Source organism: Paenibacillus sp. CAA11, from assembly GCF_003060825.1.
Lineage (GTDB): Bacteria > Bacillota > Bacilli > Paenibacillales > Paenibacillaceae > Fontibacillus.
The window spans coordinates 2,847,747-2,963,089 of record NZ_CP028922.1; the positions used below are offsets into that span (position 1 = coordinate 2,847,747).

The 115,343-nt window shown below is 49.1% G+C and carries 112 protein-coding genes (2 of these 112 cut by a window edge); 18 read left to right on the forward strand and 94 right to left on the reverse strand.

Annotated features, from left to right (window positions below; all coding sequences use genetic code 11):
• From dxs to DCC85_RS13345, 25 genes are all read right to left on the reverse strand, one after another.
• Positions 1-371, reverse strand: the start of a protein-coding gene (gene dxs / locus DCC85_RS13225) for a 1-deoxy-D-xylulose-5-phosphate synthase (RefSeq protein WP_108466020.1). It extends 1,537 nt beyond the left edge of the window; 371 of the gene's 1,908 nt are visible here — the first part of the coding sequence; the start codon lies at positions 369-371; the stop codon falls past the left edge of the window.
• Between the two features lie 182 nt (positions 372-553).
• Positions 554-1,429 carry a polyprenyl synthetase family protein gene (locus DCC85_RS13230; RefSeq protein ID WP_108467860.1) on the reverse strand — a complete coding sequence of 292 codons (876 nt, stop codon included), beginning with the start codon at positions 1,427-1,429 and terminating at the stop codon, positions 554-556.
• Between the two features lie 19 nt (positions 1,430-1,448).
• The gene (gene xseB, locus DCC85_RS13235) at positions 1,449-1,718 is read right to left on the reverse strand and encodes an exodeoxyribonuclease VII small subunit (RefSeq protein WP_108466021.1); all 270 of its coding nucleotides are present in this window, start codon (positions 1,716-1,718) and stop codon (positions 1,449-1,451) included.
• Positions 1,708-3,069, reverse strand: a complete 1,362-nt coding sequence (gene xseA, locus DCC85_RS13240) for an exodeoxyribonuclease VII large subunit (protein WP_108466022.1) — start codon at positions 3,067-3,069, stop codon at positions 1,708-1,710. Before xseA ends, xseB begins: the two co-directional genes overlap by 11 nt.
• Before the next feature lie 29 nt (positions 3,070-3,098).
• Positions 3,099-3,959: a bifunctional methylenetetrahydrofolate dehydrogenase/methenyltetrahydrofolate cyclohydrolase FolD gene (folD, locus tag DCC85_RS13245; protein ID WP_442789491.1), complete on the reverse strand. Its 861-nt coding sequence runs from the start codon at positions 3,957-3,959 to the stop codon at positions 3,099-3,101.
• A gap of 21 nt (positions 3,960-3,980) precedes the next feature.
• A complete protein-coding gene (nusB, locus tag DCC85_RS13250) occupies positions 3,981-4,430 on the reverse strand; it encodes a transcription antitermination factor NusB (RefSeq protein ID WP_108466023.1) in 450 nt (149 codons plus the stop codon).
• 141 nt (positions 4,431-4,571) lie between these two features.
• Entirely contained in the window at positions 4,572-4,805 is a 234-nt protein-coding gene (locus DCC85_RS13255; protein ID WP_108466024.1) for a DUF2273 domain-containing protein, read from the reverse strand.
• 15 nt (positions 4,806-4,820) lie between these two features.
• Positions 4,821-5,360 (reverse strand): alkaline shock response membrane anchor protein AmaP, encoded by a 540-nt coding sequence (gene amaP / locus DCC85_RS13260; protein ID WP_108466025.1) that lies wholly within the window; start codon positions 5,358-5,360, stop codon positions 4,821-4,823.
• A 69-nt stretch (positions 5,361-5,429) separates the two neighbouring features.
• The gene (locus tag DCC85_RS13265; protein WP_108466026.1) at positions 5,430-5,837 is read right to left on the reverse strand and encodes an Asp23/Gls24 family envelope stress response protein; all 408 of its coding nucleotides are present in this window, start codon (positions 5,835-5,837) and stop codon (positions 5,430-5,432) included.
• 112 nt (positions 5,838-5,949) lie between these two features.
• On the reverse strand, positions 5,950-7,293 hold the full coding sequence (gene accC, locus DCC85_RS13270) for an acetyl-CoA carboxylase biotin carboxylase subunit (protein ID WP_108466027.1): 1,344 nt from the start codon (positions 7,291-7,293) through the stop codon (positions 5,950-5,952).
• Positions 7,294-7,344: 51 nt separating this feature from the next.
• Positions 7,345-7,836 carry an acetyl-CoA carboxylase biotin carboxyl carrier protein gene (gene accB, locus DCC85_RS13275; protein WP_108466028.1) on the reverse strand — a complete coding sequence of 164 codons (492 nt, stop codon included), beginning with the start codon at positions 7,834-7,836 and terminating at the stop codon, positions 7,345-7,347.
• Positions 7,837-8,025: 189 nt separating this feature from the next.
• On the reverse strand, positions 8,026-8,829 hold the full coding sequence (locus DCC85_RS13280) for a SpoIIIAH-like family protein (protein ID WP_108466029.1): 804 nt from the start codon (positions 8,827-8,829) through the stop codon (positions 8,026-8,028).
• Positions 8,830-9,052: 223 nt separating this feature from the next.
• A complete protein-coding gene (spoIIIAG, locus tag DCC85_RS13285; protein ID WP_108466030.1) occupies positions 9,053-9,697 on the reverse strand; it encodes a stage III sporulation protein AG in 645 nt (214 codons plus the stop codon).
• A 15-nt stretch (positions 9,698-9,712) separates the two neighbouring features.
• Entirely contained in the window at positions 9,713-10,528 is an 816-nt protein-coding gene (gene spoIIIAF / locus DCC85_RS13290) for a stage III sporulation protein AF (RefSeq protein ID WP_108466031.1), read from the reverse strand.
• A 20-nt stretch (positions 10,529-10,548) separates the two neighbouring features.
• A complete protein-coding gene (gene spoIIIAE, locus DCC85_RS13295; RefSeq protein ID WP_234414166.1) occupies positions 10,549-11,745 on the reverse strand; it encodes a stage III sporulation protein AE in 1,197 nt (398 codons plus the stop codon).
• A gap of 15 nt (positions 11,746-11,760) precedes the next feature.
• Positions 11,761-12,150 carry a stage III sporulation protein AD gene (spoIIIAD, locus tag DCC85_RS13300; RefSeq protein WP_108466032.1) on the reverse strand — a complete coding sequence of 130 codons (390 nt, stop codon included), beginning with the start codon at positions 12,148-12,150 and terminating at the stop codon, positions 11,761-11,763.
• Between the two features lie 10 nt (positions 12,151-12,160).
• Complete coding sequence (gene spoIIIAC / locus DCC85_RS13305) at positions 12,161-12,364, reverse strand: stage III sporulation protein AC (RefSeq protein WP_108466033.1); 204 nt, start codon at positions 12,362-12,364, stop codon at positions 12,161-12,163.
• Between the two features lie 56 nt (positions 12,365-12,420).
• A complete protein-coding gene (gene spoIIIAB / locus DCC85_RS13310) occupies positions 12,421-12,939 on the reverse strand; it encodes a stage III sporulation protein SpoIIIAB (protein WP_108466034.1) in 519 nt (172 codons plus the stop codon).
• A complete protein-coding gene (gene spoIIIAA / locus DCC85_RS13315) occupies positions 12,932-13,930 on the reverse strand; it encodes a stage III sporulation protein AA (RefSeq protein ID WP_108466035.1) in 999 nt (332 codons plus the stop codon). The genes spoIIIAB and spoIIIAA overlap by 8 nt, the downstream gene beginning before the upstream one ends.
• Positions 13,931-14,040: 110 nt before the next feature.
• A complete protein-coding gene (locus tag DCC85_RS13320) occupies positions 14,041-14,310 on the reverse strand; it encodes a YqhV family protein (protein ID WP_442789544.1) in 270 nt (89 codons plus the stop codon).
• A 148-nt stretch (positions 14,311-14,458) separates the two neighbouring features.
• Positions 14,459-15,712, reverse strand: coding sequence for an aspartate kinase (locus tag DCC85_RS13325; RefSeq protein WP_108466037.1), 1,254 nt, complete (start codon positions 15,710-15,712; stop codon positions 14,459-14,461).
• A 202-nt stretch (positions 15,713-15,914) separates the two neighbouring features.
• The gene (gene efp, locus DCC85_RS13330) at positions 15,915-16,472 is read right to left on the reverse strand and encodes an elongation factor P (RefSeq protein ID WP_108466038.1); all 558 of its coding nucleotides are present in this window, start codon (positions 16,470-16,472) and stop codon (positions 15,915-15,917) included.
• 83 nt (positions 16,473-16,555) lie between these two features.
• Positions 16,556-17,629 carry a M24 family metallopeptidase gene (locus DCC85_RS13335; RefSeq protein ID WP_108466039.1) on the reverse strand — a complete coding sequence of 358 codons (1,074 nt, stop codon included), beginning with the start codon at positions 17,627-17,629 and terminating at the stop codon, positions 16,556-16,558.
• Between the two features lie 12 nt (positions 17,630-17,641).
• Positions 17,642-18,085, reverse strand: coding sequence for a type II 3-dehydroquinate dehydratase (gene aroQ, locus DCC85_RS13340; RefSeq protein WP_108466040.1), 444 nt, complete (start codon positions 18,083-18,085; stop codon positions 17,642-17,644).
• 77 nt (positions 18,086-18,162) lie between these two features.
• Entirely contained in the window at positions 18,163-18,660 is a 498-nt protein-coding gene (locus tag DCC85_RS13345; protein WP_234414167.1) for a YqhR family membrane protein, read from the reverse strand.
• Between the two features lie 171 nt (positions 18,661-18,831).
• Between DCC85_RS13345 and DCC85_RS13350 the strand changes: the two genes are divergently transcribed.
• Both DCC85_RS13350 and DCC85_RS13355 read left to right on the forward strand, forming a co-directional pair.
• Positions 18,832-19,827: a DUF1385 domain-containing protein gene (locus DCC85_RS13350; RefSeq protein WP_108466042.1), complete on the forward strand. Its 996-nt coding sequence runs from the start codon at positions 18,832-18,834 to the stop codon at positions 19,825-19,827.
• 7 nt (positions 19,828-19,834) lie between these two features.
• On the forward strand, positions 19,835-20,161 hold the full coding sequence (locus DCC85_RS13355; protein ID WP_108466043.1) for a hypothetical protein: 327 nt from the start codon (positions 19,835-19,837) through the stop codon (positions 20,159-20,161).
• A 6-nt stretch (positions 20,162-20,167) separates the two neighbouring features.
• Here DCC85_RS13355 and DCC85_RS13360 read toward each other — a convergent pair whose 3' ends face one another.
• The 3 genes from DCC85_RS13360 to mntR all read right to left on the reverse strand — a co-directional run bounded on the left by DCC85_RS13360 (position 20,168) and on the right by mntR (position 23,347).
• Entirely contained in the window at positions 20,168-21,133 is a 966-nt protein-coding gene (locus DCC85_RS13360) for a patatin-like phospholipase family protein (RefSeq protein ID WP_108466044.1), read from the reverse strand.
• A gap of 104 nt (positions 21,134-21,237) precedes the next feature.
• Positions 21,238-22,854, reverse strand: a complete 1,617-nt coding sequence (locus DCC85_RS13365) for a family 10 glycosylhydrolase (RefSeq protein ID WP_108466045.1) — start codon at positions 22,852-22,854, stop codon at positions 21,238-21,240.
• A 67-nt stretch (positions 22,855-22,921) separates the two neighbouring features.
• A complete protein-coding gene (gene mntR / locus DCC85_RS13370) occupies positions 22,922-23,347 on the reverse strand; it encodes a transcriptional regulator MntR (RefSeq protein WP_108466046.1) in 426 nt (141 codons plus the stop codon).
• 221 nt (positions 23,348-23,568) lie between these two features.
• Between mntR and splB the strand changes: the two genes are divergently transcribed.
• Entirely contained in the window at positions 23,569-24,645 is a 1,077-nt protein-coding gene (splB, locus tag DCC85_RS13375) for a spore photoproduct lyase (protein WP_108466047.1), read from the forward strand.
• Between the two features lie 2 nt (positions 24,646-24,647).
• Here the strand turns inward: splB and DCC85_RS13380 are convergent, their stop codons facing one another.
• A complete protein-coding gene (locus tag DCC85_RS13380) occupies positions 24,648-25,361 on the reverse strand; it encodes a cytochrome c biogenesis CcdA family protein (RefSeq protein WP_108466048.1) in 714 nt (237 codons plus the stop codon).
• A gap of 181 nt (positions 25,362-25,542) precedes the next feature.
• Between DCC85_RS13380 and DCC85_RS13385 the strand changes: the two genes are divergently transcribed.
• A complete protein-coding gene (locus DCC85_RS13385; protein WP_108466049.1) occupies positions 25,543-26,352 on the forward strand; it encodes an undecaprenyl-diphosphate phosphatase in 810 nt (269 codons plus the stop codon).
• 93 nt (positions 26,353-26,445) lie between these two features.
• Here the strand turns inward: DCC85_RS13385 and metG are convergent, their stop codons facing one another.
• The 7 genes from metG to adhE all read right to left on the reverse strand — a co-directional run bounded on the left by metG (position 26,446) and on the right by adhE (position 38,236).
• Entirely contained in the window at positions 26,446-28,455 is a 2,010-nt protein-coding gene (gene metG / locus DCC85_RS13390; RefSeq protein WP_108466050.1) for a methionine--tRNA ligase, read from the reverse strand.
• Positions 28,456-28,901: 446 nt separating this feature from the next.
• Positions 28,902-29,174 carry a membrane protein insertion efficiency factor YidD gene (gene yidD / locus DCC85_RS13395; protein WP_108466051.1) on the reverse strand — a complete coding sequence of 91 codons (273 nt, stop codon included), beginning with the start codon at positions 29,172-29,174 and terminating at the stop codon, positions 28,902-28,904.
• Entirely contained in the window at positions 29,174-29,635 is a 462-nt protein-coding gene (locus tag DCC85_RS13400) for a Fur family transcriptional regulator (protein WP_108466052.1), read from the reverse strand. The genes yidD and DCC85_RS13400 overlap by 1 nt, the downstream gene beginning before the upstream one ends.
• A 152-nt stretch (positions 29,636-29,787) precedes the next feature.
• Positions 29,788-32,052 (reverse strand): stalk domain-containing protein, encoded by a 2,265-nt coding sequence (locus DCC85_RS13405; RefSeq protein WP_108466053.1) that lies wholly within the window; start codon positions 32,050-32,052, stop codon positions 29,788-29,790.
• 223 nt (positions 32,053-32,275) lie between these two features.
• Positions 32,276-33,037: a pyruvate formate-lyase-activating protein gene (gene pflA / locus DCC85_RS13410; protein ID WP_108466054.1), complete on the reverse strand. Its 762-nt coding sequence runs from the start codon at positions 33,035-33,037 to the stop codon at positions 32,276-32,278.
• Between the two features lie 62 nt (positions 33,038-33,099).
• Positions 33,100-35,361: a formate C-acetyltransferase gene (gene pflB, locus DCC85_RS13415; RefSeq protein ID WP_108466055.1), complete on the reverse strand. Its 2,262-nt coding sequence runs from the start codon at positions 35,359-35,361 to the stop codon at positions 33,100-33,102.
• 259 nt (positions 35,362-35,620) lie between these two features.
• Entirely contained in the window at positions 35,621-38,236 is a 2,616-nt protein-coding gene (gene adhE / locus DCC85_RS13420) for a bifunctional acetaldehyde-CoA/alcohol dehydrogenase (protein WP_108466056.1), read from the reverse strand.
• 454 nt (positions 38,237-38,690) lie between these two features.
• On the opposite strand from adhE, the gene DCC85_RS13425 reads away from it, so the two are divergent.
• Entirely contained in the window at positions 38,691-39,407 is a 717-nt protein-coding gene (locus DCC85_RS13425) for a Crp/Fnr family transcriptional regulator (protein ID WP_108466057.1), read from the forward strand.
• A gap of 122 nt (positions 39,408-39,529) precedes the next feature.
• Here DCC85_RS13425 and DCC85_RS13430 read toward each other — a convergent pair whose 3' ends face one another.
• From DCC85_RS13430 to DCC85_RS13470, 9 genes are all read right to left on the reverse strand, one after another.
• Positions 39,530-40,315 carry a formate/nitrite transporter family protein gene (locus tag DCC85_RS13430; protein ID WP_108466058.1) on the reverse strand — a complete coding sequence of 262 codons (786 nt, stop codon included), beginning with the start codon at positions 40,313-40,315 and terminating at the stop codon, positions 39,530-39,532.
• 13 nt (positions 40,316-40,328) lie between these two features.
• A complete protein-coding gene (nirD, locus tag DCC85_RS13435; RefSeq protein WP_108466059.1) occupies positions 40,329-40,649 on the reverse strand; it encodes a nitrite reductase small subunit NirD in 321 nt (106 codons plus the stop codon).
• A gap of 32 nt (positions 40,650-40,681) precedes the next feature.
• A complete protein-coding gene (nirB, locus tag DCC85_RS13440; protein WP_108466060.1) occupies positions 40,682-43,114 on the reverse strand; it encodes a nitrite reductase large subunit NirB in 2,433 nt (810 codons plus the stop codon).
• Between the two features lie 206 nt (positions 43,115-43,320).
• Positions 43,321-44,022: a hypothetical protein gene (locus tag DCC85_RS13445; protein ID WP_108466061.1), complete on the reverse strand. Its 702-nt coding sequence runs from the start codon at positions 44,020-44,022 to the stop codon at positions 43,321-43,323.
• 181 nt (positions 44,023-44,203) lie between these two features.
• Complete coding sequence (locus tag DCC85_RS13450) at positions 44,204-44,524, reverse strand: winged helix-turn-helix transcriptional regulator (RefSeq protein ID WP_108466062.1); 321 nt, start codon at positions 44,522-44,524, stop codon at positions 44,204-44,206.
• Between the two features lie 233 nt (positions 44,525-44,757).
• The gene (locus DCC85_RS13455; protein WP_108466063.1) at positions 44,758-45,726 is read right to left on the reverse strand and encodes a sugar phosphate isomerase/epimerase family protein; all 969 of its coding nucleotides are present in this window, start codon (positions 45,724-45,726) and stop codon (positions 44,758-44,760) included.
• A 44-nt stretch (positions 45,727-45,770) separates the two neighbouring features.
• Positions 45,771-46,865, reverse strand: a complete 1,095-nt coding sequence (locus tag DCC85_RS13460; RefSeq protein ID WP_108466064.1) for a Gfo/Idh/MocA family protein — start codon at positions 46,863-46,865, stop codon at positions 45,771-45,773.
• Positions 46,858-47,628: a sugar phosphate isomerase/epimerase family protein gene (locus tag DCC85_RS13465; RefSeq protein WP_108466065.1), complete on the reverse strand. Its 771-nt coding sequence runs from the start codon at positions 47,626-47,628 to the stop codon at positions 46,858-46,860. Before DCC85_RS13465 ends, DCC85_RS13460 begins: the two co-directional genes overlap by 8 nt.
• Positions 47,629-47,705: 77 nt before the next feature.
• Entirely contained in the window at positions 47,706-48,803 is a 1,098-nt protein-coding gene (locus DCC85_RS13470; RefSeq protein WP_442789492.1) for a Gfo/Idh/MocA family protein, read from the reverse strand.
• A gap of 156 nt (positions 48,804-48,959) precedes the next feature.
• Between DCC85_RS13470 and DCC85_RS13475 the strand changes: the two genes are divergently transcribed.
• Positions 48,960-49,784 carry an AraC family transcriptional regulator gene (locus DCC85_RS13475; protein WP_108466066.1) on the forward strand — a complete coding sequence of 275 codons (825 nt, stop codon included), beginning with the start codon at positions 48,960-48,962 and terminating at the stop codon, positions 49,782-49,784.
• A gap of 76 nt (positions 49,785-49,860) precedes the next feature.
• Here the strand turns inward: DCC85_RS13475 and ltrA (DCC85_RS13480) are convergent, their stop codons facing one another.
• On the reverse strand, positions 49,861-51,261 hold the full coding sequence (ltrA, locus tag DCC85_RS13480; protein ID WP_108463800.1) for a group II intron reverse transcriptase/maturase: 1,401 nt from the start codon (positions 51,259-51,261) through the stop codon (positions 49,861-49,863).
• Positions 51,262-51,745: 484 nt separating this feature from the next.
• Positions 51,746-52,426: a TerC family protein gene (locus tag DCC85_RS13485; RefSeq protein WP_108466067.1), complete on the reverse strand. Its 681-nt coding sequence runs from the start codon at positions 52,424-52,426 to the stop codon at positions 51,746-51,748.
• Positions 52,427-52,808: 382 nt separating this feature from the next.
• On the opposite strand from DCC85_RS13485, the gene DCC85_RS13490 reads away from it, so the two are divergent.
• The 3 genes from DCC85_RS13490 (at position 52,809) to DCC85_RS13500 (ending at position 54,840) form a co-directional block, all read left to right on the forward strand.
• Positions 52,809-53,423, forward strand: a complete 615-nt coding sequence (locus DCC85_RS13490) for a TVP38/TMEM64 family protein (protein ID WP_108466068.1) — start codon at positions 52,809-52,811, stop codon at positions 53,421-53,423.
• 81 nt (positions 53,424-53,504) lie between these two features.
• Complete coding sequence (gene msrA, locus DCC85_RS13495; protein WP_108466069.1) at positions 53,505-54,470, forward strand: peptide-methionine (S)-S-oxide reductase MsrA; 966 nt, start codon at positions 53,505-53,507, stop codon at positions 54,468-54,470.
• Between the two features lie 187 nt (positions 54,471-54,657).
• The gene (locus DCC85_RS13500; protein ID WP_108466070.1) at positions 54,658-54,840 is read left to right on the forward strand and encodes a DUF2188 domain-containing protein; all 183 of its coding nucleotides are present in this window, start codon (positions 54,658-54,660) and stop codon (positions 54,838-54,840) included.
• Between the two features lie 77 nt (positions 54,841-54,917).
• Here DCC85_RS13500 and DCC85_RS13505 read toward each other — a convergent pair whose 3' ends face one another.
• The 10 genes from DCC85_RS13505 to DCC85_RS13550 form a co-directional block, all read right to left on the reverse strand.
• Positions 54,918-55,577, reverse strand: coding sequence for a YitT family protein (locus tag DCC85_RS13505; RefSeq protein WP_108466071.1), 660 nt, complete (start codon positions 55,575-55,577; stop codon positions 54,918-54,920).
• A gap of 474 nt (positions 55,578-56,051) precedes the next feature.
• On the reverse strand, positions 56,052-56,552 hold the full coding sequence (locus DCC85_RS13510; protein WP_108466072.1) for a Crp/Fnr family transcriptional regulator: 501 nt from the start codon (positions 56,550-56,552) through the stop codon (positions 56,052-56,054).
• A gap of 135 nt (positions 56,553-56,687) precedes the next feature.
• Positions 56,688-57,644: an L-lactate dehydrogenase gene (locus DCC85_RS13515; protein WP_108466073.1), complete on the reverse strand. Its 957-nt coding sequence runs from the start codon at positions 57,642-57,644 to the stop codon at positions 56,688-56,690.
• Positions 57,645-57,777: 133 nt separating this feature from the next.
• A complete protein-coding gene (gene ald, locus DCC85_RS13520) occupies positions 57,778-58,905 on the reverse strand; it encodes an alanine dehydrogenase (RefSeq protein WP_108467864.1) in 1,128 nt (375 codons plus the stop codon).
• A gap of 192 nt (positions 58,906-59,097) precedes the next feature.
• A complete protein-coding gene (locus DCC85_RS13525) occupies positions 59,098-60,045 on the reverse strand; it encodes a hypothetical protein (RefSeq protein ID WP_108466074.1) in 948 nt (315 codons plus the stop codon).
• Positions 60,038-61,405: a nucleotide sugar dehydrogenase gene (locus DCC85_RS13530; protein ID WP_199909919.1), complete on the reverse strand. Its 1,368-nt coding sequence runs from the start codon at positions 61,403-61,405 to the stop codon at positions 60,038-60,040. The genes DCC85_RS13525 and DCC85_RS13530 overlap by 8 nt, the downstream gene beginning before the upstream one ends.
• A 48-nt stretch (positions 61,406-61,453) precedes the next feature.
• Complete coding sequence (locus DCC85_RS13535) at positions 61,454-62,257, reverse strand: response regulator (RefSeq protein ID WP_108466075.1); 804 nt, start codon at positions 62,255-62,257, stop codon at positions 61,454-61,456.
• A gap of 56 nt (positions 62,258-62,313) precedes the next feature.
• Positions 62,314-63,690, reverse strand: a complete 1,377-nt coding sequence (locus DCC85_RS13540; RefSeq protein ID WP_199910022.1) for a glycosyltransferase family 2 protein — start codon at positions 63,688-63,690, stop codon at positions 62,314-62,316.
• 43 nt (positions 63,691-63,733) lie between these two features.
• Positions 63,734-64,927 carry a HEAT repeat domain-containing protein gene (locus DCC85_RS13545; protein ID WP_108466077.1) on the reverse strand — a complete coding sequence of 398 codons (1,194 nt, stop codon included), beginning with the start codon at positions 64,925-64,927 and terminating at the stop codon, positions 63,734-63,736.
• Between the two features lie 36 nt (positions 64,928-64,963).
• Positions 64,964-67,198, reverse strand: a complete 2,235-nt coding sequence (locus DCC85_RS13550; protein ID WP_108466078.1) for a DOMON domain-containing protein — start codon at positions 67,196-67,198, stop codon at positions 64,964-64,966.
• A 651-nt stretch (positions 67,199-67,849) separates the two neighbouring features.
• Between DCC85_RS13550 and DCC85_RS13555 the strand changes: the two genes are divergently transcribed.
• The 5 genes from DCC85_RS13555 (at position 67,850) to DCC85_RS23595 (ending at position 70,427) form a co-directional block, all read left to right on the forward strand.
• Entirely contained in the window at positions 67,850-68,221 is a 372-nt protein-coding gene (locus DCC85_RS13555) for a YhjD family protein (RefSeq protein WP_108466079.1), read from the forward strand.
• The gene (locus tag DCC85_RS13560) at positions 68,218-69,492 is read left to right on the forward strand and encodes a DNA polymerase IV (RefSeq protein ID WP_108466080.1); all 1,275 of its coding nucleotides are present in this window, start codon (positions 68,218-68,220) and stop codon (positions 69,490-69,492) included. The genes DCC85_RS13555 and DCC85_RS13560 overlap by 4 nt, the downstream gene beginning before the upstream one ends.
• Positions 69,489-69,974: a YhjD family protein gene (locus DCC85_RS23170; protein WP_199909920.1), complete on the forward strand. Its 486-nt coding sequence runs from the start codon at positions 69,489-69,491 to the stop codon at positions 69,972-69,974. The genes DCC85_RS13560 and DCC85_RS23170 overlap by 4 nt, the downstream gene beginning before the upstream one ends.
• A 132-nt stretch (positions 69,975-70,106) precedes the next feature.
• Positions 70,107-70,256: a hypothetical protein gene (locus DCC85_RS23175; protein WP_199909921.1), complete on the forward strand. Its 150-nt coding sequence runs from the start codon at positions 70,107-70,109 to the stop codon at positions 70,254-70,256.
• Between the two features lie 42 nt (positions 70,257-70,298).
• The gene (locus tag DCC85_RS23595; RefSeq protein WP_267896063.1) at positions 70,299-70,427 is read left to right on the forward strand and encodes a hypothetical protein; all 129 of its coding nucleotides are present in this window, start codon (positions 70,299-70,301) and stop codon (positions 70,425-70,427) included.
• Between the two features lie 82 nt (positions 70,428-70,509).
• Here DCC85_RS23595 and map read toward each other — a convergent pair whose 3' ends face one another.
• The 5 genes from map to DCC85_RS13590 form a co-directional block, all read right to left on the reverse strand.
• Positions 70,510-71,256, reverse strand: a complete 747-nt coding sequence (map, locus tag DCC85_RS13570; protein ID WP_108466081.1) for a type I methionyl aminopeptidase — start codon at positions 71,254-71,256, stop codon at positions 70,510-70,512.
• 179 nt (positions 71,257-71,435) lie between these two features.
• A complete protein-coding gene (locus tag DCC85_RS13575) occupies positions 71,436-71,723 on the reverse strand; it encodes a stage VI sporulation protein F (RefSeq protein ID WP_108466082.1) in 288 nt (95 codons plus the stop codon).
• A gap of 66 nt (positions 71,724-71,789) precedes the next feature.
• Positions 71,790-73,835: an ATP-dependent DNA helicase RecG gene (recG, locus tag DCC85_RS13580; protein ID WP_199909922.1), complete on the reverse strand. Its 2,046-nt coding sequence runs from the start codon at positions 73,833-73,835 to the stop codon at positions 71,790-71,792.
• A gap of 18 nt (positions 73,836-73,853) precedes the next feature.
• Positions 73,854-74,723 carry a DegV family protein gene (locus DCC85_RS13585; RefSeq protein WP_108466084.1) on the reverse strand — a complete coding sequence of 290 codons (870 nt, stop codon included), beginning with the start codon at positions 74,721-74,723 and terminating at the stop codon, positions 73,854-73,856.
• A 29-nt stretch (positions 74,724-74,752) separates the two neighbouring features.
• On the reverse strand, positions 74,753-76,546 hold the full coding sequence (locus tag DCC85_RS13590) for a DAK2 domain-containing protein (protein ID WP_108466085.1): 1,794 nt from the start codon (positions 76,544-76,546) through the stop codon (positions 74,753-74,755).
• 374 nt (positions 76,547-76,920) lie between these two features.
• Here DCC85_RS13590 and rpmB point away from each other — a divergent pair, with 374 nt between their 5' ends.
• On the forward strand, positions 76,921-77,109 hold the full coding sequence (gene rpmB, locus DCC85_RS13595; RefSeq protein ID WP_108466086.1) for a 50S ribosomal protein L28: 189 nt from the start codon (positions 76,921-76,923) through the stop codon (positions 77,107-77,109).
• 113 nt (positions 77,110-77,222) lie between these two features.
• On the opposite strand, the gene spoVM is transcribed toward rpmB, so the two are convergent.
• The 17 genes from spoVM to DCC85_RS13680 all read right to left on the reverse strand — a co-directional run bounded on the left by spoVM (position 77,223) and on the right by DCC85_RS13680 (position 96,290).
• A complete protein-coding gene (spoVM, locus tag DCC85_RS13600; RefSeq protein ID WP_036621610.1) occupies positions 77,223-77,303 on the reverse strand; it encodes a stage V sporulation protein SpoVM in 81 nt (26 codons plus the stop codon).
• A gap of 194 nt (positions 77,304-77,497) precedes the next feature.
• Positions 77,498-78,166, reverse strand: a complete 669-nt coding sequence (rpe, locus tag DCC85_RS13605) for a ribulose-phosphate 3-epimerase (RefSeq protein ID WP_108466087.1) — start codon at positions 78,164-78,166, stop codon at positions 77,498-77,500.
• Between the two features lie 5 nt (positions 78,167-78,171).
• Positions 78,172-79,080: a ribosome small subunit-dependent GTPase A gene (gene rsgA, locus DCC85_RS13610; protein WP_108466088.1), complete on the reverse strand. Its 909-nt coding sequence runs from the start codon at positions 79,078-79,080 to the stop codon at positions 78,172-78,174.
• Between the two features lie 48 nt (positions 79,081-79,128).
• On the reverse strand, positions 79,129-81,303 hold the full coding sequence (pknB, locus tag DCC85_RS13615; RefSeq protein ID WP_108466089.1) for a Stk1 family PASTA domain-containing Ser/Thr kinase: 2,175 nt from the start codon (positions 81,301-81,303) through the stop codon (positions 79,129-79,131).
• Positions 81,300-82,076 (reverse strand): Stp1/IreP family PP2C-type Ser/Thr phosphatase, encoded by a 777-nt coding sequence (locus DCC85_RS13620; RefSeq protein WP_108466090.1) that lies wholly within the window; start codon positions 82,074-82,076, stop codon positions 81,300-81,302. The genes pknB and DCC85_RS13620 overlap by 4 nt, the downstream gene beginning before the upstream one ends.
• 6 nt (positions 82,077-82,082) lie before the next feature.
• Positions 82,083-83,129, reverse strand: coding sequence for a dual-specificity RNA methyltransferase RlmN (gene rlmN, locus DCC85_RS13625; protein ID WP_108466091.1), 1,047 nt, complete (start codon positions 83,127-83,129; stop codon positions 82,083-82,085).
• A 145-nt stretch (positions 83,130-83,274) separates the two neighbouring features.
• On the reverse strand, positions 83,275-84,654 hold the full coding sequence (gene rsmB / locus DCC85_RS13630) for a 16S rRNA (cytosine(967)-C(5))-methyltransferase RsmB (protein WP_108466092.1): 1,380 nt from the start codon (positions 84,652-84,654) through the stop codon (positions 83,275-83,277).
• Positions 84,651-85,574 (reverse strand): methionyl-tRNA formyltransferase, encoded by a 924-nt coding sequence (gene fmt / locus DCC85_RS13635; protein ID WP_108467866.1) that lies wholly within the window; start codon positions 85,572-85,574, stop codon positions 84,651-84,653. Before fmt ends, rsmB begins: the two co-directional genes overlap by 4 nt.
• Before the next feature lie 24 nt (positions 85,575-85,598).
• Positions 85,599-86,081, reverse strand: coding sequence for a peptide deformylase (gene def, locus DCC85_RS13640; RefSeq protein ID WP_108466093.1), 483 nt, complete (start codon positions 86,079-86,081; stop codon positions 85,599-85,601).
• A 223-nt stretch (positions 86,082-86,304) separates the two neighbouring features.
• Positions 86,305-88,821: a primosomal protein N' gene (gene priA / locus DCC85_RS13645; protein ID WP_108466094.1), complete on the reverse strand. Its 2,517-nt coding sequence runs from the start codon at positions 88,819-88,821 to the stop codon at positions 86,305-86,307.
• On the reverse strand, positions 88,821-90,041 hold the full coding sequence (gene coaBC / locus DCC85_RS13650) for a bifunctional phosphopantothenoylcysteine decarboxylase/phosphopantothenate--cysteine ligase CoaBC (protein ID WP_108466095.1): 1,221 nt from the start codon (positions 90,039-90,041) through the stop codon (positions 88,821-88,823). The genes priA and coaBC overlap by 1 nt, the downstream gene beginning before the upstream one ends.
• 181 nt (positions 90,042-90,222) lie before the next feature.
• Positions 90,223-90,453, reverse strand: a complete 231-nt coding sequence (gene rpoZ, locus DCC85_RS13655) for a DNA-directed RNA polymerase subunit omega (RefSeq protein ID WP_108466096.1) — start codon at positions 90,451-90,453, stop codon at positions 90,223-90,225.
• 41 nt (positions 90,454-90,494) lie between these two features.
• Positions 90,495-91,067, reverse strand: a complete 573-nt coding sequence (gene gmk / locus DCC85_RS13660; RefSeq protein WP_108467867.1) for a guanylate kinase — start codon at positions 91,065-91,067, stop codon at positions 90,495-90,497.
• A 13-nt stretch (positions 91,068-91,080) separates the two neighbouring features.
• A complete protein-coding gene (remA, locus tag DCC85_RS13665; RefSeq protein WP_108466097.1) occupies positions 91,081-91,341 on the reverse strand; it encodes an extracellular matrix/biofilm regulator RemA in 261 nt (86 codons plus the stop codon).
• Positions 91,342-91,378: 37 nt separating this feature from the next.
• Positions 91,379-92,263, reverse strand: coding sequence for a YicC/YloC family endoribonuclease (locus DCC85_RS13670; RefSeq protein ID WP_108466098.1), 885 nt, complete (start codon positions 92,261-92,263; stop codon positions 91,379-91,381).
• A 299-nt stretch (positions 92,264-92,562) separates the two neighbouring features.
• Positions 92,563-93,399, reverse strand: coding sequence for a diaminopimelate epimerase (gene dapF, locus DCC85_RS13675; protein ID WP_108466099.1), 837 nt, complete (start codon positions 93,397-93,399; stop codon positions 92,563-92,565).
• Between the two features lie 95 nt (positions 93,400-93,494).
• Positions 93,495-96,290: a calcium-translocating P-type ATPase, SERCA-type gene (locus tag DCC85_RS13680; RefSeq protein WP_108466100.1), complete on the reverse strand. Its 2,796-nt coding sequence runs from the start codon at positions 96,288-96,290 to the stop codon at positions 93,495-93,497.
• A gap of 171 nt (positions 96,291-96,461) precedes the next feature.
• On the opposite strand from DCC85_RS13680, the gene DCC85_RS13685 reads away from it, so the two are divergent.
• A complete protein-coding gene (locus DCC85_RS13685) occupies positions 96,462-98,210 on the forward strand; it encodes an Rqc2 family fibronectin-binding protein (protein ID WP_108466101.1) in 1,749 nt (582 codons plus the stop codon).
• 104 nt (positions 98,211-98,314) lie between these two features.
• Here DCC85_RS13685 and DCC85_RS13690 read toward each other — a convergent pair whose 3' ends face one another.
• The 9 genes from DCC85_RS13690 to DCC85_RS13730 form a co-directional block, all read right to left on the reverse strand.
• Entirely contained in the window at positions 98,315-100,030 is a 1,716-nt protein-coding gene (locus DCC85_RS13690; RefSeq protein WP_108466102.1) for a putative bifunctional diguanylate cyclase/phosphodiesterase, read from the reverse strand.
• Between the two features lie 65 nt (positions 100,031-100,095).
• Positions 100,096-100,953: a PHP domain-containing protein gene (locus tag DCC85_RS13695; protein ID WP_108466103.1), complete on the reverse strand. Its 858-nt coding sequence runs from the start codon at positions 100,951-100,953 to the stop codon at positions 100,096-100,098.
• A 161-nt stretch (positions 100,954-101,114) separates the two neighbouring features.
• Positions 101,115-101,552, reverse strand: coding sequence for a hypothetical protein (locus tag DCC85_RS13700; protein WP_108466104.1), 438 nt, complete (start codon positions 101,550-101,552; stop codon positions 101,115-101,117).
• Between the two features lie 183 nt (positions 101,553-101,735).
• On the reverse strand, positions 101,736-101,999 hold the full coding sequence (locus DCC85_RS13705; protein WP_108466105.1) for a YlbG family protein: 264 nt from the start codon (positions 101,997-101,999) through the stop codon (positions 101,736-101,738).
• A 77-nt stretch (positions 102,000-102,076) separates the two neighbouring features.
• Complete coding sequence (locus tag DCC85_RS13710; protein WP_108466106.1) at positions 102,077-102,517, reverse strand: YlbF/YmcA family competence regulator; 441 nt, start codon at positions 102,515-102,517, stop codon at positions 102,077-102,079.
• 125 nt (positions 102,518-102,642) lie between these two features.
• Complete coding sequence (locus DCC85_RS13715) at positions 102,643-104,295, reverse strand: helicase-associated domain-containing protein (RefSeq protein WP_108466107.1); 1,653 nt, start codon at positions 104,293-104,295, stop codon at positions 102,643-102,645.
• Positions 104,292-106,013 (reverse strand): DNA repair helicase XPB, encoded by a 1,722-nt coding sequence (locus DCC85_RS13720; RefSeq protein WP_108466108.1) that lies wholly within the window; start codon positions 106,011-106,013, stop codon positions 104,292-104,294. The genes DCC85_RS13715 and DCC85_RS13720 overlap by 4 nt, the downstream gene beginning before the upstream one ends.
• 154 nt (positions 106,014-106,167) lie before the next feature.
• Positions 106,168-106,641: a CBS domain-containing protein gene (locus DCC85_RS13725; protein ID WP_108466109.1), complete on the reverse strand. Its 474-nt coding sequence runs from the start codon at positions 106,639-106,641 to the stop codon at positions 106,168-106,170.
• A 13-nt stretch (positions 106,642-106,654) separates the two neighbouring features.
• The gene (locus DCC85_RS13730; RefSeq protein WP_108466110.1) at positions 106,655-107,821 is read right to left on the reverse strand and encodes a M20 metallopeptidase family protein; all 1,167 of its coding nucleotides are present in this window, start codon (positions 107,819-107,821) and stop codon (positions 106,655-106,657) included.
• A 285-nt stretch (positions 107,822-108,106) separates the two neighbouring features.
• Between DCC85_RS13730 and ftsW the strand changes: the two genes are divergently transcribed.
• On the forward strand, positions 108,107-109,357 hold the full coding sequence (ftsW, locus tag DCC85_RS13735) for a putative lipid II flippase FtsW (protein WP_108466111.1): 1,251 nt from the start codon (positions 108,107-108,109) through the stop codon (positions 109,355-109,357).
• Positions 109,358-109,465: 108 nt separating this feature from the next.
• Here the strand turns inward: ftsW and DCC85_RS13740 are convergent, their stop codons facing one another.
• Positions 109,466-109,828: an Asp23/Gls24 family envelope stress response protein gene (locus DCC85_RS13740; RefSeq protein WP_108466112.1), complete on the reverse strand. Its 363-nt coding sequence runs from the start codon at positions 109,826-109,828 to the stop codon at positions 109,466-109,468.
• 224 nt (positions 109,829-110,052) lie between these two features.
• On the opposite strand from DCC85_RS13740, the gene cax reads away from it, so the two are divergent.
• Positions 110,053-111,123, forward strand: coding sequence for a calcium/proton exchanger (gene cax / locus DCC85_RS13745; RefSeq protein ID WP_108466113.1), 1,071 nt, complete (start codon positions 110,053-110,055; stop codon positions 111,121-111,123).
• 110 nt (positions 111,124-111,233) lie between these two features.
• Here the strand turns inward: cax and ltrA (DCC85_RS13750) are convergent, their stop codons facing one another.
• From ltrA (DCC85_RS13750) to DCC85_RS13770, 5 genes are all read right to left on the reverse strand, one after another.
• Complete coding sequence (gene ltrA, locus DCC85_RS13750; protein ID WP_108463800.1) at positions 111,234-112,634, reverse strand: group II intron reverse transcriptase/maturase; 1,401 nt, start codon at positions 112,632-112,634, stop codon at positions 111,234-111,236.
• Positions 112,635-113,147: 513 nt separating this feature from the next.
• Positions 113,148-113,435 (reverse strand): Fpa/YlaN family protein, encoded by a 288-nt coding sequence (locus tag DCC85_RS13755; RefSeq protein ID WP_108466114.1) that lies wholly within the window; start codon positions 113,433-113,435, stop codon positions 113,148-113,150.
• 166 nt (positions 113,436-113,601) lie between these two features.
• Complete coding sequence (locus DCC85_RS13760; RefSeq protein ID WP_108466115.1) at positions 113,602-113,847, reverse strand: HPr family phosphocarrier protein; 246 nt, start codon at positions 113,845-113,847, stop codon at positions 113,602-113,604.
• A 99-nt stretch (positions 113,848-113,946) separates the two neighbouring features.
• On the reverse strand, positions 113,947-115,062 hold the full coding sequence (locus DCC85_RS13765; protein ID WP_108466116.1) for an aminopeptidase: 1,116 nt from the start codon (positions 115,060-115,062) through the stop codon (positions 113,947-113,949).
• An 86-nt stretch (positions 115,063-115,148) separates the two neighbouring features.
• Positions 115,149-115,343, reverse strand: partial view of a hypothetical protein gene (locus DCC85_RS13770; protein WP_159081877.1) — the 3' portion only. The gene runs 600 nt beyond the window's last position; only the last 195 of its 795 coding nucleotides appear in the window; its start codon lies beyond the right edge, outside the window — the gene reads right to left on this strand; the stop codon is at positions 115,149-115,151.

Here is a 115,343-nt window from a genome sequence, read left to right on the forward strand (position 1 = left end):
CCCATCGCCGCGGACAGAGAAGTGCTGCTGTGCCCTGCTTCCCACACGTCATGCTCGCTCTCACTGCGTTTGACAAAGCCGCAGAGGCCTTTATATTTACGTAGTGTATCAAATTGATCCATACGCCCTGTTAATATCTTATGCACATAAGCCTGATGGCCCACATCAAAAATAAACTTGTCTTCGGGACTGTTATAGCAATAATGGAGCGCGAGCGTAAGCTCCACCACTCCTAAATTCGATGCCAGATGGCCGCCCGTAATCGATAGTTTCTCGATCAGAAACTGTCTGATTTCTGCCGCCAGTGGCTCAAGCTCATCTACGGACAGATGCTTAATATCATTCGGTCCGCTGATTTGTGAAAGCAGCATTTAAATTCCCCGCTTCCTTCAATTTGTATTTCATCGCTGTCTTAGCTCACAGTATATAATAGCATTCATTATAGCACAAACCTAGAAACGGCTCTAATCAAGGAAGAGCGCCGTCCGTCCGGTCACATAGGGCCGTAAAGACAGACGACGCTCAAAATGCTATTCTTCTGCAACCCCTAAGATTAGTGGTCTCTGTGCATAAGGTAATCCGCTATTTCAAGCAGACGCCCCGGCTCAGGGATCAGCCCGCCCGAAACCGCCTGCTTCGCCTCTATAGTCAAGCGATTAACCTCGGCTTGGGAAGCCTCAATTCCGATAAAGTACGGGTAAGTCACCTTTTGCATCTTCACATCGCTATGGGTACTCTTACCCAGTTTCGAGGCATCGCCCACAAGGTCCAGAATATCATCCTGAATTTGAAAAGCGTGGCCCAGACACCGTCCAAAATACTCAAGGGCTTCCAGCTGCTCCGGAGAAGCAGCCGCTATTCGCCCGCCCGCCTTTAAACAGAATACGATCAGATCGCCTGTTTTGTGCTCATGGATATAACGCAGCTGATCCAGTGACGTAATCCCCTGCTCGCCTTGCATATCTGCGACCTGGCCTCCAACCATCCCGCTGGGTCCGGCGTACTTAGCCAGGTCCTCTACAATGGATAGTACGGCCTCGGCAGGAACATGGTAGCGCCGGGCAGCTTGGACTACATAATAAAATGCATGGGTCAAGAGCCCATCGCCTGCTAAAATAGCGGATGCCTCACCGAACATCTTATGATTTGTCGGCTTTCCCCGCCGAAAATCATCATTGTCCATAGCCGGTAGATCGTCATGAATCAATGAATAGGTGTGAATCATCTCCACCGCACCGGCAACGGGCAGGGCCGCCTCCCGGCTCCCTTGCAGGCTCTCTGCCGCAGCCATAACAAGCAGGGGTCTTAGTCTCTTTCCTCCAGCCATTAAGGAGTAGCTCATGGCCTCCTGCAAACCGGAGGGCACTGTCCACCCTTGAGGAATAATACTGCTGAGCTCCTTGTTGACCAGCTCAACAATTTCTTCCATGTATTCGGTAAAGGAAGGTTTAGTCAAGCGAATCCCCGCTTTCCAGACCAGGAGCGGCAAACGGCTTTTTCACCGGACTCCCGTCAACCTCCACAATCATTTCAATTTTACGCTCAACCTGTTCAAGCTTCTGTCCACACAGCTGGGAGAGCTGCATGCCCCGCTGAAATAATTCGATTGCCTGCTCCAGCGGTACATCACCATGCTCCAATTGCGAAACGATCGTCTCCAGCTGGTTCATCGCATCTTCAAAGCTTAATTGCTGTTCTTGTTCCGGTTCACGTGCCATTTGTTTCTCCCTCCCGCTTCATGCTCCAGACCTGACAGTCCAGTTCTCCGTCCGTTACCTTTACTTTCACCAAATCTCCAGGCTGCACATCATCCAGCGACTTGATTAATCGGTTATTCTGCTCATTGTAGACCAAGCTATAGCCCCGGCTCATGACTTTAAGCGGGCTTAATGCATCCAGCTGCCTAATGCTGAGCGCAAGCCTGGAGGTCTTCTCCTTCACCACAGCAGCCATACTCTGACGCAGCTGCCTTTCGGCTTCAGCCTGTCTTCTTGCGGCGTGCTGAAGCTGATCCTGCGGATGGAAGCGAAGCATCCGCTCATGCAGACGGCCATAACGCTCGGCCGTCAGCCGAAGGCTTGACTGCATGCGGCTTTGCAGCCGATGCGACAGCATGTCCAGCCGTTCTGCGTGCTGCAGCAAATGGCGCCTTGGCTGGACAAGCACAGGAGACCGCCGCAGCCGTTCAAGGCGCTCGCGCTGGCGCACAAGTCTGTGCTGCAAGCCCTGACGCAGCTGGCGTTCACGCTGCTGAAGCAGTTCCTTAAGCTCGGCGACATGCGGAACGGCAAGCTCAGCAGCAGCTGTTGGGGTTGCTGCGCGCAGATCGGCTACGAAGTCGGCAATCGTAAAGTCGGTTTCATGACCAACCGCCGAAATCACAGGAATCTCCGATTCATAAATGGCTCTGGCAACGATCTCTTCATTGAACGCCCACAGCTCCTCCAGAGAGCCGCCGCCTCGTCCCACAATCAAGACATCTGCCTCGCCCATCGCATTCATTTCCCGAATTGCTTTGACAATGGAAGGAGCAGCCCCCTTGCCCTGAACAAGCACCGGATATAATACCACCGGAACTTGCGGATATCTCCGCTGAAGGGTTATCATCACATCCCTTACGGCAGCCCCGGTCGGGGAAGTAATCACCCCGATGGTTCGCGGGAATCTCGGCAGCGGGCGTTTGCGTGTCTCTGCAAACAACCCTTCGCCCTCCAGCTTCTTCTTAAGCTGCTCGTAAGCCAGATAAAGGCTTCCGATACCGTCCGGCTGCATATGGGTCGCGTAAAATTGATACTGTCCATCGCGCTCATATACCGAGACATTGCCGCGCGCAATGACCCGCGTCCCTTCTTTTGGAATAAAGGGGAGCCGCTGATTATGCGAGGCGAACATAATACTTTTTATTCGGCTGTCCGCATCCTTTAATGTAAAATACATATGACCGCTGGAATGATGCGTGAAATTGGAGATCTCCCCCCGAATCCAAACTTCAGACAGCAAGGGGTCGCTCTCCATTTTCATCCGGATATACCGGTTTAGTTCCTTAATAGAATAAATGCGTTGATCCATGAGGAATCCCCCTCATTTGATTCCTAATATTAGGCTAGACCGCTTAGTCTCTTGGCTGCCGTTAGGGTGTTGCTCATCAGCATCGTAATGGTCATGGGGCCTACGCCGCCAGGAACCGGCGTTATTGGACCGCTCACTTCCTTCACACTCTCGAAGTCTACATCTCCGGCAAGCTTGCCGGTATCAAGCCGATTCATCCCCACATCGATAACAACGGCTCCAGGCTTTACGAAGGAAGCGTCCACGAAATTGGCCTTGCCAATCGCTACGACTAGGATATCCGCTTGACGCGTAATTTCCTTCATGTTCACGGTGCGAGAATGGCACATCGTAACCGTGGCATTCTCACGCTGAAGCAGCAGAGATACAGGCTTGCCGACAATATTGCTTCTTCCGATCACAACAGCGTGCTTGCCTGGGATTTCAATACCGGTGCGCTTAATCAATTCAATGACACCAGCCGGTGTACAAGGCAGAAGACTCTCGTCCCCAATGACAAGATTCCCTACATTAACAGGGTGGAAGCCATCTACGTCCTTCTCGACCGCTATTGCATCAATTACTGCTTTCTCGTTAATATGCTTCGGGAGAGGCAACTGAACAAGAATTCCATGTATGTTCTCCTGACGATTCAATCTGTCAATCAGGTCAAGCAGTTCCTCTTGCGAAGTATCAGCAGCTAGACGGTGTACTTCCGAATAATACCCAAGATCGTGACACGCTTTCTCTTTGTTGCGGACATACACCTGCGAAGCAGGATCTTCACCGACAAGCACGACAGCTAGTCCTGGCTGTACGCCTTGTTCTGCAAGCTTGTCCACTTCTAGACGCAGCTTGCCGCGAATATCCTCAGATACTTCCTTGCCATTGATCAACGCTTGATTCAACATGTCTTCTCCCCCCAAATGATCTTATGATTTTGGTTTAATTTGATCCAAGTCTTTTATCATTTTTCCCAACACACCGTTCACGAATTTCCCAGATTCCTCACTGCCAAAATGCTTGGCCAGCTCAATCGCTTCATTCACAGCTACCCTACCCGGAACATCATCCCGGAACACCATTTCGTAAGCTGCGAGGCGCAGAACCTGGCGATCCACACGTGACAGACGGCTGATTTGCCAGCCCTTCAAATAATTCTCAAGAAGCTCATCAATCGCTGTCTTGTTGCTAAGCGTACCTTGAACCAGCTCCATCACTTGAGCCTGAGCCGCTTGGGAATCCTTAATCTCAACTTCACTTTCATTCTCGCCCGCAGCTTCAGCAATCAGCATGGCTACCGCATCTTCCGCACCAACTTCATTCATTTCCATTTGATACAGGCTTTGTACGGCAATTTCTCTAGCTAAACGTCTTTTCAATTTATTTCCTCCTAAAAGCGGTAGTTCATAACAATTTATTTGCACAATAGTATTTACAGAAAAAAACCTGTGAAACGCAATCTCCACAAAATTAGGCATTATTCAAGTAAGCTCAGTCAGGGAGAAAGCGTATCACAGGAATCATTTGAAGGGACGCCAACGTGTGTTAAGCCAATCCCTTAATTCTTTCCATGGTATCAAAGAGCCTTGATTCAAATCCTTATATTTACCGGCGGTGTAGCCAATAAACAAAAGAAGAGCGCAAAAAAGCATGTTCCAAAAACCAAAAAACAAATAAATACCGCTTAGAAAAACAGCCGCAACTACACCTATCACACGTCCCTTGTGGCTATCCCACAACTCTTTCCAAAACACTTTGGAAGCTCACCCCTATTCGACCCGGCTTTTCATAGTCGGCGATTGGACAAGGTTAGCGATATATACCGAGACATAAGCCACAGGAATGCCGGTGATCTCTTCTACATGATCATGCACTTGCTTCTGCACTTCCTCTGTCAATGGAGGAATGGAAGTTTCTCCATCTACCAAAGCACGGATGCTGATCTCCAGCCCCGCATCCGACATGCGGATCCGGGTCTTTACTTCTCTCACCCCACGCACTCGCGAAGCCGCCTTATAGGCCAAATTCTCAATGGTCTCCACCGAAATCTGGATATCTCCAAATTCTGTGCGCTGGTCAATGGAGGGCAGCGAGTTCCGGCTGCGGCGAACGGAGACATAGAAGAAGCGAAGGCTGAGCACAAATAGAATGGCAGCCACCACAATCACCGTAATCCATAAGTTCCGCTCTAATTTCATATCCAAGGTATAAGGCAATGCATCCGATAACAAAAGAATGGTACCTGCGGAGATCACGCCAATGCTGAGACTGTAAATAAATAGCAAGAGTCTGTCCAAAATCTTTGCCACGAAACCCCCAGCTCCCTACAAATTATAGTAAACCCCTGACATTAACAATGTCGGGGGTCTGCTTTACGTCTATTTCACCCGGTTGTTTGATTCAGAATCATCATGTTTATCGGCATTCTTGAAGATCACGTCATGAATATGTACGTTCACTTCAACGACGGATAATCCGGTCATTTGCTCAATGGAGCGCTTGACATTATGTTGAATCTCGGTTGCAACTTCAGGAAGACGGAATCCATATTCAATAATTACAGATACGTCAACAGCTGCTTCACGCTGGCCGACTTCAACCTTAACGCCCTTAGATAAATTCTTCCGTCCAAGCAGCTCAGCAATTCCGCCGGCAAAGCCGCCACTCATTCCGGCAACACCCTTCACTTCCACCGTAGCAAGGCCTGCAATCACTTCGATAACTTCAGGCGCAATTTGAATCTCTCCGATGTCCGTGCGTTCAAATTCAGTTGGCAAAGTACTCATGTTCTTCATCCACCTCTCAATAAGTTTACGGATGACTCTACTTCGAGGCAAGCGCACTTATTAATAATACTATATCATTTTGCCCACATTATGACAAACAATGGGTCAAGTTCTAAATCTCGTTCTCTTCCAAAAACTTGATATCGAAATCACCGCGAATGAACGTCGGATGCTCAAGCAGCTTCTGATGGAACGGGATTGTCGTACTAATGCCTTCTACCGCAAATTCTCCTAAAGCGCGCTTCATCTTAGCGATCGCCTCTTCGCGGGTCGGTGCCCATACGATCAACTTGGCAATCATCGAATCATAGTAAGGGCTAATGGTATAGCCGGGATAAACCGCACTATCCACCCTGACGCCTGGTCCGCCTGGGGCCAAATAGAATTGTATTTTGCCAGGGGACGGCAGGAAATTACGAGCAGGATCCTCTGCATTGATCCGGCACTCAATTGACCAGCCATCAATCTGCACATCTTGCTGGGTAAAGGAAAGAAGGTTGCCCTCAGCAACGGAAATCATTTCCTTGATCAGATCTACACCGGTTACCATCTCTGTTACTGGATGCTCGACCTGAATCCGGGTATTCATCTCCATGAAATAAAATTGGCCATCAGGCCCCAGAAGGAACTCCAGCGTGCCTGCGCCCGAATAATTCACGGCGAGCGCCGCGCGAACAGCAGCCTCCCCCATCTCAGCCCGCTTCTCTGGAGACAATACCGGACAAGGCGCCTCCTCCACAAGCTTCTGACGACGGCGCTGCACGGAGCAGTCACGCTCGCCTAGATAAGCGACATTCCCGTGACGGTCGGCGATGATCTGGATCTCTACATGCTTCATGCCGGTCAAATATTTCTCAAGATAAACTCCGGCGTTGCCGAAGGCTTTCTGAGCTTCCTGCTGAGCCGTTGTAATCTGCTGAATCAGCGAAGCTTCATCCTCCGCCAGACGTATTCCTTTGCCACCGCCTCCGGCAGTAGCCTTAATAATAACTGGATATCCGATCTCTCTAGCCAGACTTACCGCTTCATCCAAGTCTTCAATGAGGCCCTCAGAACCCGGGATAACCGGAACCCCTGCATCCTTCATCGTCTGCTTCGCAACCGCCTTGTCCCCCATGCGGGTTATGGCATCGGCAGATGGACCAATAAAGGTTACGTTGCAGGAATCACAAATCTCTGCAAAATCCGCATTCTCCGCCAGGAAGCCATATCCCGGATGAATGGCATCACATTCTGTCAATGTAGCGACGCTCATGATGTTGGTAAAGTTCAGGTAACTGTCCTTGGATAGTGTGGGTCCAATACAATATGCTTCATCAGCTAGTCGTACATGCAGCGAATCCTTGTCCGGCTCCGAGTAGACGGCAACCGTAGAAATGCCCAGCTCACGGCAGGCACGGATAATACGAACCGCAATCTCACCACGGTTGGCAATTAATATTTTCTGAAATTTCATGTAGCTTCCCTCCTAAAAACCTGTTTGATTCTGGTTACGTCATCCGGTTTGTTATTCCGGTTTTACCAAAAAGAGGGGTTGTCCGAATTCCACTAGCTGACCATTCTCAACCAGAATGTCAACGATCTCGCCTTTAACCTCGGCTTCGAGCTCATTCATCAGCTTCATGGCTTCAATAATACACACCGTTGTTTTCTCTCCGACACGATCCCCAACGCTAACAAATGGGGCAGCTTCCGGGGAAGAGGAACGGTAAAAAGTCCCTACCATCGGAGACACAATTTTATGTAGATTAGCGTCAGCCTCAGCAGGGGCTGCAGCTGCATTCGTCTGAGCAGGGGCAGGTGTATTTACGGCAGGATGCACTGCTGGAACAGACACTGGCTGTCCTCCATTTACCATAGCCGGTTGGACTTGTACAAACTCAGTTTTACCCGGCTTGCGAATTGTAAGACGGGAACCTTCATTCTCCAGTTCCAATTCATGAATAGATGTTTCATCAACCAATTTTATCAATTCTTTAATTTCGTTCAATTTGAACATTTCACGTATTCACTCCTTCAGCTTTAAAAAAGAATATCGCCGGAAGCGAGGTAAGCGCCAGCGAGTTCTTGAAAGCTTTAGTCTTGGACAAGAACATAACTTTATGTATTATATCACAATCGTTTAAAATGGAAAGAGCCCGGAAGGACCCGGGCTTTTCCAGCAAAAATCGCCATTTTTCTAATTCGTTTATTGCGTTACATACTGCACACTGACCTTATCTTGTGTAACCCCAAGCTGCTTAATTACCAGATCCACAATGTTTACTGCCTGCTTCGCATCCAGCTTGTCGCTGAGAACAACGACTTTATATTGATCATCCTGTTCAGTGACCGCTGCACTCGTCTTCAACTGCTGCTGCAACTGCTCTTCAATATCTGTAATTTTTGCTTCACGGTCTTGAAGCGCATTAAGCTCCTGCTGTGCGGCCGCGTTCTCATCGGCAGATTTGGTCAGATCGTTGATGGTCTGCAGCAGCTGCTCTTCCTTCTTCGCATTATTCTCCATCCGCTCATATTGATAGTTTGTCACCAGGTCACTGCCTGCCGTTCCTTGAGATGCAACCTGCTTAAGAACATCCTCATCACTTTTTGCTCCTGTATCCTTTGCATCCTTCTTATCCTTGGCATTGTTATCCGTCCCTGACTTGTCAGCGCCAGATTTATCCGTCTGCTCTTTGGAATCGCCCTTCACAGCACCGTCTGTCTTAGCTTCAGTGCCAGCATTATCTTCACTGTCCTTAACAGCGTCTTGATGATCAGCTGTCGTACCTCCGCTCTCTACTTCTGTAGCAACAACATCACTGTTCCCGGCTGCTGAGTCTGCAATGGAGACAGCCCCGCCTCCGTCCTTGTCGCCCGCCGTTACCTGCTGACCGTCCGCCGTCTTGGGAAGCTTTGTTGATGAATCTTCCGTAAACAAATAGTAAGCTGACAGAATGACCATTAAGCTGAGCATGGATACAAGCCAGATTGTTTGTCTTTTGGATTTCATTTTGGTTCCTCCTAAAAGTTTTTATGGAGCTTTACTCCATTGAAATGGCTACGCAATAAAAACTTGCTTCGGAAGCATCATTCTTTTGGAGCTTTACTCCATGGATTCTCTTCGCAATTAAAACTCGCTTCGGAAGCATCATTCTTTTGGAGCTTTACTCCAGGATTCTCTTCGCAATTAAAACTCGCTTCGGAAGCATCATTATCATGGAGCTTCCCGCTCCTTATTCAACCTGCTTTCTGGGAGCTACGGATATTCGGTAAGACGAGACATTGAGCCCTTTTTCCACCGCATCAATAATCATCTGCTTAACTACTTTATTCTCCGCTCCCTTGGCAACCACGAGTACCCCTCTTACCTTGGGTTTCACCTTTTTGGTCACAATCGGCTGCTGATTCCCCGAGGATTCATAGGTAACAATTTGCCCGTCACGTGTATATTCCGTAACATGCCTCTTGCCGCCACCGGCATCCGTCTCGTCCGTAAGCTGCTGGGTGTCCTTCATATTTCGTTGAACCACGATCTCTTCTGTAGAATCGACCGTAACCAAGACGTCTACCGAGCCTACGCCAACAATTTTCTCCAGAATATCTCTAGTCTTCGCCTCCAGCTCTGCCTCAATTTGGTCAAAAGCTCCCCCGCCTTCTCTAGAGGATGAATCGGACGAAGATTGCAGGGTTGAAGCTGCCATTGGTGGTTCCCGCCCTTCACCAGCCGGATCAACTTTTTTGATATGAACAAAGGAATTAAACAGCATGAATGCGGCCCCAACCAATCCAATAATAATTAGCAGACGGAAAGTATGAACCTTCTTGCCTCCATCGCTTCCCTTGCCAAGCCACTGCTCCAGCTTCTTTAACCATTTCACCGTTTCATCACCCCCTTATCCTGAAGAATCCTCAGTCCAGGGAACAATGCGAATTAGACTTCGCTCAATCCCCCAGTTCCCCCCAATAAGCTCGTAGATCCGTTCCTTCACTGCCTTAAGTTCCTGTCCCTGAACCCTAACCTGGTCTTGGTCTTCTGTATGCTCAGCCGCCGAATTCATCACGGCCTTACTATCTCCCTCCCGTGGTTCACTTTCTTCTGATGGGGAGCCAACCTGAATTTCCACCGGCTCAACCTGTTTTACCGAAATTCTCGGGACGTTCACTCCCTCAGGGGTGGTTGAAATCCCACCGGAAGCCGAGGACGATGATTCCTGTTTAGCTTGCTGCGTGGGTTCTTTTGCCTGCTTTCCAAGCATGATTTTGACTGAGGTAATGGTAGGCTTGTCATATTCGGGAACCTCCCCCTCGGCGGCCTCCTTCTTGACCGCAAGCTTCACTTCCACTTTGTCCACATTCAGCCCTGTACCTGCTTCGATCTGACGTTTTATTTGCTCTGCCGTTTCTCTACCCGCCCATTCCATCGTATCCTTCTGCTGCGAATTCTTTAGCTCTTCGCCCCGTCTCAAGATCTCTTCCAAGCTTCCATCTCCCTGCGGATGGGGTTCAGCTAGAACCGTTGCAAGCCGCTCCGCCGGAGCATCCGAAAACAGCTTGAGGAGAGGTGAAAGCAGTGTCATTAGGATCAGCATGCTGACAACCAGCTTTACATAGCGCTCCATGCTGCGATTGGGGAGAAGCATCTCGGCAAATACCGAGATCAACACGACAAAGATGATCTCCTTCAACCAATCCGCAAGCCAGGTCATCATGACATTTTCTTCACTCCTTATTACCGCATCATGACGGTGATGTTACCGGCAGTCAGCATAATGGTGATAGCCAGGAAGAACATAAGTCCTACCGCAGCAAGCACCGCAAACACGTAGAGCATGCTTTTCCCGATTGTCTCCAGACAAGTCACCACAGGGGAGTCTCCCAGCGGCTGCATCACGGCGGCGGCGAGATTGTAAATGAGCGCCAAAGTCAGGATTTTTATGGCTGGGAACGCACACAGAAACAAAATAATGGCAACGCCCACAAGCCCTACAGAGTTTTTTACCAGGATGGAAGCGGATATCACCGTATCTGTCGCATCTGCAAACATTTTCCCAATAACTGGTACAAAGTTGCCTGTGAGATACTTAGCGGTCCGAAGCGTAACTCCGTCTGCTACCGAGCCCGCAGCGCCTTTTACCGAAATTACACCGAGGAAAACGGTAAGCAGCACACCTAGGAGTCCCATTCCCACGGTTCGCAGAAGGTTGGCCAGCTGGTTCAGCTTATATTTGTCTGTCATGGAGCTGACAATATGCAGGATCGCCGAGAAGAACAAGAGGGGAAACACCACGACATGGACCAATGTTCCCACCGTGTGGACCATAAAGACGACAAGCGGGTGGGTCACAGAAACCGTAACTACATTTCCCATCGAGGCGAGCAGTGTGAACAGCAAGGGAACCATCGCCATCATGAAATCGATCATTCCGGTTATCGCTTGAGTCGCGTACCCGACCGCGGAGTGAAAGCTATTAACAGCTAACACCAAAATAACCATATAGCAAATCGCAAAAGCGACCTTGCCGACATTTCCTTTTTCAAAAGCACTCTGCAGCGTCTCAAGCATCATGCTGATCACCGTGAGCACCACAATCGTAACCAGAATGTGCCCGCTATACAGTACTTCGTGCCACATATAGCGAAGAAGACCTGTCAAGCCTGAGGATATGCTGAAGCCGCCGCCCTGTGAAAGCAGCATCTCTTTGAAGGTAGGCAGGCGCCCTTCCGGGAAGAACCCCCCGTATTCCTTCATTAGCTGCTCCCAATATGTCTCCACCTGCTGGGTCTGCAGCTCGTCTACTTGTCCTTGAGAAGAAGAGGGTTCCTCTGCATATGCTGCGGCTTTCCCCGGCATCAGAAGTTGCAAGACGAATGCAAGGAGACAAGCCAGCGTCAATCCTGCCAAGCGTATCATGATCCGCCGTTTCATCCGTTGACCCCATTTCTATGCGGGCATCAGCTTCATCACCGTCTCTATGATGATGCCGATGATGGGTATAGCCAGTACCATAATCAACACTTTTCCCGCTAATTCAATCTTGGAAGCAATGCTTTCCTGCCCGGCATCCCGCACAATTTGTGCTCCAAATTCGGCGATATAGGCAATGCCTATGATTTTTAGAATGGTCTTGAGATAGATGGCTTGGACACCCGCAGAAACGGCCAGATCCTCAAAGGTACCGATAATCGAGCCGATCTTTCCGGCCAGGAATAGAAATAGCGTGACCCCTGTACAGATGGTAATCAAAAAGGCGAACAGCGGCTTCTGTTCTTTGATGATCATGATCAGCACGGCTGCAATCAGGCCCAGGCCCACCACTTGAATCATTTCCACGATGCTTCACCTACTGGAACAAAAAAATCGATTTGATTTCCTGAAACAAGCTGTCCAGCAGCCGAACAACCATAAACAGCACAACCACAAAGCCTATGACCGTTACCCAATGCGCCATATCCTCTTTTCCCATCTGCTTAAGCACGGTGTGAATCATAGCAATAATGATCCCAATTCCTGCAATTTGAAAAATTGCATTCACATCTATGTTCATCAATAGGCACCTCGCGATCCGTTCCTGGTAAGCGTTCCGCTGAAGGAATACGGACATTAATAGATCAAGATTACGATGAAGGCGCCGGCTAGAAGCCCAAGGCTCCTGCACATTTTCTCGTAACGCCTCTGCTCTTCCAGCGCTACAGCTTCTTCCGTCTCCAGCTGTCTGATCGCTGTCTCAAGATGATTCAGCTGATCCTTCCGATCGCTTGTCCCAAGGGAAAATGCTAGCTGATACATCACATCCCGCTCTCCTGCCTTCATATAGCTGTACTTCCAGCGTTCGCGAATCGCATGATGCAGGCTATCTTGTGCCGTCCAATTCCGCGGTGGACCCATGGCCTCGGCCGCCTCAATGAAGAGGGAGCGCAGGGGCTCGCGATTCTGGGCACCAATCCGGCTAAAGGCTTCAGGAAGCGGGGTAAAGCCATAGCCGATCTCAGTCTCCATTCTCCGAAGGGCGAGGATCAAGCGCCTGATCTCATGAGGTCTGGCAGCATAACCGCTGGCCTTCCACCAGCCGGCTAATGTAGAAGCTAAGAGGATCAGGGCTGCTCCGAGGATTTTAAGCATAGCCCCAGCCTCCCCCGGAAGGTGAACCCTCAAGCAGCATAGGCCTCTGTTTACCATCCAGCAGCCGGAAGGTAAGCTTGCGCTCAGCCCGTGAGAGGATAACAAACCTCTGGAAGAAGGCGCCTTCCGCAAGGCTTGATAAGAATGGCCGACTCAGCACCTCTGCCACCTCAGCACCATGAACGGTTGCGACTACCGATACTCCAGCGTGAAGCGCTTCTGCAATAGCAGCTGCATCCTCTGCTCGGCCAATCTCATCCACAATGATGACTTCCGGCGACATAGAGCGGAGCATCATCATCATGCCTTCCGCCTTGGGACAGGCGTCCATCACGTCCGTTCTGGGACCAAGATCAAAGCTAGGAACTCCCTGCCTGCATCCTGCAATCTCAGAGCGTTCATCCACAATGGCCACCTTAAGCCCTGACCATTTGGCTTCGGAATGCCCCCAGCTGCCACTGCTGATTTGACGTGCCAAATCTCTTAGCATGGTCGTCTTTCCCTGCTGAGGCGGTGAGATGATCAGCGTGTGCAGTACGTTCTTCCGCTTAAAATCTAGCAAGTGCTTAAGAAGCGGTGTTGCGGCCCCTCGTATTTCACGGGCAATCCGCAAATTAAAGCTGCTGATCTCACGGATATGCTCCACCCTGCCCCCGCTCAGCACAGTCCTTCCTGCTAAACCTACACGGTGGCCTCCGGGGAGCGTGATGAAGCCCTTTCTCAGCTCCTCTTCCATCGTATACAGGGAATGATTCGTGATGAGATCAAGCACCTTTCGCCCTTCCTCCCTGTCAGGACAATAAGCCTGTGAGGGATCACGGGTGAGCCCTCCCTCCGGGGTCAAGAAGTAATAGCTGCCGCCTGTATTGAGCTCAAACGGACGCCCCTCTCGAAAGCGTATCTCTTCCAGCTGCTCGAACAGGGAAGAAGACAGCTGCTGCAGAAGCTGCTTGATTTTTTCCGGGAACACCGTGAGCCATGTCGCATTCATTTCAGCTCAGCCCCTTCGTCATTACTGGAATCTAGATCCAGATTTCTTACTATAACTATGGTGTCTGTAACATGTTATGCTTGTACTTCTACTTTATGACTGCAAATCTATCATTTCTTCAAAATCCCGATTAAGAGACAGGCAACCCCGATCGTAATAAAAATCATCTTCCCCCATGACAGCTTATCCGCCATACCAATCAGTCCAATAGAGGTCGTTAAGATTAGAATAGTTGGCCCAACCAGGGCTAAGCCTGAATTGACCGCGAGTGCCTGGTCGACCCTTCCAAGCTTTAGCATCCATAGCGCCGCTAAAATCTCCAGCGTACCCGACAGCAGCCTCAGTGATGCCATCGATGTCACAAATTTATCCAGTTTAATCTCCCCCTACTTGTCCGAATGTTCATTAAATCGTTATGCTATGAAGTTAGTATTTATCACCGATTTCATGCACAAAAAAAAGGAAGATGCACGGCTAACTGCCATACATCTTCCTCGTATAAGTATAAAGTAAGCTGGTCTATTAAATTTACCGGCGTTCTTTTGGACCGCCCACAAACGCCTGCTCCGAAGTATCAAGTCCATATGCTGTATGCAGAGCCTGAACAACCTCTGTCAGCTTTCCGGCCTCAATCACACAGGATACTTTAATTTCCGAGGTGCTGACCATACTGATGTTAACCCCTTGCTTTGAAATCACATCGAACATTTGAGCCGCCACCCCTGGGTGACTGACCATGCCTGCACCTACGATGGACACCTTTACTAGATTATCCTCTGTGGTTACCTCTTTGTAAGGCAGCTCTTCACGAATTTCTCTAAGAACTTCGAGAGCCTGATCCCGGTCTGTCAGCGCAACGGTAAAGGAGAAATCAGCTTCTCCGTCAGTTACACCACTCTGTACAATAATATCTACATCGATCTTGGCTGCGGCCAAAGATCCGAATACCTTAGCCAGTACCCCCGGTACATGGGATACGCCGATAATACTGATTCTGGCCACATTTTTGTCATAGGCAATTCCGCTAACAACAACGCCCTGCTCCATAGTAACTTCCTCCTTCACAACCGTGCCTTCATTATGATTAAAGCTGGAACGTACAACCAGCTTCACTTGATGGTGCTTAGCATACTCCACCGCTCTTGGATGAAGCACTGCCGCCCCAAGATTGGCGAGCTCCAGCATTTCATCATATGAAATTTCATTCAGCTTCCGGGCGCACTTGACAATTCTTGGATCCGTTGAGTATACCCCGTCAACGTCTGTATAGATTTCACATACATCAGCCTTAATTGCCGCTGCCATAGCCACCGCTGTCGTATCCGAACCGCCGCGTCCAAAAGTCGTAATCTCACCTTCAACCGTCATCCCTTGGAATCCGGCTACAACGACGATCTGCCCATCTTCAAGTGCCTGCTGCACGCGAACTGGGTCAATGTCGGTGATTCGAGCGCGGCCGAACTCCGCCTCTGTGCGGAAGCCGGCCTGCCATCCTGTAAAGGACACAGCCTTGCTTCCAAGTTCATGCAGCGCAATAGACAGTAAAGCGATCGATATTTGCTCACCCGTGGTCATGAGCATATCCATTTCTCTGGCGGGAGGCGCCTCACTCAGCAGCTTGGCTTGATCAATCAAGTCATCCGTCGTATCGCCCATCGCAGAAACCACCACAACGCACTGATGCCCTTCCTTCTGCTTATCCACTACACGCTGTGCTACCCGCTTCATCCGCTCTGTATCTCCTACAGAGCTTCCTCCAAATTTCATGACGTATAAAGCCAAATAACCCACTCCCATTTCCATCATAACCTGTAATAAGCATGTTATGTTTATCGGTAACGCTTTACCTCAGTATAATACGAAAGTTAGGAAAGACGCTATTCTTTTCCGGTGATTTATTCATTAAAAAAAGTTCCTTTACCCTCAATGGGTAAAGGAACTTCCCTCTGGACCTCTAGTAAGATAAGTCCTATTGCTGGAAGAACTATGCTCTGGATACGTATTTTCCTTCACGAGTATCAATCAGCAGAACATCATCTTCGTTAATGAAGAGAGGTACCTGTACGTTCAGACCCGTTTCGAGCTTCGCGTTCTTCGTAGCACCTGTTGCTGTATTCCCTTTAATTCCTGGCTCTGTCTCAACAACCTTCAGCTCGACGCTGGTTGGCAGGTTGATCCCAAGAATTTCGCCTTGGAAGCTAACGATCTTCACGTTCATATTCTCTTTAAGGAAATTCAATTCCCACTCCAACTGCTCAGATGTCAGACTGAACTGATCATAGGTTTGATTATCCATGAATACATGTTCTTGTCCGCTGGCATACAAATACTGTACATCGCGGTTCTCAATTTGAGCACGGCCGATGTTCTCGCCTGCACGGAAAGTACGTTCTACCGTATTGCCGTTGCGAAGGTTCTTCAGCTTGGTGCGAACGAATGCAGCACCCTTACCTGGCTTTACGTGTTGGAAGTCAATAACTGTAAAGATATCTCCCTCCACTTCCACGGTAAGTCCTGTCTTCAAATCATTTACTGAAATCACAAAAAAACCTCCTCAAAATAAACAGCCTAATATATAAAGTACACTAAAACCTGAAGTAAAGTCTATCTCCAAATGGACAACAATTAACCAAGAGAAATCAGTTCCTTGGTTGACTCCGTAAGGCGCCGCATTCCGGTCTCCGTCATAACAATATCGTCCTCGATCCGGACTCCGCCGAAGCCTGGGATATAGATTCCCGGCTCTACCGTAACGACCATTCCCGGCTTCAGAATATCGTCGCTAAGCTTGGAGAGTCTTGGCGCCTCATGCACTTCCATGCCGAGACCATGTCCGGTGCTGTGTCCAAATTGCTCCCCGTATCCATATCGGGTAATAATGTCCCTTGCCAGTGCATCTGCTTCGCGTCCTGTCATGCCAGGCCGAATATTCTCCAGTGTATAAAGCTGAGCTTCCAGCACAATATCGTAAATTTCCCGGTGCTTCGCAGAAGGATTGCCGATGGCAACAGTGCGCGTAATATCAGAGCAGTATCCCTCGAACAAAGCTCCAAAGTCCATCGTCACAAATTCATCTGCCTGAATAATCCGCTTGCTTGCCACACCGTGCGGAAGAGCCGAACGCTCGCCGGATGCAATAATCGTGTCAAAGGATGGACCAGTTGCTCCGTTCTTACGCATAAAGAATTCCAGCTCTGCAGCGGCTTCGAGCTCACTCACACCTGGCTTAAGTACATCTAGCATGTGCATAAAGGTGCGGTCCGCAAGCTCGGCGGCCTCTTTCATCACGGCCAGCTCTTCCTCATCTTTGATGATCCGAAGATCCTCTACTAAGCCGGATACCGAGACCAACTCGGCCTTTTGTAAGGCTTGCTGATATTTAGCATGAACTGAATAGGATAAGTCGTCCCCTTCAAATGCTAGACGCTTGACACCTTCAGTCTCAAAAAGCTCCTTGACTGTATCAAGAACATCCGGGCCATGCTGTATGATATCAAATCCGACAGCTTGTTCCGCCGCTTGTGTTGTGTAACGAAAATCGGTTAAAAAATAGGATTTATCCGCTGTAATAAACACATAGCCGGATGAACCGGTAAACCCGGTCAAATATCTGCGGTTGATCGGATTCGTGATAAACACAGCATCCAAATTCCGCTCCTGCAGCGCTGTTTGCAGTTTGCTTACTCTTTGATTAGCCATATTAAGGTCTCCTTATCTCCTGTTCTCCAAATGCTTGTGAAGAGCAATTAGGCCCAGTTCATAGCTGTCCGCTCCAAAGCCGGCAATTTGTCCAACGGCCACGGGCGCGATAACTGAGGTGTGTCGGAATTCCTCGCGTGCATGGATGTTGGACATATGTACCTCAACGACTGGAATACTCACGGTCTGCAGAGCATCCCGTAGGGCATAGCTATAATGGGTCAATGCACCTGGATTTAACAGGATCCCGTCAGTTTCCCCATAGGCCGCATGGATGCGGTCAATCAGGGCTCCTTCATGATTGGATTGGAAACACGAGAGCTCGATGCCCAAGTCGGCAGCTTTTCGCTTAAGCCGATCCTCAATAGCAGCAAGGCTCAATTCCCCGTATATACCTGGTTCACGTATACCTAGCATATTCAGGTTAGGACCGTTCATCAGTAAAATTCGGCTCACCGGTAACCACTCCAGTCTACATAAAATAACCAAAAGTTATTTTAACATAGGAAGAACAGGATTGAGAAGCTTTTTCCCTAGGCTAAAGCCTTCTTCGGCTCCCTAAATCGCTCATCGTTATACTCTGTTGCCACGGTATAACCAATAAACAATCCCCAGAGCAGAAACAAACAGACTTCACTGATCAGACTGTTCCACCCCATCTTAAAAAGTAAAGGAGCCATATGCAGTGCAGGAGACAACAAAGCATATATGAGCACAAACCACAGCAGACCATAGAACATGCCCATCCATGGGCCCTTTACTTTCCTCAGCACCAGCGTATATAGAAGCGAGGCAACGATGGAGAATAAGATAAATACTAGCCACCCTACATAATATCCAGGTCTAGTGACCAGGAAGCTGTGCTTAAAAAAGGGCTCGGCCAAAAAGCCTGGAATCACCACTGTAAAACGCATATAATAGAAAAAACCGTGAACGGCTCCCCAGATCAACCCGGCAAAGAATCCAAGCCGGATGGCAAAACGAATCGGATTGGTCTTGATTTCTGAATCTGTTGTATGTTCTTCGGCCACGGTCATTACCCCTTTCCAAACCACTTAAGAAAAGCCCTGCGACCCACGGCTTTAGTATGTGCACTTCAAAATACCTTTAACCAACTAGAATTTGAAGAAAAAGTCCGTTACAATGGAAACACAGGTTTACCTGTTGTTCATTTCATAACAATTATCAGGGAAGGTGAAGTTGTGCCTCAGCAATCAAAACCAGCCATCTATGGCGGCCAAGCTGTCATTGAGGGAGTTATGTTTGGCGGAAAGCATGTAAACGTTACGGCTGTCCGCCGCAATAATGGAGAAATTACGTATCTGGAGGTTCCGAAGCAGGATAAGTCGTGGGTAAAGACCCTTCGCAAAATTCCTCTGATCCGAGGAATCGTCAGCATTATTGATTCCAGTGCCAAGGGATCTAAACACTTGAACTACTCGGCCGAAGCGCTGGCGGATGATCAGACCGATCCCGCGGAGCGAGCCAAAGAGAAAGAGGAAGAGGAATCCTCCTTCTCGCTTACCATGATTGTTGGTGTAGCTGTTGCAGGTGTTCTTTCCTTCCTCTTCGGCAAAATCGTTCTGACAGCAGTACCGGCTATCATTGAGCAGTTTCTGTTTCAGGGACTTTACGATAATCGTTTTGTCCATACCTTGATCGAGGGCGTCATCAAGATCATTCTGCTTCTCGGGTACCTCTGGGCTTTATCCCTGACACCTATGATTAAGCGACTGTTCCAATATCACGGTGCCGAGCATAAAGTGATAAGTGCTTATGAAGCGGGAGAAGAGTTAACCGTAGCCAACGTTCAGAAATATACACGACTGCATTACCGCTGCGGGAGCAGCTTTATCATCTTCACAGTTATTGTAGGCATCATCGTGTATTCTTTCTTCCATTGGGATAACGTGTGGGAACGGGTATACATTCGTCTGCTGCTGCTGCCGCTTGTCATCGGGCTTTCCTTTGAACTGCTGCGCTTAACGAATGCAGTACGGGATATCCCGGTCCTTCGCTTTCTGGGCTATCCGGGATTATGGCTGCAGCTGCTAACGACCAAAGAGCCGTCTGACGACCAAGTGGAGGTTTCTATCGCTTCCTTCAACCGTATGCTGGAGCTTGATGCCCAGCTTGAGAAGGAGTCTCCAATAGAAAGTGTTGCTAGCAGTACAGTATTAGATCCTGCGAAAGGGTGATCACGTCATGAAGAAGCAAGCCGTCTTTTTTTGGATCATTATCGCACTGGCAATCATCGGGATTCCGGAAGCTTTGTCTTCCACACAAGGCTTGATTTCCATTCTCATCCCGCTGATCCTGTTTGGCCTAATCTATGTGCTGTATAAATATCCTCCAAAAAAATATCAAAAGACACCAAAGATTAAGCCTTCTGCTCGAACGGCGGCCAAGCTTGCTCAGCAGCGGCGTACTTCTTCCATGTCGTCCAATACGGGCAAGCGCAAAAGCTATCCTTTCCAGGTCATTGATGGCAATAAGGGAAAGAACGATGAGGATACACCCAAATATCATTAATAAACATCACTTAGCAAGCCTGCTGAACTTTATGAATTGTTCTTCATAGACTTTACTGTTCCAGTCTCTGAAGAAGCTGCTTCCGGCGAGAAGTCCGGATTCATAAAGCTGCAGGCTTTCTTCTTGATTGATATCAAATTGGGTCGTAGCAATACCCAGAGTAGGAATTTTAATAGTCCGGTAGCGATTCGATTGCTCAATGTATCTTTCATCATGGGCAGAGAGCATAGTCTCGACGAGAGCTTGGAGCATGCTGACCGGTCCCGTAATCCGGTGAGGTCTCCCCGAATTCTTGCCTACCATCATAAAACCCACCGTAGGGATGAGCTCCCCATTAGTTCTTAACCCATTTTGGTCAAACAACCATAAGGGAAGATTGCTCAGCAGACCCCCGTCGACGATATGGAGAAATTGATCAGCGAACGGCCTGCTCTTAGCGAGTCGAACAGGTAGGCGCAGCAGTACAGGATCAAAGAAGTAAGGGATACTGCAGCTCATCCTCACCGCATGGGCTACTTCAAAGGAAGCGGATGGAATCCCCAGCTTGTCGAGATCATCCGGCAGCACCAGAATTCGACCATTGGTAATGTCCGAGGTTACAATGCTCAGCTTCCCCTTCTCCAGATCTCCAAACGTACGGATCCCCTTCTCCTCCAGCACTTTCTTAATCCACCTTTCCAGCGCCTCTCCGGAATACAGACCCTTCTTGAGCAGTACACGAAGCGCTGGTCCAACTCCAGCTATGTTGAAAATTGCAGCCCTTCGCAGGAAGCTCTCAAACGAAGTCTGCATAATTAAAGTCTTCAGCTCATCTGCCGTATAGCCTGCGGCCAAGAAGGCTGCCACAATGGAGCCTGAGGAGGTCCCTGCCAACCGGTTAAAGCTAAACCCAGACTGCTCCGCCGCTTTTACCGCGCCGGCTAAGGAAATGCCTTTGACGCCACCGCCTTGAAATACCGCGTTAATCCGCATAATAAAACAACCCCCATCTCATACAAATGAGCAGCCGCCGTGGCTACTGTAGATGTATGAAGATAAGGGTTGTATATATGTCTTTGCAGCAATCAAAATTCAGTTCATTGCCCGAAATAAGATTTTAAGAGAGAAATAAGTCCTAATGGGTTCTTGCGAAGCGAACTTGCACTATAGAAAATGCTGCCTTGGATCTGATCATATTGCTCGTTGTATTTCAATTGATTCACAATCTCTGAAGCGGTTTGCCAGCCTACTTCAGGAGTTCCTACCTTATAAGGCGCATGTCCAATATACAGCTTAACGGGAGTCCCCTTCACCTCGGTAGCCCACCAATCCACCACCTTGTCGTAGGGTGCATTCTTAGTGGAAAAGCTCCAATACACCTGGGGAGCAATATAGTCGATATAGGAGTTGCGAATCCATGTGCGAGCATCGGCATACATGCTGTCATAAGCTGAATTTCCCGACGTATTCGATCCAGTCACATCGGTTGCTTTGTTGCGCCAAATGCCAAATGGGCTGATTCCGAAAGAGACATCTGGTTTGGCTGCATGAATCTTAGCTCCAAGCTGCTGAACAAACTGATTGATGTTGTCCCGCCGCCAATCCCCTTTATTCTTAATTCCTGTAGAATTGTAGCTTGTGAAGGTTGCATCATCGTTAAACTTATCCTTTGCCGTCTCACCGGACGGGTAGAAGTAATCGTCCAAATGCACCCCATCTATATCGTAATTGTTAACGACCTCCATAACCGCGCTAATAATGTGAGCTCTCGCGGCAGGAATGCCAGGGTTAATGTATAATTTGCCCCCTTGTTTAACAATCCACTCCGGATGCTGAATCGCTACATGGTTCTTCGCAAGCTTGCTAGTATCTGTACTTGAGCTTGCACGGAATGGATTGAACCAGGCATGGAATTCCATTCCCCGCTTATGGGTCTCCTCAATCATAAAAGCCAGCGGATCGTAACCTGGGTTTTGCCCTTGCTTACCGGTTAGATATTGTGACCACGGCACCAATGAAGATGGATAAAGAGCGTCCGCAGACGGCCGGACTTGAACGAATACTGCATTGATTCCTACGTTCTGCAGATCATCCAGCATGCTGATGTATTCCTGCTTCTGTTTGGCTGCATTTCCGATTGAAGAAGTGCTTGGCCAATCAATGTTGAAGGCGGATGCAATCCAAGCGCCGCGCATCTCTCCTTGAGGAGCAGGATTTGTTCCTGACTGTCCTTCCCCTGGCTGAGGCACCGTAATCGGAGGTACCGTCGGTAATGTCCCCCCGCCACTATTTAGGGTAATCTGGTTGGATGCCTGATTCCAATTGACCGTGAGCCCCAAATGCTCGCCTACAAAACGCAGAGGCGCTAATGTCCGATTCTGCACCGCCTGCATAGGCACATCAAGCAGGACTGCTGTTCCATTAACTTTGGCCGTCTTCGAACCCAATGTTAGGGAGATGCTCTCTCCTTCACGTTCGATGACAACCGTCTGAGTTTGTTTGTTCCAATTAATAGAGGCCCCAATCCCGGAGGTGATAACCCGGAGCGGCACAAGGGCCGTGTTTGACTTAATGAATGGAGGGACATCGCTTTCTAGTGTCCTTCCATCCATTAGCATCGTAATTGGAGCAGCTTTGGCACTTGGAGGCAAGCTCCAGCTTGACAGTACCAGCAACATCAACAGCGGCAGAATCACCCATCTGCGGAACTTCATTTTGGTTATTTCCTCCCCAAATCTTATTTAAAATAAATAAACATCTGCCCGCGGGACAGATGCCACTTTACGAACCGCCTATCAACTCGTTATGAACTTCGGATAGATCTTGGAGCCTTGTACTATCCCTGCGGAAATATTCAACAAGTGTCTCAATACAGGTAATGGAATCCCAGCTTAAATGGTGTTCAATCCCCTCAACATCCTTGTAGATATTCTCCTCCTGCACGCCAATCATGGTCAGAAATTCCTCGAGCAGTGCGTGCCTGTCAACCAGACGCTTGCCCACCTTTTTCCCCTTATTGGTCAGAACAAGGCCTCGATATTTCTCATAAATCAGGTACTCATCCTTATCCAGCTTCTGAATCATTTTGGTAACTGACGATGGGTGAACCTCCAATCCTTCAGCAATATCCGAGACGCGCGCATAGCCCTTCTCATCGATCAGTTTATAGATGCGCTCCAAATAATCCTCCATACTGGGCGTTGGCATCTGCTTCCCTCTTTTCTAAATTTCCATTCGGTACAGTCCTTTGTCCGATGGTTCTCTGCTCTAGTAATGATACATGTTTGAGCAACTTGTTGGCAAGTCCTGGCGCGAAGAGCTCTTAGACTTTGTGTGAATTTTGGCAGGATTCATAAGCTTCTTGCGGGCACAGACTAAGAGCGCCACCTCCCTCTGCCTGCGGCAAAATCTCTGGAGAAAAAGGAGCGATGAATTTGAACACTAGCTTGACTGAACGACCAGCCAAAATTGTTAAGCCAACAAAGCCCTTTATCCCTGATTTTGCATATTTTGAGCCCGGGGCGCTTGAATATCCAAAAGGAGAACGGATTCTGAAATGGGTACAGTCTCAAGGTATTCCTTATAAGATGACGAGCTCTCACAATAGGATTACAGGCCTGCCTGGAGAGACGGATTTGGAAAAATACAAAAATGCCAAGCGAACCCTTGTCGTCGGAGTGCGCAAGACGCTCACTTTTGACCAATCCAAGCCTTCGGCTGAGTACGCCATTCCGATCTCCACAGGCTGTATGGGACATTGTCACTACTGCTATTTGCAGACAACGCTGGGGGCTAAGCCATATATTCGCGTATATGTAAATACAGAGGATATTCTCGGAGCTGCCAAAAACTATATCAACGAGAGAATTCCGGAAATTACGCGCTTCGAAGCAGCCTGTACCTCTGATCCAGTTGGCCTTGAGCACATCACAGGATCCTTGGAAGAGCTTATAACCTTTATGGCGAATGAGGAATACGGCAGGCTTCGCTTTGTGACAAAATACCACCATGTCGACCCTCTGCTTCATGTAAAGCACAATGGTCATACCCGAATCCGGTTTAGCATTAATGCCGATTATGTGATTCGGCAGTTTGAACCGGGCACCTCCCGCTTTGAAGAACGAATTGAAGCAGCAGGCAAGATTGCCCGGGCAGGCTATCCGCTTGGCTTCATTATTGCTCCTATCATTTGGTACGAAGGATGGGAAGATGGCTATGCCTCTTTACTTGAACGATTGGCGGCTGCACTCCCCAGGGAGCCCCTGAAGGATATGACGTTCGAAATGATCCAGCACCGCTTTACCAAGACAGCGAAAAGGGTTATTGAGCAGCGCTATCCAAAGACCAAGCTGGACATGGATATCGCCAAGCGAAAAATGAAGTGGGGCCGTTATGGCCAGTACAAGTATGTTTACCCCGATGAACAACAAACCGCTTTACGGGAATTTATTACCGAACAGATCTTTGAACACTTTCCTGCTGCTACGATTGACTACTTCACTTAATTTTATAGAACAAGCCAGTCTGGAGTAATTTGCTGCAGCCATACGTTGAGCCGGGCCATTCTGCCGGAGATCAGCGCCAGACCAATTAGAAGCATAATCCCGCCGCCGGCCTTATTCAGCCAACCGGCATGGCGGGAGATCCACTTTGTTGAATCCACATATATAGCCATGACAAAGAAAGGCAATGCAAATCCGGCCGCGTAGGCGGTAATTAGCACGAACCATGACGCAGGATGTACAGCGGCGAGCGCAATAATCCCAGCCAGGATGGGTCCAACACAGGGGGACCAGCCCGCGGCAAAGCCGATTCCAAACAAGAAGGAGCCGAAATATCCGGCGTGGTTCCACATAGAACCTATTCTTCTTTCACGCATAATCCAGCCTGGCCGCAGCAATCCCAGACTAACCATCCCCATGAAGAAGATCGTTCCACCTGCTATGATGCGGACAACCCCACGATAACCCGTAAACCACTCTCCAATGATGCCTGCGCCAAACCCCAGTGAGTAGAAAATAATGGAGAATCCAGCTACGAAAGCAAGCGTGTGGAGCAGAATTTTACTGCGGATCATCGGGGAGTGTCCTTCCTCACGCAGCTTCCCTAGCGACAAACCTGTAATATATGACAAGTAAGAAGGATATAGCGGTAGGGCACATGGAGATAGAAATGAAAGAAAGCCCGCAGTCAGAGCCGCTCCTGTATGTAAATCTCCCATTCTTCATCTCCCCCTGTGTAAATACTATAACTATATGTTACAGAGCGTAGGACGAGAACCTCTACCCAGCGAGTTTCAACTAAAAACTACTAAATCACTTGAATTTTGACAAAGTCGTTTGAGAGCCGTTACTATAACTTGTGTGGCAAAAGGTATAATACATATTTTAGGAGGAACCACTGTGGATGTTTGGGAGTTGCTGAAATATTTTGTTCTAGGGGTCGTTCAAGGGTTTACAGAACCTATCCCTGTATCATCAAGCGGCCATCTGATTATTGTAGAAAGACTGTTCGGCCTGCACATTGAAGGTCTCAGCTTTGAGGTTCTCGTTAACACCGCTTCCCTGCTGGCCATTATTTTCATTTATCGGCATGATCTAATCAAATTAATCGTCTCTTTCTTCAGATACATATTCAAACGTTCTGAAGAAGACAAAGCGGACTTTAAGCTTGGCATCTATTTAATAATTGCTACGATTCCTGCCGGTCTTCTTGGAGCCTTGTTCAGTGATGTTATCGGCGATGTATTTAAAGGTATGACCACAATCGGGATTGCTCTCCTGATCACGGGGGTAGCCCTGTGGATTGTTAGAAATCTTCGTGGACGAAAATCAGACAAAGATTTATCGTTCCGGGATACCCTCTTGGTTGGACTTGCTCAGGCTGTGGCTTTGATTCCCGGTATCAGCCGTTCCGGGTCGACCATTGTTACTTCCTTACTGCTAGGGTGGAAGCAGGAGACTGCACTGAAGTTCTCCTTCTTCTTATACATTCCTGTGAGTGTTGGCGGTATGATTCTAGAAGGGAAGGATCTGCTGAACGATCCGGATCTAGGAACCTTAATGCTCCCTTATGCCGCCGCGTTCATCGCGACTCTGTTTACTACTTATTTCTCCATGAAATGGTTTATGGGAATTATGGCGAAGGGAAACCTGAAGGTCCTATCTTTATACTGTTTCGTTGTCGGCGCATTCGTACTGATTTTTCTATAATCCTTAACTAAAATCCATACAAAAAGCAGATGCCCAGTAACTTGGCATCTGCTTTTTGTATGCAATAAATTAATTTATCTACTTGTGTGGGGCTTATTTAACCACAGCGCCATTTGGCATGCCTTCCGGAACGGTTGCCAGAGTCAGCTGATCCCCATGCGAAGCGGCCAAGATCATGCCTCTGGACAGTTCACCGCGCAGCTTCACGGGTTTCAAGTTGGTTACCACAATCACCTTGCGACCCACCAGCTCCTCCGGTTTATAGAATTTAGCGATACCGGAAACCACCTGACGCTGTTCAAAGCCAAGATCCAACTGCAGCTTCAGCAGCTTGTCGGCTTTCTTCACAGGCTCTGCTGCGAGAACCTCAGCTACACGCAGCTCAATTTTGGCGAAATCATCAATCCCGATTTCCTCCTTAAGCTCCGGCAGTTCCTCATTATCTTCGCTTGCAGTTTCCGCGGCTTTATTCTCAGAAGCCGGAGCGCCGCCTGTCATTGCTCCAGCGATATAAGCGACCTCCTCTGCAACATCCAGGCGCGGGAAGATCGGCTCCCCTTGCTCAACACGGGTACCAGCTGGGGTTAATCCAAAGGATTTAGCACTTTCCCATGCCGTTAATTCCCCTTGCGCTATGCCAAGCTGCTGCCATATCTTAGCTGGCGATTGAGTCAGGAACGGCTGAAGCAAGATGGCCGCAATCCGCAGCGCCTCAACAAGATGAACCATAACGGAAGCCAGTTCCTCACGCTTCGCTTCATCCTTGGCCAGCACCCATGGCTGGGTCTCATCAATATACTTGTTCGTTCGGCTAATCAGCTGTCCGATGGAAGTAAGAGCAATCGAGAATTCCATTCTCTCCATAACCTCTTCCACTTTCTCTACCGTTCTGCGGGCTGTCTCAGTTAGGTCCGCATCGTAAGGAGTCAAGTTCGGACGATAGGCAGGAACCACGCCATCAAAATAACGTTGCAGCATAGCCACAGTTCGATTCAGCAGATTGCCCAGATCATTGGCCAGATCCGAATTTACACGCTCTACAAAGCTCTCCGGTGTGAAGCTTCCGTCCGCACCAAACGGAACCTCACGCAGCAAGTAATAACGAGTAGCATCCAGACCATAACGGTCGATCAGTGTTACCGGATCAACTACATTGCCCTTGGATTTGGACATTTTCCCGCCCTTCATAAGCAACCAGCCGTGTGCAAACACCTTCTTTGGAAGTGGAAGTCCAAGAGCCATCAGCATGATTGGCCAGTAGATTGTGTGGAATCGGACAATTTCCTTACCCACCAAATGCACATCTGCTGGCCAGAAGCGGTCGTACAGCTCCGTATTCTCCGTACCATACCCAAGAGCAGTAATATAATTGGACAGCGCATCAATCCATACATAGACGACGTGCTTAGGGTCGCCTTTTACTTTAACTCCCCACTCGAACGTTGTACGAGAGACCGCCAAGTCCTCAAGCCCAGGCTTAATGAAGTTGTTGATCATCTCATTCTTACGGGACTCTGGCTGAATAAACTCCGGATTTTCTTCGTAGAATTTCAGCAAGCGGTCCGCATATTTGCTCATACGGAAGAAATAAGATTCCTCCTTAACAAGCTCTACCGGATGTCCGCTGTCGGGACTTTTCCCTCCGATAATTTCACCCTTCTCATTTTTCTCAACGTCCACAAGCTGGGTTTCGGTATAGTAAGTTTCATCAGGAATGCTGTACCAGCCTTCATATTCTCCCTTGTAAATATCACCCTGTTCAAGCAGCTGGTCAAAGATTTGCTGTACAACTGCTTTATGTCTCTCTTGTGTTGTTCTAATAAAATCATCATGGGAAATATCAAGCTTCTTCCAAAGATCCTGAATACCTACTACAATGTCATCAACAAACTGCTGAGGAGTCTTTCCTGCTTCCTTCGCCTTTTGTTCAATCTTTTGTCCATGCTCATCCGTTCCCGTCAGAAAGCGGACATCATAGCCGCGCAGCCGTTTGTAACGGGACATTGCATCCCCTGCCACGGTTGTATAAGCATGGCCAATATGCAGCTTGTCACTAGGATAGTAGATTGGAGTCGTTAGGTAGAACGTTTTCTTCTCAGTCATACACGAATACCTCCTAATTGTTTTGGATTCAAAAAATAAAAAAACTCCCGTTCCCATAATGGGACGAGAGATTCTCACGTGTTACCACCCAAATTTCCAGGGTCCTCACAGACCACTGGCTTTGTCAGTCCTCTTTAGGACCAGCCCATTAACGCCGGACTCCGCGCTCCTCCCTTACCCTTTCAATAAAGACTCGGAAGAAGTCTCTCCCGGACCATATTCCAAAGTCCTGCCAGACCGGTTTGCAGCTCACCCGGCTCTCTGTACTGGTGGTGCCTTGTACTCATCCGTTCACTGAGAAATAATTATAACCATATAGAATGAACTAAAGAAATGAACGTTATAGGACAGTATTAGACCGTGATAACAAAAAATCCAATGTAAAACTTTAGTTCAATCTATACAGTTTTTATTTGATTTAAATATATGAAATGTTACTCCGGCTGTCAAGGGCGCTTCACACCGGTCAGCTTGTTCTCCTTAGCCTCCCTTCCACGCCTAGGTGGAACAGGATCGAGTCCTCCAGGATGAAAAGGGTGGCATTTGGCGATTCGCTTAGCGGCCAACCAGGACCCCTTCAAGGCTCCATGTACTTCAATCGCCTCTAAGGCATAGGCCGAGCAAGTGGGATAGAAACGGCAGGTTGGCGGTTTAAGCGGCGAAATAAATTTACGGTAGACATGAATCGGACCCTGAACGATTCTTCGGGTCACCTTCATTACTGCTGCCCCTTTGCCGACTCAGCAACTGCTACTGCTTCCTTGTTGTTCTTACAATTCTTACAGTAACCGAACACCTCGAATTTGTGGTTAACCACTTCAAATTGGTCTGGTGCATCTGCAAAGGTCATTGGGCAAAAATGAATCGGATAGGTCTTCTCACAACCTAAACAGATCATATGATGGTGATGGTGCCCGTCCTCATTGCAGCTGGCACGGAACTTTAGCCCATCCTCGAACACAATTTGCTCCAACACGCCAAGTTCCTCCATGACCCGCAAATTCCGGTACACAGTATCAAAGCTTAATCCCTTATACTTCTTGCCCATATATTCATAAACGGATTTTGGAGTTAAATATCCATCACTTTCTGCAAACAGCTTAGCCAATGTGCGTCTTTGATCGGTAATCCGCAGTCCTTGTCTGGACATCACACCGATGATCTCATCTGTCGTCAGCATGGCGGCATCCCTCCTGTCATGCATTTCTTTACATCTGTTTTGTACTCTATTATCATAATGCCGCAAAATAACCGGCACGTCAATGAAGCAAGCAACAACAGTAAAAGCAGCGCATGGAATTCAATTCCATGCGCTGCCACATTTTATGACAACTATTTTGTTTCTGGTAAAGGTTGGAATAGCAGATTGACAGCCAAGTTGCTGCCGAGCGATGGAGTAAAGATAAAGTCCACCATCTCTTCCTGATCTCCGGTCCGGTATAGAACAGCTCCTTCGCTAGGATTGCTCAGGGTTCCGGAGTTAGGCAAGCCTACAATTTTGCCGTTAACCATAACATAGCCGGTATAAGTTCCTCCGCGCGGGTTGAACGTAATCAGCGTGTGCGGAGCGACTCTCGAAGCTCTAATCTTGTACAGCACGCCAAAGTTACCCAGATTCCGTTCTTCTGTATTATATGGAGCATCCACCCCGTGTTGGAAGGGATCACTTGAATCATCCCCAAGGATAAACCGTGAAGGGGTGATTCCAAGAAGCTCATCATACTGAACCGTACGTGTTGCATCCGGGTATGTACCACGGTTATGAATGCCATCTCGTGGAATAATGTTTAATGTAGCAAATTCCTTAATCGGATCCCTGCCCGCCTCAATCATGATCACATCAAACTGAACCGGGGATTCCGTATAATAATCAGAGAGGAGCGAGATGGTATCCCCCTGCTTCATACTGGAAGCAGCAGTATCGTTGAAGATAATCTTCTGCTCTCCTGGAGCTAGTGTGATATCCTTCTCCATCTCTCTGGTCTGCATTGAGGTGAAATAGCGCAGGAGTGAGATTTTCCCTGCCGCGGTTGGACTGTTGCTCGGCCCTGCACTTCCCAGTGTTTCCTGGAAGATATTCACAGGACTTGTATTCGGATTAGTAGCCACCACGTACAGCTTCATATCCTTGCCCGTCGCATTCAAGTGATGAATCATCATACGCGCTTTTCCGACCGTAGTCTCACGATACAGAATTCCTTCAGTATAGTTGGTTTCCGGACTGTTGCTTCGAATTAGGGTCACAGGATCAGTGGTAAAGGTATAATTAATCTTATCCCAGCTTGGAACCTGCGATCCATTGAATGAATACTTCTCCCCAACCGGAGTGAAGAGTTGGTTGAACTCGCTCTCGGTATACAGTGTCTCATTTGTAATGGTTACTGTCTTCTCCACCGTACTTGTAAGGCCGTATTTATTCTTAGCCGTCAGGCGGATGGTTTGGGTACCTGGAGTGAAGAATGCCCGCTTGTTGTTCTCCCATGTATACGTGATCCCATCCAAGCCCTGCTCATCGGTAGTCTGATTCGTATAAGTAACAAGTTCGCCCATCTTATAGGTATCTTTGTCCGTAGTAAAAGCAGCTACCGGCGGGGTATGCGGCTTCACAACATTTATCGTTAAGGAATATGGATCACTCCACTGTCCGCTGGCATCCATCACGCTGTACGCTACAACATAGGTACCCGGATTAGCAAAGACGTCTTCACGACCTTCCCAGCGCTCTTGAACAATATCTTGACCGGTTGGAGAGCTGTATTCCGTCTGATATGTAACCTGAGTCTGTCCGGCAACAATTTCAGATGGCGTTACTTTGAACTTGGCGACAGGCTTGGTGGATACTTCCACAATCACTCGTTTTCCCTTAGCATCGAATTTGTAAGGGAGATCAAGCGCCTTAGTAATCGAAGTTAATGGAACCATGAAGACATTATTCTTCGTAGAATAGGATTTCCCCGCCATGGTCTTCTTGACCCCATTAACCTTGTAAGTATTGCTGTTTAGTTTAAATCTTAATTCATCTCCGCCACGCTTAATCACGGTTTCTTTGGTCTTACTGTCATACGAGATGTTTAGTCCTACGCGGTTGACCAGAGATCTGATTGCTACATAGGATACGCCGTTCTTGGCCGCCATTGGCTCGGCTGCCGTAAACGTTTGCCCGTTTTGATACATTTTATTGCTATTCACCATAAGAATAAGTTGACCAGAAGACTGACCCTGATCTACCAGAGTGCTGCTGTCTGTGGTTGTAGAAGAATTTGCAGGGGCCCCCCCATTCTCAGAACCAGGCTCGCCCGCCTGTGCTGAATCTCCGGTATTTGGTGCTGTGGTTGCATCAGCCGGCTGCTTTGCACCGTTCTGCTCTTGGTCTCCACTGGCCTGTTGATCTGATGAAACCGACTGAGCTGCCGGATCAGATGTAGTTTCAGGTGCTGCTGACAGCACATCCCCCAAATCTGTAGTACTGTCTGCTGCTGGAGTTCTCGTTTCAATCACAGTTCCATGAATTACCTCCTGGGCGTTTACCGCAGGAATCACCATCGCCACTTGGGCTGAGGCTAACACAGTAGTCACGACTAATTTCTTGAAGTTCATGATAAAGCTCCTTCTGCTCCCATTTTGTTACGTTCTTTAAATCCCCATATAATTTAACGTCAAAAGTAAGGAAAAGTTGCTGAATTCTTTCGAACAATGTAAAAACAAAAGAATTTATCCCATTAAACGTAAAATTAGCGTGGCTTCAGCATGCTTCAATAAAAAAAGCGGCTCAATCCTACAATGTAAGATTGAGCCGCTTGGGCAAAGATATACTGCCTACTTACTGTGACATTGTTGCAGATGCTGCCTGATCTGAGACTTCCTGCATTCCCCGGTGAATCAGCTGGTTGGCCCGTTCAATTTCTTCTTCAGTCGGAGAAGGTACACCTTTAAGAGGATAATCCCATTTCAGTGCATCCCATTTGTATATCCCCATCTGATGATAAGGAAGAATTTCAAATTTCTCTACTGCATTAAGTTTGCCGATAAACCGTCCCAATTCCAGAAGGTCCTGCTCATCATCATGAATACCTGGCACAAACACATGGCGAATCCACATTGGCCGATTATGCTCGGACAGCCACTTAGCCATCTGTAACATGCGTTCATTAGGTTTACCAGTCAGCTTAATATGCTTTTCATTATTAATATGCTTCAAATCCAGCATCACTAGGTCCGTTACATCAAGCAGATCCTTTATTTTATCCCCATCATTATATCCATTAGTGTCCAACGTGGTATGAAGGTTCCAGCGTTTCTTTACTTCACGGAACAACTCAGTGACAAAATGAGCCTGCAGCGTTGCCTCCCCGCCGGAAACGGTCAGCCCTCCCCCAGAAGAGCGGTAATAATTAATGTAAGGCTCAATCTCTGAAAGGACCTCTTCCAGCGTCATTTCATTGCCGCCTTCCAGATTCCATGTATCCGGGTTATGGCAATATTGGCATTTTAACAAGCAGCCCTGCATGAAGAGTACGAAACGTATGCCCGGGCCATCGACCGTTCCGAAAGTTTCTAATGAATGTATACGCCCTTTGATCATGTTACGTCATCCTTTCTGCAGGGTACTGCAGGAAATGTAATTAGAAATGGTCAGGGTCGATATTACATCGATCCATGGAAGGTACGGTTGATAACATCAAGCTGTTGCTCACGAGTCAACTTAATGAAGTTAACTGCATAACCAGATACGCGGATTGTCAGCTGAGGATAGTTCTCTGGATGATCCATTGCATCGAGCAGTTGTTCACGGTCAAATACGTTTACATTCAGGTGATGTGCCTTGCTTCCGAAGTATCCGTCCATCATGGACACCAGGTTACTCTTACGTGTTTCTGGTTCTTTACCCAGTGCTTTTGGCACGATGGAGAAGGTGTTGGAAATACCGTCCAGGCTGTGTTCATATGGTAATTTGGCTACGGAACTTAAGGAAGCAAGTGCACCTTTTTTATCGCGTCCATGCATTGGGTTAGCCCCTGGTGCAAAAGGTTCGCCAGCCTTACGTCCATCCGGTGTGGTACCTGTTTTCTTACCGTACACAACGTTAGAAGTGATGGTCAGGATGGATTGAGTTGGCAGGGAATTGCGGTAAGTTTTGTGTTTACGGATCATGCCCATGAAGGTTTCTACCAGATCCACCGCAATGCTGTCTACACGGTCATCATTGTTACCGTAGCAAGGGAATTCACCTTCAATTTCAAAATCAACAGCAATGCCATTCTCGTTGCGGATCGGTTTAACCTTCGCATACTTGATAGCACTCAGGGAGTCTGTAGCAACCGATAAGCCGGCGATACCACAAGCCATGGTGCGAAGAATATCGCGGTCATGCAGCGCCATTTCAATGCGTTCATAGGAATATTTATCGTGCATGTAGTGAATTACATTCAGAGCATTCACATACAGTTTAGCCAGCCATTCCATCATTGGAACCAGGCGTTTCATCACTTCCTTGTAATCCAGCACTTCGGAAGTAATCGCAGGATATTCAGGTCCTACTTGAACACCGGACTTCTCATCTTTACCGCCGTTGATTGCGTATAGGAGAACCTTAGCAAGGTTAGCACGAGCACCGAAGAACTGCATTTGTTTGCCGATTTCCATAGCGGATACACAGCAAGCAATACCGTAATCGTCCCCATAGATCGGACGCATCAGATCATCGTTTTCATATTGAATTGCACTAGTCTCAATTGAAACTTTTGCACAGTATTTCTTAAATCCTTCAGGAAGCTGTTCGGACCAAAGTACAGTCAGGTTTGGTTCCGGAGCTGGTCCCAAGTTGTACAGAGTGTGCAGGAAGCGGAAGCTGTTCTTGGTAACGCGAGTTTGTCCGTTAACAGCCATCCCCCCGATGGATTCTGTAACCCAAGTTGGGTCACCGCTGAAGAGGTCGTTGTAATCCGGAGTACGCAGGAATTTAACAATCCGCAGCTTCATGACAAAATGATCAACCAATTCTTGAGCTTGTTCTTCTGTCAAAGTTCCTTCTTCAAGATCACGTTCGATATAGGCGTCCAAGAAGGAGGATACACGACCCAGTGACATTGCTGCACCGTTTTGTTCCTTAATGGCTGCAAGGTAGCCGAAGTATACCCATTGGAACGCTTCTTTGGCTGTATTAGCCGGCTTGGAAATATCATATCCGTGCATTTCTGCCATTTGTTTCAATTCACCGAGAGCACGGATTTGCTCGGATAATTCCTCGCGAAGACGAATAACATCTTCATCAATAACGTCTAATTCCAAGTCTTTAAGTTCATGTTTCTTTTGGTTTACCAAGAAATCAATACCATACAGTGCAACCCGGCGATAGTCGCCAATAATCCGGCCGCGTCCGTAAGCATCTGGAAGACCTGTGATAATACCCGCTTTACGAGCCGCTCTCATTTCAGAAGTATATGCATCAAATACACCCTGGTTATGCGTTTTACGGATATCTGTAAACATCTTCACGATTTCTTCTGGAACCTCGAAGCCATATGCCTTGCAAGCGTCAATCATCATCCGGATTCCACCGAATGGTTGAAGAGAACGTTTGAATGGCTCATCGGTTTGAACACCGACGATTTGTTCTTTATCTTTATCCAGATAGCCTGGTTTATGGGAAACGATTGTAGAAGGCGTATTTACATCAACATCCAACACGCCACCTGCGTCGCGTTCTTTCTTGCTCAGCTCGGAAACAATTTTCCAGAGATCCTTTGTGTTCTGTGTTGCACCTTGAAGGAAATCCTCATTGCCAAGGTAAGGTTTAATGTTCTGTGCTATGAAGTCACGAACATTAACTTCCTTTTGCCATTTTCCTGATTTGAAGCCTCTCCAACCTGGTTGTACGTTTTGAACTTCTTTTTCAATCACCGACATTTTGTATTCCCTCCATATATATAGTTTGGAGTGCGAAGGCTTGAAGGTTTAATTTATGACCTCCGCCTCAGATCCCTAAAATTTGTGATAAATTTCACATATCAGATACAACGAGCCTATTCTCTCTTGCTGATCTACTACTCTACTCGTTTTGTATCGGGGATCTTTTATAGCTTTATTTTATACCCATAGCGGTTGAAATGGTTGTGACAAATATCACTTTTTGAGTGATATTTGTCACCTTTTTCACAAAGTATTCTTATTCTTCAAATCTGCCGTAAAATGCATCTCTATATACTTCAGCAAGTTCAGTTACTAAAGGCAATTTAGGGTTCGCTGTAGTACATTGGTCCTCAAATGCACGATCGGCAAGGTAATCTACACGCGATTCGAAGTCTTTTGGATCGAAGCCAAGCTCTTGGAAGGTTTCAGGAATACCCAGCTTACGATTCATGTCGCGAATAGCATTGATCAAGCTCTTCACGCCTTCTTCCGTAGTGCGCGCAGGCAGCCCAAGAATCCGAGCAATTTCAGCGTAACGTTGGTCTGCAACAAAGTTAGTGTATTTAGGCCAAGCTGCAAATTTGGTTGGTTTCTTAGCATTATAACGGATGACGTGCGGCATCAGAATTGCATTGGTGCGACCGTGAGCTGTATGGTATTGACCGCCCCATTTATGCGCCAAGCTATGGTTGATGCCAAGGAACGCATTTGCAAAGGCCATACCTGCCAAAGTCGAAGCATTGTGCATCTTCTCACGGGCAAGTTTGTCACCTGTAAGAGCTGAAGCTTCAAGGTACTGGAACACCAATTGGATCGCTTTGATTGCTAGGCCATCTGTATAGTCATTAGCCATTACCGAAACATAAGCTTCAATAGCGTGAGTCAGAACGTCCATCCCTGTATCAGCAACTGCTGTTTTTGGCAGACTATATACAAATTCCGGATCAATGATGGCCACATCTGGTGTGAGCTCGTAATCAGCAAGCGGATATTTGGTGTTACCGTTAACTTTGTCTGTAATTACCGCGAACGAAGTAACTTCCGAACCTGTACCCGAAGTTGTTGGAATTGCAACAAATTGCGCTTTTTGACCAAGACGCGGGTATTTGTAAATCCGTTTGCGGATATCCATGAACTTCTGTTTGAGGTTATGGAAGTCAGTGTCCGGATATTCATAGAACAGCCACATGCCTTTTGCAGCATCCATTGGAGAACCGCCACCAAGTGCAATGATGCAGTCCGGCTGGAATTTGCTCATAAGCTCAGTACCGCGCTCAACCGTAGTTGTCGATGGATCTGGTTCAACGTCCGAGAATACCTCGATCGCTACCGGAGTTTGACGTTGGCGGAGGTAATGTTCGACGCGCTCTACATAACCTAACTTCACCATCATAGGGTCTGTTACGATCAGCACACGGCTGATATCCGGCATTTTGGCGAGATATTGAGTCGCGCCCTTCTCAAAATAAATCTTCGACGGAACTTTGAACCATTGCATATTCACGGTACGACGATTCACCCTTTTCACGTTGATCAAGTTCACAGCAGTTACATTCGACGAAGTAGCGTTACGACCGTACGATCCACAGCCCAGTGTCAGGGAAGGCAGGTTCGTGTTGTAAATGTCCCCGATGCCCCCTTGCGAGGATGGCTGGTTCACTAGAATACGGCAAGTTGGCAGGCGGTCCGAGAACTTTTGAATGATCTCTTCATTATTCGAATGGATCACCGAGGAGTGGCCCATGCCTCCAAAGGCTACAACTTCTGCTGCACGATCAATCCCTTGCTCCGCAGTCTTAACTTTATAGCAAGCAAGTACAGGGCTCAGCTTCTCAGCAGACAACGGGAATTTAGGACCTACGCCATCAATTTCAGCAACCAGAATCTTGGTGCCTGCTGGAACTTGAATTCCGCACAGCTCAGCAATTTTAGTCGCCGGTTGACCTACAATGGTCGGATTTACCGCGCATTTATCAGCGATGATCGCGCCTGCTGTCAATTTGGCAGCTTCTTCTTTATTTACAAAGTAGCATCCGTTAGCGATCATTTTTTTCTTCACTTGATCAAAGATCGGTTCTTCAATAATAACCGCTTGTTCGGAAGCACAGATCATACCGTTATCAAATGTCTTGGAGAGAATTAAATCGTTAACCGCTTGATCCAGATTCGCACTCTTCTCAATGAAGCAAGGAACGTTACCAGGACCAACGCCGAGAGCTGGCTTGCCGCAGCTGTAAGCTGCACGTACCATGGCAGATCCGCCTGTTGCCAGGATCAACGCCACATCAGGATGGTTCATTAAGGCATTCGTTCTATCCATGGAAGGAGCTTCGATCCATTGGATGCAATCAGCAGGTGCGCCATGTTTAACGGCTGCTTCGAGCAGAATCTTGGCAGCTTCACGGCTGCATTCTTGGGCAGATGGATGGAAGCCGAAGATGATTGGGTTCCGGGTCTTGATCGCTATCAGAGCTTTGAAGATTGTCGTTGAAGTCGGGTTCGTTACCGGAGTAATCCCCATGATAATACCGACAGGCTCAGCAATCTTCTGGAAGTTATCATATGGATTATCTTCAATAACGCCTACAGTCTTATCATTCTTAATGCTATGATAGATATATTCAGTAGCGAACATATTCTTGATGATCTTATCCTCATAAACACCGCGGCCTGTTTCTTCAATTGCTTTTTTAGCGAGGTACATATGCTTGTCAAGACCTGCAAGTGCCATTGCCTGAACAATTTCATCGATTTGAGCTTGATCCATGCTCATGAATGCTTCAGAAGCTTTCTTCCCTTTGTCAATCAAACCTTGAATGTACTCCTGGGCAGTTGGCTGCACGTTAACTGCTGCTTCATTCTTAACGGCCATCTCTCTCATCCTCCTAAATATATGTCTAATTCATTTGTGTTCGAGAACTTTGTAACACTTTGTTACAAAGTACCCTACAACCTGTTGCCTTGTTTGTTTTTTTCTACGTTTTGATCATAGCATATGCTTTTCTGTTTGTATAGTGAAAAAATTCACAATGTTTTTTTTTTTGAAAAACTAATCAAAAATCTCTAAAAATCAAAAATTATAGGTCTGATTTCGGTGCCTGACATTATTAGTTGATTGAAATCTAATCCTCCAATCCTATAATTATATTCCTAGGCATCTCTCCATCCTCTTAAAGCCCTAAAAACGGCCCCAAAAGTGAAAATAGTCACAATGTTTAAAAATTCGCCATGATTTTAAGCTTTTCATCCCCCAAAAAAATGTAAAACCGTTATATAATTAATTTAAAATTTTCAGAAAAATTTGGATTACAAAGGGGCAATCGATCATGAGTGAATATACAAATACTGTCGAGACCCGTGGGAATACGAGCTGTTTCTCCGACCAAAATTTCAACCGTCTTCTCGTAACCATGAAAGAGAAAAACTATCCTGAAGGATCTCACCTGTTCTGGGAAGGCGACTTTTCAGATAAACTGTTTTACATTAAGCGCGGCCGTGTCAAGTTAACCAAGTCTACAGATGAAGGCAAAGAACTTATCCTATATATGTACGGACGCGGAGATATGGTAGGTCAAGCAGACCCCTTCTTCAGTTCAAAGCACAGCTTTACGGCTGAGATCATTGAAGATTGTGAAGTTGGCGTCATTGAGCATAAAGATTTAGAAATTCTAATCTGCCAGCACTGTGATTTTGCCATTGATTTTATGAAATGGATGGGAATCCATCACCGGCTTACTCAGACTAAATTCCGTGATTTGATGATGTATGGTAAACCTGGCGCTCTATGCTCCACGCTAATCAGACTGAGCAACACTTATGGTGAACAGCATGGGGATACTATCTTGATTAATAAAAAGATCACTCACACCGATCTGTCCAATATGATCGGAGCCACTCGCGAAAGTGTGAACCGGATGCTGAGCGACCTTCGCAAGAAGGATGCTGTGGAATATGAGAACGGCATGATTGTAATCAAGGATCTGGTCATGCTGCAAGATATCTGCCACTGTGAGCTTTGCCCGAACGAAATCTGCAGAATTTAATTAGACATAAATCTACACTCCCCTTTGAGCACCTTGGTGCCCCAAAGGGGAGTTTTGCTGTTTGCTAAATTCACTGAATAAAAAAAGAGCACCCAATATAGGTGCCCCAAATATAAGGAGACTTACGGCCGCTTCTTGCGGACCGGTGAAATAAACCAGTAGGCCGTAGCTACGAACAAGGATCCTCCCACGATATTGCCAAGGGTGACAGGAATCATGTTATGCAGCCATCCAGCAAGCGTAATGCTCTCAGGGTGATTCGGCAGCAGATATGCCAGACTGAGCAGCGTCATATTGGCTACACTATGCTCATAACCGCTTGCTATAAAGGCGAACAAGCACCACCAGATCAGTACCAGCTTCGCAATCTCTTCCTTCGCGCGGCTGGACATCCACAAGGCTAGACAAACCAGCCAGTTACAGAGAATACCGCGAAAGAACAGCTCACTTAGAGGTAGAGACATCTTCTTGGCTGCCGCTGTAAAGAGTAAATGCTCAGGTCCCGCTGCCTTAAATATTCCGGAACCTACGATCAGCAGGCTGAGTAGCACAGCCCCCAGCAGGTTACCCAGGAAGACAATCCCCCAATTTTTCATCGTATCTGATACGGTAGTACGACGAGCCAGGGTGCTCGCTGTAAAGAACATATTATTCCCAGTAAATAATTCAGAACCTGCAAATACAACGAGCGTTAGTGCCAGCCCGAAGGAAGCGCCCATAACCAGGTTTTGGATTGGGGACTTCAGCGCCGCCAAGGGACCGCCAAGACTAAAGATTAATATAATACCGAGTCCAACATAGGCCCCCGCCAGCAAAGCCGATACCATATACCTAGGCAGGCTTTCTTTCATCTTATTGCGCTTGCTGACTGCGGCTTCCACAATGTTCTCTACGTTTTGTGTATACACCTGAATCCCCCTATTATCCGGCTAAATAAACCCGGCCGTCTTCAATCTTGACTTCATAGGTTCTAACCTGGCCTTCATCCGGTGCCTGGACAAGACCCGTCTCTAAATCAATTCTCCAATCATAAAGCGGATCATATAATTCATGTCCTGACACAATCCCTTCGGCAAGTGGCCCACCCTTAGGGTGGGGATTGCGGTTCTCCAGAGCGAAAATTTTACTGTCCGATGTTCTGAAGACTGCAATCTGACACCCCTCCACTTCTACAACTCTTCCGATTTGTGGCAGGAACTGCTCTAATTCGCCCAAGGGATATAAAGTATTGCTGTTCGTCATTATCTGTACACTCCTTCGTTATCAACTAGTCCTTATGCTTTGGCTGGTTGCAGAGGCTGGAACAATGCAGCTCGCGTCACATCATCCTTCAGCATCTTCTTCCATGGGTCTTCTACCTGTGCCAAGGCAAACTCTACCCGTTCAACCAAAGCCTTCCGGTTCTCCACGTTCTCTACAACCGCAGCCCGAATTGCTTCAAGACCTAATCTTTCCACCCATTCCGAAGTTCTCTCCAGATACTTCCCGGTCTCGCGGTAATGTTGAATAACTGCTCCGCACACCTCGACTAACTCTTCATCACTCTTCACCTTGCAGAGAGAATCGGCAAGTCTTGCCTTGATACCGCCGTTACCGCCGATGAAGATCTCCCATCCGCCATCATTGCCTACGATGCCGATATCCTTGGTACAAGACTCCGCACAGTTGCGCGGGCATCCATTCACCGCCATTTTGAACTTGGCCGGGAAATCAAGGCGTTCAAACTTGCGCTCCAGCTCTGCCCCCATCCCCATGGAATCTTGAGTTCCGAAGCGGCAGAATTGAGATCCGACACAGGTTTTAACGGTCCGGAGCGATTTAGCGTAAGCATACCCGGATGGCATATCCAGCTCTTCCCATACCTTAGGCAAATCTTCTTTCTTCACACCGATCAAGTCGAGGCGCTGTCCCCCTGTAACTTTAACCACTTTAACGTCATATTTCAGGGATACATCTGCTATTTTTTTCAAATCCTCAGGAGTCGTTACACCACCGTACATGCGTGGAACTACGGTAAAAGTTCCGTCCTTCTGAATATTGGCACTCATCCGCTCATTTACAAAGCGGGATTCCTTCTCATCCTCGTGCGTGTCCGGATAGATCATTCCCAAATAGTAATTCAGTGCTGGTCTGCATTTGGAGCAGCCTTCCGGATTGCGCCATTCCAGAACATTCATAATTTCCTTGGTGGTCGTCAATCTTTTTTCCTTAATCTCCGCTACAATTTGGTCACGGTCTAGGGAAGTACATCCGCAAATCCCCTGCTTCGCGGCAGATTGGAATCCTTCTCCGAGAACAAACTGCAGAATTTGCTCCACCACAGGCTTGCATCCGCCACAAGAACGCGTCGCTCCGGTGCAGGCTTTGATTTCGTCTACGGTGGTCATCCCTTGCTCTGTAATCGCATCTACAATGGTGCGTTTGGTTACCCCGTTACAGCCACAGACAATTTCATCGTCGGCCATCGTCTCTATGGAAGCCTGTTTCTTTCCACCGCCTCCGCAGCAGCCTGTTCCCATCAGGGAATCATAGAGCTCATCTGTCATCACTTCGCCCTGCTTAACCAGCTTTTGTAAGGTAGCCGAATCCTGAACATCCCCAAACAGGACAGCTCCAACGAGCACATTATCTTTAAGCAAAATTTTCTTATAAGTGCGTTTCCACTCATCTTTGCTGGAAATGACAACATGCTCCGGCCCTTCAATAAATTCACCTGTCGAGAACACATCCACACCCGAAATTTTCAGTTTGGTCGATACTACGGAACCCTCATATCCAGCCGTCTCTACCCCGCAAATATGTTTGGCCAGCACCATGCCCTGCTCAAATAACGGGGCTACCAGGCCATAGCATACACCGCGGTGTTCCGTACATTCACCGACCGAATACACACCTGGCGCGGAGGTGCGCATATAATCGTCCACCACAATCCCGCGATTTACTTGAATGCCGCTGGATTTAGCTACTGCCACGTTGGGCTTAATCCCTACCGCCATAACTACAAAATCAGCATCGAGGCTTGTATCGTCTGCAAACCGCAGGCCGGTAACTCTGTTGTCACCCATAAGCTCAACCGTTTGAGCACCCATCTTAAACTTAATGCCCTGCCGCTCCAGCTCTATCTTCAGCATAAGCGCCGCCTGTGAATCGAGCTGCCGTTCCATCAGATCGTTCATTAAGTGAACGACGGTAACATCCATACCCAGCTGCACCAGTCCTTTGGCCGCTTCAAGACCCAGCAGCCCGCCTCCGATGACCGCTGCCTTGTTATATTGTTTGGCTGCTAGCAGCATCTGTTCACAATCTGCAATATCTCTAAAACCCACCACTCCTTCTTTATCACTGCCGGGGATAGGCAGAATAAACGAATTAGAGCCTGTGGCAATGATCACCTTGTCATAAGGGACTCTCATCCCAGAATTCGTAACAACCTCTTTGGCGCTGCTGTCAATCTGTTCTACCGTGGTGCCGGTATGAAGTGTGATTCCGTTGTCCTTATACCAATTCCAATCATTAAGCACAATATCATCAACTGTTTTACTGCCTTCCAGCACATAAGAGAGCATGATTCGGTTGTAATTAGGATGCGGTTCGCTCCCAATCACAGTAATTTCAAATGCCGTGCTCAGCTTCAAGATTTGTTCTAGTGTTCCTATGCCTGCCATGCCATTTCCTATTACAACTAATTTCTCTTTATATGCTTCCATTTTTAGATAAGCCTCCCTTGTTAACCGTACATAGCTTATTTCTCAAATTCTAACTTCAGTTTACATTTAAAATTTTAGGGGGTTTGTGATTTGATTCACATCATTTGTGAATTATTTCACTAAAAATGTCATAATTATTTTTTTCTCCCCCTTGAAAAAATGCCCAGGGTGCAGTTTTATTCCTACACCTGGGCAGTAAATACATGCTATATTCTATCCAGCAGCACTTCAACAGTGTCGCTTGGTTTTAGTAGCATATCCAGCGCACTGTCAAGCAGCTTTTTATTGTTGACTTTCACAATCCACCGCTCTGTTACCCGCGGCATATATCCGTCGACCGACATCACGCTTTTACGACTTTCGTTCAGCTGAACAATCCCGCTATTGAGCAGCAATTGTCTAACGGAGATACTGTCTGTATACATATCTATATAATAGTGCTTGAGCGTGGGGTAATTTAGCCCTCCGTTTATCTTCAGGACAACATGGTTCTTACGATCAGGTCCATCGTTAGTGTGCGCCTCAACCAGCACCATAACTTCATCTCTATTCGATAACAGCTTGTCCCACGACTCTGGGGGAATATCTTCTCCATTAAGGCGAACTCCCCATCCAAGATCAGCATCCAGCGACACTTCACTCACCGATTCAATCTTGCTGCCATCGGCAGATAAGCGGATAGCCCCGTTGCTAGCAAGAACATCTCTTACTGTAATTCCATCAGAAAAGTCCACATGAAGTCTTTGAGTGACATCAGGCGTATATTTACCACCATCTATGATAAGCATAATCCCGTCCTGGGTTGTTGGTGTCCCGGTCGCGGGAAGAGCATCTTTTTTCGAAGTACAGGCTGATATCAATAAGCTTGCGAACAACAGGACAAATAAGGGACGGATCCATGATTTCATTTACTCACCCGGTTTCTATAATAGATTTATACAAAGATTTCGTTATTTATAGCATACCGGACCTGGTCGCTGTTCACAAATGTTCAACAGGTTTGGTGAAATAATCCGTCTACCGGCATACAAAAAGGCTCAAGCGCTTTACCCGCTGAGCCTTTGGTAATATTAATGATTAGGGCTAAAATTACAGTTCAACCCATTTCTCTGCCCAGGATTGAATTTGCTCCATTGCCGGACGCAGAGCTTTCCCCTTTTCGGTCAGCTCATATTCAATCCGAACCGGAGTTTCGGGATATACGTGGCGGACAAGAATACCTTCGCATTCCAGATCCTTCATCCGCTCGGACAACATTTTATCACTCATCGAAGGGATAAGATTAGAAATGTCCTTAAACCGCTTTGGACCGCTCATCAATGTCTGAATAATCAGGCCGTTCCAGCGCTTTCCAAGGAACGAGAATGCTGTCTCAAAGCGAGGGCACATATTAAGATCGCTGGTCTCCATTTGCTTTCTCACCTCTTTACAAGCCGGGACTATAATGATCATAACTATGGCTTACGTTAAGTTAGTATATATCATTTTACCATATTTTTATCAAGTTGAAAACCTGAATAATAACCGATTATACAACTTTCAAGAAGAAAAATCATCACTTCATGACAAAACATGTAAAATAAAGGCGGCAGTCTATACTGACCGCCGCCCTAGTTTATGATGAAATGATTTTAAATATTCGGTTAGACCCACCACATCTCACCAGCAGAATCCTCGATCAGCACCTGCTTCAAATTCCGCACGGCTTTGGAGAATCCCTCCTCAATCGACATGAGTCCATCCTCATGCTCAATGCTAACCACATAATCATAGCCGACCAGGCGCAGCGCACTGATGATATCAGCCCAAGTCTTCATATCGTGACCATAGCCTACCGTTCGGAACTGCCAAGCCCGATCCTGCATCAGAGAGTAAGACTGCATATCCGTAAGCCCGTGTTTATTCACATTTATCGGGTCAATAACAGTATCTTTGGCATGAAAATGATGGATAGCCCCCTGTCGGCCAAGAATCTTCACAGCCTCAACAGGATCAATTCCCTGCCACCACATGTGGCTTGGGTCCAAATTTGCTCCAATCACTTCTCCTGCAGCTTCTCTGAGGCGAAGCAAAGTGGCAGGAGTATGCACTGAGAATCCGCCATGGAGTTCAAGACCAATTTTCACATGATGATCTGCTGCAAATTTCCCCCACTCGGTCCAATACGGAATAATCTTTTGCTCCCACTGCCATTTTAGGATTTCTTGATAATCATTAGGCCATGGAGCAACAGGCCAATTCGGATATTTGGCATGCTCATGATCGCCCGGACAGCCCGAGAACGTATTCACGACAGGTACCTCAAGCTGCTCTGCCAGCTTGACGGTCTTTACAAAATCATTATGATCCGCTTCTGCCAAAGACTTTTGCGGATGAAGGGGATTCCCGTGACAGCTAAGAGCGCTGATCGTCAGACCCCTGGATTCAATCGCTTTCTTGAAGGCCGCCAATGCCTGCTTATTCTCGAGCAAATCCTCAGGCTTGCAGTGAGCCTTCCCCGGATTCCCCCCTGTGCCAATTTCCACAGCCTGTACCCCTTGTCCTGCCACATAGTCAAGCGCTTCCTCCAAGGATCGTCCGCCAAACAGCACCATAAATACACCCAGCTTCAAAATTCCTTCCTCCCTTTGCTGTATCCTATTCGTTCAGCTAGTCATCAATTACGTTCATGATCAAAATATACGGTTTCTCCGGTTTTGGCTGATTGGTAAATGGCTTCCAGAATCTCTGTAACAACAAGAGCCTGTTCCGGTTTGACCAGCGGTTCCTTGTCCTCAAGCACAGCCTGAACCCAAGCTTCTGCTTCACGGTAGGCTTCCGACTCCTCTTGCCCTTCAAAAAAGGCTACGCCACCGGTTCCCAAATCGACCTTCGTCTCGAACAAACGGCTGTTCTTCTCTCCGTTCAGCCTCAACCCGTTCTTCATGTCGGCTCCGCCTTCTGTACCGCATAGAATGGTCTGAGCTTCCCCCACTTCAAGCACATTCAGCGCCCAGCTGGACTCCAAAATAATCGTGGCCCCATTCTTCATCGTAATAAACCCGAACGCGGAGTCCTCGACCTTAAACTGTTCAGGGTCCCATGGCCCAAAGGCGTTAGCTGCGTCCTTGCGTCCGCCCAGCTTATGGAATACAGAACCTGTCACGCTCTTCGGCTCATAGTTATCCATTAACCACAACGTAAGATCCAGAGCATGTGTACCGATATCAATTAATGGGCCACCGCCCTGCTTCTCCTCATCCAGGAACACGCCCCATGTAGGAACAGCACGGCGGCGAATTGCTAGTGCCTTGCCGAGATAAATGTCCCCCAGCTCCCCGCTCTCACATAGCTCTTTCAGATACAAACTATCGCTGCGGAAGCGGTTCTGATACGCAATCGTCAGCTTCTTGCCGGTCCGCTTGGCCGCCTCCAGCATTTGGCGGGCCTGGTCGGCCGTCTTAGCCATAGGCTTCTCGCACATCACATGACTCCCTGCCTCCAAAGAAGCGACCGTGATCTCCGCATGTGAGTCATTAGGTGTGCAGACGTGCACAATATCTGCATCTACTTCCTGAAGTAGCTTCCGATAATCTGTGTATACCTTGGCTCCTTCAGCGCCATACTCTTCAGCCGCCTTGCTGGCCCGCTCCTCCACAATATCGCAGAAAGCAATAAGATCTACCTGAGGCTGCTTAGATAGACTCGGCAGGTGCTTGCCATTAGCAATCCCCCCGCATCCGATTATGGCAGCTTTCAAACGTCTAGACATGAATTTGCCCTCCCTCATTCTGATAAGTTCTTAACCACTTCATACTAAGCTCAATACTTTCCATAGGCGGCTTAGCGCAGAAATCCTGTTCAACGATCAGCCACTCTACTCCGGCCGATATTCCCGCATCTGCAATGCGTTTAATTTCCACTTCACCCTGGCCCAGCTCCACGGTCTCCGCCGAACCGTCTGGACGTGTAATCATATCCTTCAAATGGAGCAGCGGAAGTCTGCCAGCATATTTCATAATGTACTCTAGGGGGTCGTATCCGGCGTAATGTACCCAACAGGCGTCCAGCTCTACCTGCAGCTGCGATGCCGGGACTCTGCCAAAGATCTTATCCAGAACCGGCTCTCCCTCCAAGCTGCTTGTCAATTCAAATTCATGATTATGATAGAACAAAGTCATCTCTTGCTGCTGACACTTCAGCCCGATCTTGCGGATATCTTCAATGATCTCATCCCAGCGGTTGCGATCCTCTTCAGCAAGATAAGGGAAAATTAAATAGCTGTTGCCAATCTGCTTATTGAAGGCAATCTCTTCATCCAGATGATTCTTCAGGCGAGCGTAAGGAGTGTGCGCTCCCAGCGCCTTCAGTCCTGTCTTCTGAAGAATTTCTTGAACCTGCTCCGCTGTTCTTCCGTAAAAACCTGCAAACTCCACGCCTTGATAACCAAGCTCGGCGATACGCTGCAGCGTCCCTTCAAAGTCTTGTTCGAGCTGCTCTCTCACTGTATAAAGCTGTAATCCAACCTGAACCATGGACCTCACCTCATTTTTTTATTGTCAATTCATCTATGGATCCAGGGGCATTGCCCTGGCAAATCCCTAATATGACCTCAACGGCTTGTGCTTAAGGATCTAGCAGCCACTGCTGCCAGCTCGGCTGCGCTTTCTATCGCCACATGTCTCCCCTCTTGTGAAGACCGCCCAAAGGCATGCATCACCTCCAGCACGTGGTAGGATAAAGCCCCGGAAGCCCGTGGCTCTCGCCCTTCAGCAATGGCCTGGACCAGATCTTCTACTCCTCTTCCCCTCTCATTTCCATGGCTTTCAAAGATCGGAGGCAGCGTCTCCCATTCCTCGGAGTCTCTCCGCCGCAGCTTCACTTCACCGCTGAACTGATTAGGATCCGGCACCAACAGAGTACCTTCCGTCCCATAAATCTCAATCGCAGGCAGTGTGCTGCCACCCGACACGTCAAAGCTCGTCACCAGTGTCCCGATCGCTCCGCCCGCAAAATCGAGCGTTCCGCTATAATGTGTCGGTGTCTGCACAAGGATCGGGCTGCCGGCTCGCGGTCCCACCATAGCCTTACGGTCCGGCTTTAAATTCCCAGTGGAACCGCTTACCCGAATGACAGGACCTAATAGGTGAACGAGAGCTGTCAAGTAATAGGGCCCCATATCGAACATGGGTCCGCCTCCTGCGGCGTAGAAGAAGTCCGGATTCGGATGCCAGCTTTCCGGCCCGCCGCCAAGCATAAATGCTGAGGCCGCCAAAGGGCGCCCGATCCGGCCCTCCAGGATGGCCTGACGGCTGGTCGCCAGACCCGAGCCCAAGAACGTATCCGGCGCAGAGCCAACAACTAAGCCTTTGCGGGCGGCCAGCTCTAGAATTTTTTTGCCATCACCGAGCGAAATTGCCAGCGGCTTCTCGGAATATACATGTTTACCATGCTCAAGCGCCTCTAGACTAATGGCCGCATGGGAAGCAGGCACCGTCAAGTTCAGGATCAGATCAACCTTCTCGGACTTCATCATTTCCGCTACGGTGAATACGTTTTCAATTCCATACTGATTTGCCCGTTCCTCTGCTATCTCCTGAAGCAGATCAGCACACGCAACAATTCTTACCGATTGGGTTCCCTGCAAATAATTCAGGTAGGCCGGACTGATATTGCCGCATCCTACGAGCCCTATATTCATGATCGTCAAGTTAATTCACTCCCAAGGATGAACTATGAATAAACTCCTGCTTAGCTTCCTAAGCTAGTTATTATGTTATTATCATTTGCTTCAAAACAAAATGAATAATATGATTTAAACATGAACAATCTGGTCATTATTTTATGAACTGTTTTGGAGGTTGGTATGAACCGCACAGATGAGTTACATATTCTAGCAGCCGGTTATTCTGTACATCGCAAATCGTATTATATGAACGAATTGGCTGGCCTCGATCATTATCTGATCCGGATCCAGACCGAAGGCAAAGCTTTTACCCGCTGTGAGAATAAAATAGAGGCAGTGGAGACAGGCGATCTACTTCTGTTTGCGCCCGGAGAGCCTTACGAGCTTCGCATCGAGTCTCCCGATGATCACAAGGCTGATTTGCGTATGATCAGCGGAGATTATTTCATTTTCTTACGCGGACCTTGGGTGGATGAATGGTGGGCAGCACGAAAGCGTCCCAATAAAATCAAAACAACTCTCTCGGATGGGTTCATTGGGCTTTTTCGCCAGATTACATTAGAGCAGCAGCGCATCACCAACCCCTGTCCTGAGATTTCGGAATACTACATGAAAATTTTATGTCTCGATATAGATCGTCAGTTGAGCGAACGACCGTTGTCTAATCAGGGATCCTACCTCGCCTACCAGATCAAGCACTTCATTGAGGAAAATGCCGCACAGCCGTTCCGTCTGGAAGACGCCGCCGCCCATGCCGGCATAAGCGTATCCCGGGCCGTTCATTTGTTCAAAGCGACTTTTGGACGAAGCATTATCCAATACGCCCTTGAGGTTCGCCTGAATATGGCTAGGGAACGCATCATGTTCAGCCCGCTGTCCTTGGAGCATGTGGCTGAAAGCTCCGGGTTCCCAAGCTACAACTATTTTCACAAGGTGTTCCGGGCCAAATTCGGTATGTCCCCCAAGCAATTTCGCCTGGCCAGCCGGGAAAATATGAAACCTTAAATCGAGTAGGAGGCTATTCATTAGATGAGTAGCCGACCTCTCACACCACCGTACGTACCGTTCGGTATACGGCGGTTCAACCGCATAAGTGCAATTTACGTAAACGCTCGTATTGCGCAGGAAAGTCATAATATCCTGCCTGTACGAGCTTTTTGTTTGTTATGGAACGAGACAACACTGGACTTCCGGCGATGCGCCAGTACCCGAGACGGGAATTGCCCCACTGGTAAGCCTGCCATTCCGGTATCCCCAGCTTCCGCAGGTTTTGTACTTTTGTTCGCGGCTTTTTCCACTGTTTCCAGATGTACATCCGCAGTCGTCTTCGCAACCATTCGCTCCAGCTTTGCAGGATCCGTTTCATGTCGGCCACATAGTAGTAACCAATCCATCCCCGAATGTAGACTTTTACCTTTTCCATGACTTGGCGAACATTTCTGCCCTGGCTGCGACTTGTGAGTTCTTTCAACTTCTTCTTCGCTTTTGCGAGGGATTGTCCATGGGCACGGATATACATGCCGTTCTTGTTCTTTCCCAGGGCAAAGCCGAGAAATTTGAAGTGCTTTCGAGCCACTACGCTACCGACCTTACTTTTCTGCGTATTGATCTGGAGTCTCAGTTTGGTCTCCAGGTACTTTCCGCAGGATTCCAGTAGCCGCACCGCTGCCCGTTTGCTTTTGGCAAGCACCACAATATCGTCCGCATAGCGGATGACGTTCACTCCGCGGCCTTTCATCTCTTGGTCAAATTCGTTCAGGTAGATGTTCGCCAGAAGCGGCGACAGGGGGCCTCCCTGAGGGGAGCCTTCTTCTGTTTTGCAGTGCACCCCGTTCTCCATAACCCCACTTTTCAGGTATCTCTTAATCAGTTCGGTTACGCGTCTGTCCTGAATTTGTTTGCGCAAAAGATGCATAAGCAGCTCATGATTCAGCGTGTCGAAGTATTTGGAGAGGTCGATTTCTACTGCGTAGCCGTATCCCTGTTCTGCATAGTCTTTCACCTTGCGAATGGCCTGTTGTGCGCTCCGACCGGGGCGGTAGCCATAGCTTCCCTCCGAGAAGAGCGGCTCGAACAGGGGCTGGAGCTGCTGGGCGACTGCCTGCTGAATCACTCGGTCTACGACCGTGGGTATGCCAAGCTTCCGTACTCCGCTTCCATCTGCTTTGGGAATTTCCTTGCGCCGTACTGGGCTGGGCTTGTATCTGCCTTCCCGGATCTTTTGCAACAGCTCGTCTCTATGTTCCTGCAGCCAGGGTAGCGCGTCTTCTACGGTCATTCCGTCGATTCCTGGCGCTCCATGGTTGCGTTTGACCTGTTTGTAGGCTCTGTTCAGATTGTCTCTGTCCAGAATCTGCTCCAGCAGGTCTGTTGCACCGCCTCTTTCTTTACGTTCCCGAGTGCCGGCGCTCCGCACTCCCGCATGCTCTTCGCGTTCCACGCTATCCCTTTGCAGGTAGCCCTTTCGGTATTCTGCTTTCATCGCGTCAGCTCTCCTTTCGGTATGTACTCGAGACTTACGATTGTTCGGCCCTTCCCCGAAAAAAAAACCTTCCGGGTACTATGGCCTCTGCTGACTTCTCACAGCAAGCTTTACTCCGTCTTTCGGTTTTTTTTCCTACTTGTCGTCTGTGAGACCTCCCCGGGTAAGAGCGATAACCTTCCCCTCATCTATCTGCCACATTTACACCATGGGATTCGGGCAGTATTGGACTTTGCTTTGTAGTGCAAGCTCGTCCGTCCCATGATGCCTTCTATGTGATTTCTGTTCGTCAGACCGAGGGTTTGCCTCCGGCTTCCTTCAGATTCCGCCTCGCGGCGGACACCCTTGCCTTCAGCTAACAGTTCCTACTGCCAAGCCTGTAGCGGACTTTCACCGCCGAGTTATCGCCCATGCCGGGCGCACACACAGCAAAGCCTCGCAGCACCAATCGGTGCTGCGAGGCTTTGTTGCTGCTTCACATATTTTAATGCTGGACGCCTACAAGGCGCTGCCGTTTTCTTTTTGCCACTAACCCCATGCCAATAATCAAGACAACTACAACAGCTTCAAATACATATTTCAACCATTCTTGAGCGAACCAATCATGGACAAAAGGCTCTGCAACCAGCATCTTGGCAGCTGTCCAAGCGAGAACTGCCGAGCCTATCGTAATTACAATCGGGAAACGCTCGGTCAGCTTAAGGATCATCGTGCTTCCCCATACCATGATCGGTACAGATACCGCAAGACCGATAATTACCATAACCATATCACCATGAGCAGCCCCGGCTACAGCAAGCACATTGTCCAGACCCATCATCGTATCTGCAATGATAATGGTCCGAATAGCGGCCCACATCTGGTTACCTGCCTTGATGTCATGCTTCTTCTCATCGAGCAGCAGCTTGTAAGCAATCCAGATAAGTGCAAGTCCGCCTACCAACCTTAATCCAGGAATATTCAGCAGCTGAATAACCAAAATCGTCATGATGACACGGACCAATATGGCTCCTACCGTCCCCCACAAGATGACTTTCTTCTGATCCTCTTTCTGCACATTTCTTGCCGCGAGCCCAATGACAATGGCATTGTCGCCCGCCAGGACCAAGTCAATCAAAATGATCGAGAATAAGACGGTCCAAAAATCGAGTGTAAACAGATCCATTCGCTCTCTCCTCCTAATCATGTAGTCTTGCTCTCTTTTGCATAAAAAATACGCCTTGCCGGATGCTCGGACAAAGGCGCATTTGTAATAAATAAAAAAGACCTTTGCCCTGTCGATCACAGCGGCAAAGGTCTCGCTAACAACGTTTATGGTTGCCAATAAAGCCGGGGATATTATCCCGTAATGACGACTTTATCGTAGAAAGCTACTCCCCTTTGTGGGAATAAAGCGTATTTGATTGGCTTCATTATAGCATGGTATTCTTCGAAATGACAATAACATAATTGGAAGATTTGCGGACTAGATACTATACTGAGGAAGAAGTATTTTTTAGATCAAACTGACTATCTTCTAAGATCTGTACGAAAGGAAAACTCGCTGAATGGGAAAATGGTTGGGCACCGCCTTTTATATTCTTGTTTTTGCTGCAGCTTATCTGTATCGGGATGCCCTTTCCTCCTGGATGAGCTCTCAGCCCCCTATCGGATACATGGTGATGCTGGCCACGCTGCTGGCCATGTTCCCGGTTATGCCTTATAAACTTGTCATAGCGGCCTTAGGCTATGTTTACGGAGCCTGGTGGGGAGGCTTAATCTGCGTGATAGGCTCTACGCTGGCCGGAGCCCTCTTCTATGCAGGAGCAGCCTACTTCTTCAAAGCGCAGGCACAGCGCTGGCTGTCCGGTTATCCAAAACTGCAGAGATTATCGAACTGGATGGAAGCTCACCCTTTTGAAGCTATCGTTCTCTATCGCCTAATTCCGTTATTTCCGCAGTCGGTTATCAATTTATACGCAGGCGTATCCTCCATTTCCTTTGGAATATTCATGCTGGCCTCTCTGATCGGCAAGATTCCCGGGGTTTTCGTATATGCCTATCTTGGGACCTCACTCTTCAAACAGCCTATATTAGCTGTAAGTGTTCTATCCGTGTATTTACTGATTCTTGGCATATCGATCTGGGTGTATAAGAGAATGAACCCTTTTTATAAAAAATGACCTCATTTTGGTTTTGTCTTAAAATCCTATATAATGTAGAGATTCAGGTAGATAAAATTTTAAGAAACGGGAGGGACCCAGATGAGTCCAACTTCAACCTACGAGCTTGCCACCTTTGCTGGAGGCTGCTTCTGGTGTATGGTATCCCCTTTTGAGGAGCTACCAGGGATCGAAAGCATCGTCTCAGGATATACAGGCGGGCATACCGAAAATCCGACTTATGAAGAGGTCTGCTCAGGAACGACAGGACATTATGAAGCTGTCCAGATCACCTTTAATCCCGACCTTTTCCCTTACCGCAAATTGCTTGAGCTGTTCTGGCAGCAGGTTGATCCTACCGATGAGGGCGGCCAGTTCCATGATCGCGGGGAATCTTACCGGACTGCCATTTTCCACCATAATGAAGTACAGCGCGAACAAGCTGAAGCTTCCAAGCAGGAGCTGGCTCAGAGCGGGCGGTTCGATAAGCCGATCGTAACGCCTATTCTCCCTGCTGCTCCGTTCTATAAAGCGGAAGAGTATCATCAGGATTATCACAAGAAGAATCCGATGCATTACAAGCGGTATCGCAAAGGATCTGGGCGAGAAGATTTTCTTGAAAAAACCTGGGCTGGCCCTGTAGATAAAGAGTCGCTGAAGGCTCGCTTAACGCCCTTACAGTATGAGGTAACGCAGAACAGTGCTACAGAGCGCCCATTCACAGGCGAGTATTGGGACCACGAGGAAGAAGGCATTTATGTTGATATCGTCTCCGGCGAGCCGCTGTTCAGCTCCCGCGATAAATACGACGCTGGCTGCGGATGGCCGAGCTTTACCCGTCCTTTGCGTGAATACCATATCAAAGAGAAAACCGACCTCAGCCATTTTATGATTCGCACCGAGGTAAGAAGCCGGGAAGGCAACTCGCATCTGGGCCATGTATTTGATGATGGACCCGGTCCTAACGGGCTTCGCTACTGCATTAACTCTGCCGCACTGCGCTTTGTTCCCAAGGAGAAGCTCAAGGAAGAAGGCTACGGCGAGTATCTGTATTTGTTTGAAGAATAGCAATAGTTTTTACGGCCTTGGTCCAGAGTTTATTGGACTAAGGCCGTTTAACTTGGCCTGTAATCCTCGTGGTTGTAGCAGATGGAGATACGCTTTCACATGTTCACTCGATCTTACAGACCGTTTAACACACCCTTCAGCGGGTAATGACCCCTATAGAATCACCGAAGTCAAAGGAGGAATCGCCATGCCTTGGAGCAAAAATGATTATCCGCCATCCATGAAGAATCTGGACCCGCGTGTGCGCAATAAGGCGGTAGAGATTGCGAATGCGCTGCTGGAGGAAGGCTATGAGGAAGGCCGGGCCATTGCCATTGGAACGGCAAAGGCTGAGGAATGGGATGAGAAGCATCCGAAAGAGAGATCATGAAGAGCTGCTGGAACTGATGAGCCACAGCTAAAAAAAGAGCACTCCCTGCCCAGGATGGCGGAGAGTGCTCTTCTTACTTAAGCACGTGCTGTTTTCTTGTCGATGGCAAGCGGAACGCGCACCGGGCGCAGATCCTTTCTACCATAGCTTACCGTCCAGGTAATCACCTTGCCGGCAATCGAAACAGCTAATATTGTAAATAACGTCTCCATCAATGGGAGATAAATGAGCGAGATGCCCAGCACTACAGCATCGAGCAGAATAAACACCGTTCCAATCTTAAGACCGCTCCACTGGCTGAGGCATAGTGATAAAATATCATCTCCGCCCGTCGCTCCCCCGTATCTCAGCACCAGTCCGGCGCCAATTCCCGTAAGCACTCCGGAGAGCAAGGCGGCCAGCAGTAGGTTGTGATGGAACTGGAATTGAAGCGGAGAAAACCGCTCACACAGTTCATAAAATCCTGAAAATGCCGCTGAACCGATCAGTGTGTTCACCATAAAAGCCCGCCCTTTTAAGAACCAAGCGATAGCAAACACGGGTAGATCCAGAAGAAATGAAGTGAGGCCCGGCGGCAGGTTGAACAAATATTTGCCCAGCAGCGCCATCCCTACAAATCCACCTTCTGCAAGCCCATTCTGAAAGTTAATATGGTAGTACGTAAAAGATAATACAAAAGTGCCGAATAAAATCATGCCGATCTGACGAACATCAATAAGCTTCTTCTCTTTCCTCATCAGGAATCCCTCGAATCGTAGTTTTGTTGACCCTTAGGCAACACCCTACGAAGCAGGTCCTTGAGGACTTAGTCCTTCGCATTGTTCACACGCTTCTTTCGTAGGGTTGGTTTGCCTAAACCGACGAACTACGAGAGAAGCTAAGTATAAGAGAGATCACAACGTTTCCAAATCGTCCTTTGGGGATTCGTCCTTCGGGGACACATGGTATCCTGATCCTTTCTCTGTTTTTTGAATGAACCGACCTAAGAGGTTTCGTACCCTTTAAGTCCTTCATTCCCGTTTTTCCTAATCTTATTATACCACAATGCATATGATGACTAAACAGCTTGACCTTTTATTTATTTCCTACAGGTTGCTAAATTGCACTCTATTACCTGGGAAAGCGCACAAATCGCCATAATTCTCCACTCTCCTAGCATACATGCCCGTTCTCAAGCAGGATATTTATAGAATAATAGTCTGTATCCAAGCCTAGCTCTGGCTGCGAAGCAGACGGTTCACCGTTTCCCGTCGAACTCCGATCAACTGGCCGATCTCCTCCTGTGTTAAATAGTCTGTCAGCGGAATGCCATAGGCATAGCTGGACAGCCACTTGGTTAGCAGCTCCAAGCGGTCTGCGGGTGCTCCCACCGTTAGATGGTCAAGTCTCTCCTGCATAAACCGCACCTTCTCCTGGAGCAGCTTGGCTACTTCAAGCGCTTTCTTAGGATTGACCTCAAGCTCATGATACCACTCCTTGGCCGGAATCCGCTCGACCTCGCTGCGCATTAATGCGATAGCAGTGCCATGGGTTTCTTTAGGCGATATTAACGAATGATGGGGCACCGTCTCCCCCGGATACAAAATATTAAATAGAACCATATTCCCGTTGGCGTGAAGCCGTGTGACCTTGAACAAGCCGCTCTTCACCTGATATAAATAGGCGCCTTCGTCTCCTTGACGAAATAGAACTTCCCCTTTATGAAGAATCATATCATCTCTCCCCTATGTTTTCTCTCACGCAGCCTGTTAGCTATTATTATCCATATTATAGGACTTGCTTCAATAGATCAAAACAAATAGACAGGAATCCCCACGGAATCCCCGCCTGTTGTCTACGCTGCTTCTCTATACCGTCTCAGCCAGCTTGCATATGCCTGAACGTATAATCGTACAAGATTCTTTGAATTTCCGCTCCTCTTCCTCGGTTAAATTCAGTTCAATCACTTCCTGAATACCGCCTTTGCCAATGATAGCAGGCACTCCAATACACAGATCTCTCTGCCCGTATTCTCCTTCAAGAATCGCAGACACAGCAATGATCTTATGCTCATCATTTAGAATAGAACGTGCAATATAGGCGAGGGCATTTCCGATTCCAAACTGGGTGTTGCCTTTGCGAGTGAAGATTTCCCAGCCTGCGTCCTTGGTCTTCCGCTCTACTTCCGCCAAGTCAACATGCTTGAACCGCTCCTTATGCTCCGCCAAAATATGAAGCAGCGGCTTTCCCCCAATCGTGACATGAGACCATGCTACAAATTGCGAATCCCCATGCTCACCAAGCGCATACCCTTGAACACTGCGCGGATCAATCGAGAACACTTCGGACAGCAGAGTCTTAAGCCGCGAGGAATCGATAGAGGTTCCTGTACCAATGACCCTGGAACGCGGTAGTCCTGAAATTTCTCTGACCAAGTAAGTTACGATGTCTACAGGGTTGGCAGCCACGACAAAAATACCATCAAAGCCTCCACTCATAATCCGCTCAACAATTTCCCGGGTGATTTGCTTAGACTCTTCCAGCACATCCAGCCGGGTCTGCCCCGGCTTCGGATTAGCCCCAGCGGTCAAAATCACCACATCCATTTCTCCGCACTCTTCTAAGGTTCCTGCATACACCTTGGTCCGGGTCGAAGTAAAGTCCATACAATGCGACAAATCGAGCGCCTGCGCAACTGCCCTGTCATAGGTTCGGTCGATCATCATAATCTCATCGCATACGGACTGATTAATCATCGAGTACGCACAGCCTGCCCCTACCATACCCGCTCCGACAATCGCCACTCTTCTAGTGGATTTTCCCATTGCCATCCTCCTGTGAGCACAAACTGATATATCCTTCATATATTATATCGCTTACGTGCCCATAATGTCACAAAACTTCACATATATTTCGAAACAGCTCAAGTTATATCAGCCCAACATCTCAGGCAAAAGACTACATCAAGCTACCGAGCACTTTCGTTATCGGCATGTACTCAAGTCCCAGACTTTCAGCTACGGCCTTGTTCGTCACCGAACCGGCTGCAATATTGATGCCCCGGAGCAAGGCTTGATTGGAGGTCGCAGCCTGCTTAACTCCCATATTGGCAATTTGCAGCGCGTAAGGAATAGTAACATTGGTTAGGGCAAACGTTGAGGTTCTAGCTACAGCTCCAGGCATATTGGCCACAGCATAGTGCACCACCCCATGCTTGACATAGATAGGATTAGCATGCGTAGTTACCCGGTCAATCGTCTCCACCGAGCCGCCCTGATCAATGGCCACATCGACAATTACGGACCCTTCCGTCATCTGCTTCACCATATATTCTTTGACCAGCTTAGGGGCTCTCGCACCAGGGATCAGTACAGCGCCAATCAGCAAGTCTGCTTTGGCTACCGCCTGCTCCAGCTGATAGGAGCTGGACATCACCGTCGTCACTCTTCCGGCAAAAATTTCATCCAAATACCGCAGCCGGTTCGCATTCAAGTCAAGCAAAGTCACATGAGCGCCCATGCCTAGAGCTATCTTTGCTGCATTGGTACCGACCACGCCGCCTCCTACAATGACAACCTCTGCCGGTGGGACTCCTGGAACGCCGCCCAAGAGAATCCCCATGCCTCCGCTCGGCTTCTCCAGAAATTGAGCGCCAATCTGCACGGCCATGCGGCCGGCCACCTCACTCATGGGAGTAAGGAGCGGTAGAGAGCCATCCTCCAGCTGTACCGTCTCATATGCAATCGCGCATCCCCCGTTCTCCAGAAGGGCCCGTGTTAACTCCGGCTCTGGAGCCAGGTGAAGGTAAGTGAATAGGATTAAGTCTTTCCGAAAATAACGATATTCTTCCGCCAGCGGCTCTTTCACCTTTAGAATAAGGTCCGATTCGTCCCACACCTCTGCTGCTGAAGCTTTGACAATCGCCCCTTTGTCCTCGTACTCCTCATCCGTAAAGCCGCTGCCGCGGCCCGCTGAGCTTTCAATCCGCACCTCGTGACCGGCTTGAACCAGCGTTTCCACACCGGCAGGTGTAATGGCTACCCGATTCTCATTATTTTTGATTTCTTTTGGTACGCCTACCCGCATCTTCTCCGACTTCCTTCCCTCATCCGTAGATTTCGAAGCTTTACTTCCGTTATTTGTAAAATATTCTATCATATCCAGATTTGATTTCCTACGTATGCTCGTGGATCAACTATGAAAAATAATAAACACAGCAGAGACCGCACCTTGCTTCGCGGCGGCTCTACTGTGTTTACACCAGCTTACATGAATTATTTAGTTTGTGCTCAAGTTCGCCATCGACTGCCAAGCCTCGTAATTATGCACAGCGATTCCGGCAAAAGACTTGTGCTTGTCTCCAAGCCGGGTCAGCTTATCCAGCTCCTGCTTGAGGATCGGAGCAGGCTTCCCATAGAAAGATACGCCCGGGCCTTCCTGGCTGCGGGCCATCTCGATGCCAACCCATACCTGCTTATTCTGCTGGTCCGCCTTAGTAAGCAGAATTTCTGAGGCTCCGTAAATTTTATTTGCCTTATCCCGGTAAGCCATAATGGCCACATAATCCATCTGGTCGATAAGCCAGTCACTAAAAGCGATCCTGTCTTTTCCCTCCTTGGCCTGGACTTGATCCAGCCAAAAAGGTACTGCTGCCCCCAGAACTAGCCCCTCCGGCTTAGCCTGCCGGTTCCACTCCTGCACATTCTCCATCCACTCGCGGGTAATGGAATCCTGCCTCGACTTCCACCGATCCAGCAAATAGGGCTCCACATCAAACTGTATGCCTTCGAACCGCTCCTTGGGATCCGCTTGCCGATTGTAATCGGCCACCCAATGAAGGAATTCTTCGCCAGCCTTCCGGTTCTCCTTTAGAGCCCACTCGGGGCTTCCCCCAAGGGCATGAACTTTGATTTTCTGGTCTTCCGCTTTGGCAATGAAGCTGCGATAGGCGTCGCTTGGAACCTTTTTGTCCACCTGAAGGAAAATAACCTCCACCCCATGCCGCTTGGAGAAATCCACAACCTCATCCGCTTGCGTCGTTATCATGCTTGTATTCCACAGCCATGTAGCCTTGCTCTCCTTCACGGGAAACCCCCAGTCCCTTGTCAACAAAGGCAGCAGAAGCACTCCGAACAGGATGCCGAAGAACGGGAATCGGTACTTGTAGAACAGCCTCTTAAGACCGGCTCCCGTCCTTTGCAACTTCACGGTCTGATGATTATACAATCAGAGCCGCTGTATCCGGTTCTTCTACCGGCTGGACGGAGTGTCCAATTTTATAGACATGGGGCAGCGGATAGGAGCGGAAGGCGTTGCGTGTATCCAGAATCGGAACACCCAAGCTGGCAATTTCCTCGTAATCAAAGTTGCTGTGGTTCGTTACAAGCACGATGCAGTCATACTGACGCAGCCCTTCAGTACTGTAAGCAATGCTTTGCACGGTCATGCCGTGTCTGTCCCGGAAGCTGGTCGCATAAGGGTCATAATAATCCACCAGGGCACCGCTTTCCTTAAAGAGTTCGTAAACCTCAAGTCCCGGTGATTCACGGAGGTCACTGATATCCGGTTTATAAGCCATTCCCAGCACAAGGATATGGGATTTTTTAATCGATTTCGCATATTCATTTAGAATTTTAGAAGTCTTGTTCACTACATAGTAAGGCATGTTGTCATTCGTAGACTGAGCAAGCTCGATAAACTGACTGTAGAAACGGAAGCCCTTAGCCTTCCAGGACAGATACATCGGATCGAGCGGAATGCAGTGTCCTCCGATACCCGGACCGGGATAGAACGGCATGAAGCCAAAAGGCTTCGTCTTCGCTGCATCAATGACTTCCCAGATATCGATCCCCATTCGATCGCACATCATCGCCATTTCATTAATAAATGCGATGTTCACACTGCGGAAGGTGTTCTCCAGCAGCTTGGACATCTCCGCTACCTTTGGCGAGCTTACCGGAACTACAGTCTGGACATATTTACTGTATAATGCAGTTCCTAAATGCAGGCAGGCTTCTGTGGTACCGCCGATGACCTTCGGCGTGTTAAAGGTATTAAAGTTTGTATTAGAAGGATCTACCCGCTCAGGGGAGAAGCAGAGGAAGAAGTCCCTGCCCGCTTGATAACCCAGCGATTCCAGCTCCCGCTGAATCAGCTCCTCTGTCGTTCCAGGGTAGGTAGTGCTTTCCAGTGTAATCAGCAGCCCTGGCTTCATGTACTGCTTGATTTGGTCCACAACCATCACAATATAGGAGGTATCCGGATCCTGATTCTCACTTAGGGGCGTCGGAACACAGATACTGACGGCATCCATCTCCTGAAGGGCACTGTAGTCTGCAGTAGGCTTGAAGCGGCCCGTAGCGTTCACCTCTGCCAGTGTCTCATTGGAAATATCATGGATATAAGATTCTCCGCGGCTTAATTTCTCCATCTTGTTTACATCCAAATCAATTCCGACGACCCGGAATCCTTGCTTCACCATCTCCACCGCAAGCGGCAGGCCTACATAACCTAATCCTACAACACCCAGTACAGCTTCCTTAGTCTCAATAGCCTCAAGCAAATTCAGGTATGGTTTGTTCGTCACAGTCGTTCTACCTCCCAGTATTTTTCTATTTATTGGTTTGCACTCTCATCAATGAAAACAACGGCGGATGCGGGCATCGAGTTCGACAGGTGAGAACGGTTTGGTAATATAATCATCTACTCCGCTTTGAAAGCACTGACTAATCGTTTGTTCTACCCGCTGTTCGGTTAACACGACAATTTTAGGAGTCTTCTCCACATCCAGCTTCTGAATGTGATGGATATAAGGCAAGCCGTCAATTCCATAGAGATTCAGCTCAGTCAGCACAAGATCCGGCTGCAGCTGTTCAATCAGCTCCAAAGCTGACAACCCGTTATCAGCTTCGTACGTATCGTAGCCTTGCATGCGCATTCTGATTCTCAGAAACTCGCGGATCGTAGGATCCTGATCCACAATCAGAATTTGATCACGAGAGGATTCCGCCTCTTCCTCGACAAAAATATGAATTTCGTCCGAGGTGCTGAGTCTGGCCGATTCCGCCATACGCTTCAGCACAGCTTCCGATAATCCCCCCTGCTCGGGAAAGCTTGTCAGCGTCATCTGCGGCTGTAAATCCGCGAATATTTCATGCAGTCGCTGTTTTAAGAGAAGCCCCTGAAAATGAACTGCATCCAGGGCAAGCCCGGGAAATAGCAGGGCCATCGTACCTGTTCCCGGATCATTCCAGATTTGATAGTCTAAGCGGGACTGAGCCTCCAAAATCCCTTTGATCCGTCCTTCTAAATGAGCAGGAGCTTGGGCAGCATAGAGAAATAATACACCGCAGACTTCTCCAGCCTGCCTGATTTCATGCAGAATCTCCTGATATACTCGATTTCTCTGATCCACTTGCAGCGTTGCTGTATTAGGCATACTCTAGTTTCCACCTTTCCACAGAATTAGAATTTATAGAGAGAACGGCAGCAGGGTTAAGCTGCGCTCTCCTTAGGGGTCTCCTCCTTCCAGCTTTGCCGGGTCATCGCGCCCCAAGAGTTGTTATTGCGCAAATATTGGATATGGCCTTGAATCCGCCATAGTGCTCCAAGCTGGTGATACCCGAAAAATTTAAACAGGGCGTAAAATAGCATTTTCGCCAAATCTGAGAGCCGGTTGTACCGTTTAAAAGCGAGTTCCTCGAGCATAAATGCACCAATGCTGAACAGGTAACCGCTAAGGAAATTAATCAACCAGAATACGGCCAGGATCCGCCAATGTGTCATATCAAGCATCGCATAACCAACTAGAGCCAGCAGCCCGGTAAGCTTGAAATAAGGATTGAGCGCCTCAAAAATGATGTTGTAAGGCATTGTGAGCAGACCCATCACCTTATACCTCGGATTAAAGGCCATATCGTAATTCTCAATCATGTTCTTAAGGTTCCCCCGCCCCCAGCGCTTCCGCTGGTTGGAGAGAATGTGATACGTATCTGGTGCCTGTGTCCAGCATACGGCTTCGGGACAGAAGGCGATCCGGTAGCGCAGCTTGTTCTCTAGCATGTATCGGTGAAGCTTGATAATGATATTCATGTCTTCCCCTGGATAGCCCCCGCGGTAGCCGCCGACTGCAATTACATAATCTTTGCGGAACATTCCGAAGGCGCCGGATACGATAATGAGCCCGTTAATAGAGCTCCAGCCAATGCGTCCGCCGAGGAACGCCTTCAGATACTCAACCGACTGGAACATCGGCCACATTTTGCGCGGCAAAGCCACCTCTTTCACCTGACCGTTCTCAATGACACATCCATTGGCAATGCGAACATCCCCGCCGATCGCCACGGTCTCCTCCGGATTCTCCATATACATGCGGGCCATCCGGATCAGCGCATCCTTCTCCAGCAGCGAGTCGGCATCAATAGAAGAAATGAGCGGGTAATGGGATAAATTGATTCCTGCATTGAGCGAATCCGCCTTCCCGCCGTTTGGCTTATCTATTACATACAAATGGGGATACTCTGGATTATGGTAAACCGCATTCGCTGGCTGACAGTCTATGGAGTTCCTAATGCCAGGATTAGCCATAGCCTTCAGGTTGAATTCCCGGCAAAGCACACCCAGCGTATCATCCTGGGAACCATCGTTGATGACGATGACCTCATAGGTTGGATAATTCAAGGTGAGGAGGCACTTAACATTCTCAATAATCGTAACCTCCTCGTTATAAGCCGGAACCAGTAAGGATACCGACGGGACCAGCTCCGAGCCGGACAAGGTGTTAAACTTTGAATATTTGGCTCTTCGGAACACTGTCAGGATGTTCTTGAACGAGAAAGCGAGCACCGAGAAATAAATCAGGTTGACTGTCATCACATAATAAATCGCAAATAGTCCATAGATTAGAAGTATATCCCTAAGCAGTGTAATCGCCTCCGACCGCAGTGACTTTTGGCACTGCCTTGATTTCCTCTACACCGAAATAGCGTTCATACAGCAGCTTTTTCTTGTTAAAAGCTACGATATGCTCCACTTCTTCAGAGCGGATGCCCTCCCGGATCGTCTTCTCAATCTGATGGAAGGCAGTATCCCGCTCAACCCCGGAACCGCGCTGCGCCATTTCACAGAGCACTTCAAAGCCGGTTTCACCAAGACTTGCAAGGCTTTCCGCGCTGTTATTGCGCACCCACCAGTCCTCATCCCGAAGGGCGCTGCGCAGCAGCGGTATGCTTCCTGCAGCGTGCATGGAGCCGAGCGCCTTGGCTACCGCGGCCCGAACCTCAGGATCCTTATCCGACATCAGCTGGGCGATCGTCTCGTCCTTCAGTACCGGATTAGAGCTTAAGTACAGCTTGACAGCCTGTGCCCGCACATCATGCTGCTTCGCGCCAACCAGCCGGTCAAGAGCCGGAACCACCTCAGGCACCGCTTGTCCCCACATTGCCACCAGTCCCACCTTGACGAAATCCTGGTTCTCATCATCCAGGAGCCGCAGCAGCATTTTGCTGGCATCAAGTCTTGTCTCCAGCAGAACATCCGCAGCCATATGGTGAATGGGTTTGCCGTGCCGCAGCAGGCCGTGCAGCATTTGGCGCAGCTGTTCTTCGTTCTCCGCGCATTTCGCCGCCGCTCTGGCGAGTACAATGGACAGCGGGCTGTATTTTTGCTTATTTAACATTTCCAGCAGCCGAGGGGCTGCGGCAGAGGCTCTCATCTCGCCAAGCCGGTAAACCGCTTCAATTCGGCGGCTGTAAAGCAAGCTGTCCAGCTGCTTCAGCTCATCTTGGACAAAGCCTGCTTCTTCACATAACCGGATCAGCCGCTGCTGCAAATCCCCCTTGAACTGGCCGATCCATTCTGCAATTTTATCTTGAATGACGCGGCGTTCGAGACGGGTCAGCTTGCCCGGAGGGAGCGGAAGATCCCGCTCCCCGTGAAGATGGGCTTGAATAAAGTGAAAGTAGGGCTGATGCTTCCGCTGATATTCCTCAATTTTTCGAATGGTTGCGTAATCTTTGATTTTCATAAACAGCAAGATGCTAATGCCTAACCCAATCAGTCCGAGGCAGGCGTAGATGAAATATACCGCCACGGTAAGATGCGAGAACATAGTGAGCTAAATTCCTCCTTTGGCCCTTTGGACGACTTAAGGGCGATCATCCGAAAGGGAATGATAGATTTTTTGCATCGCATAATAGCTGGATTTCAAATGTTCTGTATAATTCACCGTCTCCCACGGCTTCCAGCTGTATTTAGGCTGGGTTCCAAGATCAATGGTCTCATTTGAGGAGGCTGCCTTTGATGTTGATCTACCCCCTGCTGTCTCTTGCTGAATGATTCTTGGAACGAAAGTGATCCCCTGAGTTTTTACGGTCGAGAAAGTGCGGTCTTTGTTCAGCTTCCCGTAGTCAATCACCTGAAGCGAGCTTGGATCTGCAAAGCCGAGCAGCATCCAAGGGATGCGCAGCTCTACCTCCTTACCGCTGTACTGCCAAGAAGTGAGAGAGTTGAACTCGGCACTCTGCCGGTCGGATGTTCCCCGGGTCAGTGTTCCCACCGTTACATCCTTAAAGGGATGCGCACTGCGGGTATCCGGAGGCGTCATCGTCAAGCTTAGCGCCAGCTTCCAAGGCTGGAAAGCCGATTTCTCCTCAGCTTTCTGGTCCGGAAGCATCCAGTACCCGTACTCCCCGTATAAACGGCGATGGAAATCATAGGATGGAGCGGCCAGTACCTGTGACTCCTCATCCCGGCCAAGAACAACCAGATCTTCGAGACCATCGCTTAAGGTCAAGCCTGGCATTTCCTTAACCGGCTGATCTCCGCCCGGCTGAGTGTCCGTGCCCAGAACAATTTTAGAGTGCTGCGGATCAAATTCCTCACTTAAGCGCAAGCCTACATAAACATAAGCCTCATCGTGCGTCACCTTCATCTGCTCGATGCCTTGGGCAGGCTTGTCAAACTGCACGGCCTCTCCTTCTGGCAGAGCGTCCCAGTCATCCAGCTTGCCGTCAATGACGATCTGATCTTCCTTGCCAGGTCCCATCGAGACAAGCCCGAACAGCTTCTCGTTCGTGAGCACATTCAGCCAGTATGCCCGGCGGTCGACAGGGATTTCAAAACGCATGGTATTCCAGGTTTTCTTGAACCACTCATCCTGCCACATGAACAGAATTGCTCCCGCATAGCCTTCGTCATAAATGTCCTGAGTCAGAGAGACGTTGATCTCGCCCTGCTCTTTCTCGTCATGTCCTCCTTGGTTCCTTCCACCGGGGCCAATATGGGATACCCCTAAGGATGAAGGCACACCATACTCGGTGACAATGATCGGGATGTCCTTATAGTAAGCCTTGAGCTCCTTTAAATAGGCTTTGTAAGTGTTGAATCCTCCTTTGCCATCCGGAATCGTCTGAAGCGTCTGATCCAGATGGAAGAAGTCCGGGTAATACGGATACACATGATATGCCGCAAAATACCCAGCCTCCCAGGCTGCAGGCTGCACATGAGTAGCATCGACGCTGACCAGATCCTCTTCGAACAAAGGTTCACCCGGGTGCTCCAGCACATCGGTCGTTACCCAGTTGGTGAAGGTCATCGGATGCTCCCAGCCGAACTTCTGTTCAGCGGCAGCTGTATGATCCAACAGTCTAGCAAGCCAGCTTTCGAAAGGGCTGGCCTTCTCGGTGGCCCGGAAATAGCTGCCTTGGTAAGGCTCCACTTCCGCATGCAGCTTATTTGTATTATCCACCATTTCCGGGTCCCACTCCGTACCGACATGCCATGCCATCAAATACGGTGCTGCATTAGCGGTGTACTTGCCGCCGGAAGCTCCCGGCACTACCGGAGTGTCCAGCTCGCCGTAGACGGCCTTTACCGCCTTATCAATTCCCTGCTCGAACTGGCTGACAATTTCGCTGCGGTAAGCATCCTTCTGCTCAATCAGCGCTTCCTCTGGGGACCAGATCCCTTGAATGAAATACAGCGGGTCGTCTCCCTTATCACGGTTATATTTGACAAGCGACTTATAAAATACAGGATTATGCACGGTGTAAACCCGAATCACGTTAGCGCCCATATCGTCAATCTGTTTGAACCAGCGCAAGTAATCCTCTTCAGTAATCGGGAACTCTCCAGGAAAATGACCAGGCACCGTTGCCCCCAGGTTGACACCCTTAACAAATATCTCCTTCCACTGGCCTTCTCCCTCATACTTCATGAACTTATCCTTCGTGGTCTTGAAGATCACCTTCGTCCCGCTAGAGGTAGCATAAGTGGTAGGGGATGGAGGCAAATTCAGCAGCACCGCACAGATTGCCCCAGCAATCAGAGCAATTCCTACAATGCTCCAGATGATGATTCTTTTCTTCGCCAGCGTTGACATAGCTTAATACTTTCTCACCTCACTATGGTTTTTAGGCAACTTTGATTTGTGACCAAGCTTCTCTCTGTGGTTTTTGCCACCTCCACTTCGAATCCACCTTCAATGATTAACCAAGTAACACCATAAAGTAACTAGGTATAGGGATTCATTTTCATATCAGGATTTTTATTACATTTTCTCGTTGAGCAGTTCTACATGTGATCTAAAACACATCTGACATACTGTGTTCACATTTGTCGTATTAGACGCTTTAAGATATATCGAAGTTTCGCAGGAATTTGTAAATACATTCAGCAACCTGCCAGACATACAACCAAAGTCATAGTGAAAAACCGCGATAAATCGCGGCTTTGTCAAAAATTTCACGAATTCGCGCAAAGCTTAAAAACGTTCCATAGACCTAATGAGTTTGACTCCTTTTTTCTCAGTATTTAACTTTCTTTTTACACTTAGGACTTTTTACACAAGGAATTCCCCCTCTATCCCTCGCACTTCCCAATAGCTGGAAATGCCAAGGGGGACGAGGCTTTTAAGTTCTTACTCGCTAATTCCTAAAAATAACATATAGGGCTGAAGTTTCATTTGCATAACGAATATATGTTCGGTATATAATATACGAGAATATATGTTCCCCTTTTGGTGGTGGATGTGATGGATCAGCTCTCAAGTTTAGAGACGGAAGAAGATCTTCAGCTTATCAAAGAGTACATCTTATTTCCCGTCCTTCTCGATATGCTGGAGCGGGATATGGAAGAACTATCCTTTTATAATCATAAGACAATCTATAATCACCTTCTTCATTATTTGAAAGACATTGAAGCCCTGGTTCATTTGAAATTGCAAAGCAATCGAAGAACCATGAGGAATCGCCGCATCACCATTCTGCAGGAAGAGTTTACAACGCTCGGTATCCGTGTAGATTATAAGGTTCGCGGCTATATTCATCATTTTGAGATGTTAAGAAGCTTGGTCAAAGCCGAGCTGATGTCCATCCTCAGAAATCTACGGAGGCAGCTGTCATGAACAAATCCAACCCACAAGAACGAGTCATTTTTTTGGCAGATTGTCAAAGCTTCTACGCCAGCGTAGAGAAAGCGGATCATCCTGGAACGGAGAACAAGCCTCTCGTCGTGGCCGGTGATCCCGAGAGACGATCAGGCATTATTTTAGCGGCATGCCCTATAGCGAAGAGCTATGGAGTCACTACCGCAGAACGTTTGGGCGAGGCGCTAAAGAAGTGCCCGGAATTAATCGTCATGCGTCCACGCATGCAGCACTACATTGATATTTCTTTAATGATTTCCGGCATTTATCAAGAATACACCGATTTGGTCGAAATCTTCTCTATTGACGAGCAGTTTCTCGATATCACGGGAAGTCTGAAGCTTTTTGGCGATCCGTATACTATAGCCAAGGCCATTCAGCAAAAGGTGCTTTCCCAGACGGGAGTATGGATCAGAGTAGGCATCAGCAGCAACAAAATCCTCGCCAAAATGGCCACTGATATCTGGGCCAAAAAAGCGCCGGGTGGCCTGTTCGAGCTCCCACCTGCAAAGATCCAGGAGGAACTCTGGCCCCAGCCCGTCCACAAAATGTTCGGCGTCGGCTCACGAATGACCAAGCATCTCTCCCTGCTCGGCCTTCATACGATCGGTGCTGTAGCCATGACCCCGCTTCCCCGGCTGAAGGATAAACTCCGCGCCAGATTCGGGAAGCAGAGCGACATTCATGCAGAGGTTCTGTGGAGAACGGCCAACGGATTTGACGACTCCCCCGTAAGTCCCAGCACTTTCAACGCTGCGCCCAAATCGGTAGGACATATGATGACCTTACCGAAAGATTATACTCGGCAGGAGGAGATCAATACCGTGCTTCTTGAGCTCACCGAAGAGGTCTGCCGGGACTGCCGGCGTAAGGGATATATGGCCGAAGTTGTCTCCGTGAACTGCATGTGCAGCCCTTATGAAGCGCCTACCGGCTTCTCCCGGCAGATGAAGATCCCCTATCCGACTTACCATACGAATACCGTGTATGACGCGGTAAGGACGATTTTCTACCGCCACTGGGACCAGATGCCTGTACGCCGGCTGGGCGTTACACTCAGCAGCCTGTCCAGTGACCAGCTCGTTCAGCTGACCCTGTTCGAGGATCAGGTCAAACTTCAAGCCTTGGATAAGGCTACAGATAAGATCAAGGACCGCTATGGCAGCTCAGCAATTGTAAGAGCTTCATCGCTCAGCGCCTTCGGCCAGGCACGAGAGAGAGCCCAGAAGATTGGAGGACATTATAAATGAGCAAGAAACTCGAAGGGAATGGACTTTGGGAATCCAGCCGCATGATGCTGCCCCAGCATAAAGAACAGTCAGTGCTTCGGCAAGGCTCCCCGCCCGCTGGAGATTCTGAACCGCTGACCTCCAGAGAGCTTGAGATGATCCGGGAATACATCCTTCTTCCCGTAGTACTGAGCATCGTGGAACAGAAGCGACAGGAAGTGGAAAGATCGGCGCAAACGCTGAAATCCTTGTATGCCTCCGCGGCTAAAATCATGATATTGGATCTGCGGAAGGACATACATAAGCTTAAATCCTCCTTATTGGAGAAGAACATTCGGGTTGTTCAAGACTCCAGGGACGAATATGAGCTGAACTACCGTTATATTTACCGCGGACAGACACACCAGATCAGCATGACCCGCGACTATCTGAAGAACGCTGTTGGCATTAGAATCAGCCAGTATGTAAGCCGTCTAATTGCAAGCATGCAGCAAAACCGCTAAAAGACCCGAAGACAAATTAGGCTTGTAACGCCTCCTCTAATAGGTCAGTGTCCATATCGTTTCTTCTTTGAATTCATAAACTGATTCAGAAAGATTAAATAACGATCCTTAGTTAAAAAGGAGGAAGCGAGAATGTCACAAGGTATCGATGCAGATCGCGGGGCTGGCTGCGGCGGTCCAGTTTATGGTGGAGCATTCACTTCAACTGGAGCAATCCTCGTTCTGTTCATTCTGCTGGTCATCATTACGAGAAGCTTCTTGTTTGTTGGGGGCCCATATTAATTAGGCCGTCTATCTACAACAATTCAAGAGGAGGAATGAATCATGGGTGAAGTTGGAGGCGTTGGTTACGGAGGTGGAGGTTACGGAGGCGGAGGACTCTGGACCTCGACAGGTACGATCCTCGTTCTGTTTATTCTGCTGGTCATCATTACACGCACGTTCTTCATCTAATAGCTCATCTTGGATTTCTATGGAACAAAGCCCTGAAGCTTAAAGCTTCAGGGCTCTTTGTCATCATAATTAGGCAAGAAAATTATTGTTCCGTCAAAATCAAAGGGCCATCTGCCGTAATGGCAATCGTGTGCTCATACTGGGCAGACAGCTTGCCGTCCGCCGTGCGTGCCGTCCATTCATCGTCATCAATCGTAATGCGATAAGTTCCTTCATTAATCATCGGCTCAATCGTAAGCACCATGCCTTCCTTAAGCCGAATGCCTTTCCCCGCCATGCCTACATGTTCAAAGCTAGGCTCTTCATGCAGCGAGCGTCCTACCCCATGCCCAAGCAGATCCCGAACGACTGAGAAGCCATGCTGTTCGGCATGGGCTTGAATAGCGGAGGTAACATCGCCCAGACGGCCACCCGGAATCGCCCGTTCAATTCCGATATACAAGCACTCCTTGGTTACCTGCATCAGCTTTCGTGCGGTATCACTAATTTCTCCAACCGCATAGCACCAGGCTGAATCGCCAAACCAACCGTCATACTCCACAACGATATCAATTTTGGCGATATCCCCTTCCCGCAGCGGAGTCCGGTTAGGGAACCCATGAGCAACCACATCGTTTACGGAAGCACAGGTCTCAGCGGGAAAGCCGTTGTATCCTTTAGTAAACTGTTTGCCGCCAAGCTTTGTAATATGTTTAGCCACAAAATCGTTAATTTCCAGTGTAGTAATGCCGGGCTCAATCAGCTTGGCCAGCTCCCTGTGACAATCCGCCACAATTTGATTGGCCGGCCGCATCTGTTCAATTTCTTTAGAAGATTTCAAGGTAATCAACGTACAAGCACTCCTTTCATGTCAATATACAAAAATACACCTCTCCTGTATAAAAAGCAACTTCTTTCGAAATGAAAGTCTGCGGATACAGATAAAAGTACAAATGCCGAGGGCTCATTGCCACCGGCATTTGTATGTTATTCATCTTACCGATTTCCCACAAAATCCAAGCTTGGCCTTTAGCGGAACATTCCCCACAGCCGGATCAGGTGAAATGTATTTTTGGGATCAATTTTTTGTGCGAGTACAAATTGAGTGATCCGTTCTTCTTCCACCCCGGTCAGCCGTTCATTAAGCAGTGTCGACGACGTTCGGACAAGACGCCGCACTTTACCTGCATCCTGAAGATCCGCCTTGGTTAAGCCTTCCACCAACGCCTTTACCCGCTCCTTCGTGGCAGGATTCTTCATCTTAAGCTTTACCCGCTGCACCAGCTGCGGGCTGATTCCATACTGCTGATAGCTCAAGAGCTCACACCTCCAGTATAAATCCGTCCTTCTCCCAGTATATGACGGAAGGTCTGTCCAAGGTGCCTAATCGATGAGCTCTCCTTGCAAAATCTGCTCCGCCTGCAAATATTGCCGCAGCGGAGCATACACCGGCGAGGTCCAGAATGCCTCGCCGGCCACCAGTGCGGCGGCATCGTCCCGCGCCGCCTCAAGCACGGCATAATCGCCGACCATGTCCGCGATTCTAAATTCCGGCACGCCGCTCTGCTTCGTGCCGAAGAAATCACCGGGACCGCGCAGCTCAAGGTCCCGCCTTGCAACCTCGAAGCCGTCGTCCGTTTCGGTCATGACCTTCATCCGTTCCTGACCGACCTCCGACTTCGGATCCGCCATGAGCACGCAGTAGGAAGCGTGCTCCCCCCGGCCGACCCGGCCTCGCAGCTGATGCAGCTGCGACAACCCAAAACGGTCGGCATCCATAATGACCATCAGGGTCGCATTCGGCACATCGACCCCGACCTCAACCACCGTAGTCGAGACCAGAAGCTGAACCTCATTCGCATAGAAGGCGCGCATAACTTCATCCTTCTCCGCGGCGCTCATCCGTCCATGCAGCAGCCCGACCTTAAAATGAGGGAACGCCTGCTGCATCGCCACATAAAGATCAATGGCATTCTGCACATCAAGCTTGTCCGATTCCTCGATCAGCGGGCAAATGAGATAGGCCTGCCGCCCTTCCCCAATTTCACGGGAAATAAATCCTAGCACTCGGTCCATCATATCCGTCTTAACCCAATAGGTGGATATCGGTTTGCGGCCTTTAGGCCGCTCTGAAATCGTCGAGACATCCATATCCCCGAACGCGGTAATCGCCAAGGTGCGGGGAATCGGAGTCGCCGTCATCGTAAGCACGTCAGGGTTAAAGCCTTTGCGCCGCAAAATGCTGCGCTGATTCACGCCAAAGCGATGCTGTTCATCCGTAACCACCAGGCTCAAAGCCCGGAAGAAGACATCCTCCTGAATTAGAGCATGAGTGCCAACCACGATGTCGATCATCCCCATTTGAAGCGAAGCCAGTAAATCCTTGCGCTTGCGGCCGTTCACACTGCCTGTAAGCAGACCTACTGTGATACCGAACGGTTCAAACAGCTTTGTCAGTGAGCGGACATGCTGCTCGGCCAAGATTTCCGTGGGAACCATAAAGGCCCCCTGATAACCCGACTTCACGGCCGCATATAAGGCTATAGCTGCAATAACGGTCTTTCCTGAACCTACATCTCCCTGCAGCAGCCGATTCATACAGTACGGGGAGCGCATATCCTTCAGAATTTCCAGCTCTACCTTCTTCTGCGCATCGGTCAGCTCAAAGGGCAGGCTGCGGACGAATTCTCGCACCGTAGCATTATCCACCTCATGCCTAACCCCATCCATCCGTTCTTGATTCATGGCCCGGTAGGCCTGGAGCTTCAGCTGAAATAAGAAAAGCTCTTCATAAACCATACGGCGACGTGCCTGCTGCCCCTCCTCACTGTCCAGCGGCTGATGAATCCGCTGAATAGCCCGGCTGCGAGGCATAAGCTTGTATTTCTGTACAAGCTCAGGAGGCAAAACTTCAGAAATCATCCCTCCGAACTGGGCCAAAGCCTGATTCATCGTCTTGCGCATCCATGCCTGGGTAATCTTCCCCCCTACCGAATAGACCGGTTGGAGCGTTCCGCTGCGAACTGTTCCCTTATCAGGGAACTCTGATTCGGATACCGTCATTTGCTGACGTTTTAAGTCCCATTTCCCTGTTAAAGTAATTTCTCGCCCAGGTGTAAGCTGGTCCTTTAGAAAATGGCGGTTGAACCAGGTGGCATTAAACATCCACTCATCCGCCATCATCTTGCAGGTCAGCCTAGACTTCTTACCGTAGCGCTGCAGTACAGGGATGCCAAACACTTTGGCCTGCACGGTTACTTTATCTCCATCCTTCACTTCGCTCAAACTGCGAAGCCGATAGTCCTCATAACGAAATGGATAGTATTCTAGTAGATCATTCACCGTAAAGACGCCAAAGGCGTGAAGCTCTCCCTCTTTGAGAGCACTCACGCCGCTGATCTGCCGTACGGAAATTTTAGTTAATTCCATATGAATCGACCCCTCGCTTTAAGCAGGCCACACAAACACGGCAACGATGCCGGGCCCCACATGGGTACCTACAACTGCCCCAATATCTGAACGCACAACCTCGTGCAGTGTGAAATGCTTGGATAGTTCCTCTATGAACTCTCCGGCCAGCTCCGGATTGACGCCGTCGCACACGGCCACGTTAATATCTTTGTGATCCCCAAAATCATTCTGGAACAGCTCGATAATTCGGGCAACCGCCTTCCTACGCCCACGGGCTTTATCTGCTGCATAGATTACACCTTCTTCATCTACGGAAAGAATGGGCTTGATATTAAGCAAGGTGCCCAGCAGTGCCGCTGCTCTCCCTACGCGTCCTCCTTTTTGCAGATATTCCATCGTATCTACTAAGAAATAGAGATGACGCGCTTTGCGAAGCCGCTCTACCTCGGCCGCAATTTCCTCCACTGAAGCCCCTGCTTCAGCGAGGCGGGCCGCCGCAACAACCTGAAGGCCAAACCCATAGGAAGCGCACCGCGAATCAATAACTGTAATATCCAAGGAGCGCCCCAGCTCCTCTTCCAGCATTTCTTTGCCTAGCAGGGCGGACTGGAACGTTCCGCTCATACCGGTTGAAATATGAATTGAAATAATAGGGGACTCTGGATAGAGCTGAAGCAGCTCACGATAGACCTCCGTATATTCCGAAGGGGAGGTCTGCGATGTTGTAGGGAGCTCGCGTGTCTGCAGAAGCCGCTCATAGAACTGCTCTGCCGTCATATCTACACCTTCTAGATAGGACTTCTCTCCAAACATCACCCGCATCGGGATAACTTTAATCTTATGCTTCTCTACCGTCTCTCTTGGGATGTCCGCTGTGCTGTCTGTGACAATGATCGGTTGTGCCAAGCTGTTACCCCCTCTGTCTTATCTTACGGTTAGGCTTCTACCGAGAACAGATAGTAATAAATCGGCTGGCCGCCCGTATGAATTTCTACTTCTGCTTCAGGATAGCGTTCCTTGAGCCAGCCCGATAACAGCAGTGTATCGTTCTCATCGGCCTCTTCACCGGTCAGGATCGTAACAATCTCCTCCCCGGTCTGGATCATTTTGGAGAGCAGCTCCTGACAAGTTGCAATCAAGCCTTCCTCTGTGGCTACGATCTTGGAATCAGCAATACCGATGTAATGCCCGGCCCGGATCTCAAGCTCATCAAAAACGGTATCGCGTACCGCATAAGTAACCTGCCCTGTCTTCACATGGGCTACCGCAGCCAGCATACTGCTCTCATTCCAATCCGTGCTTTCATCCTCCTGGAAGGCGAAGGCGGCTGCAATGCCTTGCGGGATGCTCTTGCTCGGAATAACGGTTACGCTGCGCTCTTCTTCCAGCAGTTCCCTCGCTTGCTGAGCAGCAAGAACAATGTTGGAATTATTGGGAAGAATAAAGACATGCTGCGCAGAAATCGACTGAATCGCTTTAACAAAATCCTCCGTACTCGGATTCATGGTCTGACCGCCGGATAATACGATATCCACACCGAGACTGGTGAAAATATCAGATATTCCCTGTCCCGAGGCCACAGCAATAAAGCCGTATGGCGCAATTTCATCCGCAGGCGGGATCGCCGGCTCTGCAGTTCTAGGCGGCTCTGCCGGAATATCCGCGAACAGCTCAGGCGCAGGAGCAATATCCATTCCAGCCGTGAGCAAATCCCGGTGCTGCTCTCTCATGTTCAAAATATGAATTTGAGTAATCTCCCCGTAACGAAGCGCTAAATTCAACACTTCTCCCGGTGCCTTGGAGTGTACATGAACTTTGATTACTTCATCATCAGCAATCACGATAATGGAGTCCCCGTTCTGGGATAGGGCTCTCCGGAACGACTCCTCATCAAATGGCGTTCCTTTGGCTTCGCCCAGCTGACGGTTAATGAAGAACTCCATATCATATAAGAATTCAATATCCTCCGTCTCTAGCTTTGCCTGTGCAGATACAGGAGCGTCCACGGCCGGGCGGGATTCAGTGGCATAAGCAGCTGCAGCCTGGACCGGTATGGAAGCTTGTCCTACAGATACTGCAGGTGCTGTCTTTAGCTCCGGCTGGTAACTTGTGGTGCCGGATAAATAATCATAGAAGCCCTGATAAATATAGACAAGGCCCTGTCCACCGGAGTCCACCACACCTACTTGCTTGAGCACAGGCAGCAGCTCTGGGGTTTGGGACAAAGCTTCCTTGGCTTTGGATAGCACCTCTCCCATGAGCTCCGTAATATTCGATGTGCGCCGGGCTATATAGACAGCATGCTTTGCGGCTTCTTTGGCTACAGTCAAGATCGTGCCCTCTACCGGTTTAACCACCGCTTTATATGCTGTATCCACCCCATTCTGTAACGCAGCAGCAAATTGCGTAGGACTAAGCTCTTCGTATGAAGCCGAGTAGCGGCTGAAGCCGCGGAATAATTGAGATAATATAACGCCCGAGTTGCCCCGTGCGCCCATAAGGAGGCCTTTGGATAATACACCCGCACGAGCGCCTACACCGCCGGCTCCGTTTCTTCGCAATTCAGTTACCCCGGCTGTCATCGTTAGATTCATGTTTGTTCCAGTGTCCCCATCAGGCACCGGGAACACATTCAAGGAATTGACGTGTTCGGCATGTTGTTCAAGCTGTTCCGCTCCGGCCAATACCATTGCGGTGAAATCTGTTCCAATTAGAGAACGCTTACTCAATGAGAATTCCCCTTCCTAGCTAGATACGCGTACGCCTTGGCCCCGCAGCCTGCAGGCTGTAAGCCGGTTTGGCGTTTAGTTAGAAATGCTTATATAGTCAACAAACCCGAAAAAATATATAAGTATTAGTTATATATAAAACATTTTCCGGAGATTGGTCTATCCTTTTATTGAACTTTAAGACCTGCTTTTAGTTCAAAAATATTATGGGCTATTCAACATTGTACTATAAGAGAGAGGAGAAATAAATAAAAGATGCCAACCCTGCCTAAATAATGTTTACACAGCTGTTGACGTAGCTTTTTTTGCTGTGATATTATATTTAAAGTGTTGTGTTTTCAAGATAGTTGTCTTGGAATAAGGAGGTGTATTCAATGTCCCGCAGATGTTATGTTACAGGCAAGAAGCCAAGCAGCGGTAACCACGTGTCTCACGCTAACAACCGCAATCGGCGCTCTTGGGGCGTAAACGTGCAGAAAGTACGGATCTTGGTCAACGGCAAGCCGAAGCGCGTATACGTAAGTACCCGTGCGCTGAAGTCCGGCAAAGTGACTCGCGTTTAATTCCCTTATACGCATATAAACAAAAAGCACCTTTTCCCGGGAGAGGTGCTTTTTTAATGCCTTTCTACAGGTATCTTCAGTTATTGAAAGCGACACCCGTACGCCGTCTCTATTTAATTTTTATGAAATGTATTGAGAACAGCCTTCACAAAACCTCCTAAGAACTTCGGCAGCTTAAATGTGTAAAATTTCATGTTTCACCCTCCCCATCATTCTCATGGCTTCACCTTATTTTATGTTCCTGGTCCATAGCCTGTGTATTCATGCACAAAAAAAAGGCTACATGAGAATCGTGCTCATGTAACCATTTTTATGCGAACCGGGCACCGCCTATTCCTTAATGGCGAAGAGCGTGCCTGTCCCTTTTCATGATTTTAAACAAAAGACCTTATTGACCTTGTACAGCAATACTGCTGCGAAGATCCGCAATCGCAGATGCCCGGTCGCTGCGGCCAAATACCGCACTGCCGGCAACAAGCACATCGGCTCCTGCTTCAACGACAAGCGGAGCAGTCTCCGCCGTAATTCCGCCATCGACCTCAACATGAAGCTCAGGAATTCCATACTTCACCTGGAGCTCGCGAACCTCCCGAATCTTGCGCAAGGTTCCAGGGATGAAGGCTTGTCCTCCAAAACCGGGATTTACAGTCATGATCAGGACCAAATCCAAGTATTCCAGCACTTCAGCAATCGCCGAAACCGGGGTTCCCGGGTTAAGGGCAACCCCTGCCTTCACTCCGTGCTCCTTAATCAGATGAATCACCCGGTGCAGGTGTACACATGCCTCGGCATGAACGGTAATAAAATGAGCTCCTGCCTTAGCAAACGCCGGAACATAGTTCTCAGGCTGTTCAATCATTAAATGAACATCTAGAGGAAGCGTCGTATCCGGAGCAATCGACTGCATAACCATCGGTCCAAACGTCAGGTTTGGCACAAAATGTCCGTCCATGACATCCACATGGATCCAGTCTGCTCCGCCAGCTTCCACCTCCTGCACCTCGGCGCTCAATTTGGAAAAATCCGCAGATAAAATGGATGGGGCTATTTTAATCATATCGGTCAGTACCTCCGTTTCTTCTCTTTCATCTCTAGGTAGAATTGTAAATAATGCTCATAACGGCTGGAAGCAATCTCCCCACGTTCGACCGCTTCCCTGACCTGGCAGCCAGGCTCATGCTGGTGGCTGCATCCTCGGAACTTACACTCTGCTGCATAGTCTTCAAATTCACGGAAGCATGGCGAGAGCTCCTCTACGCCAAGCTCCAGAAAGTCCAGCTGGCTAAACCCTGGTGTGTCGGCTACAAACCCTCCGTTATCCAGCTCGATCAGCTCTACATGCCGGGTCGTATGACGACCCCGTCCAAGGCGAAGGCTGATTTCGCTAGTCTCAAGCTGAAGGCCTGGCAGCATCGCATTTAGCAAGGAAGACTTGCCGACACCTGATTGTCCGGCAAATACACTAATCTCACCGGCAAGCCGCCGCTTCACTTCTTCCGTACCTTCGCCTTTCAAAGAGCTTGTCACCAATACCTCATAGCCGATCTTACGGTAGAGCTCAACCGTCTGCCGGGTAAGCTCTGCAGCAGAACCATCTTCGTTTCCGCTTAATAAATCCTGCTTGGTCAAGCAGATCAGCGTGCGAAGACCCGCATGCTCGATATGTACAAGAAACTTGTCGAGCAGCTGAAGATTCAGGTCAGGCTCCCGCAAAGAGAAAAGCAGAACCGCTAAACGGGCATTCGCCACGGGGGGACGGATCAGCTCCGTCTCCCGCGGCAGAATTTCATCCACTGTGCCTTCCCCGTTCTCCGTCGGTGTATACAGCACATGATCCCCGACAAGCGGAGTGATCCCCTTCTTCTTAAAGATCCCCCGGCCCCGGCATTGAACCCATTCCTGGTCCAGACCTCCGCTCGGCTTCACATAATAATACCCGCTTAATGCTTTTACGATTAGACCTTCAGGCATTCTTCGGCCCCGCTTTCGTGTAAGTCTTCAATGAGTATAGCGGCTATCCTAGTTATCCTTTTTCTTGTCGTGCCCTTTTCCCTTATTGTTGGAACGCGCCTTCTCTGCCGTTGCATTTCCATTGCCGGAAGCCAGCTCGTTATTCTGACGCTCCACCATGCCGGTTACATCATCCGGGTTATCTACATCTGGATTATCCGGCTCGGTGTATTTCTCGTCCTGTTCTTGTTGAGCGGTTCCCGGGAGCTCCGGCACAGGAACAGTTCCCTGCTTGGCATCAATATAGCTTACAGGGAGAGAGCCGATCTGCTGACCATCCCGGAAGATGGACACGTATCCGTCTTTCTTCGGATCCAGTACCAAATCTACAGACAATGTCTGCAGGGTATTAATCGACTTGGTTCCCCAATCCTTATTGTCGCCCGTAGCATCAGAATAGACAATCCGAATCTTGCTGTTCTTGCCGGACTCAGCCGGTGCTACTGGGATGCCATAGGAATACGTAATCGCATCGGCGGGATAACCGCTGCTGACGGTAATCTTCACTTCCGTACCAGGCTCGGCGGAATCACCGGGCTTATACGGCCACTGGTCCATGACCTTGCCCTTCTCCACTGAATAACTGGACTGCTCTTCAATGCCGTCATTCGCGAGCTTTAGCCCCAGCTTCTCGATGGCAGCCTTGGCCTCCTTCACCGTCTTCCCTGAGAGGTCATCCATCGCTACCGTAGCTTTCCCCTTGCTGACAGTAAGCTGGATGCTGACTGTATCCGCATCAATATCCGCATCAGCCGCCGGATTCTGTGCAGTTACATTCCCTTCCGTCTGATCGCTGAACTCATCCACTCGGTTAATCGCTTCGGCCTTCACTCCAAGGTCCAACAGCTTCTGCCGGGCCTCCTCATAAGTGATACCGGTCAATGGCGGCATTTTAACCGTCGGCTTCTCGCTCGCCACGGAAATTTCAATCGTTGAGCCTTCCTTGACCTCTGAGCCTTCCGGCTTGCTCTGCTCATAGACCGTTCCCGGAGCAACGTCTTCCTTGTACTCTCGTTTGATCTCCGAACCAACCTCAAGCTTGACTTCAGCCAGTTTGGCCCGAGCTTGATCTTCGGTCAGTCCTATTACTTTAGGCACCGTTACTGTTGGAACAATAAACATTTTATTAAAATACCAGGTGAGCCCCAGCAAAATAGCAATAACAACGAGAACAATCCCCGCCCACATCGCAGGCTTTTTCCGATTCTTCTTGCCCTTGGACGAAGAATCCGGCTCAGGAACGGGCGCTTCTTCCTCCCGGGTCCGTCTAACACCGGATGACTTAGACTGCGGCTTGATCGCCGGAATAATTCGCGTGCTATCCTCATCCATGTCGTCGAAAGCGATCTTGGTCTCCGTTCTGCGCTCCGGAAGCAGACAAGTCTCCAGATCCAGCTGCATTTCCTTGGCAGATTGATAACGTTCATTTGGATTCTTGCGCATCGACTTCAGAATGATGTTCTCTACGCTCTGCGGAATCATCGGATTGAGTCGCCTTGGCTCCTCAAACTCCTCCTGCAAATGCTTCAGCGCTACACTAATCGGACTTTCTCCTAAGAAAGGAAGATGTCCTGTAAGCATCTGATAGAGAACGATCCCGAGAGAGTATAAGTCCGATTTCTCCCCGGCGGCCACGCCCTTGGCATGCTCGGGAGAGAAGTAATGAACCGAACCTACCACAGAGCCTGTCTGCGTGATCGTTGTGGAAGTAACAGCCCGGGCAATTCCGAAATCAGTCACCTTCACACGGCCGTTACGGCCGATCAGAATATTATGCGGTTTAATATCGCGATGGATAATTTGATTATGATGTGCATGGTCAAGCGCGTCGCAGATCTGAGAAGCAATGCGAATCGCCTCATCGACTTGCAGCGGCGCTCTCTCCTTTATAATTTCATTAAGATTCTGGCCTTCCACATATTCCATAACAATATAATGTGTATCTTCTTCCTGCCCTACATCGTAAATACTTACAACATTCGGGTGGGACAAAGAAGCCGCTGACTGGGCTTCCCGGCGGAAACGCCGGATAAATTCTTCGTCGTGTACAAATTGTTGGCGCAGCACCTTAATGGCTACATTTCGGTTGAGGAGCAAATCCTGCGCTCGATACACGAGCGCCATTCCACCTCCGCCAATACGTTCAATAATTTGATAACGACCGCCCAATTCGTGACCGATCATGACTTCCACTCCTTTATGCCGAGCCCCGCAGAGTCCGCTTGACGTTCCATAAGCACGACCGTAATATTGTCGTCTCCTCCGGCATCAAGCGCCAGCTGCAGCAGACTTTCGGCACGGCTCTGCAAAGAGCCGCCCGCCGTTCCTAAAATCTGAACCATACGGTCCGTAGATACATAACTGCTTAGTCCGTCACTGCACAGAAGGAACAGATCACCTTCACTAAACTCGATGGAGTTCAAATCAACGGCAACCTTCTCATCTGTGCCCAGTGCACGAGTCAGCACATTGCGGCGCGGATGCATTCCGGCCTCTTCTTGGCTAATCTGGCCATTCTTCACCAGCTCATTGACAAGCGTATGGTCTTCGGTGAGCTGAAACAACTGTCCATCCCTGTACTTGTAGGCACGGCTGTCACCGATATGTCCAAGCACGCCCTTGTCCTGTCCCAGCAGAAGAACAACCACGGTTGTTCCCATATTGTGATACTCTTCACTCTGTGAGGCCGCCTGATAAATCACTTGATTCGCATGAAGAATCGCATCCTGCACGGCCTTTCCACAGGCTTCGAGAGAGAGCGCAGCCGGGATGGCAGAGAGGTCTTCAACAATCGTCTCCACCGCCAGGCGGCTTGCCGTATCTCCTGCTTGATGCCCCCCCATTCCATCCGCTACGATCCCGAGCGTGTAGCCCTGCTCTAAGGGAGCTACCCAAGAAGAATCTTCGTTGACAGAACGAACATGTCCAACATCACTCACATACACAGTTCTAATCAAATAAAATCACCTCGCACCAGCCTCCATATGCTTGGCCCGCAGTTGTCCGCAGGCTGCCGCAATGTCATGTCCTTGCTCACGGCGAATCGTTACATTAATACCCTGATCCGCCAGAGCACGCTGAAATTTGAAGATATCATTTCGGGATGTCCGCACATATTTGCGTTCTGGGACATGGTTTACCGGAATCAGATTCACATGACACAGCATGTCTTTTAGAACATCAGCCAGTTCCTCAGCATGCTCCACCTGGTCATTCACGCCGCCGATCAAGGCGTATTCAAACGTAATTCTCCGTCCAGTCTTCGCCTGATAGTAACGGAGCGCATCCATTACGTCATTAAACGGAAAACGGCGGTTAACCGGCATCAGCTTGGAACGCAGCGCGTCATTAGGAGCATGAATGGAGATCGCCAGATTAATCTGAGTGTTCTCATCCGCAAATTTATAAATATTTGGAACAATCCCGCTAGTTGATACAGTAATATGCCGTTGACCGATATTCAAGCCCTTCTCATGGATCATCAGTCTCAAGAACTTCATGGTGGCATCGTAATTCTCAAACGGTTCGCCAGTTCCCATGATTACAATACTGCTTACACGCTCCCCGCGCTCATCCAGAATTTGCTGGGCCTTTACGACTTGGGCAACAATCTCGCCCGCCGTGAGGTCACGCTTCAAGCCGCCCAATGTAGAAGCGCAGAAGGTGCAGCCTACACGGCAGCCCACCTGGGTGGTTACACAGATGCTGTTCCCATAATTATGCTTCATGATGACGGTCTCGATCGCATGATCATCATGCAGGCCGAAGAGGAACTTCACCGTTCCATCCTTGGATTCAAACTTCGTGATCTCATTCAGCGTCACGAACTCGAACTGCTCGGTTAACTTCTGCCGCAAAGACTTGGACAAGTTCGTCATCTCATCAAAAGAGGATACTCGTTTGACATAAAGCCAATCAAAAATCTGCCCCCCGCGAAATGCCGGCTCGCTATTCTCTACAGCCCACTGTTGCAGTTCTTCTAAAGTATAATCATATATAAAAGGTTTCACTATTCACTCACCTGTTCTGTATTAATTATATAGCCAAAAAAGATTCTTTACCCACTCATTCTTCCCATTTTAGCATAAAACCAAAAGACACTAAAGTACAAAACCCGCTGGCAGAGCCAGCGGGCGGGGGAGAAGACCCGCAAAGCTACGAATTACGGATCAATCTGGCTATATAAAAACCATCCGAACCCGCGTCCTGAGGAAGTATTTGAAGCCCTGTGCTCTCCCGGCCCAGCGCATCTTCCAAAGCGGGAACGTTCATTTCCCAGGGAGCCTCAGTGTATTCAGAATGCCGGGCAAGGAAATCCTCCACCACCTCCGCATTCTCTGTACGCTCCATTGTACAGGTGCTGTAAACGAGCACTCCGCCCGGTTTAAGCAGGCCGCTGACGGCATCCAGCAGCTCCCGCTGAAGCAGCGAAATTGCTTCTACATCTTCTGTAGTCTTAGCCCACTTCAAATCAGGCTTGCGGCGAATTACCCCAAGACCGGAGCATGGCGCATCCAGCAAAATCCGGTCAAAGCTCGCCGGTTCAAAACGCTGCGGCAGAGCAAGAGCATCCCCCGTCTGCACATGAACATTGTTAAGGCTCAGCCGCTTTGCCTGATCGGCAATGAGCTTCGCTTTATGCGCATGCACATCATTGGCGATTACTTCGCCCGTTCCTGCCATACGCTCAGCAATGTGACAGCTCTTCCCTCCAGGAGCTGCACAGCAGTCAAGCACCGCCATTCCCGGCGCTGCACCGACAGCCGCTGCCACCAGCATGGAGCTTTCGTCCTGTACAGACAGCAGCCCTTCGCGGTACCAAGGCGAAAGCGCCATATTCCCGCCGCTCACCACAATAATTCCGTCTTCGGAGAGCTTGGACGGCTCGGCCACAACGCCTTCCTTGGCAAGCTGCTCAAGCAGCTGTTCACGCGTAGCTTTTGCGCGGTTCACCCTGACGCTAACTGCAGGCGGCTCATTATTCGCACGGCAGATTGCCTCTGCCGTCTCCTCACCGTACTGCTTGATCCAGCGAGCCACCATCCACTGCGGGTGGGAATGCTCCAGCGCAATGCGCTTGGCCGCCGGCAAATCCTCTGGCAGCTTGAGCTCATCCTTCTGGCGAATGACGTTCCGCAGCACGCCATTGACCATGCCTGCAATGCCCTGGTGCCCGCGCTTCTTCGCCAGATTTACCGCTTCGTTCACGGCGGCGTGATCCGGAATGCGATCCAAATAGTACAGCTGATAGAAGCTTAAGCGGAGCAAATTCCGAACCCAAGGAGCAAGCTTACCGAGCCCCTTGGTCACAAACTTACCAAGATAGTAATCAATCGTCGCCATTCGCGAGATCGTCCCGTAGACCAGCTCTGTAGCAAGCCCCGCATCTGCACTAGACAAGCCTGCCTTCTGCAGCGCTCCATTGAGCATTAAATTGCTGTAAGCTCCCTCCTGATCGACCTGGGTCAGCACATAAAGAGCCGTATCCCTCGCCGTCTTCGGAGCGCCTCCCTTTGGACCCTTCTGGCTGCTCAAGAGAACACCTCTCCTTTGGACAACAAGCCGCCCCGGACAAATTCCGCGGCCTCCATCGCCTTCTTGCCCGCCGGCTGAACCCGGGTCAAGATCACAGATCCGTCCCCAGTGCTGACCTCAATTCCTCGCGATGAAACATCCAGCACCGTTCCTGGAGCTTGTCCTCCCTGTGTGGAGGAATCAGCAGGCAACTCTACCGACCATACCTTGAACACCTCTTCATTCCAGAGCGTAAAGCCTCCAGAGAATGGAACCAGGCCGCGAACCCGATTGTAAATCTCCCGGGATGACGCGCTCCAGTCGATCCGCTCATCTTCCCGAGTTAAATTGGATGCATATGTAGACTCTGCGTCATTCTGAGGGATGCGTTCTGCCTTGCCTTCAAGAATTAACGGCAGCTGCTCCTTTAGCAGTTCAGCACCGGCCACGCTGAGCTTCTCGAACATGGTGCCTGAGGTGTCCTCGTCAAGAATTGGAACGATCTTGTGTGCAATCATGTCTCCCGTATCCAGGCCTTCAGCCATGTACATCAGTGTAATGCCAGTCTCCTTCTCGCCATTTATAATCGCGCGCTGAATCGGAGCACCTCCCCGATATTTCGGCAAAAGAGAGCCGTGCACATTAAGGCAACCGTGCTTAGGAAGATCAAGCACCTGCTTCGGCAAAATCTGTCCGTAAGCTGCGGTAACAATCAGGTCGGGGGCAAGCGCCGCCACCTCAGCTACAGCTTCTGGAGCGCGCATACGCTGTGGCTGCAGCACAGGAAGCCCATGTGCAAGCGCTGCTTCTTTAACAGGGGTCGGCGTTAATATCCTCTTACGGCCCTGGGGACGATCCGGCTGGGTCACAACTCCCACGACGTTATAGCCTTCGTTAATTAGCATTTCCAGGGAAGGCACCGCAAAAGCAGGCGTTCCCATAAATACGATATTTACCAAAGAACGTCACTCCTTCCCTTCCTCTTCTGGAGGATTCTCATAGACACGCTCTGCTAAATCCGTGTAGAGCACCCCGTTCAAATGATCAATCTCGTGCTGGAACGCCCGGGCAAGCAGATCAGTTCCCGTATAGGTCACTTCGTTTCCATTCCGGTCCAGCCCTTTTACAGTCACCTTTTGGGCACGTCTAACATCTCCGCGCAGGCCTGGGATACTTAAGCATCCTTCCGGACCGAACTGTTCTCCTTCCTTCGAGACGATCTCAGGATTGATGAGTTCAATCAGACCATTCTCATCACCTACATCCACTACAATCATCCGTTTCAGGATACCTACCTGGGGAGCTGCAAGTCCAACCCCCTCTGCGTGATACATCGTGTCCGCCATATCTGTCAACAGCTTCTGTACATTCGGGGTTATCTTCGTGACTTCCTTAGCAACCTGGTGAAGTACCTCATCCGGTTCCATTACAATAATTCTCAGTGCCATAGTTCTCTTCCCATCCTTTGCTCATCTAGTTAGATATATGAATAATCCAGAATTCAATCATTCAAGGGTTAAATCTCTGATCGACATATTATATGATACCTGAGCATTATATTTACACAATAGCATCGGGCAAAAACGTTACACATTCTATCAAGTCATTAAGGACCCTCTTAAAACCTAGGCCCTTCCTTTGAAGCGAGGACCTAGGTAGAGCCTAACCATCCTACATAAGCATCTGCGGGTCAACATCAATGCTGATTTGGAACAATGAATCCTTGGTTCCCGCCAGCATCTCTGCCGTAGTCTGCCGGACAAGCCCAACGGCATCCAGCTCCCCCCGAAACTTCACCATGCATTGAAACCGATAACGGTTCTTCAGACGAGGCATCGGTGAAGCGATTGGACCTAGCACGTCCAGCGCTTCAGCAGTAAACTTGTCCAAGCTGGCGAACCATCCTTTGCGCTGAGCTCTGCCCCGCAGCTCACTTGTAAAGTTCTCCGCCATCCGGACAAGCACAGGAAGCTGCTCATGGGACAGTGTGATCAATATCAAGCGGCAATATGGCGGATATCCCAGCGCTCTCCGGTGCTTCAGCTCTTCCCGGACAAAAGAGAGATAATCATGCTGACTGGCATGAACAATCGAGTAATGATCCGGGGTATAGGACTGAATGAACACCTCCCCGGGCAGCTGATGGCGTCCGGCTCGGCCGGCCACCTGGGTCAACAGCTGAAAGGTCTTCTCCGCTGCCCGAAAATCTGGGAAATTCAAGGACGAATCCGCGGCGATGGCCCCAACAAGTGTCACATCCGGAAAGTCCAGCCCCTTGGCTACCATCTGCGTGCCCAGCAGGACGTCCCCTTTCTTATCCCGAAAGGCCTGGAGCAAACGTTCATGCGCTCCTTTTTCACTGGTCGTATCCACATCCATACGAATAACGCGGATCCCCGGAAACAGCTTGGCCAGCTCGCCCTCTACACGCTGTGTGCCGGTTCCGAAATACCGGATATGCTCACTGCCGCATTCCGGGCAAATAGAAGGCGCAGGTGCCGCGTACCCGCAATAATGGCAGCGTAAATTATTGGATTTCTGATGATAAGTCAGCGATATATCGCACTCCGGACAGGTAGCTACATACCCGCAGCTGCGGCACATCACGAAGGTCGAATGTCCACGGCGGTTCAAGAACAGAACGGACTGCTCCCCGCGCTCAAGCCTAGCTGAAATCGCCGCATGGAGCGATCTGCTGAACATAGATCGGTTGCCATCCTTAAGCTCATTGCGCATGTCCACGATATTCACCTTCGGAAGCTGGCTGCCAAGCGGCCGCTGCCGCATCTCCAGCAGCATCGGAGCATAAAGCGGATTCGATTGGGATCTAGCTGCATGATAGCTTTCGAGCGAAGGCGTAGCCGACCCCAGAATGACAGCTGCCTGATGCTGCTTAGCCCGCTGAATGGCAACGTCTCTCGCATGATATTTAGGCGTCTCCTCCTGCTTATAGGAGGTTTCATGCTCTTCATCCATCACGATTAGGCCAAGATCCGAGAATGGAGCGAATATAGCCGATCTTGCGCCTATAGCCACCTGCACCCTACCCTCACGGATTTTGCGCCACTCATCATACCGTTCCCCACCGGATAACCGGCTGTGAAGAATGGCGACCCTTGCGCCAAAGCGCCCCTTAAACCGCTCAACCATCTGCGGAGTTAGTGAAATTTCCGGCACAAGGACAATGGCTTGTCTGCCAAGGCCAATGCAGCGTTCTATGACCTGCAGATATACCTCTGTCTTTCCGCTCCCAGTAACTCCATGAAGCAGAAAAGAGGCGTGGGTATGAGCATCCAACACTGCCATTATCTGATGATAGACCTCCTGCTGTTCTTCAGTAAGCGCTAAAGGCTCCGTCGCTTTAAACCTCCGGTCCTGGTAAGGATCGCGGTACACCTCAACATCATCGATAATAGCATAGCCTTTTTCCGCTAATTTCTTCACTGTCCCCGCCGTCACTCCAAGCGTAGTCAGCACTTCCTGCATCGAGATGGGAATGCCTACCTCCAGCAGAAAGGCAAGCACTTCCTTCTGCCTTCTGGCCTGCTTGGTAAAGGAAGCGAGCGCCTGCTCCGCCTGTTCTCCCTGCACGGCAGCGGATACCGTCTTCACCGTCTTGATCTTCAACTTATCTTTAATGGCCTGGCTCTCCAGAAGCAGCCCCCGGCCAAGCAGCGTCTTGATCAAATGACCCCCGTCAGGATAACGCTGGCTCAAATGAGCCAGCGTTACCGGTCCAGAAGCGCGGATATAATCCATAATGTCAGCCTCTGGCCGTGTGAGCACATCGGCTGCTGTAAATAAGGTATCCTCATCCGCTGGGTCTTCAGCAACCCGGATATAGCGTTCGGCCTTCCCCTTCAAGGCTGAAGGAATCATAACCTGAAGAACAGACGTCAGAGTGCAAGCGTACTGCCGGCTCATCCATCCCGCGAGCTCCACCAAATCCGGCGGCAAGGGAGGGAGATGATCCAGAAGCTCCTGAATCGGCTTGATTTTGGAAAGGGCCATCTCCGACTCCCCCGCAAGAGCAACTACAAAGCCTTGAACCGTGCGGCGTCCAAACGGCACGCCAACCCGGCTGCCCACTTCAATCCACTCCGCCATATGAGGGGGGATCAGGTAATCAAACGGGCGATCCGTGTCCCGGCTAGGCACGTCAACGATCACCTTTGCGATACGGTTCATCAGCGGGAAGCTCCCGTCAGCCGGCCGCAAGCCAGCTCCAAAATTTGCAGGGCAGCTTCACGCTTAGAGACTTTAGGAAGGGATAACGCTAAGCCCTCTGCATCATACACTTGGATCACGTTCGTATCCGTTCCGAATCCAGCTCCTTCAACCGTCACATCGTTAGCCACGATGAGATCGCAGTTCTTCCGTTTTAATTTATCCATAGCGTAACTTTCTACATCATGAGTCTCTGCCGCAAATCCAATGAGAAATTGTCTCTGCTTGTGCTTGCCCAGCTGCTCCAAAATATCCACTGTTTTTACCAGCTCAAGCGTCATCGTATCACCGGATTTCTTGATCTTGCGCTCCTGTGTAACAGCAGGCCGATAATCCGCCACCGCGGCAGCCTTAATCACGATATCACTATCACTGAACTCTGCCATCACGGCCTGCAGCATGTCCTCCGCGGATTGTACCCGCTGAACCTGAATTCCTGGCGGCGGAGCTACCTGAGTGCTTCCTGCAATAAGACGCACCTCTGCTCCGAGCTCTCTGGCTGCTTCGGCCAGTGCAAAGCCCATCTTGCCGGAAGAGTCGTTCGTGATATACCGGACAGGATCAATGCGTTCAATCGTTCCCCCAGCCGTGATAACAACCTTTTTTCCGGCAAGCGGCAGACTCTGATAGCGGGCTTGGCGTTCAAAATAGGCTCCGACTACGGCTACAATTTGTTCCGGCTCCTCCATACGCCCCTTGCCTACATATCCGCAAGCCAGAAGCCCTTCCCCAGGCTCAACCAGCATGACTCCTCGGGCTGCAAGCTCTGCAAGATTACGCATCACGGCTGGATGCTGGTACATATGCACATTCATAGCCGGGGCCAGCATAATCGGGGCTTCTGTAGCCAGCAAGGTAGTAGATAGCATATCATCAGCTAGCCCCGCAGCCATTTTCCCGATGATATTGGCTGTTGCTGGAGCTACAAGCACTAGGTCCGCCCAGTCCGCCAGATTAATGTGAGCAATCACAGCAGGGTTCTTCTCGTCAAAAGTATCTGTATATACCGGAGCCTTGGATAAGGATTGCAGCGTAAGTTCCGTAATGAACTTCGTTGCAGAACTTGTCATAATTACTCGGACTTCTGCTCCTTGTTGAACCAGCTTACTGCATAATGATGCCGCCTTAAATGCAGCGATTCCCCCTGTAACTCCCAGCACAATTCTTTTACCGGTTAACACTATGGATCCCCTCACCTTCTCTTATTTCGCTCTCCTCACACATCCTGACTTACAGCAAGAAGAAACGGTGCCTTCCTAACTGTTAGGCTGGCCGCCGTTTCTAAAGATGCAAGCTGCATTGTATATAGTAAAAAAATAACAACCTTGCGGTTGTTATCGTACGCCCACAGGGCGGCAGGTGTTATTTCTCTGTTTGTTCGGAATCAGCAAGCTCCTGTCCATCACGCTTAATGCGGACATAATCGCCATAAATCTCTTCCAAGGCAACGCCTACCTGCTTATTGGATTTAGGCTGCTTGAGTTCGCTATTCTCGCCTTCTCTAAGCTGTCTTGCCCGGCGGGAAGCCGCCACAACCAGCGAATACTTACTGTCAACTTTCTCGAGCATTTTATCAATAGATGGATACAGCACGCTCTACACCTCTTCACCAGAGACCATAGGGTCTCTTCTCTTTATTTTCGCACTTTACAATGTTCGGCGATGATAATGCTTTCTATTCGCTTGCACGCACAATCAATCTCATCGTTAACCACCGCATAATCATAATGCTCCATCAGGCTGATCTCGTCAACCGCTACCGACATCCGGTGATCAATTGTCGCTTGGTTCTCTGTTCCGCGCCCTACGATCCGTTCTTTCAATTCATCGATGGAAGGAGGCAGGAGGAACACAAAGACACCCTCTGGAAACTTCTCCTTCACCTTAAGTGCGCCTTGAACCTCAATCTCCAAAATAATATCCCTGCCGCTTTCGATGGTCTTCTCGACGAAATCCCTCGGTGTTCCGTAGAAATTACCAACATACTCAGCATGCTCAAGCAGTTGATCGTTGTCGATCATCTCAATGAACTGCTCACGGCTCTTGAAAAAATAGTTAACCCCGTTCTCTTCTCCCATACGCGGCTGGCGCGTTGTTGCCGAGACGGAGTATACCAAATCAGGTAGACGCCGTCTTAGTTCGGTGCACAGCGTCCCTTTGCCTACCCCAGAGGGGCCTGATAATACAATAAGTAACCCTTTTGCCATATTACTCTCCATTTTATTCATCGTTGTCGTCTTCTTTAGTAGATAGACGATGTGCAACCGTCTCCGGTTGAACCGCAGACAGGATCACATGGTCGCTATCTGTGATAATTACCGCACGAGTGCGGCGCCCGTATGTAGCATCAATCAGCATATGGCGATCCCGGGCTTCCTGAATGATTCGTTTGATCGGCGCAGATTCCGGGCTGACAATAGAAATGATGCGGTTAGCAGATACGATATTGCCAAAGCCGATGTTAATGAGTTTGATTGCCATCTTAAGGTTGTTCCCCCTATATTGTGTGACGAATCAGCTACTCCAGATTGGCCGCCTGTTCGCGGATTTTCTCAAGCTCTGCCTTTAATTCGACCACACGGTTGACTATTGCTAAATGATTGGCTTTGGATCCAATCGTATTAATCTCACGGTTCATCTCTTGAACTAGGAAATCAAGTTTCCTTCCCGCAGGCTCCCGGTTGTTCAAGAGACTGCCGCACTGCTGCAGATGACTCTTCAGACGGATCAGCTCTTCATCTATGTTAGAGCGATCAGCAAAGACGGCCACTTCCATACTAAAACGCTGCTCATCAAGCGGCTCTTCCAGCAGCTCAGACAGCCGGGTTCGCAAACGAACGCGATAGTCCTCAACCACTGTAGGAGCCAGCTGAACCAACTCGGCATGGATTTCTTCGATTCGGGCAAGCCTCTTCGTGAGGTCCTCTGCAAGATGAAGGCCTTCTCTTCTTCGCATTTCCAGCAGTCCGCTAAGAGCCTCCTCCAGTCCTTCGACAAGGACAGCTTCCCATGCAGCCGCCTGCTCAGCCCCAGAGTCTGTATCCGCAGGAACCATGACTCCTGGCATGCTCAGCAGTTCGGCCGAAGAAATCCCTCCGTCTACACCGAAGTCTGCAGCCAGCTCCTCTGCCGCAGCCAGGTAACTCCGAACAACGGAAGAATTCAGCACAAGTTGAGGAGCAGCCTGTTCCTCCTTCTCCCGATTGATGAATACATCAATCCGTCCGCGCTTGACGTACCGCTGCACCAGACGTCTCAAACCGTCTTCATAGCAAGTCCATTCTCTAGGCATACGGAGAACAACTTCGCTGTACCGGTGATTGACAGACTTTACTTCAAACTGAACAACATAGCCGCCAAAATGCTTGGCGGACTGACCGTATCCGGTCATACTGAATGACATCGGCATCACATCCGTTACACTATTGTAATTGATAATTATGAGCGAAACAAGTAGGCTTTGCGCTCTTTCGACGTTAGTCCATCATATTTCGTCAAAGTAAGACGAGAAACAAGGTCTGTGAACATGCAGGATACTCCGCATTCTTTCCACAAGCTCCCGACATCATCCCTCACGGCCTTTAAAAACAGGCCAGGAGATGACATGCCCTTCGCCAGCAGACTGCAAAGAGCCCCCGCTATATCTTAGTCGAGGGCTCTTGTAAACCTGATGTAGATGACGCCAGCAAACCAGGAGCCTCCCTATACCTGCAAGGATCCTTGATAAACAATGTCGGCCGGACCTGTCATGTATACCCTGTTATCCTCTTCTTTCCACTCGATGTACAGGTCCCCTCCTTGAAGGCCAATCCAAGCGGATCGTCCCGTCAAACCGTTAAGCACGGAGGAGACCAAGGTAGCGCATGCGCCGGTGCCGCAGGCCAATGTTGGTCCGGCTCCGCGTTCCCATACCCTCATCTCTATCCGATCCTTCCCTGTCACGGTAGCGAATTCAACGTTCACCTTCCGAGGAAAGTAAGCATGTGTCTCCAGCAGCGGCCCCCAATAAGCAAGGTCGAAGTGAGGCGCGTCATCTACATAAATAACAGCGTGTGGGTTCCCCATAGATACGGCTGTAAAATGAAACTCGCGCCCACCCGCCTCAATCGGCTTGTTGATAATTGAATCTCCTTCCAGCGTGGTGGGAATGCTTCTCCCCTCCAATACTGGCTCTCCCATGTCTACGCGAACGGACTTTACTTTACCGCCCTCGACCGTTAAGCTGACCGGCTGTACGCCAGCCCCCAGTGTTTCTATGGTGATTTCCTCTTTATTCGTATGGCCGAAGTCATATACATACTTTGCAGCGCAGCGAATCGCATTACCGCATTGTTCAGCTTCCGTCCCGTCTGAGTTGATGATAACCATGCGGAAATCAGCGCGCTCTGAAGGCAGGATGAACACTAGCCCGTCACCGCCCGCCCCAAAATGCCTGTTGCACCACTTGATGGCCAGCTCGGACACATTTTCCGGAACTTGCTGCTGCCCGAAAAATACTAGAAAATCATTACCCATCCCATGCATCTTTGTAAATTCCACTCCTGATCCCACTCCTTCATTCCTAAGCATCCATCATAACATGTTCGTGGTCATGATATAAGTTTAGGCGGATCGCAAGCGAAACGCTATTCATTTTATGCATGAATCTTTGTACTATTCGTTCTTAAGGTTTGCTTAGGACCTGCCGGACGCCGCCGATTCCCGGACCATACACTTCCTGCTCCGAGCAAGAAGGTAGGAATCCCTGCAGCAACTAAAGTAATGGCCCATTCACGCAACCCCAGCGGAACGGTCTTGAAGATCGGCTGAAGCGGTTCAATATACATCACCACCAGCATGAGTGCAATGGACGATAGAACGGCAAGCACCAGGTATTTGTTCTGCAAAATATTTCTGTGAAAAATCGAGCGGGAGCTTCTGCAGTCAAATACATGAATAAGCTGGGCCATAACCAATGTGGCGAAGGCTACAGATTGAGCCTTAAGCAGTTGATCGGGCTGATCGGGAGCAATATGCAGAGTTAGCCAAAACGCACCAAGTGTACACAGTCCGATCAGAACGCCCCGGCTAATAATTTTCCAGCCCAGACGCCTTGCAAAAATGTTCTCCTTCGCCCCTCTTGGCTTATGTTCCATAAGATCCTTTTCCGGCTGATCCACGCCCAGCGCCATGGCTGGAAGTCCGTCCGTCACCAGGTTCACCCAGAGAATTTGAATCGGAAGCAGTGGGAGTGGAAGCCCGGCAAGCATCGCAAAAAACATGGTCAGAATTTCCCCAACATTCGAGGCAAGCAGATAGCGGATAAACTTCCGAATATTTTCGTAAATATTACGCCCTTCTTCAATAGCCGACACGATGCTGCTAAAATTGTCATCGTTCAAAATCAAAGAGGATGCCTCTTTGGATACGTCTGTACCGGTAATGCCCATGGCAATTCCAATGTCTGCGGCTTTAATGGCCGGAGCATCGTTCACGCCGTCCCCCGTCATCGCAACGACATGCCCTTTTCGCTGCAATGATTTTACAATTCTTAGCTTATGTTCGGGGGATACGCGCGAGTAAACATAAACATCATCCACCAGATCATCCAACTGCTGGTCATCAAGGGTGCTGAGCTGCTTCCCTGTCATGGCGCGGCCACCCCTTGGCAGGATTCCCAACTCGTTCGCAATAGCTTCCGCCGTAAGGCCGTGATCTCCTGTAATCATCACCGTCTTAATGCCTGCCCGCCGGCAGGTAGATATCGCTTCCTTCGCCTCGCTTCTCGGCGGATCAATCATTCCAGCCAAGCCAACAAAGATCAGTTGGGATTCCGCGCCAGCTTCGCTGCCTGCCTGGTCGGGCGTACGAAGTTCCTTGTAGGCGAAACCTAGAACCCGCAGTGCACTACGAGCCATTGCCTCATTCGCAGCAGCTATCTTCTGGCGAAATGAACCGGTCAGCAGAACTACTTTTCCACCCCAAAGAATGTGCGTGCAATTATCCAGCAGCATATCGGGTGCACCTTTTACCAGAGAGAGCTTACCTCCTTGATGCGATACAATGACTGACATCCGCTTACGCTTCGAATCAAAGGGGAATTCCTTCTCTTTGAAATAGGAGGACGCAAGCGATGCCGCATCCATCCCCATCTTTGAAGCCAAAGCCACCAGCGCTCCCTCGGTCGGATCTCCCTTTAAAATCCATCTCGACACAGACTCTTCCTTGTTCTTGCGCTTAGACCGCATTTCCTCTTCGTCAGTCTCTACAATTTCAGCATTTCCGCATAAAGCGCCGATCTGGAGCAATCTCTGCAGTCCTTGTTCTTTACGGAGGTCCACAGGACGGCCATCTTCCCAAATATCTCCTCTTGGCTCGTAGCCTTCTCCCGTCACCTGGAGCTCCCGCCCCTCTAGCCAGACCCGGGTCACCGTCATTTTGTTCTGGGTTAACGTTCCCGTCTTGTCCGAACAGATCACGGAAGCGCATCCCAGCGTTTCCACAGAAGGCAGCTTGCGTACAATAGCCTTGCGTTTGATCATCCGCTGCACGCCAAGGGCGAGAGCAATGGTCACAATCGCCGGCAGCCCCTCAGGAATAGCAGCTACCGCCAGACTCACTCCTGCAAAGAACATGCTGCCTGCAGGATGTCCGCGAAGAATCCCTACTGCCACAACCAATACAGTGAGAGCAAGAGCTACGATAATCAGAATTTTGCCCAGCTGTTCCAAACGGTGCTGAAGAGGGGTCTGCTGGCTCTCCGTGGTCTGGATCAAATCGGCAATTTTGCCCATTTCCGTATCCATACCTGTACGAATGACGATGCCTTTTCCCGTCCCTCTGGTTACCATAGTCCCCATAAATCCAAGATTCTTCTGATCTCCAATAGGCACCGATTCCTCGGAGATCGGAAGATTATGCTTCCCTACAGGGTGAGATTCCCCTGTCAGAGCCGATTCCTCCACATCACAGCTTTGTGTCTTCAGCCAGCGAATATCCGCCGGAACTCGGTCTCCGCTCTCCAGCACAACGATATCTCCCGGAACTAAATCTCTCGCCGGAATGGATACCGTCTTGCCTTCACGCAGCACCTTGGCATGCGGAGCGGAAAGCTGCTTGAGCGCTCGAAGGGACCGCTCGGCCCGGAATTCCTGAATAAAGCCTAACAGACCGTTTAATACGATAATTGCTACAATGGTGATCGCGTCCAGATACTCGCCAAGCAAGCCTGAAATCAGCGTAGCTCCCATGAGCACAAGCATCATAAAATCCTTGAACTGATTCAGGAACAGAAGCAGCGGAGATACCTGCTTGGCTTCGGCCAGCTCGTTTAGGCCATATTCCTCCCTCCGCTTGACGGCCTCCTCCCCAGACAGGCCCTGCTCTGGGTTCACTTGGAAATGCCCAAGCAGTTCCTCCGCACTCCACCGGTGCCAGTTTTTTTGTTCCATGGTCTTTCTTCCCCTCCCACTTGTTTAGCGCATACTTGACCGTTTGAAGGCTTATCCACCTAGGTTAAATGTATTCAGACCTGTCCTAAAATATCACAGCCTCTTAAGTTTTCCCTTCAAGTATGGCATCATAGAGGTAAGTCAAAATTATAAACAGGAGAACTAAACGTTATGGCATTAGACGGCATCGTTACGCGCGCTATTGTACATGAGCTTCAATTATGCATAGGCGCCAGAATTAATAAAATCCATCAACCTTCAGAGAGTGATATCGTCATCAGTCTGCGAGGCCAGGGCGGAGGACGGCGGCTTCTTCTGTCCGCAAACCCCACCTATCCCCGCGTTCATTTTACGGAAGCATCCTTTCTCAACCCTCAAGAAGCGCCGATGTTCTGCATGCTTCTTCGCAAGCACTGTGAAGGCGGCGTCATTGAGAGCATCCGGCAAGTAGGACTCGAGCGGATCATCCATATGGACATTCGGCAACGGGATGAGCTCGGTGATCTCTCTTTAAAAAGAATCGTCATTGAGCTGATGGGCCGGCACAGCAATATCATTCTGCTGGATCCCGCTACTGGCACTCAGCTGGATGGCATACATCATGTCACGCCAGCAATCAGCAGCTACCGGGTGGTTATGCCCGGCTTCACCTACACAGAACCGCCCCAGCAGCATAAACAGCATCCTCTAGAGGTCTCAAAGGATGAATTCATGGCCTTATCAAGAGCGGTACTAGAGCCAAGTTCAGCCGGATGGCTGGTCGATTCCTTTAGCGGGCTTAGCCCACTAATCGCACAGGAAATTGTGAACCGTGCAGCTGACAGCGAAGGAGATGCACTCGATTTCGAGCCGCTTGGCACCAGGCTCTGGAAGGCCTTTGCCGAGCTTATGGAGCAAATTCGCTGCCAGGATTACCATCCTTCATCCGGTTTAAATGCGAAGGGCAAGGCTATTTTCTCCGCAGTACAACTGACCTTGATTCAGGAGGGGCTTCACACTTACGAATCGATCAGCGAGTGCATGGAAGCCTACTATGGCGACAAAGCGGAGCGGGACACCGTGAAGCAGAGGGTCAGTGATTTGCTGCGTTTCTTGCAGAATGAGCGAAGCAAAAATATTAAGAAGCTCGACAATCTGGAGAAGGACCTTGAAGAGGCTGGCGATGCAGAACGTTACCGGATCTGGGGTGAGATTCTGCTAGCTTCCCTGCATCAAATTCAGAAGGGGGACAAGGAAGCGCTGCTGATCAATTACTATGACGAGAATCAAGGAACAGAGCGCATTTCGCTTGATCCGCTGCTGACTCCATCCGAGAATGCACAGCGCTATTTCAAAAAATATAACAAGTTCAAAAACAGTCTTGCTGTGATCGGAGAGCAGTTAGACAAAACGCGGGAAGAAATCACGTATCTGGAAGGGCTGCTGCTGCAGCTCGGTGATGCCAGCATGAACGATATCGAGGAGATTCGCGAGGAGCTGACCCAGCAGGGGTATTTGCGCGACCGCGGCCGTAAGGTCAAGAAGAAAAAGAAGAACGACCGGCCGACGCTGCATGTGTTTACTTCTTCAGAAGGAATTGAAATTTATGTAGGGAAAAACAATCTGCAGAACGAGTATGTAACGAACCGGCTTGCCAAGCCAAACGATACATGGCTGCATACCAAGGATATACCAGGCTCCCATGTCGTTATTCGCGCCGCCGAGTTTGGAGACGCTACCTTGGAAGAGGCAGCTCAGCTGGCCGCTTACTTCAGCCAGGCTAAGGAATCCAGCAGCGTGCCTGTAGATTGCACTCTTATTCGCCATGTGCGTAAACCAAGCGGAGCGAAGCCGGGCTTTGTCATCTATGATCATCAGCGCACACTCATTGTGACACCGGAAGAGAAGCGTATTAAGTCTTTACCTAATATCATTAAATAAATTCGTTGATTTGATTTAGACCTAAGAAGGCTAAGCGCACAAAGGCCGCTTGTTTTCAAAGAAGGTTATTCCCTCTTTAAAAACAAGCGGCCTTAAAGCTATATCTATGCCGGCTTCAAAGTCCTCAGCAACTCCTCCATGCCGGATAAATTTAGCGGGCGGCTATAATAATATCCTTGAATTAAATCACAGCCATTGCCACTCAGGAAATCAAACTGCTCCTTCGTCTCTACGCCCTCGACCAGTACTGTCAGACCAAAAGACTTCCCAAGCTGAATGATGGAACGCAAAAGAGAATTATCCTGTTCCGAGCCTGGCGTGTTCTCAATAAAGGCCTTGTCGATTTTGAGAATATCAATTGGAAGTGTCTTGAGATAGTGGATCGAAGAGTACCCTGTGCCAAAGTCATCGATCGAAATGGAAATGCCTCGACTCTTCAGCTTGTTCAGCTTATCCTTTATTACTACAGGATCATTAAAGATCGTCTCTGTAACCTCTAACTCAAGAAATTCCGGGCTAAGCCCTGTAATCTCAAGCGCTCGTTCTACAGTATGAATGAACTGGGGATGCTTGATTTGAACAGCCGATACGTTCACCGAAACTGGAAATGGCGTATAGCCTGCATCCTGCCAAGCTTTTGCCTGCCGACAAGCCTCCTCCAGAACCCACTGTCCAAGCGGTATAATAAATCCGTTCTCTTCAGCAAGCGGGATGAACTCCATCGGAGACACCAGGCCATGCACAGGATCATACCACCTCACCAGCGCCTCGGCACCGATAAGCTTCTGGGAAGAAGCCATAATTTTCGGCTGAAAGTGAAGCTCAAATTCTCCTTTGTCCAGAGCAACCGGAAGCCTCTTCTCAATACGCATCCGGTCTAGCAGGCGATCCATCAGAGAATATTCGAAGAGAAGCGGTTGCCCGAGCCCCTCCGACTTTGCCTGCTTCATTGCTAATTCCGCATGTTTAAGAAGTAAAGCCCCTGTCTCCCCGTGTTCTGGATAGATACTTACACCCAGGCTGAAGCTTACGTGAATTTCCTCGCCACCTAGATTATAAGGCTCTCTCAAAGAATCGGACAGCATGGCTGCCGTCTGAAGCTCTGAAGAGTTCTTAGGATCTGATAGCAAAAGAATAAAATCATCAGCAAAGCTGCGGCACAGCTGTGTATCAGGTCCCAAGACTCTCTTCATCCGCTCAGCAATCTCGATCAGCAGCCTGTCACCTGTATCCTCGCCATAGCTCTCATTGATGTAACGGAAACGGTTCACATTTACCCGAATGACTGCACACCGACTGCCTAAGGATAGCTTTTGCTCCAGTTCACTCCGGAAATGAGCCAAGCTTAAGAGGCCTGTAACAGGGTCATAGGTAGATAGATGAGCGATCTGGCTTCGGACTTCCTTCTTCTCCTCTACATCCTTCGTCACATCGAATTGGAGTCCAATAAAGAACTGCAGACGTCCATCCGAAGCATAGATCGGGCTCATTATAAGCTGGTTCCAGAAATAGCTGCCGTCTTTTTTATAATTCTTAATCGTTATCGTGGTGGCCTGCTGTTCTTTCACAGATCTTCTAATGGTCTCAAGATGCTCCTGATCGGTTTCTGCTCCTTGTAGGAAACGGCAATTTTTGAGCAGCACTTCTTCGGAGGTGTAACCAGTTATTGCAGTGAATCCTTGGTTCACATACACAACCGGATTATCCTTCAAATTAGGGTCCGTAATGACAACACCGACCCCCATATGATCAATGGCCTGCCACAGACTATTTGAATCAATAACTGCTTTCAGGTCTTTCGTATTTAGTGGTTTGTTCATGCCGTTTCCCCTTTATTAAGCAGCTTTGATCAAGATCAAAGCTGCCGTTTGTGTACTTGCTGGCCCTAGCAGCCCGCTTGCTCTCTAAGTTGTTCTATTGTGTGTAAAGGAACGGAGCGGTTGCCGATTTCCCCATGAAAAACCATCCCTTGACGAATACCATGGTAATCTGAGCCGCCTGTCGGGATAAGCTCCAAGCGTTCAGCCCATTGTAAGTATTTCGCTTCCTGGTCTGGGGAATGGTCCGAATGATACGCTTCAATGCCTGCCCAAGGATGCTCCTGTAAAATCTCCAGCATCAGCGCATCGTTGCCGTAAATTCCAGGATGGGCCAGAACGGGAGCGCCTCCCGATTCGCGAATCCAACTTACTGCCTCGCCTGGAGTAATTTTGGGCAGCGTGGCATACGCCGAAGCTCCTTCAGCCAAATATTTGTCAAAGGCATCCCGAAGATCCTTCGCCCGCCCCTTTCGCACTAAAGCATCGGCTATATGAGGACGGCCGATGCTCTCATCCTCTTGAAGAGGTCTCCCAAGCCCTGCTATGACTTCATCCATCACCAAGGAGATTCCCAGCTTATTCAAATTGGCCAAGATCATTTCATTTCTTCGATCCCGCAATGAACGGAGCTCCTGCAGACGGTGCAGCAGCTGCTCGTCCTGTGTATTTATATAATAGCCCAGCACATGAATATCCTGTCCCATTTGACTGGTGCTGATTTCCACGCCGGGAACTACTGCAATCCCCAGTTCCCTTCCGGCCTTCAGTGCCTCAGCGACGCCGGCTACGGTATCATGGTCTGTAATAGCAATTCCGGACAGTCCCATGTCCTTGGCAAGCTTGACATTCTCGCTGGGTAAGTTCATTCCGTCCGACGCTTGTGTATGTGTGTGCAGATCGCAGCGACCTTGCTTCGATGTCATCCTTGCTTCCTCGCTTTCCGCTTATATGCAGATCAAAGGATGTTCCCTTCACTATTACCATATCATGCCTCTTCTAATAAGAAAACAGACATGTCCTTGCTTTTATTCATTCCACACAAAAAAGCATGCGTGGAGCTTTCCCGCATGCTGCTCTGGATGAGCTACCTCCGTTTACGGCTGTTCTTCATCAGGGTTGTTCTTCGGGAGTGGCGCAGCCAAGAGTAATAAGACTTCAGATCCCTGAGTTCCATCGTCTCCGACATTTTACCAAGAAAGGTAACCACAATCATTTTATATAGAGGATAACCCTCAAGGTCTGTTTCGCCCGGAAGCTCAGCAAATTCAGCTACCATAACTATATCTCCATCAATAAGATAAACATCCTGTTCATTTCGATAGTATGGAGCAACTCGGCCCTGTTTGAGACATTCCCAAAGCATTGAGGCAATCGCGTCAAAGTGACTATTCCCAGGCCCTATTCTGTCGTTATAGCGAAGTATCGCATGATTTGTAATGACGATATCCGCAATCTTCCGCTCTCCTAACGCTATGAAAAAGGGCTCATATGTACTCCATCGCTTTGTCACCTTATCTCTCAAGCGGCATCCTCTCCATTAGTTAGGTCTAATTAACTACAAACTAAGCATTTTTACCTATTATCATATATCATAACCGATCTATCCACAAGTTGCCAACTGTAACTTGATCATAGATTCATATAAATGTTTACAAAGAAAGGGAAGAGCCGCATGAATGCTGCTCTTCCCTTCCACTTCGCATGATTACATCCCGTAGAATTGGGTTTTGTCCGGCTCGTTCTTGCTGTATTCTGTCTTAATCTCGTTGCGGTAAGATCTCTCAATTTTGCGCACATAAGACAGCTTACGGACATTCTTCATGATATCCTCAGCTCGATCCGCATTAACATACATCACAACATAATGCATCCGCCGGGACAGGTAATGCACACTACCGTATTTATCCAAGTTTCTGGCTGCTTTAAGGTCACTGACCCAAATAATATAGCCTGTACGTTCTGGAAACAAAGTCATGGTCTTCCCCGCTCTCTATCGCCGAAGGGCGCCCTTCTAATCAGGCCCCCCTCCTAAGCTCAATATGCAGATTAACCTCCGCAGCCGCACTTGCCGCCACTAGCACATCCGCCTTTGCCATGGGTTTCATTCCCCGGCACTTTAATACTTGATGATACCGAGTAAGCAATCATCTCGGACATTTGATGCAGAAGCTCATCCAGCTCCTGCTCCGCGATCTTGAAGCGGCGGACAGCTTCGTGCTGTTCAAGCTCCTTCTCCACCTCGGCCACTTTGTCTTTAGCTGCATGGTAATCGGGATGAAAGTGTCCGAACCGCTGAGTCTCTTCGAACAGCTCCTTCTTAGATTCCAGCTTCTTGATCAGCGCCTGAATGGCTTCATCCTGATTGATCAGGCGCTTCCAATATAAATATTCCGCTACACATACGGATTGGTTGATCATATCGCCCAATTCATAGGCGTATATCAGCATCTGGGCCATATCGACCGTCTTCAACTCGGATACGCTCATGAAATTCAACTCGATTCTATTAAGTTTGCAAACACAGACGTCAGTCTAAACCGACGTTTATATCATATCATAAACCTTTCCGGCGCGAAAAGGGAGTTTGGTCCGCTTTATTTCAATTATCACCTCTAAATCTCAGGCAGCAAGATCTGCAGGGCTTCCCATTCCGAAGGAGCCCACTCGGCCACCTGCAAGCTGGCAACATCCAGCTTCTCCTCACTGTCCAGCAAAACCTGGACTTTCCACTCCGCTCCATCTGTAAGGAGGAGCGTCGGTCTCCCTATGGAGGGGCAAGACTCCCCAAGTTTAAACCTTACTTTTGTCTTCCACTCCATAGCTTGACGCAGCAGCTCTCTGGCAGTCGACGTGTGATACCCGCGAAGCTCCTTCGTCCAGCTCAGCGGAACGTTTCGTATTCCAGGAAAGAGCTCTTCCTTCCAGCCATTCGACTCGGCTGCTATTACATCCTCCCGAGAAGGTCTGGAAGAAATTTTTAGAGATTGGAGACCCTCTGACTTCTGTTGCTCTATGCCTGAAAAAGTCGGCACCTGATGTCCCCCATGGGTACAATTGCACTCAGCATCCGCTTCTTTAGCCCACTCCATAATCGAGAGTTCTACGTTTACTGGGAGCTGAGCGGCAGCATGCTTCTTTAAAAATGCCATGATTTCAGTAGCTGTTCGTCCATAGCAAATGATCGCTTCTTGCAGAGCTTCCCGAGTGAGACGATAGGTTGTCATATTGTCGAAATGGACGTACTCAGTTACAATTTCAAGCTCCCAACGAACACTCCAAGCCACATCGGGCGGAATCAAAATTTCAAAATCCGGCTGAATATAAAAACGGCCATCCAACACTGCCGGGACTAAATCAGCCGAAGGCTTCGGCTTGCGAATCCATCTAAAAGCTTGTCCTCCTTCTCCTGTCAATCCGAGCGCAAGCCACCCGCAGCCGCAAAGCATGCGGAGCCAGCCATGCAGCCAATGCTTATGTGCTGCCCGCACCGCACCGCAAGGCCCTAATTCCTTCTCCAGCCTATGTATAAAACTCTCTACTTCGTACCAGGCCCCTTCTTGAATATTAGGAGCCAGGATGGCAGCAGCCAAATGTCGAAGCTTCGTATCCGCTGGAGGATACACAAAGAGCATTTTAACCAGCAGCTGCTCCTCCATCTCTGTCCATGAGCAGCGCAGCCAAGCTTCAAGCCCTGCGGGAAGCACCTGCCATTGCAGCGGTCCCCTGCCAGCCAGCCCGAGTGTATTTGCAAGGTATAGGATCATCTCTGCCGGGGAAGAAGGCAGCTTAATGTTCAGCGGGTCCTGTGCGAACTCCAGCAAGTCCTCGTCGCTGAGAACAATCTCCTTACGAAGCTGCTGAATTGCTTTTTGCCGAATCCCCCCCTTGGAGGTAAGTGGTAATCCCCCTTTGGCGATAAAGCTCAGCGCGCGGAAAATATCAAGAGCAAGACCGGGCCTGCTCTCAGTTCGCAAGGAGACTTCCTGATCCTCTAATGGAACTATTCCTGGAAGCGGTCGGCTCTGCTTAATCTCCAAAAAAGTCATGAATGGGAGGCAGTAGCGCTTCTCCTCATAATCTTTGCTTACTACGCTAACTTGTCCTTGTCTCTCCAACAGGTATAGCCCTGCACGAAGCTCCGCTCCGCTCAGCCCGGAATCGGCAGTTTCCTCCAGCTGTTCCAAAAAGAACGGCTCAAATGCAAAACGCTGATAAATCCGGTTCAAAGTAAGGACTGCCCAAGGCCGCTGGCTTTTTCCATTCATCCCTCAGCCACCTCGTCTTCAGACAGAGACAGGGTACTCGCTTCCTGCTCTGCGTATTCAATGCTGTACTCATAACCACGTTCAAGCAAAAATAACTGACGATGCTCAGCGTAATCTCTTTCCTTAGAGCTATCCGTTACCAGAGTATAAAAATGTGCTTCGTTCCTTCCCTGCTTCGGCCTTAAAATTCTACCCAGCCGCTGGGCTTCCTCTTGCCTGGAGCCGAAGCTGCCCGACACCTCTATGGCAACGGATGCATCCGGCAGATCCACCGCAAAATTGGCCACCTTGGATACAATCAGTACGGGGATGGCCCCTTCACGGAATCGGGTATAAAGCATAGCCCTCTCTTCCTGTGAGGTCTGCCCGGTAAGTACAGGAACTCCTAAGCCTATAGAAAGCGCCTTAAGCTGGCTAACATATTGGCCAATAATCAAAATTTGCTGGCCGCTATGCTGCTTTAATAGACGGCTTACCTCAGCCAGCTTCGCAGGGTTCTCTGCCGCTAGGCGGGTTTTGCTTCGCTCATCTGCATAGTAGTACTTCTCCCGAAGCGAAGGATTCATCGGAACACGTATTTCAGTGCACTTCACCCGAGCAATCCACCCTTGACTTTCAAGGTCCTTCCATGGTAAATCGCAGCACTTTGGACCAATTAGAGAGAAGACATCCTGCTCTCGACCGTCTTCACGGACAAGGGTAGCCGTTAGGCCAAGCCTGCGGGTGGCCTGAATATCCGCCGTCGCTCGGAAGACCGGTGCTGGCAGCAGGTGTACTTCATCATAAATAATCAGCCCCCAATCCCGGCTGTTCAGAAGGGGAAGGTGATGGAACCCCTCGTCTTTACGGGAACGGTGAGTGAGCATTTGATAAGTGGAGACGGTCACAGGAAGCACTTGTTTCCTTTCCCCGGAATATTCGCCGATCAGCTCTTCATCAAGGGATGTCTTATCCAGTATCTCTTGAATCCATTGACGGACGGATGTGACGTTAGATGTAAGGATTAAAGTTTCACATTGAAGCTCGGCTATGCTTCCAAGGCCAATGACAGTCTTGCCTGCTCCACAAGGCATAACCATAACTCCGCTGCCTCCTGGATTTTTCGATTCTCCAATAAAGCTGCGGATGCTGTCGCTCTGATAGTCTCTTAAACCAAACGGGGTTCCTTTCCGTGTTGTAGTCCGAAGAGACAGCTTAAGTGAAGACCCGCTATGATAGCCTGCCTTGTCCAACACCGGGTACCCGAGCCGGGTGAGCTCCATCTTAAGGATCCCCCTGTATTCTCCCGCTATCTCGGCAGTGCTTGGATCAAGGCGGCGCCAACCATAGTTGCGAAGAACTTTGAAGCCTCCGATTTCGTCAAGAATTTGCGGATCAGAGGCCTTAAGCTCCAGGCAGCCCTTACCAGCAGCCGATGCATAGAGAACAAGCCTGCCATACCTGGACATCCAGAGAGAAATATGATCTTTCACCTGAAGCGGAATATCCCAGCGTGAAACCTGCTGCAGTCTCAGAATCACCTCCTGGGCATTCACGCCTGCAGCCGCCGCGTTCCATAGTGATAATGGAGTTATACGGTACGTATGAAAAGATGCAGGACTTTTCACAAGCTCTGCAAATCCGGAAATCCTATCTCTTGCTTCTTCAAAGGACGGGTGAGCTGTTTCTAGCAATAAAGTGAGGTCATTCTGTACAATGCAGGCGCCATGCTCATTCATTCAACATCACCTTTTTTATTCTTTTTATGTAGTTTTTTACATCTGTGATATATAAAAAGATGACCTTGGAAAGGCCTCCCTTTTTTTAAGACTAAGCCTCTCCTATGGTCATCATGGCATTTGATATCCGAATCATACTCCAAAAATATAACGATTAGTGAACCTGCTCGGAAATTTGGCTAAGCGCCTCACCGGCTTCATCTGAGAAAATATTACGCACAGCCATGTCTCCGATCGAAACAATGCCGATCAGCTTCTTGCCCTCTGTCACGGGAAGACGGCGAATTTGCTGCTCGGCCATCAGCTCGGAAGCCTCATCAATCGTCATATCCACACTTGCTGTGCGAATTCCTTGCGTCATAACCTCAGCTACTTCAGTAGATCCAGGTTTCTTCTCCGCAATCCCGCGAACCACTAGGTCACGGTCGGTAATTACACCAATGAGCGTAGAACCATCCTGATCTACAACAGGAATAAAACCCGTATCATGCTGCTTCATCTTCACAGCTGCTTCATAAATATTATCCTTGCGGTTTACTGTAACTACATCCTCAGTCATAATTTGGCTGACCTTCATAATGACATCCCTCCCTCGGGAAATAAGCTTCCCCGAAAGCCCGCTTCTCATTCACAGATGACAGTTACAAATCCGACATAAAGGATTCCGTGAGCGAAATAAGCAGCCCAGCTGCATTCAGTATTGCATTCTCGTCAAAATCGAACATAGGATGATGGTGCGGGTACACCACTCCTTTGTCCGAGTTGCCCGCCCCTACCAGCACAAAACAGCCGGGAACCTTTTGCAGGTAATACGCAAAATCCTCTGCAGGCATAATAGGCTGGGTCAGCTCAGGAGAAAGGCTGGGCACCTCAGCACAAACCTGGAAGAACCGCTCTGTCTCTCCAGGATGGTTCATAAGCGTTGGATAGCCAAGCACATATTGAACCGTAGCCTCTGCGCCGTATGCCTTCCCGGTATGCTCCACAAGCTCTGATATACGCTCCCTGATCAGCACGCGCGTCTCTTCACGAAAACAGCGCACGGTTCCTGACAGGCGGCACCGTTCTGCAATCACGTTCTGAACGGTTCCTCCCTGGATGGCACCAATGGTGACCACAGCCGGATCCAGCGGATTTACCGAGCGGCTGACAACGCTCTGTAGCTGCATAACGAGTGAAGCTCCGGCAACTACACTATCCACGGCATTATGAGGCATTCCTCCATGCCCGCCGCGACCATGAATGTCTACGAAGAATTCGTCTGTTGAGGCCATAAGCGGTCCCGGGGCACTGGCCGCCTTTCCTACAGAAATTGGTGTCCACAAATGCACGCCGTATATGACGTCTACCCCATCAAGCGCGCCTCCTTCTATCATACCAACAGCCCCGCCGGGACAGACCTCCTCTGCGGGCTGAAACAGAAACCGGACCTCTCCGTGAAGCTCACTCCGCCGAGACGCAAAATACTCAGCCACAGCAAGCAAGGTTGCCGTATGACCATCATGCCCACAGGCGTGCATCACGCCAGGTACGGTCGATGCATATGCACAGGACTTCTCATCCTGAATGGGCAGTGCATCCATGTCCGCCCGCAGCGCAACCGTTTTCCCCGGAAGCTCGCCTTGAATTGAAGCGACAATGCCATGCCCGCCAACGTTCATTCTATATGGAATTCCTGCCTGACTTAGAATTTCAGCGACATAGGCCGCGGTTTGCCCCTCATGAAAGGACAGCTCAGGGTGCTGATGCAAATAACGGCGGCGCGTAACCATGAGCGGATGCCGGCTTTTGAGCTCTTCCCAATCCATACCTGGTTCCCCTCTCTAGCTATCTATAATTATCTCTACTATACAAAATTGTACCAAAACCTGTTTGCCCGGTACACTCAAGGCTCCAAATATATTTATTTATGCTTCAAGCCAAGCGGCTAGCAAAGCTTGCACAAGCCCTACAAACATACTATCATGAGAAGTAAAACCGTAGGCAGTAAGTTGGATTTTTAAGGAGGATGTTCACACCATGAATGCTTATCCCAAGGGTTTGAACAAATTGGACAGCGTCATTCCTACCGGGAATGAGGCTGCAGAACGGCTATGAAAGAGAAAAGCACCCCTGCCAAGCGGGGAACACCGGATTTTCAATTACTCATTCTAACCCTGATTCTTGTCGGATTTGGATTGTTGATGGTTTTTAGTGCCAGCTCCAGCATCGCGGTGGTCAACGAGAATTATGGCTATGATTCTATGTATTTTGTTAAGAAACAAATTTTCGGTGCTGTGATTGGATTGTTTGGCATGTTCGTCACCATGAATATCCCGTATTTCAAATACAAGAAGTTGTTCGTACCTGCATTTTTGGTAACAATTATTTTGCTGATGCTGGTCCCTTATTTCGGGGTTGAGCTCAATGCAGCCCGAAGCTGGTTCAAAATTGGCGGCTTCTCCTTTCAGCCCACCGAACTTGCCAAGATCACCATCATCTTGTACTTGTCCGCTCTCATCGCCAAAAAGGGAGAACGGTTCCGTGATTTAAGAAACGGCTATATCCCTGTCATGATGATCGTTGGCTTTGTTGCCGGCCTCATCATGCTCCAGCCCGATTTGGGTTCCTGTATGATTCTGGTCATGACAGCAGGACTGATCATCTTTGCCGGCGGCGCGAATCTGAAGCATATTATGGGCTCGCTCGGCTTGCTCATTCTTGGTGCCAGCCTTGTGCTTGGAGCTCAAGCGCTCATTAGTGCCCTACATTCAGACGGAAGCAGCGGAACAAGCTACCAGGCCGGACGTTTTCAGGCCTATCTTAACCCGTGGGCAGATCCCCAGCATCGCGGTTATAACCTAATCCAATCGCTTACAGCCATAGGGAATGGCGGAGCGACAGGCGTCGGCTTTGGTCAAAGCATCCAAAAATTGCACTATTTGCCTAATGCTTATAACGATTTCATATTCTCTGTCATCGGTGAAGAATTTGGCTTTATTGGAACGCTGCTGTTTCTGCTCGTATATGTTTATTTCATCTGGCGGGGCCTCATCATCGCCCTTCGTTGTCCCGACATATTCGGCACCTTAGTCGGTGTAGGCATCATGGGCCTTATCGCCATTCAGGCCTTCATCAATATTGGCGGTGTTACCCGGACTATCCCGATTACCGGGGTCACACTTCCTTTTATCAGCTACGGTGGTTCTTCACTGCTGATTACGATGGCTTCAATGGGAATCATGCTGAGTATCTCGCGTGCTTCCTCCATGCCGGCCAAGAAGGAAGTAACAAAATCCGTAGTTGTCAAGCAATCTACATCCGTCACACCAATGACAAGCCGTGGTAGAAGATTCGGCCGTTAAAAATTTCACACTACACCAAAAAAGACTGCGGTCCCTTATGGGATCGCAGTCTTTTTTGAATTTGTGGCAACTTAAGGTTTATGTAACTCAGGATCTAAGGCGGATACCTTATACCTCGTCGTTTTTGAAGGCAACGCTCTCGACTTTAACATTCACCTCAACTACTTTGAGGCCTGTCATGCTCTCTACAGCTTCCCGTACATTTTGTTGAAGCATCCTAGACACTTCATGGATCGGGGTCTCATACAGCACTATGATTCTCAAATCAATCGCCGCTTCGAGCTGCCCAACCTCCACTGTAACACCTTTCTGTACGTTCTTGCCGCTGAGCCGTTTAGCCCAGCCCTCCGACAAGCCGCCGGACATCGCTGCGATGCCTGGCGTCTCAAGTGCCGCCATTCCCGCAATTTTGGCAACGACATCATCGGCAATCCGAATCATGCCCATATCAAGTTGCAGCTGCTCGGTCATGGTTATTCCTCCCACAGTTCTGCAGATCTATCGTCTGCACAAAACTCATTTATTTCAATTGTATAGCCAAAGGAGCAGGAAAGCAAATATAGACAAAGCTCTAATTTTGCGTTTAAAATCTTATTCGGATTGGGTATATTGAATTTGTATTGTTTATACGGTATTTCAATATTCCGGATTTATTCATTCGCAACTCACTTAAGAAGGGACAGAGGTGTTTTATTTTGAAGAAAATTGGTTTCCCCGCAGTACTGCTTATTTTTTTCGCACTTAGCGCGATCGGGCATTATGCAGAATGGAACTATACGCTCCAGTTCGTCATCTCGGCCGTCGCGGTCATCTTCATGGCTGGATTCCTCGGAAAAGCCACGGAAAGCGTAGCTCACTATGCCGGTCAGCGTTTAGGCGGATTTCTAAATGCAACCTTCGGTAATGCCGCCGAATTAATTATCGGTATTTTACTTGTCAAGGAAGGTCACTTTGACATGGTTAAGGCGAGCATTACCGGTTCGATTATCGGGAACCTGCTGCTTGTTCTGGGCTTAAGCCTGTTAGCCGGCGGACTAAAGTACAAAATCCAGAACTTTAATGTAACTCTGGCAGGCCTCAATGGCTCCTTAATGATCTTGGCTATTATCGCCCTGTTTGTACCGGCCATTTTCTTACATAATCATGCTCTTCATAATGAGGACAAGAATTTGCTCAGTCTGATCGTTGCCGGCATCCTCATCGTAGCATATCTGCTGTGGCTGATCTTCTCCATGATCACCCATAAAAATTATTTAGCCGATGTTACTGAGAACACCGAAGAAGAGCTCCCGAATGACCATGAACCAGCATGGTCCAAGGGGCAATCTATTCTCTACCTTGTGATCGCAACAGTTATGGTTGCCTTCGTCAGTGAATGGCTTGTTCACACGCTTGATCCTATTACAGAGAAGTTTGGCCTTACTGAACTATTCGTCGGCGCGTTTGTCGTTGCTATTGTCGGCAACGCTGCTGAACACTCCGCGGCGATCATGCTTGCGATGAAGAATAAGATTGGCGCCGCCGTAGAGATCGCCGTTGGCAGCTCACTGCAGATCGCTCTGTTCGTAGCACCGGTACTGATCTTTGTCAGTCATTTGTTCAGCCAGCCAATGGACATCTTCTTCACGGTGATTGAGATTGCAGCCATCGGCGTCTCTGTCTTCATCGCGAAATCCATCACACAAGACGGTTCAACCAACTGGTATGAAGGCCTGCTGCTGCTTGCCGTATATGGCATTCTCGGGGTCTCCTTCTACCTGGTTTGATTCCTGACCATTAACCGAATCCGAATTGAATGCAATCGAGTAGGAGGCTATTCATTAGATGAGTAGCCGACCTCTCACACCACCGTACGTACCGTTCGGTATACGGCGGTTCAACCGCATAAGTGCAATTTACGTAAACGCTCGTATTGCGCAGGAAAGTCATAATATCCTGCCTGTACGAGCTTTTTGTTTGTTATGGAACGAGACAACACTGGACTTCCGGCGATGCGCCAGTACCCGAGACGGGAATTGCCCCACTGGTAAGCCTGCCATTCCGGTATCCCCAGCTTCCGCAGGTTTTGTACTTTTGTTCGCGGCTTTTTCCACTGTTTCCAGATGTACATCCGCAGTCGTCTTCGCAACCATTCGCTCCAGCTTTGCAGGATCCGTTTCATGTCGGCCACATAGTAGTAACCAATCCATCCCCGAATGTAGACTTTTACCTTTTCCATGACTTGGCGAACATTTCTGCCCTGGCTGCGACTTGTGAGTTCTTTCAACTTCTTCTTCGCTTTTGCGAGGGATTGTCCATGGGCACGGATATACATGCCGTTCTTGTTCTTTCCCAGGGCAAAGCCGAGAAATTTGAAGTGCTTTCGAGCCACTACGCTACCGACCTTACTTTTCTGCGTATTGATCTGGAGTCTCAGTTTGGTCTCCAGGTACTTTCCGCAGGATTCCAGTAGCCGCACCGCTGCCCGTTTGCTTTTGGCAAGCACCACAATATCGTCCGCATAGCGGATGACGTTCACTCCGCGGCCTTTCATCTCTTGGTCAAATTCGTTCAGGTAGATGTTCGCCAGAAGCGGCGACAGGGGGCCTCCCTGAGGGGAGCCTTCTTCTGTTTTGCAGTGCACCCCGTTCTCCATAACCCCACTTTTCAGGTATCTCTTAATCAGTTCGGTTACGCGTCTGTCCTGAATTTGTTTGCGCAAAAGATGCATAAGCAGCTCATGATTCAGCGTGTCGAAGTATTTGGAGAGGTCGATTTCTACTGCGTAGCCGTATCCCTGTTCTGCATAGTCTTTCACCTTGCGAATGGCCTGTTGTGCGCTCCGACCGGGGCGGTAGCCATAGCTTCCCTCCGAGAAGAGCGGCTCGAACAGGGGCTGGAGCTGCTGGGCGACTGCCTGCTGAATCACTCGGTCTACGACCGTGGGTATGCCAAGCTTCCGTACTCCGCTTCCATCTGCTTTGGGAATTTCCTTGCGCCGTACTGGGCTGGGCTTGTATCTGCCTTCCCGGATCTTTTGCAACAGCTCGTCTCTATGTTCCTGCAGCCAGGGTAGCGCGTCTTCTACGGTCATTCCGTCGATTCCTGGCGCTCCATGGTTGCGTTTGACCTGTTTGTAGGCTCTGTTCAGATTGTCTCTGTCCAGAATCTGCTCCAGCAGGTCTGTTGCACCGCCTCTTTCTTTACGTTCCCGAGTGCCGGCGCTCCGCACTCCCGCATGCTCTTCGCGTTCCACGCTATCCCTTTGCAGGTAGCCCTTTCGGTATTCTGCTTTCATCGCGTCAGCTCTCCTTTCGGTATGTACTCGAGACTTACGATTGTTCGGCCCTTCCCCGAAAAAAAAAAAAACCTTCCGGGTACTATGGCCTCTGCTGACTTCTCACAGCAAGCTTTACTCCGTCTTTCGGTTTTTTTTCCTACTTGTCGTCTGTGAGACCTCCCCGGGTAAGAGCGATAACCTTCCCCTCATCTATCTGCCACATTTACACCATGGGATTCGGGCAGTATTGGACTTTGCTTTGTAGTGCAAGCTCGTCCGTCCCATGATGCCTTCTATGTGATTTCTGTTCGTCAGACCGAGGGTTTGCCTCCGGCTTCCTTCAGATTCCGCCTCGCGGCGGACACCCTTGCCTTCAGCTAACAGTTCCTACTGCCAAGCCTGTAGCGGACTTTCACCGCCGAGTTATCGCCCATGCCGGGCGCACACAAAAGAACAAGGGCCGGGAGAATATTCTCCCGGCCCTTGTTCTAGCAATCTCTTACATTCTATGTATGCCCACCAATTGGCAGGCTACTCTTTGTTGTTTAAAGCTTCATAGAGAAGAGCGAGGTTCCGTTCCAATTTGCTCAGGATTTGCTTTCCGACCAATTCATCGACCAGCCCCGCTCTTACGGCAAAATCCACTTCCTTGGAGAACCCAAACATTTGAGTATCCAATACTTCCTCATAGAGAGGGCAATAACGGGTCGCCAGGTTCTCCATCTGTACTTCAATTAACTTCTCTATTTTATCGGCATCTTCCTGAAGAAGACTCAACGCTTTTAAATTCAGCTGCTCTTGCAAATCAGATAAAGTCATGCATCTTCCCCCTCTCTCTGTTGACTAAAGGTTCACCCATCTAACTTTAATATTAGTCGAAATTGAAGAGCAATACAAGGACTCCTTTGAAACAGTCGTCCTAAAAAAGCCAGCCTATATATGAAAAATCACCCTCTCCGGCTAAGAAAGGGTGACCCTGCTTGATTTATTCAGATACAACTTCAACCTTCAGGTTGTGCTTAGCAAACACCTCGACCAGCGCTTTCTTAGCTTCCTCTGCATCCGGGCCATGAACATGAAGCTCATAGCTATGACTGGATACAAGTGTTGTAAACAGGCCAAGAATGCTTTTTACATCGATGTACTTATTGTCAGCTTGCAGCACAATGGAAGAAGAGAATTTACCTGCAGTTTGGGCAATTTCCACAACCGCCTCATTGTTGGTGGCCATATAGATCCCTCCGTCTTTTGCTTTGGCATAGTATAATTATACTATACATTGAATCCGCTTTCTCGGCAAGGAAATTTCACCTTGAGGGCTGTTTGCTTCCTACTTCAAATTCTCTGGATTCAAGGCTTCAAGCTCAGGAAGCACGAAGATGCCATCCTTTCGAATAAGACGATCATCAAAATATATCTCCCCGCCGCCATACTCAGGACGCTGAATCAACACAAGATCCCAGTGGATAGAGGAACGGTTTCCGTTATCTGCGATTTCGTATGCTTGGCCTGGAGTAAAATGCAGGCTTCCCGCGATCTTCTCATCAAACAACGTGTCCTTCATAGGATGCAAAATATAAGGGTTAAAGCCGATGGCAAATTCGCCAATATAGCGTGCTCCCTCATCAGAATTCAGAATCTCATTAATTCGTTCATTATCATTGCTGGTCGCTTCAACAATACGGCCGTTCTCAAAACGGAAGCTTACATTCTCGAAAGTTATTCCGTTATAAAGGGAAGCCGCATTATAGCTGATTGTGCCATTTACAGAGTCGCGGATAGGAGCCGTATAAACTTCGCCATCCGGAATATTGCATTCACCAGAGCACTTGATGGCATCAATTCCCTTAATGGAGAACTGCAAATCCGTGCCTGGTCCAACAATCCGAACTTTATCAGTGCGCTTCATTAAGGCAGCAAGAGCGTCCTGCGCACGATCCATCTTCGCATAGTCCAAATTGCAGACATCAAAATAGAAATCTTCAAATGCCTCAGTGCTCATGTTCGCCAGTTGAGCCATGCTCGCATTCGGATAGCGCAGCACAACCCATTTGGTGTGCTTGACACGCTGTTCACTATGTACGGGATGGTTGTATAGAGTGTTGTAGAGCCTCATTTTTTCTTCAGGGACATCAGCAAGATCATTGACATTCTCACCTGCACGAATGCCAATATAGCAGTGCATCTTCTTCATCCGATTCAAATCAATATCCGCCCAAGTTTTAATCTGCTCTTCCGTCGCATTCATCAGCATTGCGCGCTGTGTTGTCTTGTCTGTAAGTTGGACGAACGGATTTCCACCATGTTTCGCAACCTCTTCTACAATCGCATTGATCAAATCGCGCTCAGAGCCGATCATTTCTACCAGCACATTTTCTCCAGGCTGCACTTTAACCGAATAGCCCACAAGGTTTTGTGCTAATTTTTGAATCCTAGGATCCTTCATTTCTGTCTTCCTCCCAACCTTTATGAATCGATTACTATTGTAGCATGGCAAAAAGTTAAAGTCAGCTAAACCTGAAGAATGCCCGGCTATTTATAGCCTGTAAACCGCGAATCGTTCCAAAGCGACTCCATACGCCGCGTTCCCTTTCTATCCAAATAACGAATTTGGGTGCTCGAAGTCAGACGGATGGGAAGACCACTTTTCCGGTCAATGGTTAAATGATACAAACTCTGGACTTGAGCTGTATCCAGCATGGAGTTCATCTCCGCCTGGCTCTTTTT

What these genes read in the sequence shown, in the direction of transcription:
- DCC85_RS13690 (WP_108466102.1), bottom strand. Translation starts at nt 100,030, where the DNA reads ATGAACAAACCACTAAATACGAAAGACCTGAAAGCAGTTATTGATTCA.
- rpe (WP_108466087.1), bottom strand. Translation starts at nt 78,166, where the DNA reads ATGATTAAAATAGCCCCATCCATTTTATCTGCGGATTTTTCCAAATTG.
- splB (WP_108466047.1), top strand. Translation starts at nt 23,569, where the DNA reads ATGAATTTGAACACTAGCTTGACTGAACGACCAGCCAAAATTGTTAAG.
- xseA (WP_108466022.1), bottom strand. Translation starts at nt 3,069, where the DNA reads ATGGATCAACGCATTTATTCTATTAAGGAACTAAACCGGTATATCCGG.
- def (WP_108466093.1), bottom strand. Translation starts at nt 86,081, where the DNA reads ATGGCACTGAGAATTATTGTAATGGAACCGGATGAGGTACTTCACCAG.
- DCC85_RS13545 (WP_108466077.1), bottom strand. Translation starts at nt 64,927, where the DNA reads ATGTTCTCGCATCTTACCGTGGCGGTATATTTCATCTACGCCTGCCTC.
- DCC85_RS23170 (WP_199909920.1), top strand. Translation starts at nt 69,489, where the DNA reads ATGAGCAAGAAACTCGAAGGGAATGGACTTTGGGAATCCAGCCGCATG.
- adhE (WP_108466056.1), bottom strand. Translation starts at nt 38,236, where the DNA reads ATGGCCGTTAAGAATGAAGCAGCAGTTAACGTGCAGCCAACTGCCCAG.
- ftsW (WP_108466111.1), top strand. Translation starts at nt 108,107, where the DNA reads ATGAAAGAGAAAAGCACCCCTGCCAAGCGGGGAACACCGGATTTTCAA.
- remA (WP_108466097.1), bottom strand. Translation starts at nt 91,341, where the DNA reads ATGGCAATCAAACTCATTAACATCGGCTTTGGCAATATCGTATCTGCT.
- DCC85_RS13425 (WP_108466057.1), top strand. Translation starts at nt 38,691, where the DNA reads ATGAGTGAATATACAAATACTGTCGAGACCCGTGGGAATACGAGCTGT.
- metG (WP_108466050.1), bottom strand. Translation starts at nt 28,455, where the DNA reads ATGACTGAGAAGAAAACGTTCTACCTAACGACTCCAATCTACTATCCT.
- rsgA (WP_108466088.1), bottom strand. Translation starts at nt 79,080, where the DNA reads ATGCCTGAAGGTCTAATCGTAAAAGCATTAAGCGGGTATTATTATGTG.
- DCC85_RS13555 (WP_108466079.1), top strand. Translation starts at nt 67,850, where the DNA reads ATGGATCAGCTCTCAAGTTTAGAGACGGAAGAAGATCTTCAGCTTATC.
- xseB (WP_108466021.1), bottom strand. Translation starts at nt 1,718, where the DNA reads ATGGCACGTGAACCGGAACAAGAACAGCAATTAAGCTTTGAAGATGCG.
- DCC85_RS13515 (WP_108466073.1), bottom strand. Translation starts at nt 57,644, where the DNA reads ATGGGAAAATCCACTAGAAGAGTGGCGATTGTCGGAGCGGGTATGGTA.
- gmk (WP_108467867.1), bottom strand. Translation starts at nt 91,067, where the DNA reads ATGGCAAAAGGGTTACTTATTGTATTATCAGGCCCCTCTGGGGTAGGC.
- DCC85_RS13230 (WP_108467860.1), bottom strand. Translation starts at nt 1,429, where the DNA reads ATGGAAGAAATTGTTGAGCTGGTCAACAAGGAGCTCAGCAGTATTATT.
- spoIIIAF (WP_108466031.1), bottom strand. Translation starts at nt 10,528, where the DNA reads ATGATGACCTGGCTTGCGGATTGGTTGAAGGAGATCATCTTTGTCGTG.
- DCC85_RS13265 (WP_108466026.1), bottom strand. Translation starts at nt 5,837, where the DNA reads ATGAGTACTTTGCCAACTGAATTTGAACGCACGGACATCGGAGAGATT.
- folD (WP_442789491.1), bottom strand. Translation starts at nt 3,959, where the DNA reads ATGTTGAATCAAGCGTTGATCAATGGCAAGGAAGTATCTGAGGATATT.
- spoIIIAE (WP_234414166.1), bottom strand. Translation starts at nt 11,745, where the DNA reads ATGAAACGGCGGATCATGATACGCTTGGCAGGATTGACGCTGGCTTGT.
- DCC85_RS13335 (WP_108466039.1), bottom strand. Translation starts at nt 17,629, where the DNA reads ATGGCTAATCAAAGAGTAAGCAAACTGCAAACAGCGCTGCAGGAGCGG.
- DCC85_RS13740 (WP_108466112.1), bottom strand. Translation starts at nt 109,828, where the DNA reads ATGACCGAGCAGCTGCAACTTGATATGGGCATGATTCGGATTGCCGAT.
- spoIIIAC (WP_108466033.1), bottom strand. Translation starts at nt 12,364, where the DNA reads ATGAACATAGATGTGAATGCAATTTTTCAAATTGCAGGAATTGGGATC.
- spoVM (WP_036621610.1), bottom strand. Translation starts at nt 77,303, where the DNA reads ATGAAATTTTACACATTTAAGCTGCCGAAGTTCTTAGGAGGTTTTGTG.
- DCC85_RS13685 (WP_108466101.1), top strand. Translation starts at nt 96,462, where the DNA reads ATGGCATTAGACGGCATCGTTACGCGCGCTATTGTACATGAGCTTCAA.
- DCC85_RS13680 (WP_108466100.1), bottom strand. Translation starts at nt 96,290, where the DNA reads ATGGAACAAAAAAACTGGCACCGGTGGAGTGCGGAGGAACTGCTTGGG.
- DCC85_RS13450 (WP_108466062.1), bottom strand. Translation starts at nt 44,524, where the DNA reads ATGGAGACCAGCGATCTTAATATGTGCCCTCGCTTTGAGACAGCATTC.
- spoIIIAB (WP_108466034.1), bottom strand. Translation starts at nt 12,939, where the DNA reads ATGCTTAAAATCCTCGGAGCAGCCCTGATCCTCTTAGCTTCTACATTA.
- DCC85_RS13535 (WP_108466075.1), bottom strand. Translation starts at nt 62,257, where the DNA reads ATGCCTAATACAGCAACGCTGCAAGTGGATCAGAGAAATCGAGTATAT.
- nirD (WP_108466059.1), bottom strand. Translation starts at nt 40,649, where the DNA reads ATGACGAACAGCAATACTTTATATCCCTTGGGCGAATTAGAGCAGTTC.
- DCC85_RS13280 (WP_108466029.1), bottom strand. Translation starts at nt 8,829, where the DNA reads ATGAAATCCAAAAGACAAACAATCTGGCTTGTATCCATGCTCAGCTTA.
- DCC85_RS13475 (WP_108466066.1), top strand. Translation starts at nt 48,960, where the DNA reads ATGAACCGCACAGATGAGTTACATATTCTAGCAGCCGGTTATTCTGTA.
- DCC85_RS13550 (WP_108466078.1), bottom strand. Translation starts at nt 67,198, where the DNA reads ATGTCAACGCTGGCGAAGAAAAGAATCATCATCTGGAGCATTGTAGGA.
- DCC85_RS13365 (WP_108466045.1), bottom strand. Translation starts at nt 22,854, where the DNA reads ATGAAGTTCCGCAGATGGGTGATTCTGCCGCTGTTGATGTTGCTGGTA.
- DCC85_RS23595 (WP_267896063.1), top strand. Translation starts at nt 70,299, where the DNA reads ATGGGTGAAGTTGGAGGCGTTGGTTACGGAGGTGGAGGTTACGGAGGC.
- DCC85_RS13560 (WP_108466080.1), top strand. Translation starts at nt 68,218, where the DNA reads ATGAACAAATCCAACCCACAAGAACGAGTCATTTTTTTGGCAGATTGT.
- rpmB (WP_108466086.1), top strand. Translation starts at nt 76,921, where the DNA reads ATGTCCCGCAGATGTTATGTTACAGGCAAGAAGCCAAGCAGCGGTAAC.
- DCC85_RS13670 (WP_108466098.1), bottom strand. Translation starts at nt 92,263, where the DNA reads ATGTCATTCAGTATGACCGGATACGGTCAGTCCGCCAAGCATTTTGGC.
- DCC85_RS13380 (WP_108466048.1), bottom strand. Translation starts at nt 25,361, where the DNA reads ATGGGAGATTTACATACAGGAGCGGCTCTGACTGCGGGCTTTCTTTCA.
- DCC85_RS13725 (WP_108466109.1), bottom strand. Translation starts at nt 106,641, where the DNA reads ATGAGAAGCGGGCTTTCGGGGAAGCTTATTTCCCGAGGGAGGGATGTC.
- msrA (WP_108466069.1), top strand. Translation starts at nt 53,505, where the DNA reads ATGAGTCCAACTTCAACCTACGAGCTTGCCACCTTTGCTGGAGGCTGC.
- DCC85_RS13540 (WP_199910022.1), bottom strand. Translation starts at nt 63,690, where the DNA reads ATGACAGTCAACCTGATTTATTTCTCGGTGCTCGCTTTCTCGTTCAAG.
- DCC85_RS13720 (WP_108466108.1), bottom strand. Translation starts at nt 106,013, where the DNA reads ATGAATGAGCATGGCGCCTGCATTGTACAGAATGACCTCACTTTATTG.
- ald (WP_108467864.1), bottom strand. Translation starts at nt 58,905, where the DNA reads ATGCGGGTAGGCGTACCAAAAGAAATCAAAAATAATGAGAATCGGGTA.
- DCC85_RS13510 (WP_108466072.1), bottom strand. Translation starts at nt 56,552, where the DNA reads ATGATTCTTCATAAAGGGGAAGTTCTATTTCGTCAAGGAGACGAAGGC.
- DCC85_RS13765 (WP_108466116.1), bottom strand. Translation starts at nt 115,062, where the DNA reads ATGAAGGATCCTAGGATTCAAAAATTAGCACAAAACCTTGTGGGCTAT.
- DCC85_RS13445 (WP_108466061.1), bottom strand. Translation starts at nt 44,022, where the DNA reads ATGAAATCATGGATCCGTCCCTTATTTGTCCTGTTGTTCGCAAGCTTA.
- ltrA (WP_108463800.1), bottom strand. Translation starts at nt 112,634, where the DNA reads ATGAAAGCAGAATACCGAAAGGGCTACCTGCAAAGGGATAGCGTGGAA.
- DCC85_RS13360 (WP_108466044.1), bottom strand. Translation starts at nt 21,133, where the DNA reads ATGCGGATTAACGCGGTATTTCAAGGCGGTGGCGTCAAAGGCATTTCC.
- fmt (WP_108467866.1), bottom strand. Translation starts at nt 85,574, where the DNA reads ATGGGAACGCCTGCTTTTGCGGTGCCTTCCCTGGAAATGCTAATTAAC.
- accB (WP_108466028.1), bottom strand. Translation starts at nt 7,836, where the DNA reads ATGTTCAAATTGAACGAAATTAAAGAATTGATAAAATTGGTTGATGAA.
- DCC85_RS13485 (WP_108466067.1), bottom strand. Translation starts at nt 52,426, where the DNA reads ATGGATCTGTTTACACTCGATTTTTGGACCGTCTTATTCTCGATCATT.
- DCC85_RS13400 (WP_108466052.1), bottom strand. Translation starts at nt 29,635, where the DNA reads ATGCTGACGACAGATGAGATCATCGGTGTGATGTCCAGACAAGGACTG.
- DCC85_RS13505 (WP_108466071.1), bottom strand. Translation starts at nt 55,577, where the DNA reads ATGAGGAAAGAGAAGAAGCTTATTGATGTTCGTCAGATCGGCATGATT.
- pflB (WP_108466055.1), bottom strand. Translation starts at nt 35,361, where the DNA reads ATGTCGGTGATTGAAAAAGAAGTTCAAAACGTACAACCAGGTTGGAGA.
- DCC85_RS13715 (WP_108466107.1), bottom strand. Translation starts at nt 104,295, where the DNA reads ATGAATGGAAAAAGCCAGCGGCCTTGGGCAGTCCTTACTTTGAACCGG.
- DCC85_RS13710 (WP_108466106.1), bottom strand. Translation starts at nt 102,517, where the DNA reads ATGAGCGTATCCGAGTTGAAGACGGTCGATATGGCCCAGATGCTGATA.
- pknB (WP_108466089.1), bottom strand. Translation starts at nt 81,303, where the DNA reads ATGATCGGTCACGAATTGGGCGGTCGTTATCAAATTATTGAACGTATT.
- DCC85_RS13405 (WP_108466053.1), bottom strand. Translation starts at nt 32,052, where the DNA reads ATGAACTTCAAGAAATTAGTCGTGACTACTGTGTTAGCCTCAGCCCAA.
- DCC85_RS13500 (WP_108466070.1), top strand. Translation starts at nt 54,658, where the DNA reads ATGCCTTGGAGCAAAAATGATTATCCGCCATCCATGAAGAATCTGGAC.
- priA (WP_108466094.1), bottom strand. Translation starts at nt 88,821, where the DNA reads ATGAACCGTATCGCAAAGGTGATCGTTGACGTGCCTAGCCGGGACACG.
- DCC85_RS13355 (WP_108466043.1), top strand. Translation starts at nt 19,835, where the DNA reads ATGAAGAAGCAAGCCGTCTTTTTTTGGATCATTATCGCACTGGCAATC.
- DCC85_RS13490 (WP_108466068.1), top strand. Translation starts at nt 52,809, where the DNA reads ATGGGAAAATGGTTGGGCACCGCCTTTTATATTCTTGTTTTTGCTGCA.
- spoIIIAA (WP_108466035.1), bottom strand. Translation starts at nt 13,930, where the DNA reads ATGAATGCGACATGGCTCACGGTGTTCCCGGAAAAAATCAAGCAGCTT.
- DCC85_RS13460 (WP_108466064.1), bottom strand. Translation starts at nt 46,865, where the DNA reads ATGTCTAGACGTTTGAAAGCTGCCATAATCGGATGCGGGGGGATTGCT.
- ltrA (WP_108463800.1), bottom strand. Translation starts at nt 51,261, where the DNA reads ATGAAAGCAGAATACCGAAAGGGCTACCTGCAAAGGGATAGCGTGGAA.
- DCC85_RS13760 (WP_108466115.1), bottom strand. Translation starts at nt 113,847, where the DNA reads ATGGCCACCAACAATGAGGCGGTTGTGGAAATTGCCCAAACTGCAGGT.
- recG (WP_199909922.1), bottom strand. Translation starts at nt 73,835, where the DNA reads ATGGAATTAACTAAAATTTCCGTACGGCAGATCAGCGGCGTGAGTGCT.
- DCC85_RS13730 (WP_108466110.1), bottom strand. Translation starts at nt 107,821, where the DNA reads ATGGATTGGGAAGAGCTCAAAAGCCGGCATCCGCTCATGGTTACGCGC.
- pflA (WP_108466054.1), bottom strand. Translation starts at nt 33,037, where the DNA reads ATGATCAAAGGGCGTATACATTCATTAGAAACTTTCGGAACGGTCGAT.
- DCC85_RS13695 (WP_108466103.1), bottom strand. Translation starts at nt 100,953, where the DNA reads ATGACATCGAAGCAAGGTCGCTGCGATCTGCACACACATACACAAGCG.
- mntR (WP_108466046.1), bottom strand. Translation starts at nt 23,347, where the DNA reads ATGCCAACGCCCAGTATGGAGGATTATTTGGAGCGCATCTATAAACTG.
- DCC85_RS13465 (WP_108466065.1), bottom strand. Translation starts at nt 47,628, where the DNA reads ATGGTTCAGGTTGGATTACAGCTTTATACAGTGAGAGAGCAGCTCGAA.
- nirB (WP_108466060.1), bottom strand. Translation starts at nt 43,114, where the DNA reads ATGGAAGCATATAAAGAGAAATTAGTTGTAATAGGAAATGGCATGGCA.
- accC (WP_108466027.1), bottom strand. Translation starts at nt 7,293, where the DNA reads ATGAAATTTCAGAAAATATTAATTGCCAACCGTGGTGAGATTGCGGTT.
- yidD (WP_108466051.1), bottom strand. Translation starts at nt 29,174, where the DNA reads ATGAAGGTGACCCGAAGAATCGTTCAGGGTCCGATTCATGTCTACCGT.
- DCC85_RS23175 (WP_199909921.1), top strand. Translation starts at nt 70,107, where the DNA reads ATGTCACAAGGTATCGATGCAGATCGCGGGGCTGGCTGCGGCGGTCCA.
- DCC85_RS13755 (WP_108466114.1), bottom strand. Translation starts at nt 113,435, where the DNA reads ATGACTTTATCTGATTTGCAAGAGCAGCTGAATTTAAAAGCGTTGAGT.